102 protein-coding genes, 6 tRNA genes, 1 other RNA gene and 2 pseudogenes are annotated in these 112599 nt (G+C 69.1%); 21 read left to right on the top strand and 90 right to left on the bottom strand.

Annotated elements, in window-relative coordinates:
- Positions 1–332 precede the first annotated feature (332 nt).
- A complete protein-coding gene (locus J2Z79_RS19280; RefSeq protein ID WP_425353535.1) occupies positions 333–590 on the top strand; it encodes a restriction endonuclease in 258 nt (85 codons plus the stop codon).
- Between the two features lie 595 nt (positions 591–1185).
- On the opposite strand, the gene J2Z79_RS08490 is transcribed toward J2Z79_RS19280, so the two are convergent.
- The 4 genes from J2Z79_RS08490 to J2Z79_RS08475 form a co-directional block, all read right to left on the bottom strand.
- A tRNA-Ile gene (locus J2Z79_RS08490) sits at positions 1186–1262 on the bottom strand.
- A 36-nt stretch (positions 1263–1298) separates the two neighbouring features.
- Positions 1299–1374, bottom strand: a tRNA-Thr gene (locus J2Z79_RS08485).
- Positions 1375–1381: 7 nt separating this feature from the next.
- A tRNA-Lys gene (locus tag J2Z79_RS08480) sits at positions 1382–1457 on the bottom strand.
- Positions 1458–1504: 47 nt separating this feature from the next.
- Positions 1505–1807, bottom strand: coding sequence for a hypothetical protein (locus J2Z79_RS08475; protein ID WP_209466439.1), 303 nt, complete (start codon positions 1805–1807; stop codon positions 1505–1507).
- A 167-nt stretch (positions 1808–1974) separates the two neighbouring features.
- Between J2Z79_RS08475 and J2Z79_RS08470 the strand changes: the two genes are divergently transcribed.
- On the top strand, positions 1975–2238 hold the full coding sequence (locus J2Z79_RS08470; RefSeq protein WP_209466438.1) for a hypothetical protein: 264 nt from the start codon (positions 1975–1977) through the stop codon (positions 2236–2238).
- 14 nt (positions 2239–2252) lie between these two features.
- Here J2Z79_RS08470 and J2Z79_RS08465 read toward each other — a convergent pair whose 3' ends face one another.
- Genes J2Z79_RS08465 through J2Z79_RS19155 form a run of 4 tightly spaced genes read right to left on the bottom strand, consistent with a single transcriptional unit; the run spans position 2253 to position 4294 of the window.
- Entirely contained in the window at positions 2253–3356 is a 1104-nt protein-coding gene (locus J2Z79_RS08465; protein ID WP_209466437.1) for an AI-2E family transporter, read from the bottom strand.
- Between the two features lie 3 nt (positions 3357–3359).
- Positions 3360–3593 (bottom strand): YtxH domain-containing protein, encoded by a 234-nt coding sequence (locus tag J2Z79_RS08460; protein ID WP_209466436.1) that lies wholly within the window; start codon positions 3591–3593, stop codon positions 3360–3362.
- Between the two features lie 12 nt (positions 3594–3605).
- A complete protein-coding gene (locus tag J2Z79_RS08455) occupies positions 3606–3815 on the bottom strand; it encodes a hypothetical protein (protein ID WP_209466435.1) in 210 nt (69 codons plus the stop codon).
- Positions 3812–4294 carry a PRC-barrel domain-containing protein gene (locus J2Z79_RS19155; RefSeq protein WP_209466434.1) on the bottom strand — a complete coding sequence of 161 codons (483 nt, stop codon included), beginning with the start codon at positions 4292–4294 and terminating at the stop codon, positions 3812–3814. Before J2Z79_RS19155 ends, J2Z79_RS08455 begins: the two co-directional genes overlap by 4 nt.
- Before the next feature lie 188 nt (positions 4295–4482).
- On the opposite strand from J2Z79_RS19155, the gene J2Z79_RS08445 reads away from it, so the two are divergent.
- Together J2Z79_RS08445 and J2Z79_RS08440 are read left to right on the top strand one after the other, a co-directional pair.
- Positions 4483–5319 carry a nucleotidyltransferase domain-containing protein gene (locus tag J2Z79_RS08445; protein ID WP_209466433.1) on the top strand — a complete coding sequence of 279 codons (837 nt, stop codon included), beginning with the start codon at positions 4483–4485 and terminating at the stop codon, positions 5317–5319.
- 317 nt (positions 5320–5636) lie between these two features.
- Positions 5637–6407, top strand: a complete 771-nt coding sequence (locus J2Z79_RS08440) for a hypothetical protein (RefSeq protein WP_209466432.1) — start codon at positions 5637–5639, stop codon at positions 6405–6407.
- A 1505-nt stretch (positions 6408–7912) separates the two neighbouring features.
- Here J2Z79_RS08440 and mnmA read toward each other — a convergent pair.
- From mnmA to J2Z79_RS08415, 5 genes are all read right to left on the bottom strand, one after another.
- The gene (mnmA, locus tag J2Z79_RS08435; RefSeq protein ID WP_209466431.1) at positions 7913–9010 is read right to left on the bottom strand and encodes a tRNA 2-thiouridine(34) synthase MnmA; all 1098 of its coding nucleotides are present in this window, start codon (positions 9008–9010) and stop codon (positions 7913–7915) included.
- 32 nt (positions 9011–9042) lie between these two features.
- A complete protein-coding gene (locus J2Z79_RS08430) occupies positions 9043–10224 on the bottom strand; it encodes a cysteine desulfurase family protein (RefSeq protein WP_209466430.1) in 1182 nt (393 codons plus the stop codon).
- Between the two features lie 46 nt (positions 10225–10270).
- Positions 10271–10711 (bottom strand): RrF2 family transcriptional regulator, encoded by a 441-nt coding sequence (locus tag J2Z79_RS08425; protein ID WP_209466429.1) that lies wholly within the window; start codon positions 10709–10711, stop codon positions 10271–10273.
- 95 nt (positions 10712–10806) lie between these two features.
- Positions 10807–12939 (bottom strand): peptidoglycan D,D-transpeptidase FtsI family protein, encoded by a 2133-nt coding sequence (locus J2Z79_RS08420; protein WP_209466428.1) that lies wholly within the window; start codon positions 12937–12939, stop codon positions 10807–10809.
- A gap of 15 nt (positions 12940–12954) precedes the next feature.
- Complete coding sequence (locus J2Z79_RS08415) at positions 12955–13584, bottom strand: hypothetical protein (RefSeq protein ID WP_209466427.1); 630 nt, start codon at positions 13582–13584, stop codon at positions 12955–12957.
- 140 nt (positions 13585–13724) lie between these two features.
- On the opposite strand from J2Z79_RS08415, the gene J2Z79_RS08410 reads away from it, so the two are divergent.
- Positions 13725–14162: a universal stress protein gene (locus J2Z79_RS08410; protein ID WP_209466426.1), complete on the top strand. Its 438-nt coding sequence runs from the start codon at positions 13725–13727 to the stop codon at positions 14160–14162.
- An 87-nt stretch (positions 14163–14249) separates the two neighbouring features.
- On the opposite strand, the pseudogene J2Z79_RS19275 reads toward J2Z79_RS08410, so the two are convergent.
- The 4 genes and pseudogenes from J2Z79_RS19275 to J2Z79_RS08390 form a co-directional block, all read right to left on the bottom strand.
- Positions 14250–14342, bottom strand: a pseudogene (locus tag J2Z79_RS19275) (pentapeptide repeat-containing protein); the annotation flags it as partial.
- 166 nt (positions 14343–14508) lie between these two features.
- Entirely contained in the window at positions 14509–14931 is a 423-nt protein-coding gene (locus tag J2Z79_RS08400) for a BrxA/BrxB family bacilliredoxin (protein ID WP_342589447.1), read from the bottom strand.
- Positions 14932–14999: 68 nt separating this feature from the next.
- On the bottom strand, positions 15000–16607 hold the full coding sequence (locus J2Z79_RS18890) for a glycoside hydrolase family 3 N-terminal domain-containing protein (RefSeq protein WP_209466425.1): 1608 nt from the start codon (positions 16605–16607) through the stop codon (positions 15000–15002).
- A 131-nt stretch (positions 16608–16738) separates the two neighbouring features.
- Entirely contained in the window at positions 16739–17539 is an 801-nt protein-coding gene (locus tag J2Z79_RS08390) for a YwiC-like family protein (RefSeq protein WP_209466424.1), read from the bottom strand.
- Between the two features lie 128 nt (positions 17540–17667).
- On the opposite strand from J2Z79_RS08390, the gene J2Z79_RS08385 reads away from it, so the two are divergent.
- Entirely contained in the window at positions 17668–18015 is a 348-nt protein-coding gene (locus J2Z79_RS08385) for an Hpt domain-containing protein (protein ID WP_209466423.1), read from the top strand.
- Between the two features lie 43 nt (positions 18016–18058).
- Here the strand turns inward: J2Z79_RS08385 and J2Z79_RS08380 are convergent, their stop codons facing one another.
- The 9 genes from J2Z79_RS08380 to J2Z79_RS08340 form a co-directional block, all read right to left on the bottom strand.
- Positions 18059–20329 carry a response regulator gene (locus J2Z79_RS08380; RefSeq protein ID WP_209466422.1) on the bottom strand — a complete coding sequence of 757 codons (2271 nt, stop codon included), beginning with the start codon at positions 20327–20329 and terminating at the stop codon, positions 18059–18061.
- Positions 20330–20368: 39 nt separating this feature from the next.
- Positions 20369–20740, bottom strand: coding sequence for a response regulator (locus J2Z79_RS08375; RefSeq protein WP_209466421.1), 372 nt, complete (start codon positions 20738–20740; stop codon positions 20369–20371).
- Between the two features lie 349 nt (positions 20741–21089).
- Complete coding sequence (locus tag J2Z79_RS08370) at positions 21090–21431, bottom strand: nuclear transport factor 2 family protein (RefSeq protein ID WP_209466420.1); 342 nt, start codon at positions 21429–21431, stop codon at positions 21090–21092.
- A gap of 340 nt (positions 21432–21771) precedes the next feature.
- Positions 21772–23106: a replication-associated recombination protein A gene (locus J2Z79_RS08365; protein WP_209466419.1), complete on the bottom strand. Its 1335-nt coding sequence runs from the start codon at positions 23104–23106 to the stop codon at positions 21772–21774.
- 23 nt (positions 23107–23129) lie between these two features.
- On the bottom strand, positions 23130–24284 hold the full coding sequence (locus tag J2Z79_RS08360; RefSeq protein ID WP_425353536.1) for a THUMP domain-containing class I SAM-dependent RNA methyltransferase: 1155 nt from the start codon (positions 24282–24284) through the stop codon (positions 23130–23132).
- A 136-nt stretch (positions 24285–24420) separates the two neighbouring features.
- A complete protein-coding gene (ltaE, locus tag J2Z79_RS08355) occupies positions 24421–25464 on the bottom strand; it encodes a low-specificity L-threonine aldolase (protein WP_209466418.1) in 1044 nt (347 codons plus the stop codon).
- Positions 25465–25519: 55 nt separating this feature from the next.
- Positions 25520–25852, bottom strand: coding sequence for a thioredoxin (gene trxA, locus J2Z79_RS08350; RefSeq protein WP_209466417.1), 333 nt, complete (start codon positions 25850–25852; stop codon positions 25520–25522).
- 146 nt (positions 25853–25998) lie between these two features.
- Positions 25999–26192, bottom strand: a non-coding RNA gene (gene ssrS, locus J2Z79_RS08345) — 6S RNA.
- Positions 26193–26290: 98 nt separating this feature from the next.
- Positions 26291–26641: an Hsp20/alpha crystallin family protein gene (locus tag J2Z79_RS08340; protein WP_209466416.1), complete on the bottom strand. Its 351-nt coding sequence runs from the start codon at positions 26639–26641 to the stop codon at positions 26291–26293.
- A 140-nt stretch (positions 26642–26781) separates the two neighbouring features.
- Between J2Z79_RS08340 and J2Z79_RS08335 the strand changes: the two genes are divergently transcribed.
- Together J2Z79_RS08335 and J2Z79_RS08330 are read left to right on the top strand one after the other, a co-directional pair.
- Complete coding sequence (locus J2Z79_RS08335) at positions 26782–27378, top strand: DoxX family membrane protein (protein WP_209466415.1); 597 nt, start codon at positions 26782–26784, stop codon at positions 27376–27378.
- Between the two features lie 239 nt (positions 27379–27617).
- Entirely contained in the window at positions 27618–28595 is a 978-nt protein-coding gene (locus J2Z79_RS08330) for a DUF4269 domain-containing protein (protein ID WP_209466414.1), read from the top strand.
- A gap of 1082 nt (positions 28596–29677) precedes the next feature.
- Here the strand turns inward: J2Z79_RS08330 and J2Z79_RS08325 are convergent.
- From J2Z79_RS08325 to dtd, 18 genes are all read right to left on the bottom strand, one after another.
- Complete coding sequence (locus J2Z79_RS08325) at positions 29678–30124, bottom strand: VOC family protein (RefSeq protein ID WP_209466413.1); 447 nt, start codon at positions 30122–30124, stop codon at positions 29678–29680.
- 112 nt (positions 30125–30236) lie between these two features.
- A complete protein-coding gene (locus J2Z79_RS08320; protein WP_209466412.1) occupies positions 30237–31490 on the bottom strand; it encodes a glycosyltransferase in 1254 nt (417 codons plus the stop codon).
- Positions 31487–32098, bottom strand: a complete 612-nt coding sequence (locus J2Z79_RS08315; RefSeq protein WP_209466411.1) for a TetR/AcrR family transcriptional regulator — start codon at positions 32096–32098, stop codon at positions 31487–31489. The genes J2Z79_RS08320 and J2Z79_RS08315 overlap by 4 nt, the downstream gene beginning before the upstream one ends.
- Positions 32099–32465: 367 nt before the next feature.
- Positions 32466–34148 carry a hypothetical protein gene (locus tag J2Z79_RS08310; protein ID WP_209466410.1) on the bottom strand — a complete coding sequence of 561 codons (1683 nt, stop codon included), beginning with the start codon at positions 34146–34148 and terminating at the stop codon, positions 32466–32468.
- A gap of 168 nt (positions 34149–34316) precedes the next feature.
- The gene (katG, locus tag J2Z79_RS08305; RefSeq protein ID WP_209466409.1) at positions 34317–36500 is read right to left on the bottom strand and encodes a catalase/peroxidase HPI; all 2184 of its coding nucleotides are present in this window, start codon (positions 36498–36500) and stop codon (positions 34317–34319) included.
- Positions 36501–37667: 1167 nt separating this feature from the next.
- The gene (locus J2Z79_RS08300; RefSeq protein WP_209466408.1) at positions 37668–38615 is read right to left on the bottom strand and encodes a S66 peptidase family protein; all 948 of its coding nucleotides are present in this window, start codon (positions 38613–38615) and stop codon (positions 37668–37670) included.
- A complete protein-coding gene (locus tag J2Z79_RS08295) occupies positions 38612–39109 on the bottom strand; it encodes a GNAT family N-acetyltransferase (RefSeq protein ID WP_209466407.1) in 498 nt (165 codons plus the stop codon). The genes J2Z79_RS08300 and J2Z79_RS08295 overlap by 4 nt, the downstream gene beginning before the upstream one ends.
- A gap of 366 nt (positions 39110–39475) precedes the next feature.
- Complete coding sequence (aspS, locus tag J2Z79_RS08290; RefSeq protein ID WP_209466406.1) at positions 39476–41278, bottom strand: aspartate--tRNA ligase; 1803 nt, start codon at positions 41276–41278, stop codon at positions 39476–39478.
- Complete coding sequence (hisS, locus tag J2Z79_RS08285; protein ID WP_209466405.1) at positions 41275–42573, bottom strand: histidine--tRNA ligase; 1299 nt, start codon at positions 42571–42573, stop codon at positions 41275–41277. Before hisS ends, aspS begins: the two co-directional genes overlap by 4 nt.
- Positions 42574–42711: 138 nt before the next feature.
- On the bottom strand, positions 42712–43410 hold the full coding sequence (locus tag J2Z79_RS08280) for a Type 1 glutamine amidotransferase-like domain-containing protein (protein ID WP_209466404.1): 699 nt from the start codon (positions 43408–43410) through the stop codon (positions 42712–42714).
- 359 nt (positions 43411–43769) lie between these two features.
- Positions 43770–44654 (bottom strand): diacylglycerol/lipid kinase family protein, encoded by an 885-nt coding sequence (locus J2Z79_RS08275; protein ID WP_209466403.1) that lies wholly within the window; start codon positions 44652–44654, stop codon positions 43770–43772.
- A gap of 14 nt (positions 44655–44668) precedes the next feature.
- Entirely contained in the window at positions 44669–46249 is a 1581-nt protein-coding gene (gene hemZ / locus J2Z79_RS08270; protein WP_209466402.1) for a coproporphyrinogen dehydrogenase HemZ, read from the bottom strand.
- Positions 46250–46310: 61 nt separating this feature from the next.
- Entirely contained in the window at positions 46311–46661 is a 351-nt protein-coding gene (locus J2Z79_RS08265) for a hypothetical protein (RefSeq protein ID WP_209466401.1), read from the bottom strand.
- A gap of 74 nt (positions 46662–46735) precedes the next feature.
- Positions 46736–47170, bottom strand: a complete 435-nt coding sequence (locus J2Z79_RS08260; RefSeq protein ID WP_209466400.1) for a MarR family winged helix-turn-helix transcriptional regulator — start codon at positions 47168–47170, stop codon at positions 46736–46738.
- A gap of 35 nt (positions 47171–47205) precedes the next feature.
- Positions 47206–47832, bottom strand: a complete 627-nt coding sequence (locus J2Z79_RS08255; RefSeq protein ID WP_209466399.1) for an MBL fold metallo-hydrolase — start codon at positions 47830–47832, stop codon at positions 47206–47208.
- Between the two features lie 101 nt (positions 47833–47933).
- A complete protein-coding gene (locus tag J2Z79_RS08250) occupies positions 47934–48218 on the bottom strand; it encodes a hypothetical protein (RefSeq protein WP_209466398.1) in 285 nt (94 codons plus the stop codon).
- A 97-nt stretch (positions 48219–48315) separates the two neighbouring features.
- Complete coding sequence (locus tag J2Z79_RS08245) at positions 48316–48777, bottom strand: GNAT family N-acetyltransferase (RefSeq protein WP_209466397.1); 462 nt, start codon at positions 48775–48777, stop codon at positions 48316–48318.
- Positions 48778–48781: 4 nt separating this feature from the next.
- Positions 48782–49231, bottom strand: coding sequence for a D-aminoacyl-tRNA deacylase (dtd, locus tag J2Z79_RS08240; RefSeq protein WP_209466396.1), 450 nt, complete (start codon positions 49229–49231; stop codon positions 48782–48784).
- Between the two features lie 262 nt (positions 49232–49493).
- Between dtd and J2Z79_RS08235 the strand changes: the two genes are divergently transcribed.
- Positions 49494–50018 carry a DoxX family membrane protein gene (locus J2Z79_RS08235; RefSeq protein ID WP_209466395.1) on the top strand — a complete coding sequence of 175 codons (525 nt, stop codon included), beginning with the start codon at positions 49494–49496 and terminating at the stop codon, positions 50016–50018.
- 938 nt (positions 50019–50956) lie between these two features.
- Here J2Z79_RS08235 and J2Z79_RS08230 read toward each other — a convergent pair.
- The 20 genes and pseudogenes from J2Z79_RS08230 to J2Z79_RS08135 form a co-directional block, all read right to left on the bottom strand.
- Positions 50957–51991 (bottom strand): serine hydrolase, encoded by a 1035-nt coding sequence (locus J2Z79_RS08230; protein ID WP_209466394.1) that lies wholly within the window; start codon positions 51989–51991, stop codon positions 50957–50959.
- A 198-nt stretch (positions 51992–52189) separates the two neighbouring features.
- A complete protein-coding gene (gene scfB, locus J2Z79_RS08225) occupies positions 52190–53599 on the bottom strand; it encodes a thioether cross-link-forming SCIFF peptide maturase (RefSeq protein WP_245302455.1) in 1410 nt (469 codons plus the stop codon).
- A 138-nt stretch (positions 53600–53737) separates the two neighbouring features.
- Positions 53738–53869, bottom strand: a pseudogene (gene scfA / locus J2Z79_RS18385) (six-cysteine ranthipeptide SCIFF); the annotation flags it as partial.
- 228 nt (positions 53870–54097) lie between these two features.
- Positions 54098–55891, bottom strand: coding sequence for an oligoendopeptidase F (gene pepF, locus J2Z79_RS08215; RefSeq protein WP_209466392.1), 1794 nt, complete (start codon positions 55889–55891; stop codon positions 54098–54100).
- Positions 55892–57258: 1367 nt separating this feature from the next.
- The gene (locus tag J2Z79_RS08210) at positions 57259–59466 is read right to left on the bottom strand and encodes a RelA/SpoT family protein (RefSeq protein ID WP_209466391.1); all 2208 of its coding nucleotides are present in this window, start codon (positions 59464–59466) and stop codon (positions 57259–57261) included.
- Positions 59467–59489: 23 nt separating this feature from the next.
- Entirely contained in the window at positions 59490–60002 is a 513-nt protein-coding gene (locus tag J2Z79_RS08205) for an adenine phosphoribosyltransferase (protein ID WP_209466390.1), read from the bottom strand.
- 29 nt (positions 60003–60031) lie between these two features.
- Positions 60032–62668 carry a single-stranded-DNA-specific exonuclease RecJ gene (gene recJ, locus J2Z79_RS08200; protein ID WP_209466389.1) on the bottom strand — a complete coding sequence of 879 codons (2637 nt, stop codon included), beginning with the start codon at positions 62666–62668 and terminating at the stop codon, positions 60032–60034.
- A gap of 142 nt (positions 62669–62810) precedes the next feature.
- The gene (locus J2Z79_RS19150) at positions 62811–65309 is read right to left on the bottom strand and encodes a VWA domain-containing protein (protein WP_209466388.1); all 2499 of its coding nucleotides are present in this window, start codon (positions 65307–65309) and stop codon (positions 62811–62813) included.
- Positions 65306–66814 carry a magnesium chelatase ATPase subunit I gene (locus tag J2Z79_RS08190; RefSeq protein ID WP_209466387.1) on the bottom strand — a complete coding sequence of 503 codons (1509 nt, stop codon included), beginning with the start codon at positions 66812–66814 and terminating at the stop codon, positions 65306–65308. The genes J2Z79_RS19150 and J2Z79_RS08190 overlap by 4 nt, the downstream gene beginning before the upstream one ends.
- A 207-nt stretch (positions 66815–67021) precedes the next feature.
- On the bottom strand, positions 67022–67534 hold the full coding sequence (locus J2Z79_RS08185; RefSeq protein WP_209466386.1) for an NUDIX hydrolase: 513 nt from the start codon (positions 67532–67534) through the stop codon (positions 67022–67024).
- Between the two features lie 734 nt (positions 67535–68268).
- A complete protein-coding gene (secF, locus tag J2Z79_RS08180) occupies positions 68269–69198 on the bottom strand; it encodes a protein translocase subunit SecF (RefSeq protein WP_209466385.1) in 930 nt (309 codons plus the stop codon).
- Positions 69199–70449, bottom strand: coding sequence for a protein translocase subunit SecD (gene secD / locus J2Z79_RS08175; protein ID WP_209466384.1), 1251 nt, complete (start codon positions 70447–70449; stop codon positions 69199–69201).
- A 157-nt stretch (positions 70450–70606) separates the two neighbouring features.
- Entirely contained in the window at positions 70607–71272 is a 666-nt protein-coding gene (locus tag J2Z79_RS08170; protein ID WP_209466383.1) for an HD domain-containing protein, read from the bottom strand.
- Positions 71273–71289: 17 nt separating this feature from the next.
- Positions 71290–71862 carry a signal peptidase I gene (lepB, locus tag J2Z79_RS08165; protein WP_245302464.1) on the bottom strand — a complete coding sequence of 191 codons (573 nt, stop codon included), beginning with the start codon at positions 71860–71862 and terminating at the stop codon, positions 71290–71292.
- Positions 71862–72182, bottom strand: coding sequence for a hypothetical protein (locus J2Z79_RS08160; protein WP_209466381.1), 321 nt, complete (start codon positions 72180–72182; stop codon positions 71862–71864). Before J2Z79_RS08160 ends, lepB begins: the two co-directional genes overlap by 1 nt.
- A 77-nt stretch (positions 72183–72259) precedes the next feature.
- Positions 72260–72964: a PP2C family protein-serine/threonine phosphatase gene (locus tag J2Z79_RS08155; RefSeq protein WP_209466380.1), complete on the bottom strand. Its 705-nt coding sequence runs from the start codon at positions 72962–72964 to the stop codon at positions 72260–72262.
- A gap of 17 nt (positions 72965–72981) precedes the next feature.
- Positions 72982–74427 carry a PTS transporter subunit EIIC gene (locus tag J2Z79_RS08150; RefSeq protein ID WP_209466379.1) on the bottom strand — a complete coding sequence of 482 codons (1446 nt, stop codon included), beginning with the start codon at positions 74425–74427 and terminating at the stop codon, positions 72982–72984.
- 26 nt (positions 74428–74453) lie between these two features.
- Positions 74454–75269 (bottom strand): carbohydrate deacetylase, encoded by an 816-nt coding sequence (locus J2Z79_RS08145; RefSeq protein WP_209466378.1) that lies wholly within the window; start codon positions 75267–75269, stop codon positions 74454–74456.
- 7 nt (positions 75270–75276) lie between these two features.
- Positions 75277–76563 (bottom strand): 6-phospho-beta-glucosidase, encoded by a 1287-nt coding sequence (locus tag J2Z79_RS08140; protein WP_209466377.1) that lies wholly within the window; start codon positions 76561–76563, stop codon positions 75277–75279.
- Between the two features lie 112 nt (positions 76564–76675).
- Positions 76676–76972, bottom strand: a complete 297-nt coding sequence (locus tag J2Z79_RS08135) for a hypothetical protein (protein ID WP_209466376.1) — start codon at positions 76970–76972, stop codon at positions 76676–76678.
- 146 nt (positions 76973–77118) lie between these two features.
- Here J2Z79_RS08135 and J2Z79_RS08130 point away from each other — a divergent pair, with 146 nt between their 5' ends.
- Genes J2Z79_RS08130 through J2Z79_RS08115 form a run of 4 tightly spaced genes read left to right on the top strand, consistent with a single transcriptional unit; the run spans position 77119 to position 81432 of the window.
- Complete coding sequence (locus J2Z79_RS08130; RefSeq protein WP_209466375.1) at positions 77119–78870, top strand: spore germination protein; 1752 nt, start codon at positions 77119–77121, stop codon at positions 78868–78870.
- A gap of 3 nt (positions 78871–78873) precedes the next feature.
- Entirely contained in the window at positions 78874–79974 is a 1101-nt protein-coding gene (locus J2Z79_RS08125) for a GerAB/ArcD/ProY family transporter (protein WP_209466374.1), read from the top strand.
- Positions 79964–81268 carry a Ger(x)C family spore germination protein gene (locus tag J2Z79_RS08120; protein WP_209466373.1) on the top strand — a complete coding sequence of 435 codons (1305 nt, stop codon included), beginning with the start codon at positions 79964–79966 and terminating at the stop codon, positions 81266–81268. Before J2Z79_RS08125 ends, J2Z79_RS08120 begins: the two co-directional genes overlap by 11 nt.
- A complete protein-coding gene (locus J2Z79_RS08115; RefSeq protein ID WP_209466372.1) occupies positions 81265–81432 on the top strand; it encodes a hypothetical protein in 168 nt (55 codons plus the stop codon). The genes J2Z79_RS08120 and J2Z79_RS08115 overlap by 4 nt, the downstream gene beginning before the upstream one ends.
- 52 nt (positions 81433–81484) lie before the next feature.
- Here J2Z79_RS08115 and J2Z79_RS08110 read toward each other — a convergent pair whose 3' ends face one another.
- The 3 genes from J2Z79_RS08110 to J2Z79_RS08100 form a co-directional block, all read right to left on the bottom strand.
- Complete coding sequence (locus J2Z79_RS08110) at positions 81485–82318, bottom strand: YitT family protein (protein ID WP_209466371.1); 834 nt, start codon at positions 82316–82318, stop codon at positions 81485–81487.
- A 42-nt stretch (positions 82319–82360) separates the two neighbouring features.
- Positions 82361–82525, bottom strand: a complete 165-nt coding sequence (gene tatA, locus J2Z79_RS08105) for a twin-arginine translocase TatA/TatE family subunit (protein ID WP_209466370.1) — start codon at positions 82523–82525, stop codon at positions 82361–82363.
- A 290-nt stretch (positions 82526–82815) separates the two neighbouring features.
- Positions 82816–83526, bottom strand: a complete 711-nt coding sequence (locus J2Z79_RS08100) for a glycerophosphodiester phosphodiesterase (RefSeq protein WP_209466369.1) — start codon at positions 83524–83526, stop codon at positions 82816–82818.
- Positions 83527–83631: 105 nt separating this feature from the next.
- Between J2Z79_RS08100 and J2Z79_RS08095 the strand changes: the two genes are divergently transcribed.
- The 3 genes from J2Z79_RS08095 to J2Z79_RS08085 all read left to right on the top strand — a co-directional run bounded on the left by J2Z79_RS08095 (position 83632) and on the right by J2Z79_RS08085 (position 85563).
- Positions 83632–84528 (top strand): LysR family transcriptional regulator, encoded by an 897-nt coding sequence (locus J2Z79_RS08095; protein ID WP_209466368.1) that lies wholly within the window; start codon positions 83632–83634, stop codon positions 84526–84528.
- Positions 84529–84753: 225 nt separating this feature from the next.
- Positions 84754–85041: a hypothetical protein gene (locus J2Z79_RS08090; RefSeq protein ID WP_209466367.1), complete on the top strand. Its 288-nt coding sequence runs from the start codon at positions 84754–84756 to the stop codon at positions 85039–85041.
- Between the two features lie 75 nt (positions 85042–85116).
- Positions 85117–85563 (top strand): NUDIX hydrolase, encoded by a 447-nt coding sequence (locus J2Z79_RS08085; protein WP_209466366.1) that lies wholly within the window; start codon positions 85117–85119, stop codon positions 85561–85563.
- 1486 nt (positions 85564–87049) lie between these two features.
- Here the strand turns inward: J2Z79_RS08085 and J2Z79_RS08080 are convergent.
- The 10 genes from J2Z79_RS08080 to J2Z79_RS08035 form a co-directional block, all read right to left on the bottom strand.
- Positions 87050–88165, bottom strand: coding sequence for an IS1 family transposase (locus tag J2Z79_RS08080; protein WP_209466365.1), 1116 nt, complete (start codon positions 88163–88165; stop codon positions 87050–87052).
- 1371 nt (positions 88166–89536) lie between these two features.
- Positions 89537–89986 carry a hypothetical protein gene (locus J2Z79_RS08075; RefSeq protein ID WP_209466364.1) on the bottom strand — a complete coding sequence of 150 codons (450 nt, stop codon included), beginning with the start codon at positions 89984–89986 and terminating at the stop codon, positions 89537–89539.
- A 108-nt stretch (positions 89987–90094) separates the two neighbouring features.
- Positions 90095–91240: an acyl-CoA dehydrogenase gene (locus tag J2Z79_RS08070; RefSeq protein WP_209466363.1), complete on the bottom strand. Its 1146-nt coding sequence runs from the start codon at positions 91238–91240 to the stop codon at positions 90095–90097.
- A 173-nt stretch (positions 91241–91413) separates the two neighbouring features.
- Positions 91414–92592 carry a methylmalonyl Co-A mutase-associated GTPase MeaB gene (meaB, locus tag J2Z79_RS08065; protein ID WP_209466362.1) on the bottom strand — a complete coding sequence of 393 codons (1179 nt, stop codon included), beginning with the start codon at positions 92590–92592 and terminating at the stop codon, positions 91414–91416.
- Positions 92589–92996, bottom strand: a complete 408-nt coding sequence (locus J2Z79_RS08060; protein ID WP_209466361.1) for a cobalamin B12-binding domain-containing protein — start codon at positions 92994–92996, stop codon at positions 92589–92591. The genes meaB and J2Z79_RS08060 overlap by 4 nt, the downstream gene beginning before the upstream one ends.
- A gap of 25 nt (positions 92997–93021) precedes the next feature.
- Positions 93022–94626 (bottom strand): acyl-CoA mutase large subunit family protein, encoded by a 1605-nt coding sequence (locus J2Z79_RS08055; RefSeq protein ID WP_342589446.1) that lies wholly within the window; start codon positions 94624–94626, stop codon positions 93022–93024.
- Between the two features lie 75 nt (positions 94627–94701).
- Positions 94702–95094: a hypothetical protein gene (locus J2Z79_RS08050; protein WP_209466360.1), complete on the bottom strand. Its 393-nt coding sequence runs from the start codon at positions 95092–95094 to the stop codon at positions 94702–94704.
- 85 nt (positions 95095–95179) lie between these two features.
- Positions 95180–95440 (bottom strand): hypothetical protein, encoded by a 261-nt coding sequence (locus tag J2Z79_RS08045; RefSeq protein ID WP_209466359.1) that lies wholly within the window; start codon positions 95438–95440, stop codon positions 95180–95182.
- A 60-nt stretch (positions 95441–95500) separates the two neighbouring features.
- The gene (locus tag J2Z79_RS08040) at positions 95501–95899 is read right to left on the bottom strand and encodes a hypothetical protein (RefSeq protein WP_209466358.1); all 399 of its coding nucleotides are present in this window, start codon (positions 95897–95899) and stop codon (positions 95501–95503) included.
- A 93-nt stretch (positions 95900–95992) separates the two neighbouring features.
- Positions 95993–96457 carry a GNAT family N-acetyltransferase gene (locus tag J2Z79_RS08035; RefSeq protein ID WP_209466357.1) on the bottom strand — a complete coding sequence of 155 codons (465 nt, stop codon included), beginning with the start codon at positions 96455–96457 and terminating at the stop codon, positions 95993–95995.
- A gap of 112 nt (positions 96458–96569) precedes the next feature.
- On the opposite strand from J2Z79_RS08035, the gene J2Z79_RS08030 reads away from it, so the two are divergent.
- Both J2Z79_RS08030 and J2Z79_RS08025 read left to right on the top strand, forming a co-directional pair.
- On the top strand, positions 96570–97040 hold the full coding sequence (locus tag J2Z79_RS08030; RefSeq protein WP_209466356.1) for a GNAT family N-acetyltransferase: 471 nt from the start codon (positions 96570–96572) through the stop codon (positions 97038–97040).
- 52 nt (positions 97041–97092) lie between these two features.
- Complete coding sequence (locus J2Z79_RS08025; protein WP_209466355.1) at positions 97093–97884, top strand: DUF5995 family protein; 792 nt, start codon at positions 97093–97095, stop codon at positions 97882–97884.
- 97 nt (positions 97885–97981) lie between these two features.
- Here the strand turns inward: J2Z79_RS08025 and J2Z79_RS08020 are convergent, their stop codons facing one another.
- Positions 97982–99307: a hypothetical protein gene (locus J2Z79_RS08020; RefSeq protein WP_209466354.1), complete on the bottom strand. Its 1326-nt coding sequence runs from the start codon at positions 99305–99307 to the stop codon at positions 97982–97984.
- A gap of 182 nt (positions 99308–99489) precedes the next feature.
- On the bottom strand, positions 99490–100263 hold the full coding sequence (locus J2Z79_RS08015; RefSeq protein WP_209466353.1) for a CPBP family intramembrane glutamic endopeptidase: 774 nt from the start codon (positions 100261–100263) through the stop codon (positions 99490–99492).
- 224 nt (positions 100264–100487) lie between these two features.
- On the opposite strand from J2Z79_RS08015, the gene J2Z79_RS08010 reads away from it, so the two are divergent.
- Both J2Z79_RS08010 and J2Z79_RS08005 read left to right on the top strand, forming a co-directional pair.
- A complete protein-coding gene (locus J2Z79_RS08010; protein ID WP_209466352.1) occupies positions 100488–101285 on the top strand; it encodes an NUDIX domain-containing protein in 798 nt (265 codons plus the stop codon).
- Between the two features lie 530 nt (positions 101286–101815).
- Complete coding sequence (locus J2Z79_RS08005) at positions 101816–102625, top strand: MBL fold metallo-hydrolase (protein WP_209466351.1); 810 nt, start codon at positions 101816–101818, stop codon at positions 102623–102625.
- Positions 102626–102682: 57 nt separating this feature from the next.
- Here J2Z79_RS08005 and J2Z79_RS08000 read toward each other — a convergent pair whose 3' ends face one another.
- From J2Z79_RS08000 to J2Z79_RS07965, 8 genes are all read right to left on the bottom strand, one after another.
- Positions 102683–103291: an HAD family hydrolase gene (locus J2Z79_RS08000; RefSeq protein ID WP_209466350.1), complete on the bottom strand. Its 609-nt coding sequence runs from the start codon at positions 103289–103291 to the stop codon at positions 102683–102685.
- Positions 103292–103303: 12 nt separating this feature from the next.
- Positions 103304–104959, bottom strand: a complete 1656-nt coding sequence (locus J2Z79_RS07995; RefSeq protein ID WP_245302453.1) for an ABC transporter permease — start codon at positions 104957–104959, stop codon at positions 103304–103306.
- Positions 104959–106002 carry an ABC transporter ATP-binding protein gene (locus tag J2Z79_RS07990; RefSeq protein ID WP_209466348.1) on the bottom strand — a complete coding sequence of 348 codons (1044 nt, stop codon included), beginning with the start codon at positions 106000–106002 and terminating at the stop codon, positions 104959–104961. Before J2Z79_RS07990 ends, J2Z79_RS07995 begins: the two co-directional genes overlap by 1 nt.
- Positions 106003–106081: 79 nt before the next feature.
- Positions 106082–107149, bottom strand: a complete 1068-nt coding sequence (locus J2Z79_RS07985) for an ABC transporter substrate-binding protein (protein WP_209466347.1) — start codon at positions 107147–107149, stop codon at positions 106082–106084.
- A 148-nt stretch (positions 107150–107297) separates the two neighbouring features.
- Positions 107298–107873, bottom strand: coding sequence for a hypothetical protein (locus J2Z79_RS07980; protein ID WP_209466346.1), 576 nt, complete (start codon positions 107871–107873; stop codon positions 107298–107300).
- Positions 107874–108742: 869 nt separating this feature from the next.
- Positions 108743–108825 (bottom strand) — tRNA-Leu (locus tag J2Z79_RS07975).
- 7 nt (positions 108826–108832) lie between these two features.
- Positions 108833–108907, bottom strand: a tRNA-Val gene (locus tag J2Z79_RS07970).
- 6 nt (positions 108908–108913) lie between these two features.
- Positions 108914–108998: transfer RNA gene (locus J2Z79_RS07965), tRNA-Tyr, on the bottom strand.
- Between the two features lie 167 nt (positions 108999–109165).
- Here J2Z79_RS07965 and J2Z79_RS07960 point away from each other — a divergent pair.
- A complete protein-coding gene (locus J2Z79_RS07960) occupies positions 109166–110401 on the top strand; it encodes an acyl-CoA dehydrogenase family protein (protein WP_342589445.1) in 1236 nt (411 codons plus the stop codon).
- 33 nt (positions 110402–110434) lie between these two features.
- Here the strand turns inward: J2Z79_RS07960 and phoU are convergent, their stop codons facing one another.
- The 3 genes from phoU to J2Z79_RS07950 form a co-directional block, all read right to left on the bottom strand.
- Positions 110435–111088: a phosphate signaling complex protein PhoU gene (gene phoU, locus J2Z79_RS07955; protein WP_209466344.1), complete on the bottom strand. Its 654-nt coding sequence runs from the start codon at positions 111086–111088 to the stop codon at positions 110435–110437.
- A gap of 418 nt (positions 111089–111506) precedes the next feature.
- Positions 111507–111629 carry a hypothetical protein gene (locus tag J2Z79_RS18880; protein ID WP_280953648.1) on the bottom strand — a complete coding sequence of 41 codons (123 nt, stop codon included), beginning with the start codon at positions 111627–111629 and terminating at the stop codon, positions 111507–111509.
- Positions 111630–111704: 75 nt separating this feature from the next.
- The gene (locus J2Z79_RS07950; protein ID WP_209466343.1) at positions 111705–112352 is read right to left on the bottom strand and encodes a hypothetical protein; all 648 of its coding nucleotides are present in this window, start codon (positions 112350–112352) and stop codon (positions 111705–111707) included.
- Between the last annotated feature and the right edge of the window lie 247 nt (positions 112353–112599).

The following is a 112599-nucleotide window of genomic DNA, read 5'->3' as shown; positions in this document are numbered from 1 at the left end:
TCAGACAGCGCATGAAGAAGTAGGCACGATCGTTGATATCCAATCATTGGGAGTCTGCCCCTATCTCACGTGCGGTTACCCGGACAGGCTCCTAGCACTTCCAGACTTCGACATGCGATGTGGATGGGCTTTTCTTATTTCCAGCTAGGTGCGGGATTTAGGTGGCCACTAATGCCGATTCTAACGTGGCCAGTAACAGGTGTGTACCTCACTCAGGACGAGCTGGCCAAACCAGAGGTGTTGAGTGATGTCTTGAAGAGAGGACTGGGTCTTGAGCCCCCGGTCCCTGTGATGGCTGAGAAGGGTGAACGGTAGAGTCTAGAGAGTAGACTGTGAACAGCCAGATACCCCCACGGGCGTTCGTACCATTCGAGGAGTATATAGCATCCGTGTTCGAGTCCCACGGCTGTTCAGTAGAACTGACGACGCACACCCGTGACGGAGAATACGATATCATCGCCATTAGAGAGAATCCTCTGCCTTTGGACCTCAGAATTTCGCTCGGCGGTAGTTCATACAGCGAGATTTTCCCACGACGGATTTGCTCGTCTATCCGCCTCTTGATCTCAGAGAAACTGACTGGTACCTGAAGTCTCAAGCTCTCCCGCGTAAGAATACAGAGCCCTGCATACCTGCAGAGCTCTGTACCGTGTGAGAGTCCGGCTATACCCCTGGTTCTGTGCGCCTGCCTTACGGCCCGGCGTGATGATCATTTATCTCACGGCCCGACCAGACCGTGGTCCCGGATTACTCCTGGGACTGCGTCCTACCCGCGCTCGAGGCGCCTACTTGGACTTGCACCGTGGCGGAGATTGCCCGTGCCACTCCCCCGTCGCCGGGGGACCTCCGTCTCTCTAGCTCGTTACAGGTACAAGCGACTCGCCGTGGGGCGAGACCGCCTTCCCCATCGTCGGCTCGCGCCGCCAGGGCTTGCGCCCTGCGCCAACTTTCTTCCGGCTACAGGCCCTCAGGCGTCTGCAGGTGCAGACTCGGACTTCACCGAAAGCGGTGCCAGGAAGTTCCTCACCGGCCATCCGGGTGGAAACGGCTTGCGCCTCCCCATCTGCCCGGCGCGATCATCCACCGAACTCTCACGATATGAAGCTGTGGTCGGAAAGCGATTAGGTTATCATTGTATCCGAAACGAAGCGTGCCGTCCACCGGAAATGGCTGGACGGCACAGCATGGTGCGAGAGCCGAGATTCGAACTCGGGACCTCACGGTTATCAGCCGTGTGCTCTGGCCAACTGAGCTATCCTCGCACAAAGCGACCGCCTCCGTATCGGAAGCGGTCGCACTGGAGCTGATGACCGGGCTCGAACCGGTGACCTCGTCCTTACCAAGGACGTGCTCTACCTCCTGAGCTACATCAGCAGAAAGCTGGTGGACCGCGTAGGACTCGAACCTACAACCAGACGATTAAGAGTCGCCTGCTCTACCAATTGAGCTAGCGGTCCAAGCTGTGTCGCCGTGCGCTGGCTCGCCCGCCGAACGCAAAGATATTCTATCCGGTCGGCGGCTTCCTGTCAACACCCTCGACGGCCTCAACCGCTGCGCGCGAGTGGAAACACTGCGGCGCCGCCTGACGCAGCATGGCGTAGCACGTGCGGATCGCCTCGTCCAGACTCCAGCAGACCTGCGACCGGTGCAGATACGGGTCCATCTCGCTCTCGTGACCCAGCCAGACCCGGCTGCGGTAGGCCAGATGAGGCCGGACGCCCGGCAGCGCCTCCGCCATCACCATCAGCTGGGCCTGGTAGCCGTCAGGCAGGTCCAGGAACTGATCGAAAACCTTTCCCTCCTCCACGAGCCCGTCCTCCCCCTTCGTAATATGCTTACGTCTCGCTCGGGGGTAAAGTTCACGTTGGAGCGGCATAAGTACATCCTGTTCATCTCTGGATCATTCCGGTGCTTGTGCCCTTTCATTGGATATGAGTATAATGGTGGTAATGTAAACGATGAGGGGGACGAACGGTGGAAGAGATTCTCCGGGTCTACCGGGACCGTGCCTATACACTGCTGGCAGAGAACCGCGCTCAGGCCCGCGAGGGCATCGAGATCCTTGTTCGGGAGCGGCTGCCCGAGGTGGCGGCAGCGCTCAGGGCAGGCGGTGCGCCGCTCTCCACCGCCCAGCTGGACGCCCTCTACCACCAACTGCTCGACATCTCGTTCACGATGTTCTCGCTGGGCTACACCATGGCGCACACCGTGGATCAGCCCGCGAAGAGCCACGTATAGCGCAGCAGCCCGGCCTAACCGGCCGGGCCTTTCTCTTCCTCCGGCCGGGCGGCCGGAGCGGGCAGTACCTGCAGCGGGTGAACCTCCGTCAGCTGCTCCACGAGGAAGGTCCAGAGCACCCGCACGAGCCCGGCGACGGGCAGAGCGAGGATCAGCCCCCAGGGGCCGGCCAGGTAGCCGCCGGAGAGGACCACGAAGAGCACGACGATCGGATGCAGCCCCACCGAGGCGCCCATGATCTTGGGCGAGAGCACGGCGTTCTCCAGCTGCTGGATGAGCAGGAACGCCAGCGCCACCTGCATCCCCCGCCACGGGGAGTGGGCGATCCCGGAGAGCACCGCCGGCACCGCCCCCAGCATCGGCCCGACGTAGGGGATGAACTCCATCAGCCCCGCCCAGATGCCCAGCAGCACCGCGAAGCGCAGCCCCAGGAGCCCGCAGACCAGGGCGGCCAGCCCGCCTACCGCCAGGCCCAGCAGTACCTGGCCCCGGACGAAGCCGGAGATCACCCGGTCCAGGTCACGGAGCAGCCGGATGATGTCCTGCCGGTACCGCCGCGGCAGCGCCCGGACGAAGCGGTCCCGGAAGTAGTCCAGGTCCTTCAGCAGGTAGAACGCCAGGAAGGGGGCCAGGATCAGGCTGACCAGGAAGCCGGCAGCCGCCTCCAGGGTCTGGACGTCCACCAGCCGCCGGAGGGCGGCCACCGATCGGACCTCGATGTTGGTGATCGACCGGTCGAGGCTCTCCCGGAGCTCCGGCGGCAGCCCCGCGTCGCGCACCCAGCGCTGCAGGCCGTCGGCCATTTCGCGCGCCCGGGCGGAGTAGAGCGGGATCGACTCCGTCAGCCGCCGCACCTCCGTCAGCGCCGACGGCACCAGCTTCACGACCACCAGGGCGCCCGCCGCCGCCAGCACCGCATAGACCGCCAGGATCGCCCAGGCGCGCGGCAGACCGAGCCCGACCAATCCGCTCACCAGGGGCGCGAGGAGGTAGGCCAGCACCACCGCCAGGAGAAAGGGCGCCAGCACCGGGCGGATGGTCCAGAGCCCCCATAGGGTGGCCAGAGCCAGTCCGCTCAGCACCAGCGCCGCCAATACCCGCCGCCCACGCCGCGTCACGGGCTAGTTCGTGTCTCCCGGCATGACGTCCGACATGGCGTCGGCCACGGCGTCCGCCACCCTCTCGACCATTTCCTCGCCCCGGTCGCGCCACATCCGCCGCATCCTGTTGCCCATCCGGCCCATCTCCTGCATCATCGGCTGCCGCGTCTGCGGCGTGAGGGCGATCGCCAGGATCGCGCCCAGCGCCACGCCCGCCAGCATCCCCGAAATGAATGCGCCATTGCTGTACCGCATCGTGTTCATCTCCTATCGACGACGTTCGTGGGTCGGCCCGGTCAACACCGACGCAGCCTCCCCCTGGTAATCCTCGGCGGCGACCAGATCCCCGCCGGGGTCCAGGTGGTAGATGCGCACGGCGCCGCGTGCGGTGTTGAACTCGACGCAGCAGTCCCAGCAGTAGTATTGCTCGGAACCGACGCGGCCGATACTGCGCCCGCCGCAGTTTGGACACCTCATCCCAGCAGCCCCCCTTCAGCCTCGTGCGCGGCGTCCAGCACGATCGCCCCCTCGCCGGCGATGGCCGGCCCGCTCAGGGGGAGGATCGCCTTGCCGCTCAACAGGTCGTCCACGAAGCCACGGGAGAGCTGAAAGGCCTGGATCTGCCCCGTGCTGGGCTCGTAGTGCAGGTCGTCCAGCGTCCCCAGCTCCTCGCCGGAGCCGTCCAGCACAGGCAGCCCCGTCAGGGCCGAGCCGCAGCGGGTCGCCTCCTCGTCCTCGAGGTAGCGCTCCTCCGCCAGCACGCACGTGGCGCCGATGCCGCGCACCGCCCGGTAGTCCAGCACCCTCCTGCGGCTGAAGAGGCCGCCGTTCTCCAGCACCAGCCCGCACAGCCTGAGGCCGTCCCGGCTCACCAGCAGCTCCTGCACCCGCCCAATGGGCTTCATCTGCGGCCCCGCCAGCACCGGCAGCCCGATGAGATCACTCGCCCTGAGCACGTCTGTACCGATCCCTCGCTCACCGGACTTGCGATCGTCCTGTCTTGACTACCAGTCTGCCCCAAGCCCGCCCGGGAAAATCATGCTCCGCCGGGCGGGGCGGGCGTAACCCCCGGGGGCTCAAGTGCGTTGAGATGGGCAGAGGCGGCATGAGGTTTCAGCCTTCCCCGACTGGAGGGGCACCGCACATGGAGCATCTGGAGGGACGAGTTGCACGCCTGTGGACTGCGCTGGCGAAGGACAGCCGCATCACCGGCATCTGGCTGGAGGGGAGCCTCGCCAGAGGGGATGCGGACCGGTATTCCGATATCGACCTGCACGCCCTGGTGCGCCCCGATCTCGCCCCCGACGCCGTGAGCCAGCTCATGAAGGAGCTGCCCCGGATCCTCGAGGCGGCCGGCAAGGTGGTCTTCCTGCGGCCGGGGCCGGGGAACATATCCACCGGCATGCTGGAGGACGGCACCCGATTCGACGTCGTCCTCGAGACCGACGCGGACCTGCAGCGGCCCCGGGGAGCGTTCCGCATCCTGTTCGAGCGGCAGGAGGGAGCCCCGGAGGCCCGAGGGGGCCTGGGGGGCCTGAGGCGGAGCGACGCTCTACCTGCACCGAATCCGACCCGCGTGGCCTCGCAGGTGACCGAGTTCTGGCGCTGCCTCAGCCTCCTGCCGGCCGTGCTGGGCCGGGGCGAGCTGGTGGTGGCCACCCAGGGCCATGCGCTCATGCTCGGCATCGCCGGCGAGATCCTCATGGCTTCCGTCGGCAAGGTCCGGCAGACGGGGGCGAAGCGGCTCAACGTCTATCTGCCGGCTGACCTCAGGCAGGCGCTGGAGGAGGCGATCCCCTCGGGTGCGACGGCGCAGGCCCTGGCGGCTGCCCAGCTCCGGCTGGCCCGGCTCGTGCAGGGTGCCGGGCGGCGCTGCGCCGAGCGCTACTCGTTCGCTTATCCAGAGGAGTTCGAGGCCGCGGTGCTGCGGTACGTCGAGGACGAACTGCTGCGACTGGGTTTGGACGTGGCCAGCGGTTGATCGGGTCGCACGCCTCGATGGCGGACCGCAGCAACCCGGGCCGGACGGGGCCAGTAGTGATCGGGTCCCGCGCCTCTATGGCGGACCGAAGCAGCTCGTGCCGGACATGGCCGGCGGTTGATCGGGTCCCGCGCCTCCATGGCGGACCGAAGCGACCCGGGCCGGACGGGGCCGGCATTTGATCGGGCCTGCGCGTCGTTGGCGGACCGAAGCGACCCGGGCCGGACGGGGCCGGCGGTTGGTCGGGCCCGGGCGTCGCTCCGGATGCCGGAATTGGTCGCCGCCACCCCGCGCGTCCCACTCAAGGAGGTATGGCCGTGGTGCGAAACGGATATGCGCCGCAGCGGCTGGTCGCCGGGCTGCTCGTCACAGCAGCGGCGCTCTATGGCTGCGGCTCGTCACTTCCCCCTGCTGACCCCGCCCCGCAGTCGGTCGTGGCGAACGGCTCGCCGACTGCCCCTGACACCCCGCCGGCACCAGCGAGCGGCAACAAGGCAGCGGCTGACCCCGGCGAACCAGCCGCCTCCACCGACGGCGCGGTGCCGGCGGTCGGTCCTGGGGGTCAGGCGTCCCAGATCGGGGGCGTGATCCCCTTCAAGGGTGAGTTCGGCGGGGTGCTCTTCAAGGACCAGGTGGAGGCCGCGGAAATGGGCTGCCCGCCCGGGGGGCCTGTCCACGAGGTCGGGGCGGATGCGGTGGACTCGCCGCTGATCTTTCGGGCAGACTTCCTGGGGCCCGAGTGGCGGGTGACCGGCGGGGACCAGGTGGCGCTCTGCGGGGACCGCCCGATCTCCTTTGCGATCACCGCGTACGCCGAGAGCGGCGGGCACGTGAAGGAACTGAACATCAGCCGCTTCGCCGGCCGTGCAACCACCGCCACAGGCGATCCCGTGGAGGCCTACCAGGAGATCACCGTGGGCGACAAGCCCGCCGTGCTGATCCAGCGGCACCCGCTGCCTGGCACGAACCCGGGCGACGAGCACACCTACTGGGAACTGGTGATCCTCGAGGAGTTCGGCACTAGCGTGATCTCGGCGCGGTGGATCACCCGCGACGAGTTGCTCGCAGTCGCCGGGCAACTACCGTAGGGACGGGGTAGTGCCCGGGCGCATTGCGCTCTGTTCGCACTTGGTGTTGATGGCGGACAGGGCGGCGCCCGGGCTCTTTGTGCTCTGTTCGCATTCAATGTGGATGGCCGACGGGGCCGTGCTCCCGGGTGCATTGCCCTCTGTTCGCAATCACTGTGGATGGCCGACGAGGCCGTGCTCCCGGGTGCATTGCCCTCTGTTCGCAATCACTGTGGGTGGCCGACGAGGCCGTGCTCCCGGGTGCATTGCCCTCTGTTCGCAATCACTGTGGATGGCCGACGGGGCAGCGCCCCCGGGTGCACTGCCCTCTGTTCGCAATCACTGTGGATGGCCGACGAGGCCGTGCTCCCGGGTGCATTGCCCTCTGTTCGCAATCACTGTGGGTGGCCGACGAGGCCGTGCTCCCGGGTGCATTGCCCTCTGTTCGCAATCACTGGGGATGGCCGACGGGGCGGTGCTCCCGGGTGCCTTGCCCTCTGTTCGCATTCAGTGTGGATGGCGCGCTCAGCGGTCGACGGGCACGCTTCGCTTCTGCTGGCCGTGAAAAAGCGGCAGCGATCCCAGAGTTGGGACCGCAGCCATTTCAGGACTGGGGTGCGGTGAACTCCACCCGGGCGGCCGTGCAGTGAACTCCACCACAGGCGGCCTTTTTGTGGTCGCAATCCTCGCGGTCATCAACAGCAAATGCGAATAGAACCCAATGCGGCCGCATGCGGACCCGCACGAGCGGCGGTTTCCTTCACGCCGCGATGGTTGCACCCGGCAATGACCAGGCTGAAACGACCGGTAGGTCACAACCTTGAGGGTCATCAACAGCAGATGCGAACAGAACCCAATGCCGCGGGATGAGGACCCGCACGAGCGGCGGTTTCCGTCACGCCGCGACGGTCGCAACCGGTAATGACTAGGCTGAGACGACCGGCAGGTCACCACCTTGAGGGTCATCAACAGCAGATGCGAACAGAGCCCAATGCGGCGGCATGGAGGACCCACACGGGGCGGCGATTTTCTTCACGTCGCGACAATCTACCCGGCAACGACTAGTCTCAAACGACCGCCGGATCGCCATCTTGGTGGTCATCAACAGCAGATGCGAACAGAACCCAATGCGGCGGCACGGGGACACCTACACGGGGCGGCGATTTCCTTCACGTCGCGACAACCCACCCGGCAGCGACTAGGCTGAAGCGACCGGCGGAGCGCCATCCTGGTGGTCATCAACAGCAGATGCGAACAGAACCCAATGCGGCGGCACGGGGACACCTACACGGGGCGGCGATTTCCTTCACGTCGCGACAATCCACCCGGCAGCGACTAGGCTGAAACGACCGGCAGATCGCCATCTTGGGGGTCATCAACAGCAGATGCGAACAGAACCCAATGCCGCGGCATGAGGACCCGCACGGGCGGCGCGGGTCGCCACCTTGGGGGTCATCAACAGCACACAGGCATCCACCGCGCAACGAGCCGCCGGGTCACGCCCCGGCGGCTCTCTCATGACACGCCTACAAAATCGCCTTGTCGATCGTGCCGCCGCCCAGCACCCAGTTGCCCTCGTAGAAGACCACCGCCTGGCCGGGTGTGATGGCCCGCTGGGGCCGGTCGAACTCCACCCGCACGGCGCCGTCGCTCAGCGGGTAGACGGTGCACTCCGCCTCGGGGGCCATGCGCCGGATCTTCGCCCGGCAGCGGCGGGGGAAGCGGAGGTCCGGGATCGCGATCCAGTTCAGGTCCGAGGCGACGAGGCCACCCCGGTAGGTTTCCTCGTCCTCGCCCACGATCAGGGCGTTGCGCTCCACGTCCAGCTCGGTGACGTAGACCGGCCGGGAGGTCGTCAGGCCGAGGCCCTTCCGCTGCCCCACGGTGTAGAGCGGCAGCCCCTGGTGCTGGCCGATCACCTCTCCCCGCGTGTTCAGGATCGGCCCGGGCACGATGGCCTCCGGCACCCGCTCCTTGAGGAAGCGGCCGTAGTCGTTGTCGTAGACGAAGCAGATCTCCTGCGAGTCGGGCTTGTCGGCGGTGACGAAGCCGTACTTGGCCGCCAGCGCCCGCACCTCGGACTTCTCCATCCCCCCGACGGGGAAGAGCGTGTGGGCCAGGGCGTCCTGCGTGAGGTTGTGCAGCACGTAGGTCTGGTCCTTGCGGGCATCGGCCGACTTGCCCAGCAGCCAGCGGCCCGGGTAGCGGTCGTCCCGGCCGATCACGGCGTAGTGGCCGGTGGCCACGTAGTCGCACTCCAGCTGGCGGGCCTTCTCCAGGAATGCCGAGAACTTCACGTACCGGTTGCAGGCGATGCAGGGGTTCGGCGTGCGGCCCCGGGAGTACTCCTTGATGAAGTAGTCGATCACCGTGCCGGCGAACTGCCCCTGGAAGTTCATCACGTAGTACGGGATGCCCAGCTTGTGGGCGACGGAGCGGGCGTCCTCCACTGCGGCCAGGGAGCAGCAGCCCGAGTGCTGGTTCATCTGAATCTCTTCCGGAATGTCGTCGGTCCAGGTGTTCATCGTGACGCCGATCACCTCGTAGCCCTGCTCCACCAGGAGCGCGGCCGCCACCGAGGAGTCGACGCCGCCGGACATCGCCATCAGGACCCGCTTGGCCATAGTCGCCCACCCCCTCTCACGCAAGCGCCGGGTCAGCGACCCGGCGCGGCCAGCTTTCTCAAGTATTCCACCGATCGGGCGAACTCTGCGATCACGTAGTCGATGTCCTCCGCCGTGTTCTCCTCCCCGAAGGAGAAGCGCAGCGACGACTGCGCCTCGTCCCGGCTGCAGCCCACGGCCAGCAGCACGTGGCTGGGCTCCAGCGAGCCCGAGGTGCAGGCGGATCCCGACGAGGCGCAGATGCCGGCCATGTCGAGCCGAAGCAGCATCGCCTCGCCCTCGACGCCCTCCACCGAGACGTTGGCGTTTCCGGGGTGGCGCAGCTCGGGGTGAAGGAACGGGTCGACGCCGTTGAGCCGCACGCCCTCGATGGCCAGGACGCCCCTCAGGAAACGGTCCCGCATCTCCCGGGCGTGGGCCGCCCGCCGGTCCAGCTCCCGGGCGGCGATCTCGGCCGCGAGGCCGAAGCCGACGATGCCGGGCACGTTCTCGGTGCCCGCCCGCATCTTCCGCTCCTGCCCGCCGCCGACGGTGAGGCCGCGCCCGAAGCGGAAGCCCTTGCGCACGTAGAGGGCGCCGACGCCCTTGGGGCCGTAGATCTTGTGGCTGGAGATCGAGAGCAGGTCCACGCCGAGGCGGTTCACGTCCAGCGGGATGTAGCCGGCCGCCTGGACTGCGTCGGTGTGGAAGATGACGTCCGGGTCCTTCGCTTTGGCGGCGGCGCAGAGGCCGGCGATGTCGTGCACCGTGCCGATCTCGTTATTCACGGCCATGACGGAGATCAGCACGGTGGTCGGCCGCATGGCCTCCAGCAGGGCCTCGGGCCGGATGATGCCCGTTCCGGGCTCCACCTCCAGCAGGGTCACCTCGTAGCCCTCGCGCCCGAGCGCCTCGGCCGCGTCCAGCACGGCGTGGTGCTCGTAGGGCGTGATGATCAGGTGGTTGCCCTTGGCCCGGTTGGCCTCCAGCGCCCCGCGCAGGGCCCAGTTGTCGGCCTCGGTGCCGCCGCTGGTGAAGAAGATCTCCGCCGGCCGGGCGCCCAGCAGCGCAGCCACCTGGGCGCGCGCCTCCTCGACGCCCTTGCGCGCCTTGCGGCCGACGGCGTGGATGGACGAGGGGTTGCCGTACAGCTCCGTCAGGTACTCGTAGACGCGCCGGGCCACCTCCGGATGACACCGGGTGGTCGCGGCGTGATCGCAGTAGACCGTCCGCATCGTCGTCCTCCTCCTCGGCACGGGCAGCCGCAGCCGGCACGCGGGGTCAGATGTGGTACATCGGGTTCTGCTGCTCCGCCATCGCCTGGTCCACCAGGTCCTGCAGGGTGATGGAGTCGATGACGGCGATGATCTGCTTCGTCACCCGCTCCCACACCCCGTGCACGGGGCAGGAGCCGGCGCACTCGGGGTCGGGCTCCCCCTCCGTGGCGCAGTCGGTGAAGCCCACCGGCCCCTCCAGCACCCGGATGACGTCGCCCACCGTGATCTGGCTGGCGGGGCGGGCCAGCATGTAGCCGCCCTGGGCCCCGCGCACGGCGGTGATGATCCCCGCCCGGCGCAGCGGCGCCGCCAGTTGCTCCAGGTAGTGCTCGGAAAGGCCCTGGCGCTCGGCGATGGTCTTCAGCGACACGGGGCCCGCGCCCTCGTGCATCGCCAGCTCGAAGCACGCCTTCACGCCATACTTGCCCTTGGTCGAGAGTTTCACTCCGATCGCCCCCAATTCCGAGCAAATCTCTCGGATTCGATACCCTCAGTGTACCCGGGAGCAAACCCGAGTGTCAAGGGCGGATTACTTTCGCATCACGGCCGGACGGTGGAGAGGCGCAGCGTGACCACGCTGCCCGCCTCGACCGGCGTGCCCACCGCCGGGCTCTGCTCGGCCACGAAGCCCGCGCCGCCGGCCTGCTTCAGCGAGAGGCCCAGCTCCGCCGCCAGGCGGCTCGCGTCGGCCAGGGTCAGACCGCGGAAGTCCGGCAGCATCACCTCGGCCGGGACCAGCGGGGCCAGCGTCAGCTCCACCTCGCTGCCCGGCTCCGCCTGGCTCCCCGGCGCCAGCGACTGGGCGGCCACCACCGCCCCCTCGCCGCTCAGGCGGGGCCTGAGGCCGGCGTCGGCCAAGCGCTGGGCGGCCCAGCCCACCGGCAGGTAGCGGGCGTCGGGCACCGCCACCTTCGCCTTCTCCTTATCCTCGGCCTGCGGCGCGGCCGGCTCAGCCGCCGTCTCTGCGACGGGGTTGTCCGGCGGCACGCCCAGGGTGCGCAGCACGATGGGCATCAGCTTGGCGAAGAGCGGCGCGGCGATGGTGCCGCCGTAGCCGGGGGGCTTCGGCTCGTCGATCAGGACGAACATGGCCACCCGGGGGTCGCTGGCCGGGGCGAAGCCCAGGAAGTCGCCCAGGCCCCGCTCCTTCTCCACGCCGCCCTCGAACTTCTGCGCCGTGCCGGTCTTGCCGCCGGCGGTGTAGCCCGGCACCCGGGCCTGGTGATACGCCTTCTCGATCACGCTCACCATCAGCTCGCGCACCTCGGCCGCGGTCTGCTCGCTGATCACCGTGCGCAGGGGCTCGGTGGTGGCGGTCCAGACGACGTTCCCGTCCGCGTCCCGCAGCTCCCGCACCAGGTGGGGCCGCACCAGCCGGCCGCCGTTGGCGAAGACCGCCGCCGCCCGCACCATCTGCAGCGGCGTCACCTCCAGGTGCTGGCCGATGTACATGTTCGCCCAGTCGATGGCGCGCTTCTCCTCCCAGCCGGCGAGGCCGGTGGCCGCGCTCTCGTGGGGGAAGTCGAGCCCGGTGGGCTCGGTGAAGCCGAAGGCCTGCACGTACCGCTGGAAGGTCTCGTGCGGGATGCGCTGCCCCACCTGGATCAGGCCGACGTTGCTGGAGGTCTGCAGCAGCTCGGCGATGGTCATGAGCCGCGGCTCCACGGGCACGGAGCGGTCCCAGTTCCAGATGGTCCAGCCGTCGATCTCCAGCTGGCCGGAGTCCGGGATCAGCGTGTCCAGGTCCAGCAGCCCCTCCTCCAGGGCGATGGCGGTGGTGACGGTCTTGAAGCTGGAGCCCGGCGGCAGGGGCGTGACGGCCCAGTTGGTGATCCGCTCCGCGTCCAGCGTGCCGTCAGGCTTCAGCCAGGTGTCGCGGTCGCTCAGGTTGGCGCCGGGGCGCATCGCCATCGCCAGGATCTCGCCCGTGTGCACGTCCATGGCGATGGCCAGGGCGCGCTTGGCGTCCTCCTGCGCGATCACCTCGTCCAGCGCCTCCTCGAAGACGCGCTGGAGGTAGGCATCCAGCGTCAGCACGGCGGTCAGGCCGTCCTGAGCCGGGGTGTTGCTCTTCACGGTGCCGGCGATGGGGGCGTTGTCGTAGGTCATCTCCGCCCGGACGAAGCCCTCCACGCCCCGCAGGTGCTCCTCGTACTGCGCCTCGAGGCCGTAGATGCCCACGCCCCGGTCGTCCAGGTAGCCGATGATCTGGTTGGCGACGTCGCCCTGCGGGTAGATGCGCTCGCTGCTCTCCACCAGCGCGATGCCCGGCAGCCGCTCCTTCCGGATCGCCTCGGCGGTGGCGAGGTCCACGCCCCGGGCCAGCACCAGGTACTGGGAGTCCGCGTTCTCCGCCAGCCGCCGCTCGAGGCTGGCCGCGTCCGCGCCCAGCAAGGGGGCGAGCGCAGCCGCCACCGAGGCGAAGTTCTTGGCCTCCATGTGGAAGGGCGAGGCCACCACGTCCCGCTGGGGGATGGAGACGGCCAGCGGCCGCCCGGAGCGGTCGACCAGCGCGCCGCGCACGGGCTTGTACGAGGCCTCCTGCAGCCGGCGGGCCTCCTCACGGGCGAGCACCTCGTCGGCCCGCACCAGCTGGAACCAGGCGAGGCGCCCGATCATCGCCAGCAGGAGCGCCAGCAGCACGGTCCGCAGGAACTTGGTGCGACGGCGCATGGGGCTCACCTCCGCCTACGGGTTCCAGCCGAGCAGCGTCAGGAACAGGTCGGCCGCCTGCTGGAACCGGAGCCGCTGCTCCTGCATCCAGCGGCCGCTCTGCAGCTCCAGCAGGGTCATGTAGCCCTCGCGGGCCTTGAAGCTCAGCATCAGCTCCTGGTCCTCGAGAACGCTGGCGTGGAAGGAGTAGCCGGTGGTGGGCGAGGCCCAGTCCCAGGTCATGGCGAAGCGCCGGTCCAGCTGCTCCTCATCCCTCAGCCCCCAGGCCGGGTCGAAGGCCTGCGCGACCAGGTTGAGGGGCCGGCCGGGACCCGCCTTCAGCCAGGCGGTGAACCCCACCTCCACGCTGGTGAGCCGGAAGACCTCGGCCTGGGCCAGGACCAGCGCCGCGAGGTTGTGCAGCGCCACGTCCGGCCGCACCCCCGCGATCTCCAGCCGGAAGCTGTCCAGCCGGATCAGCAGGTTGGAACCCTCTACCCCCCGCAGCTCCAGCTCCGAATCGTATATCTCCACGTCCAGCCGCTCCCGGAGGCCGGCGGCCACGAGCTGGCTCCGAAGCTGGTCGGCCAGCACCCGCAGCCGCTCGCGAAGGGAGAACAGCTCGTCGAACTCGATGTACAGGCTCTGTTCCTGCTCGGGCAGCAAACGTTATCGCCTCCATTCCCCTATTCTACCAGATGCCGCCGGTGGGTGGCTACGGAAGCGCCGGACAAACCGGCGCAGGAGTTCACGGGCCGTGTGCCGAAGTGTTCCCACAAGTTCAAGGAGACGGGAGGGAAGAGGGTATGACGAAGGTCCTGCTGGCGACAGACGGTTCCGCCCACAGCGTGCGCGCTGCCCAAGCCCTGCGGGCGCTGGCCGGGAAGGATCCCTCCGTTCACGTCACCGTCTTCCACGTCGTCCCGCTGCCCGACATCCCGAACCCGGCCGCCGCCGGCGCCTACCTGCCTGCGGCCCCGGCGCCCGACACCTACGCGGAGGTGCAGGCGTCGCGGGCGCTCACGGTCACGGTCGCGGCCTTGGGCCTCCCCCCCGACCGGGTCCGCCAGTACCACGTGATCGGCGTGCCCGGCGAGGCGATCCTGGCGGAGGCCAGGCAGGGCAAGTACGACCTGATCGTCGTCGGCCGGCGCGGCCTCTCGCCGCTCAGGGAGCTCTTCCTGGGCAGCGTCAGCCAAGCCGTGCTCCACGGCGCCTCCTGCCCGGTCCTGATCGTGCCGTGACGGCCCGCTGAACCCCGGGCGGGGGCCACCGCCTGCCCGACGTCGATGACGGCGCCGCGCACCGAAAGCCCCTTCGTTCACCCGTTCCATATTCGCACCGCGCAGGTCGGCCCCGTTCAGCCGCACCTGGCTCAGGTCAGCCCGGGTCAGGTCGCAGCTGCGGAGGTCGGCCTTTTCCATGCCCGGGCGCCCTTCTCCTGCCGCCAGGCGCCGGCGGAAGCCGCAGCCGACTCGTGGAGACGGCGGGCATCCGGCAGCGGACGGCAGGCGCGCAGGAGCGGGCGGGCGCCCTGACCGGCGCACCGCCCGCTCGATGCGAACCCGTCCCCCACGGGGACCTCCGGGGCTACCCCTGGGCCCGCTGCACGGCGCCGACGATGCGCCGGGCCACCGTGTGCGGGTCGGAGCCCTCGATCTCGCTGCGGGGGATCATGTCGACCACCTTGCCGTCCTTGAAGACGGCGAAGGAGGGCGAGGAGGGCGGGTACTCGGGGAACAGGGCGCGCGCCGCGGCCGTCGCCTCCTTGTCCTGGCCGGCGAAGACGGTCATCAGGTTGTCCGGCCGGACCTCCCGGAGGGCCAGCGCCGCCGCCGGCCGGGCGATGCCGCCGGCGCAGCCGCAGACCGAGTTGATCGCCAGCAGGGTGACGCCCTTGGCGCTGGCCAGCTTCGCGTTTACGGCGTCGGGCGTGCGGAGCTCCTCAAAGCCCAGACGGACCAGGTCGTCGCGCATCGCCTGGAAATCCGGCATGAACATATGGATGTCCACGGTACTCTCCCCTTCCGAAACATAGAGCATGACCATGTGCCCTTGAGACGCCTGAGCCGTGCCGGGCGTTACGGGGTGGCCAGCGGCAGCCGCCCCCCGGGCTCGGCCCGCCCGGTCAGCACGGCCGCGAGGGCGGCCATCATCACGGGCTCGGCGGAGCAGGTGGCCAGCCGGCCGCCGGCGCCGGACAGGAGCGGCAGGTCGCAGGGGTCGCCCAGCGCCACCGCCGTCACGGGCCGCCCCAGGCGGAGCACCTCCCGGAACAGGGCGGCCTGCCCGGGGAAGCGCCAGGCGTCCAGGCTGCAGAAGATCACCCGGTCGCAGCGCCCCCGGGCCGCGGCCAGGACGGCCCTCCGCTCCTCCTCCGCCACCTGCGGCGAGAACTGGACCGCCTTCACCCGGCAGCCGAGGCGGGCCAGGTGGGCCGGCAGGGCGACGGGCCGGCCGCGGGCGGGGTCGGCAGGGGTCAGCCCGGGCTGCAGGGGTGCGACGACCAGGACCCGGGACCGCGGGGCAAGCGGCGGCGCCGGCTCCACCGCGCAGACGGCCCGCAGGGCGATGGCGGCGGCCCGGGCCTGGTGCTCGACCAGCAGGGCCCGGTGGGCGGCCGGGTCGAAGGGGACGTCGGCCAGCGCCTCCATCCTGAGCCGGGCGATGCGCTCCCGCAGGGCACCGATGCGCGCCAGCGACTGCGCCAGCCGCTCCGCGCTGATCCGGCCCCGCAGCACGGCCTCCCGCACGGCGCGGAACGCCCGCTCCCGCGCCGCCGGGTCCCAGGCCACCAGGGGGATGTCCGCCCCGGCCTCCAGGGCCATCACGGCCGCCTCACCCACGTCCCACCGGGCGCCGATCTCCGGCGCCTCCAGCGGGTCGGTGACGATCACCCCCGAGAACCCCAGGTGGCGGCGCAGGAGCCGCTCCAGCAGGGCCGGGTTGAGGCTGGCGGGCAGGTCCGCGTGCTGGCCCCCCGGATCCAGGGGGGAGCCGGCGAGCCGCGGCACCCGGATGTGGGAGGCGCAGACCACGTCCACGTCCGCGGCCGCCGCGGCGCCGAACGGGAGCAGGTGCAGCCCCTCCAGCCGGGTGAGGTCGTCCTCGCTGACGGGCGGCCTGCCGTGCTCCCGGACGATGCCGCCGCAGCCGGGGAAGTGGCGCACGCCCGCTGCCACCCCTCCCTCCTGCATGCCCCGCACGTAGGCCACGGCCAGCTCCACCACCCGCCGGGGCTGGTCGCCGAAGGTCCGCACCCGCGCCACCGGGCCGCGGGGGGTCAGACCGATGTCCAGCACCGGCGCCAGGTTCAGGTTGAACCCCAGCGAGGCCAGCTCCCGCCCGATGATCCGCCCCGCCTCCCGCACCCGGCGCGGGTCGCCTGTCGCGGCCAGCGCCAGCGGCCCGGGCAGGTTCGTCGCCTCCCCGCCCCGGAGCGGGCTGAGGCTGCCTCCGTCGTGGTCGATGGCCAGGATGGGCGTCCCGGTGACGCCCCGCTCCCGGATGGCGGCGCAGATCTCGCCCAGGAGCGCCGCCGCCTGCTCGGGACCCGTCAGGTTCCAGGGGTTCAGGTAGACGCCTCCGAAGGGCGCCCGGTCCAGGCTCTCCCGCCACTCGGCCGTCAGCTCCGGCCCGGGGACGCCCGCCAGGAAGAGCTGGGCGATGGCCTCGTCCTGTCCCGGCATGAAAGGCTCCCCCCTCTCCCGGTAGGAATATGCCGCCGGGAGCACAGTGAGCCCAGGGCGCCGGGCGCGGGACACCCCCGCGGGCTTCGGTCTGCCCGCGGGGGTGTTGGCGAACGGCTCAGCGCGCCACGTCAGAAGGGCATCCGCAGCGCCAGCACAGCGAGGGCCGCGAAGCAGATGGTCAGGTAGACCTCAGACATCCCCACGCGGTTCAGGTTGGCCGCCCGCCCCTGCCGGGCGCGCCAGGCGCAGACCACCGCCCAGACCAGCGGCGGCAGCACGGCCAGGGGCAGCAGGGCCGGGAACCAGCCCAGTGCGGACCCCGCGACGGCCCCGGCGAGGAAGGCGAGGTGCACGGCGACCGAGATCCCGTGGAAGGCGCTGTGGCGGCGCTCACGGGCCATGGTCTTCACCCGGAAGACCGACCCGGCGAAGAAGGCGAAGCAGGCGTAGGTGAGCGCCCAGCCCCGGGGCGTAACGCCGGCGGATGCCGCCAGGTCGTAGAGCGGCGCGCCGGCCATGAGCCCCGTCACGGCGATCAGGCCGGCGACGAGCGAGCGCTGCTCCCCGTGCTGGGCGAACCAGAAGACGGAGAGCGCCAGCGCCAGCGCAACCGCCAGGAGGAGCAGCAGCTGCGGCTGGCGGAGGATCGAGGGCGTGAGGAAGAGCGCTGCCAGGAGGGCGAAGGCAACCAGCCAGAAGCGGGCCGCCTCCGGCTCGCCCTGGGCCATGCCGGCCCGGCCGGACGCGCCCCAGCCCAGCAGCACCTCCAGCGGGCCGCGGGCGGCGTAGGCCGAGAACCAGCCCAGCATGGCGTGGACGCCTCCGACGTCCGGCCCCAGCGCCATGAGGGCAACGACCGGCGGCGTGAGGAGCATCGCCCAGGCGCCGTGCTCCCGGGGCAACGGCGGGCGGCCCCAACGAACCTGCATCATGGACACCCCCAGTCAGATCTGCACGCTTGGTCTGACCAGAGTATATCACCGGGGGTCCGCCCGCCCGGTGACGCTGGTCACGAACGTGCCCGAAGCAGGAAACGCTGTGGGAAGAATGGAAACCAGTGGGTGACGGACGAAAGGAGCGGAACAGCTTCATGCCCAACATGCCTGAGTACGAGGCGCTGCGCCGGGAGTACCTGCAGGGGGTCGTCGAGCGGGCCGGGCAGCTGCGCGCAGGGGCGGAGGCGCTGCGGCGGGGCGAGGACGCGGACCTGCGGGCGCTCCGGCAGGAGGTGCACAAGCTGCGGGGGTCGGGCGGCTTCTACGGCTACCGGAGCCTCTCGGAGGCGGCGGGCCGGGCCGAGGACGCCCTGAACCTCGTGCTGGACGGCGAGCTCCCCCGGAACGACGCCCAGCTGGCCGACCTGCTCGATCAGGTGATTGCCGAAATTGAGGCGGCGGCGAAATAGCGCCGAAGGCCCCCTGCCGGAGACGCCCGGCGGGGGGCTCGTCTCACCTCTTCGCCAGCAGCGCCCGCACTCGAGCGACCACCTCTTCCTGGATCTGCGGCCCCTTGGTCAGGTGGGAGGTGGGCCCCAGCTGCAGCAGCGTCTTCTCCCCCTCGGTCAGGTCGAGGGCCGTGAGCACCAGCAGGGGGATCTGCTGCGTCCAGCGCCGCTGCCTGAGCAGCCGCACCAGCTGGAAGCCGTCCAGGTTCGGCATCATCAGGTCGAGGATCAGCAGGTCGGGCCGCTCGGCCATGATCATGCGGAAGGCCTCCTGGCCGTCGTGGGCCGTGCGCACCGAATAGCCCGACCGCTCCAGGATGACGCTGACGATCCGCCGCACGTCCGGGTCGTCGTCCACCACCAGGATCGAGGGCTGCGGGCTCCCGTCCCGACGGTCGCCCAGCACGCCCCGGATGCTGGAGAGCAGGCGGGCCTCGTCGATGGGCTTGGCCACCACGTCGGCCACGCCCGTCGCCTTTAGCTCGCGCTCCTTGCCGCCGGTGTAGGCCGAGACCACGACCACCGGGATGTCCCGGGTCGCCGGGTCCTCCTTCAGCCGGTGGATCACCGAGACGCCGTCCTCGCCGGGCATCATCAGGTCCAGGGTGATGGCGTCGATGTGCCGGCTGCGCGCGATCTCCAGCGCCTGGGCTCCCGACGTCGCACCCACGGCCTGGATGCCCTCCTGCTCCAGCGAGAGCATGATCAGCCGGACGATGTCGGGGTCGTCGTCCACCACCAGCACCGTGCGGGCGTTGACGTTCAGCGGGAGCGGGATCTCCGGCTCCGGCGGCTCCACGGGCAGGGTGAACGAGAAGGTGGAACCCTTGCCCACGGTGGACTCGACCCAGATCCGGCCGCCGTGCTCCTCCACGATCCCGCGGCAGATCGCCAGGCCCAGTCCGGTGCCGCCGGTCTTGCGGGAGGCGGCGTTGTCCACCTGGTAGAAGCGGTCGAAGATGGCCGTGGTCTGCTCGGGCGGGATGCCGGGGCCGTGGTCGATCACGTCGAAGCGCACGACGCCCTCCTCCGCCCGGGCGCGCACCAGGACCTCGCTCCCCTTGGGCGAAAACTTGACGGCGTTGGAGAGCAGGTTGTCCAGCACCTGCTGCAGCCGGTCGCTGTCGGCCATCACCCGGGGCAGCCCCTCGGGCACGTCGGTCTTGAGCTCGATGGCGCGCTGCCGGGCGAAGCCGGCCATCTCCTGCACGGCCCGCCGCACGGCCTCGTCGACGCGCACCGGCGCCGGGCGGATCTCCATCTTGCCGGCCTCGAGGCGGGAGATGTCCAGGATGTCGTTGATGAGCCGGATCAGCCGGTCGGTGTTGTTGCGGGCGATGGTCAGCAGGTCCCGGGCCTCAGCCGGGATGTCGCCGGCCGCGCCGCCCAGCACCAGGCCCAGCGACCCCTTGATCGAGGTCATGGGCGTCCTGAGCTCGTGGGAGACCGTGGCGATGAACTCGGTCTTCATCCGGTCCAGCTCGGTCTCCTTGGTGATGTCGCGGTAGACGTAGATGCGGCCGATCACCCGGCCTGCGTCGTCCTGCACGGGGGCGGCGAACTCGTGGAAGACCCGCGGCCGCTCCTCGCGGGTCTCGATGACGGTGGTCTCCAGCTCGATGGGCGGCCCGCCGTCGGGGCCCGGGTTCCACAGGAAGGCGCCGCTGGCGCCCAGGGAGCGCAGGGTCAGCGAGTGCAGCTCGTGGACCGACCGCCCTACGATCTCCTCCGCCGCCAGCCCCAGCATGTCGCCGGCCTGGTGGTTGGCCACCACGCAGATCCCCTGGGTGTCGAACATGATGATGGCCTCGCCCACCGAGTCGAGCAGCGCCCGGAGCCGCGTGGCCTGGGCGTCGGCCAGCTCCCGGGCCGACTGGATCTCCTTGAGGTTCTGGCGCAGCTGCTGCTCCATCTGCTTGCGGGCGCTGATGTCCCGGGCAATACCGACATAGGCAACCACCGATCCCCCTTCGTCCACGATCCGCGTGATCGAGACGAAGGAGTACCAGAGGTTGCCGTTCTTGTGCCGGTTGATGAACTCGCCCACCCAGCGGCCGCGGGTCCGCAGCTGCGACCACATCTCCCGGTAGACCTCGGGCGGGGTGAGGCCGGAGCGGACGATATTGGTCTTCCGGCCGATCAGCTCGCTGCGGGAATAGCCGGTGATCAGCTCGTATGCGGGGTTGACGTCGATGATGTAGGTGTCCTTGTCCGCGATGACGATGCCGTCCAGGCTGTGCCAGTAGACCTCCTGGAGAATCTTGGTGACATCCAAGCCCAAACCGCTCCTTTTCAGCCGGCGGCCGGGTTGCAGCTACGACCGGAGCATCGCCTCCAGCTGGCTGGAGAGGGTCAGCGGGTCGAAGGGCTTCACCAGGTACCCGATGGCACCCAACTCCCGTCCCTTCTGGATCTCCGACTGCTGCGCCCTGGCGCTCAGGAACACGACCGGAATCGCGGCGGTGGCCGGGTTGGCTTTCAGCCGCCGGCAGGTCTCGTAGCCGTCCATCTCCGGCATCATCACGTCCAGGAGAATCAGGTCCGGCTTCTCCTGCTCGGCTTTCTCCAGCCCTTCCTTGCCGCCGGAGGCGACGCTGACCTCGTGGCCTCCCTGGAACTGCAGAGAGAGCTGCACCATCCGCTGAATGTCGGGATCGTCCTCGACCAGCAGGATCCGAAGTGCCATACGCCCCCTCCTTTCGCCTATCGAATATGTCCGCTAATATTGTAGGCTTTGGCGTTACTTGTGTCTACTCTCTCCAGAGTAGCCGGACCGTAAACCATGGCCTTCTTGCTCATCAAGACGCCTCCGGACGTTCGCTCTCGACATTTCGACATGTGAACCCGGTCACGATTGGCGCCTGGCTCCTGTGCGGGGCGAGCCGCTCACCGGCAGCCCTGCCTGCCCTGCGGGGGGCTGTGGGGGCTCAGGCGACGCAGCCCGCAGCCGGGGGGGCCGGACGCTCCACCCCCGGTGCGGCAACCTGAAGCGGCCCCGCCGAACGGCGGGGCCGCCTCGTGCGCGGTGTCCAGGTCTAGTACCACTTGATGCGGCGGATGAGGCCGTCCCGGAAGTTGAAGACGACGCACCGGGGCAGGCGCAGCCCCTTCGCCTCCGACGTCACCTCGGCGGCAGCAGCTGTGCCGTCCACGATCACGTGCTCCACCCGGAAGGTGAGGTCAGGGTAGGTCTGCCAGAGCCAGACGAAGTAGCTGTGCACGTCCTCCTGCCCCCTGGCCTCCCGCTCGGCAGCCAGCTCCACGTCGGCTGTCATCAGGGGGGCCAGGTTCCCCGGGCAGTGGGTGTTGCACATGTGGAAGAAGCGGGTCACGGCCTGCTCGATGCGCTCGCGCTCGGTCATGACGGTCTGTGCCACGGTAGACGCCCTCCTCTCGGGGGTTGAGCTGCGGCTCTCCCGTTCTCAGCCTATCACAACGCGTCACGCGACCATATCCGCCGTTGGTGCCATCGCCGGTACCTTCCGCGCCGGACCCAGCGCGATGGACGCACGGCACCGTGCAACTGCAATACCGTCAGCATGCAGTGTGCCCGCCACACCGGCTGCCGGCCCCTCCCGCACCTGCACCCATGGCACCGTGCACCCGCGGTACCGCCGGCATGCCGTGTCCCCCGCCGCACGTGCACCTGTCGCACCGTGCACCCACGGCACCGTCAGCACGCCGTGCGCCCACACCGCATCGTCAGCGCACCCACCCTCAGCGCTGCCCGCCGTTCCCGCCCGACCGGCGCTCCCGCAGCGCCCGGGCCAGGGCCTCCTCACGCCCCAGGGGCTTCGGTTCCCAGAAGGGACCCTCCACCCCCTCGGGCAGGTAGCGCTGCGCCACCCACGCGCCGGGGTAGTCGTGGGGGTACAGGTAGCCCTTGCCGTATCCGAGCCGCTCGCCCGAACCGTAGCCGGTGTCCTTCAGGTGGTTGGGCACGGGCGGCGTCTTCTCCCGCTCCACCGTCGCCAGCGCCCGGTCGATGGCCAGGTAGGCGCTGTTGGACTTGGGCGCGCAGCAGAGGTAGACCACCGCCTCCGCGAGGGGGATGCGCCCCTCGGGCATGCCGATGAACGAGACCGCGTCGGCGGCCGCCTGGGCGATCACCAGGGCCTGGGGGTCTGCGAGGCCGATGTCCTCCGCGGCCGAGATCACCAGGCGCCGGGCGATGAACCGGGGGTCCTCGCCGGCGTAGATCATCCGGGCCAGCCAGTAGAGCGCCGCGTCGGGGTCGGAACCCCGGATCGACTTGATCAGGGCGGAGGCCACGTGGTAGTGCTCGTCCCCGTCGTGGTCGTAGACCACGGCCCGCTTCAGCAGGGCCTCCTCCGCCGCCTCCAGCGTGACCACCCGGCGGCCCTGGGCGTCGGGCGGCGTGAGCACCGCCGCCAGCTCCAGGGCGTTGAGCGCCACCCGGGCGTCGCCGCCGGCGGTGCGCACCAGGTGCTCCATCGCCTCGGGGGTGACCGTGGCGTTGTAGTTGCCCAGGCCCCGGCCCGGGGTCCGCAGCGCACGGTCCAGCAGGCGGGCCACGTCCTGGTCGCTGAGCGCTTTCAGCTCGAAGATGCGGGTCCGGCTGACCAGCGGCGCGTTCACCGAGACCAGCGGGTTCTGGGTGGTCGCCCCCACCAGCGTGATCAGCCCCTCCTCGACGTGGGGCAGGAGGGCATCCTGCTGGTCCTTGCGCCAGCGGTGGATCTCGTCGATGAAGACCACGGTCTTCTGTCCGTACTGGCCCATGCGGGCCCGGGCCTCGTCGACGATGCGGCGGATGTCCTGCACCCCCGAGGTCACGGCGTTGAGCTGCTCGAAGTGGGCGTTGACGTACTGGGCAGCCAGACGGGCGAGCGTGGTCTTGCCGGTGCCGGGCGGACCGAACAGGATGCAGGAGGGCAGCTGCCCCGCCTCCAGCGCCCGGCGCAGGAAGCGGCCGGGGCCCACCAGGTGCTCCTGGCCCACGTACTCATCCAGGTTCTGCGGGCGCATGCGGGCGGCCAGCGGCGCGCTCTTCGCCGACTCCTGGGCCGCGGCCCACGAAAAGAGATCCATGGCGCCACCTCCTTGGTCCCCGCTCAGCCTTCCGCGGAGCTTTCCTCCCCCGTCCCGGGGACGCGGCGGCCGTGGTAGGGCCCCTCGAACTGGTAGAGGTCGCACTCGATGCGACCGTTGTAGAGCTTGCGCTTCCGGTCGGCCCGGCGGCCGAAGAACCGCTCGAACCCCTTGTGCGCGGTGATCACGAAAACCGACCAGTCCTCCAGCCGGCGGGCCAACCGGCCGAGGTCGCGATAGAGCTCCTCGACGGCCTCCCGCTCCCCCATCCGCTCGCCGTAGGGCGGGTTGGTGATCAGGTAGCCGTAGGAGGCGTACTTCTCGACCTGCTGCAGCGGCCGGCGCTCCAGCCGGACCGACCGGGAGAGGCCGGCGGCCCGCAGGTGGTGCTGGGCCAGCTCCAGCACTTCGGCATCGATGTCCGAGCCGCGGATGTCCAGCGGCCGGTCGTAGTCGGCCAGGTCGAAGGCCTCCTCCCGGGCCTCCTCCCAGAGGCGCGCCGGGATCCGCCCCCAGGCCTCGGCATCGAAGGTGCGGTGCAGGCCGGGGGCGAGGTTGTGGCCGATCAGCGCCGCCTCGACGGGGATGGTGCCCGACCCGCAGCAGGGGTCCAGCAGCGGCCGGTCGGGGTGCCAGCGGGAGAGCAGCACCATCGCCGCGGCCAGCGTCTCCTTGATCGGGGCCTCCGCCGCCAGCTTGCGGTAGCCCCGCTTGTGCAGCCCCGGCCCGGTGGTGTCCAGCGTGACCGTGACCACGTCCTTCAACAGCGAGACCTCGATGCTGTACCGGGCGCCGCTCTTGGGGAACCACTCCACGGGGTAGCGCTGCCGTAGCCGCTCCACCACCGCCTTCTCGGCCACCTTCTGGCAGGCGGGCACGCTGGAGAGCTGCGACTGGTGGGAGCGGCCGTTGACGATGAACCGGCCGTCCTCGGGGATCCAGTCCTCCCAGGGGATGGCCCGCACCCCCTGGAACAGCTCCTCGAAGGTGGTGGCCGGGAACTCCGCCATCTCCACCAGCACCCGGTCCGCCGTGCGCAGCCAGAGGTTGGCGCGGCAGACGGCCAGTTCCTCGCCCGCGAACCGGACCCGCCCGTTCTCGACCTGCTGCTGGCCGTAGCCCAGGCCCTTCAGCTCCCGGGCGACCACCGCCTCCAGCCCCATCGGGGCGGTGGCGATGAGCCGGAGCCTGCCGCCCGGCTCCGGCGGGGCCCCCTCAGGTGTCGCACCCGCCTGGCCGGGGCGCGGCTTGGCGCCAGCCGCGGCGGTCTGCCGTCCGACGCCCGTCAACGTGCGTTCGTCCCTTTCCATCTGCCTACTGCGGCCCCGCCTTCACGACCTGGTCGATCGTGGCCAGGGCGATCTCCACGTCCGCCGCGGTCACGTCCTTGTGCGTGACGAGCCGGATGTGCTGCGGACCGGTGGCGTTGCAGAGCACGCCCTCCTCCCGCAGCGCCTGCACCAGGGCAGGGGCGGTCCAGCGGGGGTCGGTGACCTCCGTGAGCACCATGTTGGTCTGCACCGTGGCCATGTCGACGGCGAGGCCGGGGATCTCGTTGATCCCCTCCGCCAGCCGGCGGGCGTTGGCGTGGTCGTCCGCCAGCCGGTCGATCATCAGCTCCAGCGCGACGAGGCCCGCCGCGGCCAGCACGCCGGCCTGGCGCATGCCGCCGCCCAGGAGCTTCCGGTGGCGCCGGGCCTCGGCGATGAAGTCCCGGCTGCCCACCAGCAGCGACCCCACCGGCGCCGCCAGCCCCTTGGAGAGGCAGAACATCACCGAGTCCACCGGGGCGACCAGCTCGGCGGCCGGCCGGCCCAGGGCGACGGCGGCGTTGAAGATGCGGGCGCCGTCCATGTGCACGGGGATGCCCCGCCGGTGGGCCGCCCCGGCGACGGCCGCGATGTTCTCCGTTGGCACGACGCAGCCGCCGGAGCGGTTGTGGGTGTTCTCCACGCAGACCAGGCCGGTGCGGGGGTAGTGCACGTTGTCCTCGCGGATGGCCGCGGCCACCGCCTCGGGGTCCATGGCGCCGTTCACGCCCGGCACGGGCTTCACCTGGCAGCCGGAAAGGGCGGCGATGCCGGCCACCTCGTAGATGTAGACGTGGGCCTCCGCCTCGACGATGACCTCCTCACCCCGGCGGGTGTGGGTGAGCACCGCCACCTGGTTGCCCTGGGTGCCGGTGGGCACGAAGAGGGCGTCCTCCTTTCCCAGCAGTTCGGCGGCCCGCTCCTGGAGCCGGTTGACCGTGGGGTCCTCGCCGTAGACGTCGTCGCCGACCTCGGCCTCGTACATGGCCCTGCGCATCTCGGGCGTGGGCCGGGTTACGGTATCGCTGCGCAGATCGATCAGCCGCATTCCATTCGCCTCCATGAGAAATGAGCGACCCGCCTGGGGGTCGCCCGGTGTGGATCTATGCCAGGGCCCGGTCGATCTTCGCAGCCAGCTCCTTCTTAGGCTGGAAGCCGACGATGCGCTCCACCGGCTGCCCGTTCTTGAACACCAGCAGGGTGGGAATCGACACCACGCCGTAGCGTGCGGCCAACTCGTTGTTCTCATCCACATTCAGCTTGCCGACCTTCAGGCGCCCTTCGTAATCGGCGGCGATCTCCTCCACCACGGGGGCGATCATCCGGCACGGACCGCACCAGACGGCCCAGAAGTCCACCAGGACGGGCTCAGTCGACTGCTCCACCTCCCGGGCCCAGTTCTCGGCCGAGAGCGTAATTACCTTCTCGCTGGCCACGGCGCAACCTCCTTCATATGTAGACCCAACTAACAATCCCTATTCTACCCAATCGCAATGAGGGCTGTAAAGGCGGACGGACCCAGGGCGTCTCTAGCATACCCTGAAAAGGGCAGCGCCCCTTGCGGAACGCTGCCCTTCGCTCAGCTTGCCCCACCATGCCGTGTGACCGGTAGAGAATGAACCTGCTCCCAGCAGGTGGGTGCCCGCTCCGACGCTTTCTGAGTCCCCTGGCCACGGCTCTACCGGGGGGGCGTTCAGGCCACAATCGGATAAAGGCTCCCTTTCTCATGTGTGTTAGGTCATTTCGTACCGGTGATCACGCACATGGTCGGGAGGCCTTGATAGCTTGTGTGCTCTCTCCGGTTCTCATGATAGCGCGCCGCGCGCGTGAACACAAGCCTTGACAGCGCACGGCCCCGGCGTTATGGCCGGGGCTCATGCTTTTGTGAGCCGAACTTCCAGCTCGTCCGGCGAACGCCAGGCCATCGTCGCGGCGCCGGGCACGACCCGGCACGGCAGCGGGAACGACCGGGCCACGGCGCCCGCCGTGGCGTTGAACCGGAAGAAGCCCGGACCCTCCAGCCGCTCCTCCCGGGTGCGGTGGCCGGAGATGGCGAGGGCGAACTCGCTCACCTGCACCTGGACGGACTGCGGGTCAAGGCCCGTGGTGCGGAACCGGACCGTCAGGGAGTGGTCGTCCTCCTCCCACCACGGGGTGAGCGGCGGGACCTCGGCGCGCATCAGCTGCCGCTGCCGCCGCATGAGGTCAAACAGGGAAAGGTACATGACGGTCACCCTCCCTGGTCATCCTATGCAGGGCGACCGACATTGAACGCGAGGGCAGGAAGTCGCTATACGCTCAATGAATAATCAAATAGACTTTCGGCAACAGAAAGTCATATAAGTTGGGAAAGGAGGGATTCGGTGTGCACCAGCGGACGATTCAGGATCCGCCGCTGGCTCGATTCCTGTTCGACAGCACTTCCTCGGCCTGGATCTGGCTCCTGGCCCGGCTCTACCTGGGCTGGCAGTGGCTGCAGGCGGGGTGGCACAAGGTCACGGACCCGGCCTGGATGAACGGCGGCACCGCACTGCAGGGATACTGGACCCGGGCGGTGGCGGTGCCGGAACCGCCGGCCAAGCCCGCAATCGCCTACGGCTGGTACCGCGACTTCCTCAGCATGCTCCTGGAAGGCGGTCACTACACCTGGTTCGCCAAACTGGTGGCCGTGGGCGAGGTGGTGGTCGGCGTGGCGCTGATCCTCGGCCTGCTGACGGGCTTCGCCGCCTTCTTCGGGGCCTTCATGAACTTCAACTTCATGTTGGCGGGCTCTGCCAGCACCAACCCGGTACTCTTCACCCTGGCGATCCTGCTGCTGCTGGCCTGGAAGGTTGCGGGCTTCTGGGGCCTCGACCGGTACCTGCTGCCCGCCCTGGGCACGCCGTGGGACCGGCGGCCCGCAGCCCCCGAACGGTTCGAACCCGAGCCGGTGTCACCGGCGGATGAACGACCGCGGGTGTGACGGGACAGCCCCCGTGCGGGGGCTGTTCCTTATGTGTATCGCCGGCATTGCTCCTGTACGGCCCGCCAGCCGGGCCGCCGATGCGCGGGTCCCCATCTCCGGCCGTCCACCTGCGACGAGCGACTGCCCTGTACGTTGGCCCAGGGCCGGGGACGCCGAATCGTGTGCGTCAGTAGGACAGCAGGCCTCTCTGTCGAAGCAAACCAGATGTGACGTGCCGAGCGGGGAGGCTGGAACGGGTGATCAACTGGGTGGACCTGCGCAGCGGGACGGCCGCACAGCGGCAGGCGTACGCCGCGCTGCAGGAGCTGCGGATCATGGAGGTGCTGGCGCCCTACGATCCGGTGCTGGCGGGAACCTTCCCCCTGGACCTGAACGTCCCGGGCAGCGACCTTGACATCATCTGTGAGGTGCACGACGGCGAGGCGTTCGGGCGCACCCTGACCGAGGCGTACGGTCACCTGCCCGGGTTCGCGGTGCGATCCGCGGTGAAGCACGGCCTGCCCGCCGTCATCTGCGGCTTCCGCTACGGGGACCTCCCGGTGGAAGTCTTCGGGCAGCCGATGCCCTCCCGGGAGAACCATGCCTGGCGCCACATGGCGGCGGAGGCGCGCCTGCTTGCCCTCGCCGGCCCCGGGGCAGCGGAGGAGATCCGCCGGCTCAAGGCGGGGGGCCTGAAGACGGAGCCCGCCTTCGCCGAGTACTTCGCCCTGCCCGGCGACCCCTATGAGACCCTGCTCGCGCTGGCCGACGCGCCGGACAACGAGCTGGGCGGGCTGGTCGAGCGCGCCCGGCGCACCCGGGCCGAGTGCCTCTTCTGCCGGATCGCCACGGGCGGGGAGGCCAGCCGGGTGTACGAGGATCCGTACACCCTGGCGTTCATGAACATCCGCCAGGCGAACCCGGGGCACGTGCTGGTGATCCCGAAGCGGCACGTGGAGCAGGTCTTCGACCTGGACAGCGACCTGGCCGGCCGCCTCGGCCAGACCATCGCCGCCGTGAGCCGGGCGATCCGGGCGGCGTTCGGGGTGACCGATCTCAACGTGTTTCAGAACAACGGCGAGGCGGCTGGTCAGGAGATCTACCACGTCCACTTCCACCTCTTCCCCCGACGCCCGGGGGACGGACTGTTCCAGGTCTACCCGGGGCACCTTCCGCCGCCCCAGCCCCGCGCTGTCCTCGACGACCTGGCCGGGCGCATTCGGGCGGAACTGTGACAGGAACTTCAGCCGACAGCCCAGGGACCGGAAGGCGCCGGGCTGTCGTTCAGACGTGAAGTGGCAGAAATCCGCAGAGTGCTGCGCTGGAGGCTGCGGGAAAAGTGACACTTCACGTGTCAAGTGTCCCGGGCTCAGCCGGCATCCGGGGTCCGGGGAAGGCACCGGGCGGTCGTTCACACGTAAAGTGGCAGAAAATCCGCAGGGCGCTGCGCTGGAGGCTGCAGAAAAGTGACACTTCACGTGTCAACTGTCCCGGGTTCAGCTGGCAACCGGGGACCGGGGAACGCACCGGGCGGTCGTTCAGACGTGAAGTGGCAAACAATCCGCAGGGCACTGCGCTGAAGGCTGCGGAAAAGTGACACTTCACATGTCAAGTATCCCGGGTTCGCCGGCATCCGGGGACCGGGGAAGGCACCGGGCGGTCGTTCACACGTAAAGTGGCAGAAAATCCGCAGGGCGCTGCGCTGGAGGCTGCAGAAAAGCGACACTTCACCTATCAATTAGCCCGTGGCCAGCCGGGATCCAACGACCTGGAAAGGCGCCTGCCAGTCGTTCAGACGTGAAGTGGCACAAAATCCGCAGGGTGCTGCGCTGGAGGCTGCGGAAAAGTGACACTTCACGTGTCAACTGTGCCGTGGCTTGCCGGGATCCAACGACCTGGAATGGCGCCGGGCGGTCGTTCACACGTAAAGTGGCAGAAATCCGCAGGGCACTGCGCTGGAGGCTGCGAAAAAGTGACACTTCACGTGTCAAGTATCCCGGGTTCAGCTGGCATCCGGGGACCGGGGAAGGCACCGGGCGGTCGTTCAGACGTGAAGTGGCAAGAATTCAGCTGGCATCCAGGACCCTGGGAAGAGGCCGGATGGTCATCCAAGAACGTGCAGCGGCTCCGGATCGTCGTCCAGACGTAGGGTAGCACGATGCCGCGGGGGCTCGCGTCAGAGGCTGGGGACGGGTACTACTTCATTCTTCGAAGGTCCTGAGTCCGCCAGGGTCACAAGCGCGCACAACTGATCGGGCTGGTCGGCACAAGGCCGGCCAGCCCGATCGCATCAGCACCGTTGTCTCCCCGGCGCCTCTCATTCCACCCGCGGCCACGTCGCCTCCAGCAGGATGCCGTGCGGGTCGAAGAACAGCATGTTCTGGATGGGGCCGATGGTACCGGTGGGCGTGACCTCCACGCCATGCTCCCGCAGCCGCTGCCGCAGCGCCTCGGCGGCCCTGGCATCGGGCAGCGAGAAGGCGATGTGCTGCAGCGCGCCGGGGATGAACCCGCCCTGCTGGAGCTGCTCCATCGTCAGCCGGTGGATCTGGGCGGACGGGTTCTCGAAGAAGTGCAGGCCCCAGGTCTGCACCGAGTCGCCCGGGCGGATGAAGCAGTGCCGCTGCGGCAGCACACCCCCGCCGACGCGGATCTCACCGACCTGCATCCCGAGCACGCCGCCGTAGAAAGCAATGGTGGCGTCCAGATCTGGGGTGACCAGTGCGATGTGGTGGAATCCCTCCCACGGAATCGGTTGACTCATCCTCTACTCCTCCTCTGCGTACCGCTGGACGACGGGCTGAGCAGGCCGTCCCTCCGGGCGAAGATGCCATCTCCACCGCAGCCCCCGCGCCGGCCTCACGTTCGACCAGCTTTCATCCGGCCAGTGCACCGACCCGCCGCAGGATCTCCGCCACCGCTTGTGCGACGCCGTCCTCCGCCCGGATCGCCTCGCCCAGGGCGGCGGCCCGGCGCTGCATCTCCGGGTCTCCGGTCGCGGCCCGAACCGCCTCCGCCAGCCGCTCGGCGGTGAGCTGCCTCCGGGGGATCGGGGCGGGGCCGACGCCCAGCCGGTGCACGATGTGGCCCCAGAACGGCTGATCCGTCGTGGCGGGGCAGATCACCGTCGGCCTGCCTGCCGCCAGTCCTGCCGCGGTGGTGCCGGCACCGCCGTGGTGCACGACGGCGGCCATCCGGGGGAAGAGCCAGTCGTGCGGGGCACCGGGAATGGCCAGGACGGTGTCGGAAAGGGGCGCAGGAGCCTCGCCGGTCCCGGTGGCCAGGACTCCCCTCATCCCGGCCCGGGCCAGGGCAGCGACGACCATCCGGTTGATGCCCTCCCGGTCGATGCCGCTCATCGACCCGAACCCCACGTAGACCGGGGGCGGGCCCGCCTCCAGGAAGGCGGTCAGGGCAGGCGGCGGCGCCCACTCCCGTGCCGGCCGGGGGAACCAGTAGCCCGTGACGATCGCCTCCGGCGGCCAGTCGGCCGGCGGGGGCACCACGTGCCGGCTGAAGGCGTGGAGTACGGGGACCGGCCGCCCGCGGTGCGTGTACTCGCCCTCACGGCGCGGGCCGAGGCCGAGCCGGGTCCGGCGCCACTCGTCGATCATCCCCCGGAACGGGCGGCTGCCCGACCGCACGGCGTAGTACGTGAGCCGGTTGAGCGGGCCGCCAAGGCTGCGTCCCACGAAGGCCGGCGCCGGAAATGCCGCAGTCGGCACCACCACCGGAACCGGGGCGCCGATGAAGCAGGGCACCCCGAGTCGCTCCGCCAGGTGGACCCCCGCCAGCGCCTTCGGATGATAGATGACCGCCCCGGCCCCCTGCGCCGCCTCCCAGGCGTCATCCAGCATCCGGCGCATCATGGGGAAGACGGTCTGCCGGAGCACCTGCACCATCTTCACCGGGTTTCCGCCCAGAGCCGCCTTCCCCTCCGGCGATTCCAGCAGGGCCGCGTAGTCGCTCCCCATCGGATGAAAGCTGACCCCGTGACCCCGGGCGAACGGTTCGAAGCTGCCGGGCGCCGCCAGCACCGCCTCGTGACCGGCGCCGGCGAGGCCCTGCGCCAGGGCGACGAAGGGCTGGACGTCTCCCCGGGTTCCGGTGGCCAGGATGACGAACTTCATCGACCGGGCCCCCTCGTGAGTCCGGATGCGACGGCGGTGACCAGTGCGGCCATCACCGCCGGGTAGCGTTCCGCACCGATGGTCTCCCGGTGCAGGCTCAGCAGCGTCACGGCCTGGATGACGCCGGCCAGCACCTCGGGGTCCCCGTCCACCACTTCGCCCCGCGCCTGCGCCTGTCGGATGTATGACGCCAGCGGCTGCGCCACGCCCTTCAGCTTCGCGCTGAAAGCCTCGCGCGGGACCCGGCGGGCCACCATCGCCAGCTCGTCCGGGTGCGTCAGGAGGCGCCGGGTCAGCGAGTTGCTCTCGTAGACCGCCAACAGCCGGGTGAGGAACTGGGCGATGGCCTCCCTAGCCGGGAGTCCGGCCGAGAGCGCCGGCATGACCTGCTGCTCCACGCCTGGCGCCTCTTCGGCCAGCAGTTCCAGGTAGAGGGCCTCCTTGGAGTCGAAGAAGGCGTAGAACGTGCTCTTGGCGATGCCGATGGGGCGGACGAGATCCTCCAGGGTGGTCTTCTTCAGGCCCACCGTGGTGAAGAGACTGCGCCCCGACTCCAGCAGCTGCCGGCGGATGGAGGCGCGCTCCTCTGCGGTGAACGGGGTAGGCAAGGGCATCAGCCTCCCATTCTGTGAACGAAAATCCGTTTTGGTTTTTGGTTTTATCGTACGACTGGAGGATCGAGGTGTCAAGTGCCGGCCGGCCGGTAAAGGGCGTTCGTAACCGTGCGCTCATCAGGGAGGCGGGGCCGGCGCACCAGGGCGTGCAGAGTACGGGATGGACCGCACATCACCGCGCACGGCAAAGGGGGTGCGCAGCGCCGTGCGTGCAGCACGGGAACGGCCTGCGCACCCGTGCGTCCAGAAAGGGAAAGGGCAGCGTCCAGAACGGGAAAGGGCATGCGCACCCGTGCGTCCAGAACGGGAAAGGGCCTGCGCACCCGTGCGTCAGGCACGGGGACAGGCCCTTCCCATTCCGTCATGCGCTTGTCTCCAGGTACCGCTGCACGAGCGCCACCGTCTCGGCCTCGCTCTGCTTCGCCTCCCTGAGCAGGGGGACCAGCGCGGCTGCCTGCTCGGCGCTGACCGGCGCCTCCAGCGGCGACGGGTCAGACAGGTCCTGACCCAGGACCTTCATCATGCGCCCGTAGATCTCGGCCGTGCGGCGGAAAGCGTCCGCCGCCGGCTTCAGTGCAGGATCCGCCCCGGCCAGGTGGGCGACGTAGCGGGCGGCGCACTCCCTGGCCTCGGTGTAGACGAAGGTGGCGTACCGGCAGCCCGTCCCGCTGAAGCCCTCGGTCTGCAGCCCCTGGATCCAGTTGTCGTAGGCCAGGAGCCCCGCGCGGTACCCCGGGGCGATGTGGCCCGGACGGTCCATCAGGTCCACGTAGTGCTGCAGGGCGCTGCGGGCCGTCTGCCGCTCGTCGGTGGGCACCCGCTCCAGCATGATCTGGTAGTGCAGGACCGGCGCGCCGGGGAAGGTGCGCCCGATGTTCTCGTACAGGATCGGCCTGCCCCTGGAGCCCCAGCAGCCGCTGGTCAGCAGCACGCCGTCCTCGTCGTCGTACCCGTGGACCACCCCAAACTCGCCGGTGTCCACGCCCCAGAGCACCACGCCGACCCCGTTGTCGATCGACTCCCGGATGTTCACCACTGCCCGCCGGCAGGCCGCGTCGTAGGTGGGGGTTCCGGGCAGCGCCTGGTACACCTCCGACAGGACGCCGATGCGGCTCATCGCCGCCGAGTGGGTGTTCATCCAGTCGTACACGGTGACCGAGCTGATGCAGCAGGTCTCGTGCATCACCAGGTGAAACGCCATGCCGGTCTCGCCCATCAGCCGCCAGTACTCCCACGGCCCCATGCCGGCGGCGTCCAGGACGCCCTGCACGGCCCCGACGTAGCTCATCCAGCCCTCGACGAACCGTGCGCCAACGGCGCCGCGCCTCTTCTCCATCGCCATTCTCCTCTCCGACTTGCTGCCCGGAGCCATCCCGGGCTCCTGAGACAGGTTTACCGCCGCTGGTGTGACGTGGCGTGTCATATCACGGTTGTCGGCCACGATTCGCTCGGCCCGGACCCTCAAGCGCTCCCGCAGCCAGCGGGGCGACTCGATGCGACAACCCGGGGCGTCCCAGAGGGCGCACAGGAAGGCGTCGGGGTCGTGGAACTCAACGATCAGCTTCCCGTCAGGCGCCCTGCCCCGGTAGAAGGGTTGCAGCGGGGCGGGCCGCGAAGGCCCGGCGAGGATTGCCCGGTACGGGACCAGCGGCAGGGGCTGCTCTGCGCCCCGGGCGGCGCGGGCGGGGGCCGAGCCGAGCCCGCTCAGCCGGCGGAAGAGCCCGGCCAGGTCGGCGTAGACCGGCCCCGCATCCCTGTCGTGCTCGGCGACGGCTTCGTAATACCGTGCGAGGTGCCCCAGGGCAGCCTGCTGGGTCTCCGTCACGTAAGGACCCGGCAGCACAAAAGGGGACTCGCCGTAGGTGAACCCTCGGTGCGCAGCTGAGTAGACCAGGGGTGCACCCAGCGAGTCGCGCATGTACTCGAAGTCGCGCAGCGCCTGGCGGTGCGAGATGCCGAAGGCGGCGGCCAGGGTCCTGGCGTTGGGGTAGCGGCCGGCGCGGACCTGTGCGTCAATCCAATGGAGGCGGTGGAGCTTGGGCATGGCACATCACCCTGGTGGCTGAATACGCCGGATGATGTCCGCCTTCCTCCGCAGCGGGGGAAAGCCTCGCTGCGGGCGTGCACACACGCGCGCGTTCCAGCGGGTGGCGCAGACAGTGCCCGGCCGCCCGGGCGGCGGAACCGCCCGGGCGGCCGGGTCAGTGTGGGGTTACTGCTTCACCAGCAGATCGAAGCGGTCGAGCATCATCACCTTGTTCCACGCCTTGACGAAGTCGTGCACGAACTTCTCCTGGGCATCGGCGCTGGCGTAGACCTCGGCGATGGCCCGCAGCTGCGAGTTGGAGCCGAAGATCAGGTCGACCCGGGTGCCCGTCCAGCGCAGCTCGCCCGTCGCCCGGTCGCGGCCCTCGAAGACGTTGGGATCGTCGGTGGCGTTCCACTTGATGCGCATGTCGAGCAGGTTGACGAAGAAGTCGTTGGTGAGGGCGCCAGGCCGGTCGGTGAAGACGCCGTGCTTGGAGCCGCCGTGGTTGATGTCCAGCACCCGCAGCCCGCCGATGAGCACCGTCATCTCCGGTGCGGTCAGCGTGAGCAGCTGAGCCCGGTCCACCAGCAGGTGCTCGGCCGGCACGTCGAAGTTCCCCTTCATGTAGTTGCGGAACCCGTCGTGCACCGGCTCCAGGACCGCAAAGGACTCCACGTCGGTCTGCTCCTGCGACGCGTCCATCCGCCCGGGGCTGAAGGGCACCGTGATCTCGAATCCGGCGTTCTTCGCCGCCTGCTCGATGCCGGCGCAGCCGCCCAGGACGATCAGGTCGGCCAGCGAGACCCGCTTGCCGCCGGTCTGCCTGCTGTTGAACTCGTGCTGGATGCCCTCCAGGGTCTCCAGCACCGGCCGCAGCTGGTGCGGCTCGTTGACCTCCCAGTCCCGCTGCGGCGCGAGCCGGATGCGGGCGCCGTTGGCGCCGCCCCGCTTGTCGGAGCCCCGGAAGGTGGAGGCCGAGGCCCAGGCGGTGGCGACCAGCTCCCGGATGGACAGCCCCGTGGACAGGATCCGCGCCTTGAGGGCGGCGATGTCAGCCTCGTCGATGAGCTCGTGGTCGCAGAGGGGGATGGGATCCTGCCAGATGAACTCCTCCTTGGGCACTTCGGGGCCCAGGTACCGGGTGCGCGGGCCCATGTCGCGGTGGGTGAGCTTGAACCAGGCCCGGGCGAAGGCGTCGTGGAACTCGTCCGGGTTCTCCAGGAACCGGCGGGCGATCTTCTCGTAGACCGGGTCGAAGCGCAGGGCGAGGTCGGTGGTCAGCATGCCCGGAGCGTGCCGCTTCTCGGGGTCGTGGGCGTCGGGCACCGTGCCGGCCCCCGCGCCGTGCTTCGGCCGCCACTGCCAGGCGCCGGCCGGGCTCTTGGTCAGCTCCCACTCGTAGCCGAAGAGGTTCCACAGGAAGTTGCTGGTCCACTTGGTCGGCGTGGAGGTCCAGGTGACCTCGATGCCGCTGGTGATGGTGTCGGCGCCCTTGCCGGTGCCGTGCCTGCTGATCCAGCCCAGCCCCTGCTCCTCGATCGGGGCGGCCTCGGGCTCCGGACCCACCAGGGAGGCATCCCCGGCGCCGTGGGTCTTGCCGAAGGTGTGGCCGCCGGCAATCAGGGCGACGGTCTCCTCGTCGTTCATCCCCATGCGCCGGAAGGTCTCGCGGATGTCCCGGGCGGCCTTGAGCGGATCGGGCTCGCCGTTGGGCCCCTCGGGGTTGACGTAGATCAGGCCCATCTGCACGGCGGCGAGGGGGTTCTCCAGCTCGCGGTCGCCGCTGTAGCGCTCGTCGCCGAGCCACTCCCGCTCCTTGCCCCAGTAGATGTCCTCCTCGGGCTCCCAGACGTCCGCGCGCCCGCCGGCGAAGCCGATGGTCTTCACGCCCATGGACTCCAGGGCGACGTTGCCGGCGAGGATCATGAGATCGGCCCAGGAGATCCTGCGGCCGTACTTCTGCTTGATCGGCCAGAGCAGCCGGCGGGCCTTGTCCAGGTTGGCGTTGTCAGGCCAGCTGTTCAGCGGCGCGAAGCGCTGGGTGCCGGACTCCGCCCCGCCGCGCCCGTCGCCGATGCGGTAGGTGCCCGCGCTGTGCCACGCCATGCGGATCATCAGCGGGCCGTAGTGGCCGAAGTCCGCCGGCCACCAGTCCTGCGACTCGGTCATCAGCTTGCGGAGGTCCTCCTTCAGCGCCCAGTAGTCGAGCTTCTGGAACTCCGCCCGGTAGTCGAAGTCCTCGCCCATCGGGTTCGACTTGGACGAGTGCTGGTGCAGGATCCGCAGGTTGAGCTGGTTGGGCCACCAGTCCTGGTTGGTCGTGCCCCGGTGGGCCCCCGTCGCGGGGCACTTGCGCTCCTCGCTCATGGTGTTTCCTCCTCTCTACGGGCTCGGTATTCTGAACAGAGCCACTAGGAATAAGATTCGACGCACCCCAGGCGAATGCCTGCAAATTAGTCTCATTCTAAGTTAAAAATCCGCGGGAAAAATGCGCCCGGCCCCGCGTGGACAGGACCGGGCGCGATGAGATGACTTGCGTCAATCTTCCCATCTAACGAATGCATACTGCTGTATTTCGTACTCAGACCACAGGTAGTCACCCCATGCCAACCAAGATTCGATATCGTCGCGATTGGCAAGTAGATCCTGTGGGTAGGGAAGAGCATCATCATCTTGAGTTGGCTCCAGTAGTTGTCGAAGAGTGGACTTAGCTTCCTCTCTCAATATGAGTCGCTGCTGTCCGGCAGTGTTGCTAAGGAGGTCATCAAGCCACCGATCAAGTTTCATGGGTTCCTGAGTGACCTGCTCGGGCGAGTGAAAGCAGATCTCATTTCCAGTAGGCAAGAAACTGTAGCAGTGATCTGCCGTAGTCACAGGCTTGTGTGGAGGAATGCTAACATGTTCGCTTAGGATTGGAATGTTACTGAAGCTAGCTGTCCCACCATCCATTATGACTACACCGCCCAGAGAGACAGGCACCAGCGTTCCGAACCTGGTCCACAGCCTCAGAGCGCAAAGATACATATGAAAACGATATGCCTCTCGCTCCAAGAATAAGGGGCAGACGTATGCCGCATCGCCAAGTCCCCAGCGGACCAGACGCTGGCGCAACCGGTACAGGATGTTATGTTGATAGTCTGCCTGACCAGTCCTCTTGTTTCGCAGCTCAAAGAAGAAGGTCTGAGGCATTGTCGTAAGGGGGGGATTTAGTCGCTTGCGATCAAGAACAACCTTCGCGCGGCTATCGCCAGGGTAGGCGGATGGTCTCTTGAACTGCATGTAGAACGGCATGAAACCCGTGATTCGGGCGTCCGCACCCAATCTTCTTTCCCAACGTCGACTGAATAGTTCCACCGTCAGCCCACAGTGCGGGAAAGATGCCACCGCAAGATAGCTGTCAATGACGAGAGCTACTGTATCCTCCGTGAAGTCCGCTTCGAGTCGTCTACCCCGTTGTCGAGGTCTTGCCATCCCAAGCAACCTCCGTTGATACATACAGCGTCTGATCTTCGCAACGTTGAAACAGACCGACCGTCAGACCACCGCACCCTCTTCCAGCACCAGCCGCCCGTCCTGAATGGACGCCATCGACCCGACGGGCAACGTGACGTTGGGCACGCAGTGGCCGAACGCCTCGGTCTGGCAGACGGGCAGGTCCAGGTCGCCCAGCGCCTGCTCCACGGCCAGGGCCAGCCTCTCCGCCGGCGAGGACCGGTCGGGGAAGCAGCCCTCCATGTGCCCGAAGAGGATGGCAGCCACCCCGTCCAGCGCCCCCGCGAGCCGGAGCTGGGCCAGCCCGCGCAGGACTGCCGATGTGGCCAGGTTGACCCCCTCCAGGAAGAGGATCGCCCCGTCGGTGTCGGGCCAGTAGGGCGTGCCCAGCAGGTGGAGCATGCAGTTCCAGGAGCCGCCGACCAGCCGGCCGCGCACGGCGTCGCCCCGGCTCCCCTTCACCACCCGGACCTCCCCCGCCCACTCGGGCAGCGGTCCCGGGGGTCGCGGATCGGTCAGCACCCGCAGCAGGTGGGGCCCCTCCTGCTCGGCGTCAGGCGAACCCAGACCCTCGGCCAGACAGGATGCGTGGAAGGTCACGAGTCCGGCCCGGCGGAGCAGCGCAGCCTGCAGAATAGTGATGTCGCTCATGCCGATGAACGCCTTGGGGTTGCGGGCGACCAGGTCGTAGTCGAGCCCGTCCACCAGCGTGATGGCCGTGATCCCGCCGGTGGCGCAGAAGATCGCCTTCACCGCGGGGTCGGACCACATGGCGTGCAGATCCGCCAGCTGCGCCTCCCGGCTGCCGGCCCGGACCCCGACCCGGCCCCAGAGGTGCTCCCCTGTACGCACACGGAACCCGAACGCCTCCAGCCGCCTGATCGCGGCCTCCACCTCCTCCCGGCGGGTCACGACCGGGCTTGACGGGGCGACGACGCCCACCAGGTCGCCGGGGCGGAGACGGGGAGGCTTGATGACGCGCCTGCTCATGGCCGGATGCGGGCCATCACGTACGAGTCCACGTACTGGCCGTCGCGGAAGGCGTTCATCCGCTTCCGTCCCTCGATCACGAAGCCGAGGGACTCGTAGAGCTTGATGGCCCTCTCGTTGTCGGTGTACACCTCAAGCTCGATGCGCAGGATGTTGAGCCAGCGGTCCGCCGCGTCGATCGCGGCGGTCAGCAGCGCCCTGCCGATGCCGCGGCCCTGGTAGGCGTCGTGGACGGAGATGCCGAGAACGGCTACATGCGCGTTCCGGGGCCGCCGGCTGCGGTGCAGCCCGAGGTTGCCGACCACCTTGCCGTCCACCTCGGCCACCAGGACGTAGTCGTAGTTGGGGTCGTTCCCCTCCAGGCGCTTCCGCCACGACTCCGGGGTCGTGTGCGGCAGCTGCAGCGTCCCGTAGTAGACCTGCGGCTGCGTCATGATCTCGGCGAAGGCCTCCGCGTCGGACGGCCGGGCCATGCGGATGCGGATCTCGTCCATCGATTCCCCTCCCGTCGCAGTGTGGGGGACCTGTGCTGCCTTGCGCGCCTCTCGCCTGAGCCGTCCGGCCGTTCAGCGCCGTTCCGCACCGCAGGCCCCATTCTCCTGGTTGTTCGGCGGCCCCGGCCGCGACTTCCTGCCGAATATTGCTCTTTCACGTATAAGTCATCCAGACCCTCACTGTAGAACGTGTTCTCCACGGCGCCTCAAGACGGCGAACGGGGCTGGTTCAAGCAGCACACCCCCCTGCCGCCCGTTACCTGCCTCAGACCCACTGGGCGGAGGCATGCCACCAGGTCCCGCAACACGGTCGCGAGCGTATAAAGCGAAACCGTGGACCGGCAATCACGCCGGCCCACGGTTTCACTACACCGTCGTGCGGATGCTCAGCTCCCGGAGCTGCTTCTCCGACACCTCGCTCGGGGCGTCGGTCATCAGGTCGGTGGCCTTCGCCGTCTTCGGGAAGGCGATCACGTCCCGGATCGACTGGCGGCCGGCCAGCAGCATCACGAACCGGTCGAGGCCGAAGGCGATGCCGCCGTGGGGCGGGGCGCCGTACTCGAAGGCGTCGAGCAGGAAGCCGAACTTCATCTGCGCCTCCTCCGGCGTGAAGCCCAGCAGCTCGAACATGCGGTTCTGCAGGTGCCGCTGGTGGATTCGGATCGACCCGCCGCCCAGCTCGACCCCGTTCAGCACCAGGTCGTAGGCGTTGGCCCGGATCGCGGCCAGCTCCTCCCGGGTCGCCCCCTCCTTGAACACCTTCTCCAGGTCCTCGGGATGGGGCGAGGTGAACGGGTGGTGGACCGCCACGAAGCGGTTCTCCTCCTCGTCCCACTCCAGCAACGGGAAGTCGACGACCCAGAGCAGGTTGAACTCGCCGGGCTTCCGGAGGCCCAGGCGGCCCCCCATCTCGACCCGCAGCGCACCCAGGGCCGCCGCCACCACGGCGGGCTGGTCGGCCACGAAGAGCAGCAGGTCGCCGGGCTCGCCCTCCAGCCGGCGGATGATCTCCGCCGTCTCGGCCTCGGTGAGGAACTTCGTGAAGGAGGAGCGGACCTCGCCGTTCTCGCCCACGATGATGTAGGCCAGGCCCTTGGCCTTGTAGGTCTTCACGAAGTTGCCGAGCTCGTCGATCTCCTTGCGGGAGTAGCCGCCGCAGCCCTTGGCGTTGATGCCCTTCACCTGGCCGCCGGCCTCGACCGCGCTGCGGAAGACGCTGAAGCCGCAGCCCGCCGCCAGGTCGGAGAGGTCCACCAGCTCCATGCCGAAGCGCAGGTCGGGCTTGTCGGAGCCGTACCGGGCCATCGCCTCGGCGTAGGTCAGCCGCTTGAAGGGCGTGGGCACCTCGATGCCGAGGGCCTCGCGGAAGACCCGCGCCACCATGCGCTCCGTCATGCCCAGCACGTCCTCGCGCTCGACGAACGACATCTCCACGTCGATCTGCGTGAACTCCGGCTGCCGGTCTGCCCGCAGGTCCTCGTCACGGAAGCAGCGGACGATCTGCACGTACCGCTCCAGGCCCGAGACCATGCAGAGCTGCTTGAAGATCTGCGGCGACTGGGGCAGGGCGTAGAACTTGCCCGGGTTCACCCGGGAGGGCACCAGGTAGTCGCGGGCCCCCTCGGGGGTCGACTTGGTGAGCATCGGGGTCTCGATTTCAAGGAACCCGTTCTCGTCGTAGAAGTCCCGCACTGCCTTGGTGACCCGGTGGCGGAGGATCAGGTTGCGCTGCATCTCCGGCCGGCGCAGGTCCAGGTAGCGGTACTTGAGCCGGACGGTCTCGTCCACGTCGACGTCGTCCTGGATATAGAAGGGCGGCGTCTTGGCCGGGTTGAGGATGCGCAGGTCGTGGGCCCGGATCTCGAACCGGCCCGTGGGGATGTTGGGGTTCACCGCCTCGGGCGCCCGGTGGGTCAGCCGGCCCCGCACGGCCAGCACGTATTCGGAGCGGACCTGCTCCACCTTGGCGAAGACCTCGGCGCCGCACTCCTCCTCGTCGAAGACCACCTGCACCACGCCCGTGCGGTCCCGGAGGTCCACGAAGATCAGGGAGCCGTGGTCACGCCGGCGCTGCACCCAGCCGTTTACGATGACCTCCTGGCCCACCAGGGACTCTGCGACCTCGCCACAGAAGACCGTCCGCTTCATGCCGTGAATCGATTCGCTCATGGTTCAGCCCTCCGCAAGTGCGAGATGATCTGGTCGAGCGGCACGGACTCCTGTGTGCCCTCGTCCATGTGCTTTACGGATGCAACGCCACGCTGGACCTCGTCCTCGCCCAGGATGACGACAAACCGGCTGTTCTGCTTGCCCGCGTACTTCATCTGCGCCTTCATGCTGCGGCCCAGGTAGTCGATGTCGGCCGACAGCCCCGCCGCGCGGAGTTCGTAGAGGAGCCTGAGCCCCACGGGCCGGGCCGCGTCGCCGAGGGTGACCACGAAGGCGTCCAGCCGGGGCCGGCCCTCGAACGGGGCGGTCAGCCCCTCCTCCTCCAGGACCATCAGCACCCGCTCCATGCCCATGCCGAAGCCGACGCCCGGGGTGGGCTTCCCGCCCACCACCTCGATCAGACCGTCGTAGCGGCCCCCTCCCCACAGGGTGGACTGGGCCCCCAGCTTCGGGTGGAGCACCTCGAAGACCGTCTTCGTGTAGTAGTCGAGCCCCCGCACGATGCGGGTGTCGATCTGGTACGGGATCCCCATCGCCTCCAGGTGGCCCAGGAGGCCCTCCCAATGGCTCCGGCAGTCGTCGCAGAGGTAGTCGAGCCCCACAGGGGCGGTCTGCTGCGCCGGGTGGGCGGCGTCCTTCTTGCAGTCGATCAGCCGGAGCGGGTTCTTGTCGAACCGGGTCCGGCAGTCCTCGCACAGCTCGCCCAGGTGCGGCCGGAAGTGGTTCTGCAAGGCCGAGCGGTACCGGGGCCTGCAGTTGGGGCAGCCGATGGAGTTGACCGAGACCACCAGCCCGGTGAGCCCCAATCTGGCCACCACGTCCAGACCCAGCTTGATCACCTCGGCGTCCACCGCCGGGTCCTGGGCGCCGAAGACCTCGACGTCCAGCTGGTGGAAGCCCCGGAACCGGCCCTTCTGCACGTTCTCGTACCGGAACGCCGGGCCGTAGGCGAAGAGCTTGGTCGGCTGCGGGCTGTTGTACAGCCCGTTCTCGAGGTAGGCCCTCACCAGGCCCGCCGTGAACTCGGGCCGCATCGCCATCCGGCGGGGGTCCGGATCGTCGCCCCGGGGCGTGATGTTGAACATCTCCTTGGTCACGATGTCCGTGGTGGCGCCGACGCCGTGGATGAAGAGCTCCACGTACTCGACCATCGGCGGCCGGAGCTCCTGGTAGCCGTAGAGCCGGGCCACCTCCCGGAAGGTCTCCTCCAGCCGCTGCCAGCGGTACGAGTCACGCCAGCCGTACTGCTCGCCCGGCAGGATGTCGTTGAATCCCCGGGGTGCCTGGATGCTCACGCTGTATCCTCTCCTTGTGCGGGTTGATCGGGGGTGCGCCGGGTGCGGGTGCCCCTGCCAGTGCGGAACTTCCCCGTCGGTGAGCGCTCCAACCGTTGCTGGTCTGCATCCACCGTGGGCTCCCCTGTCCGTGCGGGGCTACGCCCCGAGGCACTGCGGGACGATCGGCTCCTCCCGCACGGCGCCCCCCTCGGCGTAGACCCGGTAAGCCCGGGCGCCCGGCCGGGAGCTGACCACCTTCGCCAGCTCGTCGCCCACGTAGTGCAGGCCGACGCCGTCGTCGGCGGCGATGCCGTCGCTGAGGAGACCGGCTGCCCGCAGCCGGTGGTAGGCCGGGCGGCGCTCAGGCTCGCCGTCGTAGTGCGGGCAGTGGCTTCCCTTCAGGAAGCCGAGGGCCGGCAGGGCCGAGAGCTCGCCGGGCACCGAGTCGGTCACCCCCTGCTCGAACCAGCAGATGGAGCCAGCGCTGAGCCCCGCCAGCACCACGCCCCGCTCCCACGCCGTGCGCAGAATCTCGTCCAGCCCCCATGCCCGCCATAGGGCGAGCATGTTCTTCGTGTTCCCGCCGCCCACGTAGATCACGTCCTGGGCCAGGAGGAGGCCGGCCATGTCCCGCTCGGTCGGGTGCAGCAGCGAGAGGTGCGTCGGCTCGGCGTTCAGCCGGACCATCGCCCGGTAGAAGTTGATGATATACCCCTCGGCGTCCCCGCTGGCGGTGGGAAGGAAACAGACCTTCGGCCGGTCCTTGCCCGTCAGCCCCAGCACGTACCGGTCGAGCAGCGGGTTCTCCGGTTCCATGGAGAAGCCGCCGCCGCCCATTGCCACAATCTGCCTCATCCCCAGCCCTCCTATCCAGATAAAACAACAGCGCCCGTCCCCTATGGGACGAGCGCACAGCTCGCGGTGCCACCCACTTGATGCCCACCGTTCAGCAGGCATCCGCTCTGCAGAGCCCCAGAAAGCCCGGGGCCCCCTCCCTCTGCTAACGGCGGGAGTCTCCGGCGCAACCTACGCAGCCGCCTGCGGACAGGCCGGCCTTCGCCTGCGCAGCTCAGGGGCTGTCCGGCTCCGCCGCCTTCCCGTCGACCTTTCAGCCTGGGGGTCGACTCTCTGCAGGGGGCATCGTGCGGAACCCCGCTCCCCGTCATCGCCTTTGATCCAGGATTCTACTGCTGTTCCACATCTGTGTCAATCCCCTAAATCAAAAGTCTCAGGGCTCGGGGATGCGCCGTCAGCCGCATCGGGAGCCGGCCCACCACCTCGCCGTCCACCTGCGTCAGCGGGTCGTGGTCGGCCGCCGCGACGATCTCCGCCGACCGGACCTTCCGGTAGACCACCCCGGGCAGGCTCCGGTGCAGCCCCACCAGGGCGGCCGAGACATACCCCAGGTAGTCGCCCACCGTCTCGGCGGTGAAGATGCAGACGTCGAGGAAAGGGTCGGTCAGCGAGGCGTCGGGCGTGAACTGGAAGCCCCCGCCGTAGGACCGGGCGTTGCCGGCCACCACGAAGCGGCCCACCACCGGCGGCTCCCCGTCCAGGTGCACCAGGAAGGGGACCAGGTCCCAGTGCCAGATGAACTGCATGGCGGCCACGGCGAACGCCGCCTTGCCGAAGCGGCGCTTCAGCTCCGGGTCCACCGAGCCCGCCACCGCCGCGTCCGGCCCCACGCCCGCCATCAGCAGGAAGTAGCGGTCGTTGGCCTGGCCCACCGTCACCTCCTGGGTGCGGCCGGCGAGGATCCGTTGGGCCACCTCGTCGGGCCGGTGGGGGAAGCGGAGCTCGGCGGCCAGCACGTTGGCGGTGCCGCCCGGCCAGAATCCCAGGGCGGCGCCGGTGCCCATCACGCCCTGCAGCGCCTCGTTCATCGTGCCGTCGCCGCCGTACGCCAGGACCAGGTCGTACCCCGCCGCCGCCTTCTCCCGCGCGATCTCCGCGGCGTGGCCCTGGCGTTCGGTGGGGCAGACGGTCACCGTGCGGCCGGCCGCCAGCAGCGGCGCAGCCAGCCGCTCGATCAGGCAGGCGCGCTCCCGGGGCCGGCCGGACGCGGGGTTGTAGATCACGGCGATGCGCTGGAACGACACCCGCACCACCCCCACTACTCGCCGTAGAGCAGCCTCAGGTGCTCCACCTTGCGCCGCGCCAGCTCCTCCGCCCGCTCCACGTAGGTCTGCGGATCGCCCGGGTTGGCCGGCGCCTTCAGCAGCCAGCCCCGGTTTCCGCCCAGCGGCTTGTACCACTTGGAGGTGGCCCCGGCGCCGAGGCCGATGACGGTCTGCCTCTCCTCCATCATCTGGATGTTGTACAGGGACTCCTTACCGGGCAGGGCGTAGCCCACGTTCTCGAGGGCGCCCACCATGAACTTCTGCCGGTACAGGTAGTAGGGCCGCTGCCCCATGGCCCGGGCAGTCTCGGCCGCGTCCTGCACCAGCGCCTCCGCCTCGGCGGGGGTGAGCGCCCGCAGGACCTCCCCGGCCTCGCCCTCGCCGTGGATGCGCGAGCCCCGCTTGACGGCCAGCGTGTGGACGGTGAGGTTGTCCGGGGCCAGGCGGCGCATGTCGGCCAGGGTGTGGTGCACCTCGGCGGGGCCCTCGCCCGGCAGGCCGATGATGATGTCCGTGTTGACGGTGAAGCCGGCGGGGTGCGACCGCACCAGGTCGTAGGCCCGGTAGAACTTCTCCACTGTATGGATGCGGCCCAGGTGCATCAGGGTGGCCTGGACCGTGGTCTGCGGGTTGACGCTCACCCGGTTGACGCCGGCCGCGGCCATGGCGTCCAGCTTCGCCTTGTTGAAGGTCTCCGGCCGGCCGCCCTCCATCGTATACTCGGCGGGCGCCTGGCCCCTGAGCAGGTGCTGCTCGGCGGCCTGCAGCATCCAGGCGAAGTCCTCGTCCCTGGGGCTGGTGGGCGTGCCGCCGCCGAAGTAGATCGACTCCACCCTGAGCCCCAGGTCCCGGATCGCCTCGCCGATGATCGCCATCTCCCGGCCCAGGGCCTCCAGGAACGGGGAGACCTGGCTCCGGTGCTGATTGATGGGGTAGATCGAGAAGGAGCAGAAGGAGCAGATCGAGGGGCAGAAGGGGATGCCGATGTAGAGCGACACGGCCCGGGGGTCCCGCCCCAGGTAGGGCCGCTGCAGCCGCGCCACGCCGGTGACCAGCTCCGCCTTTTCGGGGGCGAGCCGGTACTCGCCGGTGAGCCGGGCCACCGGGTCGGGCTCGCCTGCGTCCAGCATCTGGTGGACCAGCTTGGTGGGCCGCACCCCGGTGAGGATGCCCCAGCCCGGCCGGAAGCCGACCAGCGGCGAGAGGACGTCGACCAGCAGCCCCTTGGCCAGCCGGCGCAGCCGGTGCTCGAACGTCCGGGGGCTCTCATCCGCGGTCTGAGTCAGGCCGCCCTCGGCGCGGCGGCGCCCCGCCGGGCCGCTCACCTCGACGGCGACGTGCCAGGGCAGGGCGCCCTCGCTCCCCCCCTGCCAGGGCGGCCCGCCCTCCCCGCCTCCCGACGGAAGGGCGACGACGTCCACCCGCCACCCGTCCGGCGGCGCGGCCTGGGGCGCGGCGCCGTCCTCCCCGGGGACCCACACGGAAAACGCCTCGCCGGGGAAGAAGACGTGCCCCATCTGCGTCAGGTCGCTGGCGAAGACCGGGCTGTTGCCCCGCAGCAGAATCGAACGCATCCGCATACCACCTCAAGGGGGGCCGTGGCTCTCGCCCCGGCCCCCTCAGTTGGAACCGCGCTTACCGCTTGCCCGCCTGGCCCCGCACGTAGTCCCCCCAGCCCCACAGGCCGAGGAGCACGTTCAGCAGGCCCAGGCCCATGAGCACGTAGCCCGTCGTGCCGCCGATGGCGATGCCGAACATCACCGTCAGGGCGAAGACCAGCGGGCTGAGCGCCTTCCAGAGATACCCCCTGCGCAGCAGCTTCGGCGCGGGGAACGTGCGCCGTGGCCTGGCGGGAGCGGCCTTCGCGGCCGCCATGCGGGCGGCCTGGCGCTCGTCCGGCCCGGCGATGGCCGTCCGCAGCGCCACCACGTTGGGCAGGAGCAGCGCCGCACCCAGGATGACAATCCCGATGACAGCAGAGATCATGCTCAGAACCCCCCACGAAAAGAACATGACCTGTATGCATTCTATCTGACTTTCCGCAACTCCTCCATGACAGGTTACCCCATCCTGTCAAGGATATCGCAGAGCCGTTCCAGGTCCTCCTCGCTCAGGTTCTTCACCATCTCGCGGAAGGCGGCCCGACGGCGCTGGATCGCAGCCGCCAGGGCGGCCTCGCCCTTCGGGGTGATCTTCACCCATACGACCCGCCGGTCCCGCTCGTCGCGCTCGCGTTCAGCCAGGCCGCTCTTCACCAGGCGGTCGACCAGACCCGTCGCTGCGCTCAGGGTGACGGTCAGCTCGTTCGCGACCTCGCTCACCTGCAGCGGGCCGCGTGCCGCCAGGGCGCGCAGGACGATGATCTGGCTCCCGGACATCCTCGGCCCCGGGGCGACCTCCTGGTACGCTGAGGCGGCGGAAGCCATGACGCGCACCATGTGGTCGAATGAGGCCTCGAGCTTCGGGATGTAGGCTTCAATGCGGGCGGACTCCATCCGAACTCACCTCCGGCGGGCCAGAGTTAGCAAAGTTAACGATTTGCCAGGAACGGGTTGTACTCCTTCTCGTCTCCGATGGTGGTGGCAGGACCGTGGCCGGGGTAGACGGCGGTCTCGGCGGGGAGCGGCAAGAGCCGTGTCCTGATGGCCTGGATCAGCGTGTCGTAGTCGCCGCCGTACAGGTCAGTGCGCCCGATGGAGCCGGCAAAGAGCGTGTCGCCGGCGAACAGGTGCCCGGGGGTGTAGAGGCAGATGCCGCCGGGGCTGTGACCCGGGGTGTGGATCACCTCCAGGCGGAGGTTGCCGGCGGCGACCTCGTCGCCGTCCAGCAGCAGGCGGTCGGCGGGAGGCGCGGTCACCTTCCGGCCGAAGTAGAGGCTGCCGTTCCGGGCCGGGTCGGTGAGGAAGTCGGCGTCCGCCTGGTGGATGGAGACCGGGGCCCCGCTCCAGCCCTTCACCCACTCGACGCCGCCGATGTGGTCGAGGTGGCCGTGGGTGAGGACGATCTGCTCGAGCGTCAAGCCGTTCTCCTCCACGCACCGCCGGATCCACGGGTCCGGGTACCCCGGGTCGATCACGAGGGCGCGGCCGGTCTCCTCGCAGGCCACTACGTAGCAGTTGGCGCCGAAGTCGCCCAGCTCGCGATGCCAGATGCGCATGGCGTCTCCTCCATAAAGAGGCCGGGACGACGAGGTCCCGGCAGATGTTGCCGTCTCTTCTTCCAGTATAGGCAGTTTGGCTCCCGAAGCAAGCGGGCGGCCTAGCCCTGCCGGGTGAAGATGGAGAGCAGGATCGAGACGAGCACGCCCATGGCCGAAAGGAAGGCGCTGATCAGGAGTGCGGCGGTCTCCTTCTTGCCGTCGAGGCGCCCCTCGACAAAGCGTATGCCCGCCGCCACCTCCTTCTGCTCGGCTGCCAGGCGGGCGCTCTCTGCCCGCTGCCGTTCCAGGCCCGCCTCCACTCGGGTCAGTCGGTTGTGGAGGTCGTCTGTCAACTCGGCCAGGGCCTGAACACGGAACTTGAGATCGTCGGTCCAGGATGCCATACCGAATCCCCCTTCCGCTGTACCCTTTTCTCGATGATACCGGAGGCGAACGGGACAGACCAGTGAAGGGAAAGGTATTATCTGGTGGCGAGCGGCCTCACGCCTCCCTGGTCATCTCCAGGAAGTCGTAGACCCCGCCGTTGGTGTGGTTCTTGTACGTCCGGCCCGGCTTGAAGCCGGCCCTGGCATACACCTTGATGGCCCTTTGGTTGAAGGCAGCCACAGACAGGCGGAATGCCCTCACGGAGAAGCGTTCCCTGGCGAACTGAAGGCCAGCCTCCAGGAAGCTGAGCCCCAACCCCTTCCCGGTCAGGTCCGGCCTCAGCCCGAGGCCCAGTTCAACGGTGGAGCCGTCCTGGCTGAAGCAGAAGAAGCCGATCAGCGAACCGTCCGCGTCCACTGCGGCGAAGTAGACGTTCTCCCGCCTCTGCGGGTCCATCAGCTCGGCCAGGTCATCGGGGTCGTTCGCCATGTCGTAGAAGGCGTAAGGCCCCTCGTAGTGCCACCGGGCGATGCGCTCCGCATCGGCCTGCTGCATGGGTCGGATGGTCAGGTTCATGGCCTCAGAAAGTCCTCTCCGAATCGACGAGGATCGTCACCGGCCCGTCGTTGACCAGCTCCACCTCCATGTGCGTCTGGAACCGGCCGGTCTCCACGTGCAACCCCAGCGACCGCAGCTTCTCCACAAACCGCTGGTAGAGCGGCTCGGCCTGCTCTGGCCGGCCTGCGCGGTCGAAGCCCGGCCGCCGGCCCCGACGGACATCGCCGTACAGTGTGAACTGGCTGACCGCCAGGATAGCACCTCCGACCTCCTGAATAGACCGGTTCATCTTGCCGGCCTCGTCCTCGAACACCCGGAGGCCGGCGATTTTCTCGGCCATGTAGTCCGCCGCCTCGTCGTCGTCCTCGCGCGAGACGCCCAGCAGCACCACGTATCCACGGCCGATCCGGCCCACCACATCGCCGTCCACGGTAACGCTGGCGCGGCTCACCCGCTGCACCACTGCACGCAAGATCAACGCCTCCTACTGCATCTGACTGATGTGGGGAGATACGCTCCGCTGGAACCGCACTCCTCCCGAAGCGCGCACCAGCCATCTCCACAGGGTGCACAGACAAGCTTTGGAGTGCACCGTTCAGACTACTCCCTCAATCGGCCCTGCGCCGGATGTGATGATAACCGTTCTCAGTGTAGTATCAAATCAGAAACAAGGACCGCAACCGGGACGCCGCAGCAGTCCCGCTGACGCAGGCAAATCCAGGAGGGATGGCATCATGACGAACTTCTTCCAGGGTCCGAAGAGCAGCTGGATCTGGCTCGTGATCCGACTGTACGTGGGTTACCAGTGGATGACCGCAGGTTGGCACAAGATCATCGACGGCTTCGACGCCTCCGGCTTCCTCAAGGGCGCCATCGCCAAGGCGGTCCCGGCGTCCGAGGGCGCCAAGCCGGTGGTCCAGGCCTGGTGGGCCAACTTCCTCGAAGGGTTCGCCCTCCCCAACGTCGGCCTGTTCAACTTCCTGGTTCCCTGGGGCGAGTTCCTCGTCGGCCTGGCGCTGATCCTCGGCTTCGCCACCATCTTCGCAGCGACGATGGGCATGGTCATGAACTTCGCCTTCATCCTGAGCGGCACCATCAGCAGCAACCCGAACCTGCTCATCCTGGAGTTCGTCCTCGTGGCCCTGGGCGGCGCCTATGCCGGCTACCTCGGCGTCGACTACTACTTCCGCCCGGTCTGGCGCAGCTTCATCGCACGCATCCTGCCCGGTGAGGCCGACGCAGCGGCGATCAAGGCGTAACGCAGCACGCAGGGCACGGCCCCACCCGCCCCAGGATTACCGGAGAGCCCGCCCCGGTGGCACAGCCACCCGGGCGGGCTCCTTGCTTTACAGCGTACCGCCTTGGGCCAATCGGCGCCTAGGGAGGCAGATGCCAGCGCGGCGGGTCTCCGACTTAGTGCACATATGCCGGTGGAACCATGACACGGTCGGGCGGGCACACGACTCCCCCGGGTGGGTAGGGAACCCCCCGGGGGTAGGTCCGACAGACTACTCCCACAATCAGCCGTAGGACGGATTGGGTAAGGAAGATTCTCGTAATAACATGATGTTGGCGTCAGCCGAAGCACTCGAAGAGCCACAGGCCGTACGCCAGTCCCATTCCCTGGGGCGAGTTCCTCGTCGGTCCGGTGCTCCACCTCGGCTTTACCACCCTCTTTCCCGTCAGCCTGGGCGGCGCCTACGCCGGCACACGACACGCACCACGATTTCCGCTCCATCTGCCGCAGCGTCCGCGCACGCATCCTGCCCGGTGAGGGCAAGGCAGCACTCGACTCCACCTGACACAGCATCAGACACACTGTCGACGCACATCAGCGGCACGAATCCCTGCACCCCTGCTCCGCCGCACTTCGAAGCGTCCGTCGCAGCGACCCGCGCGATTTGTCGAAGCACATCCGGCAACCACCGCCGCACGCTACGCAGACATCGCACCCGGCCGCAGCAAGGTCCGCATTTCGCCGCAGCAGTTCACCCATCGTCGGAGCACCTGCCACAGCATGTCGAACCAGGTCAACACGGCATCGACCAAGCACAGCTCAGGCCACGACACGCATACGCTGTCGACGCACACACTGCACCCGGCCTAGCATACCATCGCCGCAGCAACCGCACGCAGTCTGTCCTCACCCGCCCCTCGGATAGCCGGAAAGCCCGCCACCACGGCGGGCTTTCCGACGTTATCGGGCGGGCGGCACCGCTGCCCGCCGGCTGTGCCAGCGCCAGACCTCCCGGGAGACGCTGGCGATGTAGTAGCTGGCCTCCTTGGCCGTCATCCCCTCCGTCATCACCACCAGCACGTAGGGGCGCCGGTCCAGCACGATGGCCGCGTCGTGGAACGACGTGCCCTTCGACCCGGTCTTGTTCGCGACCGGGAGACCGGGCGGCAGGCCGCCGGGGATCCGGCCCTTGGAGCGGGACTCCCGCATGAAGGAGAGCATCTCGGCCCAGGGCTCGGGCGAGCGCTGGGCGGCCTCCCAGACGTTCCGCAGGACGATCCCGAGGTCCTCGGGAGCGATGCGGTTGTGCTGCCAGAGCTGCTGCGGCGTGTGCACGTGCGGGCCGCCGTAGCGGATGCCCAGGCTGCGGTAGTACTGCACCATCTTCTGGACGCCGAGCGTGCGCATCAGGGCGTTGGCCGCCGTGTTGTCGCTGTGGACGAGCATCAGCCGGGAGAGCTCCCGCCGCGTGAATCTGGTCCCCTCCGGGACCCCGTTGAGAACCCCCGACCCGTCCTTCCAGTCCACCGGGAGGATGGCGACCTTCTCGTCCAGCGAGACCTGGCCCGTGGCTGCGAGGTGGTACAGGTAGGTGGCGATCAGCACCTTCACCGTGCTGGCCGCCGTGTGCACCTCGTCGGCCTTCACCCCGAACCGCTCGTGGGTGGTGAGGTCGTAGTACCAGACGCTGATCAGCCCGGGGGCCCAGCGCGTGATCTCCTCGATGCGCCGCACCACGTCGGCCGAACGCTCCGAAGACTGACGGCGGGAGGACGGTCCGTCGCCGTCTCCTCCGGCCAATGCTGCGGAGCCCACCGGAAGGCCGTTCGCCGCCGACGTGAGCACCGGGTCCTCCCGCGCGGACGTCGACCCCGAACCGTCCACTGCGTCGGGCGGGGTCAGGCCGGCTGCCGCCGCAGCAGGCCCCGTCGCCATCAGGGCCGACAACATCAGACACAACCACGGGCGCAGCAGGTAGGGCGCCCTCCGTGCCATCTGCCATCACCGCCTATAGATTGCCCGTCCTGCGGCGATCAACTGCGGGCGCCGCGCGGCGGTGCCCGACCTGCGCGGCGAGCCGGCGCGGCCCTGCCCGACGGGTACGGCGAGCGGGCGCGGCGTTGCCCGACGAGCGCGGTGAGCCGCCCCGGCAGGGTGTTCCTGTGCGGGGCGGCCGTTCCGTGTCAATGTGCGCTACTCGGCATCCATCAATGCCTGGGCCTTCAGCCACAGGCCGCACTCCACGCGCTTTTTCGTCAGCGCGCAGCCGATGGACTCCGGCTGGAAAATGTCGCCGTTCAGCAGGTCTGCGTTGGCGTGGCAGCCGCCGCTGCAGTAGTACCGGGCCCAGCAGGTGGGGCAGGACGACTTCGAGTAGATGTGGCAGCCGGCGAGCCGCGCCTGCAGCTCCTTCTCCACCACGCCCTCGGCCACATTGCCCAGCCGGTACTGCTCCCGCCCGACGAACTGATGGCACGGGTAGAGATCGCCCTCGGGCGTGACCGCCAGGTACTGCACCCCGGCGCCGCAGCCCTGCACCCGGCGGGGCAGGCAGGGACCGGTCTCCGCCTCCACGGCGAAGTGGTGGAACGTGATAGGCCGTCCCTCGCGCCGCCGCCGGTCCACCTCCACCGCCAGCCGCTCGTACTCGGCCAGGAGCCGGGGCAGGTGCTCCTCCCGGAGCGCGTAGGGCTCGTCGGGCTTCGCGATCACCGGCTCCAGCGAGAAGTGGGGCGAGTGCATCGCGTCCACCATGTAGAGGGCGTCCTCGGCGAAGTCCAGGTTGTCCGCCGTGTAGGTGCCCCGCAGGACGGCGTAGGCGCCCCGCCCGCTGGCGCCCTGGGCCGCGCCGTGCTCCCAGGCCGGCGTGCCGCCGGGTGCCCGCCGGTCCAGCACCATGCGGACCGCCTCCTCCACCCTTGCGCTGGAGCCGCAGCGCTTGGCGTCGTGCACCTCAGGCCGGCCGTCCAGGCTCAGGATGAGGCTTACCCCCTCCCGGTCCAGCTCGTCCAGGATCTCGGGGGTGAGCAGCGTGGCGTTGGTGGTGAGGGTGAAGGTGAAGGTCTTCCCGGCGCGGCGCCCCGCCTCCCGGGCGTAGGCGATGGTCTCCTTCACCACGGACCAGTTCATCAGCGGCTCGCCGCCGAAGAAGTCGATCTCGCAGGCCGGGCGGGGACCGCTGAGCCGGATCAGCAGGTCGACAGCCTGCCGTGCAACCGCGGCCGGCATCAGCTTGGCCCGTCCGCCGTAGGTGCCGTCGTCGGCAAAGCAGTAGGTGCACTTCAGGTTACAGGCGTGGGCGATGTTGAGGCAGATCGCCCGCAGCGGATCGCCGGGCTTCGGCATCACCGGCTCCCAGTCGGGCGGGGGCGCGAACAGCAGTCCCTGCGCCTTCAGCTCCTCGATCTCCACCATGGCCTCGGCCACGGCGTCCGCGCCGTAGCGCGCCCGCAGATCAGCCAGCCCGGCCTGGCCAGGCCCCTCCTCACCGAAGCCCAGGAGGTCCCACACCAGGTCGTCCACCTGGTGCAGGCTGCCGCTATGGATATCGAGCACCAGCCGGGTGCCCTGCATTTCAAACCTGTGGATCTCGCCGTGCCGCAAAACCGACTCCCTCCCAGAAGAAGGGCCGGGCGCTTTGCCCGGCCCCCTCGCGCTGCCGAATGGTCGCCCGCGCTACCGCCTCGTCACGTCATGGACCCGGACCTGCTCAGCCGCAGGGCTCGTGAGGCTGCTGACCGAGCAGACGATGTTGCCCACCGTGCACGAGGTCTTGCAGGCAGACTGGCAGGAGACGGCGCAGTCCGTACAGCCGACATGCTGCACCGTGGCCTGCAGGCGCGGCGCCGTCAGGGTGCGGATGTGCTTGGTCAACGGAAACCCTCCAATCGCCTGGAATACACTATAGTATAACCCTTCCACTCACGAAGCCATTTAGTACTGAAGTGCTATTCTTGTGTAGTCCAAAGGTGTCATTGCTTGCAGTGCGGATTTCCCTGCACCGGCGGAGCAGTTGTCGGCGCGCGCAGCCAAGCCTGGACCGATCCAGGCCGCGCCTCGCCGGCTGCCCGGCGCACCAGATCGTCCCGCCCGGCGAGCGGCTTAGAACGACGCCTCCAGCTCGTCGATGAGCGAGCCGACGTAGGCGACGGCCTTGCGAATGGGGTCGGGCTTGGTCATGTCTACGCCCGCCATGGCCATCAGCTCCATCGGCGGAAGGCTGCCGCCGGCCTTCAGGACCTCCAGCCACTGCTCGGCCGCCGGCTTCCCCTCCTCCTTGATGCGCTGCGCCACCGCGGTGCCGCAGGTGAGGCCGGCGGAGTAGGTGTACGGGTAGAGGCCCATGTAGTAGTGGGGCTGGCGCATCCAGGTGAGGCGGGCCCCCTCGTCGATGACGACCTCGCCGCCCCAGAACCGCTCCAGAATCGCGCCCTTGGTCTCCGAGAGCAGCTTGGCGGTCACCGGCACGCCCTTCTCGGCCTGCTCGTAGATCCGGCGCTGCAGCTCGGCCTCCAGCAGGTGGCGCACGAAGTTGTGGTGGTAGGTCATCAGCAGCTGCATGATGACCCAGCGGCGCATCCGCCGGTCGTCGGTGCCCTTGAGGATATGGTCGGCCAGCAGCAGCTCGTTCATGGTGGAGGGCGCCTCGACGAAGAAGAGGGCGGGCTCGACGTTGAGGAGCCGCTGGTTGCGGTTGGCCAGCTCGAAGTGGCCGGCGTGGCCCAGCTCGTGGGCCAGGGTGAAGGCCGAGCGCATCTGGCCGGTGAAGGTGAGCAGGATGTAGGAGTGGGCGCCGTAGGGCGAGGCGCAGAAGGCGCCGGCCTGCTTGCCGACGTTGTCGGCCCAGTCGACCCAGCGCTCAGACAGCGCCCGCTCGATGATCGCCCGGTACTCCGGCCCCAGCACGGCCAGGGCGTCCAGCACGAGCCTGCCCGCCTCCTCCCGGGTGACCGTCGGGTTGTACTCGGGGTCCAGCGGCGCCTCGATGTCGCAGTAGCGCATCTCGTCCAGGCCCAGCACCCGCTTGCGCAGCCGGGCGTAGCGGCGCATGTGGGGTGCGAGCTCCGACTGGATCACATCGAGGAGGTTATAGTAGACCGCGTGGTCGATGCGGTGCGGGGCCAGCAGCATGTGCGTGGCCGACTCGTACCGGCGCAGGCGGGCCAGGACGACGTTCTTCTTCACCTCGGTGGCGAACGTGGCGGCCAGCGTGTTCTGGTACGCCGCGAGGCCCCGGGCGAAGGAGTCGAAGGACGCCCGCCGCACGGCGGTGTCTGCCGAGATCTCCAGCTCGTCCTCGTACAGGGCGAACGAGACCGGCTGCGTGCGGCCGTCGGGCGTCGTGATGGGCTCGAACGTCATGTCGGAAGACCGGGCCCGCTCGTAGGTGACGAACGGCGCCCCGGTGACCTCGCCCAGCGCCGCCAGGGCCTCCTCGGTCTCGGGGTGCAGCATGTGCGGCCGCTCGATCAGGATCTGCTCGAGGTAGGGGCGGTAGACCGCCAGCTCGGGCTCGGCGGCCATCCAGGCCTCCACCTGCCCCGCCGGCAGCGCCAGGATCTCGGACTTCAGGAAGGCCGTCGCCGCCTCGAACTGTGCGATCAGCGCAGCGCTCCTGGCGGCCATCCCCTGGTTCTCGGGATCCGAGCCGTCCCCGGCCAGCACCAGTTCGGCGTAGGTGCCCCAGCGGACGCCCCGCTCCAGCAGGGCCTCGTAGGTCCGCAGGGCGGCGGCAAGGGTGGCTGCCCCCTCCGCCAGGCGGCCCTTGTACTGGGTGACGCTCTGCAGGTCCGCCTCCAGGGACTTGGCCTCGGCCTCCCAGGCCGCAGGCGTGGCGAACAGGTCGCACAGGTTCCAGGTCTGCTCCAAGGGAACCTCATTTCGGCGGAGTCGCATGACACTTCTCCTTCCTTCTCCGATGGCATCGGCAGAATCTGTATTCGACAGCGTGCAGGGGGTACCTTCAGGCGCAGGCGCGGATGCACCCCCATCCAGCCGCATAGGTTCTGTTTTCACTCGCTGTTGATGCCTTCGGGGTGGCAATCCTCAAGGGCTGAACCGTTGAAGGAGGAACGAGGCCGCACCGGATACACCCCCTTCCAGCCGCATAGGGTCTGTTCGCACTCGCTGTTGATGGCTTTCCGGGTGGCGATCCTGAAGGGCTGAACCGCCGAAGGAGGAACGAGGCCGCACCGGATATACCCCCATCCAGCCGCATAGGGTCTGTTCGCACTCGCTGTTGATGGCCTTCGGGGTGGCGATCCTGAAGGGCTGAACCGTTGAAGGAGGAACGAGGCCGCACCGGATACACCCCCTTCCAGCCGCATAGGGTCTGTTCGCACTCGCTGTTGATAGCCGTGACCAGTTTGCAGGCAGGACGTTCGCCGGTACTTACCAGCCTTCTCCCGGCACGACCGCCGCTCGCCGCCCCGTGTGTGGCCGCAACGCCACGAGCACACCGACCCGATAATGCCCGGAGACCACCCAGCCACACACCACCACCTCTGTGGACGAGCGGAAGGGGCCCAGGCACACTCCCAGTCCTATCCCCCATCAACACTTCGCACGAACAGACCGTAAAGCCCACCGATACCACCCCGGCCCCTTCGCCATCAACACTCAGCACGAACAGAGCCTAAGGCGCTCGGGCACCTCACCGGTCCCATCAGCCATCAACACTGAGTACGAACAGACCATAAGGCGCCCCGGTACTACCGCGGCCCCTTCGCCATCAACACTCAGCACGAACAGGGCCTAAGGCACTCGGACACCACCCCGGCCCCGTCCGCCATCAACACTCAGCTCGAACAGAGCCCAAGGCACTCGGACACCACCCCGATCCCGTCCGCCATCAACACTCAGTACGAACAGACCGTAAGGCGCCCCGGTACTACCCCGGCCCCGTCCGCCATCAACACTCAGTACGAACAGACCGTAAGGCGCCCCGGTACTACCCCGGCCCCGTCCGCCATCAACACTCAGTACGAACAGAACCTAAGGCGCCCAAGTACCACCCCGGCCCCTTCGCCATCAACACTCAGCACGAACAGACCGCAAGGCACTCGGACACCACCCCGATCCCGTCCGCCATCAACACTGAGTACGAACAGACCCTACGCAGCCCGGGAACCACTCCCGGGGAGCAGATGTGGGTGCACTCCCCAGCCCCCGATCACGCGAAAAAACCCCGCCTTACGGCAGGGTCAATGACACGCCAACGGGCCGCCGAGAAACGGACCGCCACAGCTGTGCCAACAAGCCCATCACGCCTGCTTGGCCCGGGCGGCCTTCCCCTTGCGCTCGTGGACGACACGCTCCACGTGCATCACGTCACGCACCTTGGCGATCTTCTGCATCACGTACTGCAGCTGCTGCGCATCCTTGATCTCCAGCACCAGGTCCAGCGTGGCGATCTTCGACTTGTTCGCCCGGCTGGAGGTGGAGAGCATGTTGATGCGGGCATCGGCGATGATGGAGACCACGTCCTTGAGAAGCCCGGAGCGGTCCAGGGCGGTCACCTGCACCTCGACCGGGCTGGCGGTCTGGTAGTTCTCCTCCCAGGCCACCTCGATCAGCCGGTCGGGGTCCTTGGCCAGGTCCTCCATGTTGGGGCAGTCCAGCCGGTGCACCGTCACGCCCCGGCCGCGGGTGACGAAGCCGATGATCGGGTCGCCCGGGACCGGCGTGCAGCACCGGGAGAGGCGGACGACCAGGTTGGAAACGCCCTTCACGCGGATGCCGTTGGAGGCCTTCCCGTAGCCCGACCAGTCCTTCTTCTCGATCTCGATGGGCGGCGGCGGCTCCTGGGCCCGCTTCTCCTTCTCGTACATCTCCCGCAGCCGGGAGACCACCGAGCCGGCGTTCAGCGAGCCGATGCCGATGGCGACGTAGAGGTCGTCGACATCCTTCACGCTCACCCGCTTGCAGACCTCAGCCATCCAGTCGTCCCGGAGCAGCTCGTGGGCCTCGATGCCGGTCTTCTGGACCTCGCCCTTGAGGATCTCCTTGCCCCGGGCCAGGTTCTCCTCCCGGCGCTCCCGCTTGAAGAACTGGCGGATCTTGTTCTTGGCCGAGGCGGTCTTGACGACCTTCAGCCAGTCGATGGACGGGCCGGGCGACTGCTTGGAGGTGAGGATCTCGACCACGTCGCCGTTCTTCAACGCCGTATCCAGCGGGGCGATCCGGCCGTTCACCTTCGCCCCCACGCACCGGTAACCGATGTCGGAGTGGACGGCGAAGGCGAAGTCCAGCGGCGTGCCGCCGGCCGGCAGGCTGTAGACGTGTCCCTTGGGCGAGAAGACGAAGACCTGATCGGAGAAGATGTCCACCTTCACCGACTCGACGAACTCCCGGGCATCGCGGATCTCCTGGTGCCACTCCAGGAGCGACCGCAGCCACTGGAGTTTCTTGTCGAACTCCTTGTCGGTCTTGCCTTCCTTGTACGCCCAGTGGGCCGCCACGCCGAACTCGGAGGTGCGGTGCATCTCGTAGGTGCGAATCTGGATCTCAAACGGCTCGCCGTGCGGCCCGATCACCGTCGTGTGCAGCGACTGGTACATGTTGGGCTTCGGCGTGGCGATATAGTCCTTGAACCGGAGCGGCAGGGGCTTCCAGTGGCTGTGGATGATGCCGAGGACGGCGTAGCAGTCCTTGACCTCTTCCACGATGATGCGGATCGCGATGAGGTCGTAGATCTGCGAGATGTCCTTGCCCTGCCGGTACATTTTCTTGTAGATGGAATAGAAGTGCTTCGGCCGGCCGGAGATGTCGGCCTTGATGCCCTCCTGCTCCAGCACGGTGCGCAGCTGGTCCATCAGGTCCTGCGTGATCGCCTGCCGCTCCTGCCGCTTGCGGGCCACCAGGTAGGTCATCTCCTGGTAACGGTCCGGCTCCAGGACGCGGAAGGACAGGTCCTCCAGCTCCCACTTGATCTCGCTCAGGCCCAGGCGGTGCGCCAGGGGGGCGTAGATGTCCATCGTCTCCTGGGCGATGCGCAACTGCGCCGAGGAGGACTGGTGCTTGAGCGTGCGCATGTTGTGGAGCCGGTCGGCCAGCTTGATGAGGATGACCCGCAGGTCCTTGGCCATCGCCAGAAACATCTTGCGCAGGTTTTCCACCTGCGCCTCGTCGCGGGATGTGAAGTTGAGCCGGTCCAGCTTGGAGACGCCGTCCACCAGCGTGGCGACCTCCTTGCCGAACCGCTGCTCCAACTCCGCGAAGGTGACCCCGCAGTCCTCCAGCACGTCGTGCAGGAGGGCGGCTGCCACCGATTCGGTGTCCAGCTCCAGCGACGCCACAATCTCCGCTACGGCCACCGGATGGGTAATATAGGGCTCGCCGGACTTGCGGCACTGACCGTCGTGCGCCTTCGCCGCAAACTCGAAGGCGTCCCGGATCAGGGCGACATCCGCGCTCGGGTGGTAAGCAAGCACTTTGTCAACCAGCGGCTGAATATCGATCACGGCTGTCACCCCCCCTTCCTCCGGACGGCGGCCTAGAACTGAATCAGCGAGAACACTTCGTGATCCTGGAGCCGCTTCCTGCCCCCGAGCTCGGTCAGCTCGATCAGGAAGGCCACGCCCACCACCCGGGCGCCCAGCGACTCCACGAGGTCGATCGTCGCCCGGATCGTGCCGCCCGTGGCCAGCAGGTCGTCAACGACCAGCACCTTCTGCCCGGGCTCGAAGGCGTCCTCATGTACTTCCAGCCTATCCTCGCCGTACTCAAGTTGATACGAGATGCCCCGGGTCTTGTAGGGCAGCTTGCCCGGCTTGCGGATGGGCACGAAGCCCGCATTCAGCCGGTACGCCATGGCGGACGCGAAGATGTACCCCCGGGCCTCGGGTCCGGTGACCATGTCAACACCCATCGGCTCGAAGTGGGAAGCCAGCGCCTCGATGGCCGCGTGGAACGCCTCCCGGTCCTTGAGCAGGGTCGTGATGTCCTTGAAGGAGATCCCGGGCTTAGGGAAGTCCGGCACCGTGCGGATCCGCGACTTGAAATCCATGAAAGTTAGCCTCCTCACACCTCATTATATTATATTGCTCGAACCGCCTGTGGCCAACCTTCCGTGCGCTGCACGGCCAGCGTCGTGCGCGCCGTCTGGCCCCGTCGATACCGCCGGCTGGACTCAAGATCAAACCGAACCCCGTCGGCCGGCGCCAGCAGCCGGCCGTCGCCGCTCACGAGACCGATCTCGGCGAAGACCGCCATCCCGCTCTCGAACCGCAGCCGGTTCCACGGGCCGGGGATCTCCCCCAGGCGGCGGGCCAGCCCGGCGGGTGTGGCGTCACCGCTGCGGAGCAGCCGGTACAGGTGCACCAGGACGTCCCGGTCCGGATAGGGCCAGCCCAGGGTCTCCTCGGCCAGCGCCCAGTCCTCCTCCCGCCAGAGCAGGTGGAGCCGCTCGGCAGGGTAGGATGCCGGTGCGTAGGGCGGGTGGTAGAGCACCACGTCGCTGTACGGCCCCCGCGGGACCTGGCCGTGGGCCGCGACCACCAGCCGGCCCCCGGGCGGCTCGGGCTCGCCCGGCAGCCAGAGGGACAGGCCCCGGCGCAGGTCGGGCAGCTCCCGTTCCGCCCGGTCGGCCAGGGCCATCGCCGTCCACGGGCTGGACGTGAGCACCAGCACGCGGGCCTCGGCCGGGCGGCAGAGGGCAGACAGGTAGGCGAGCACGGGATCGTCGACGTCGCCGGCCGCAGCCGCCTCCGAGCCGGGCGACGCCACGGTGGCCAGCTCGCCGCTCGCAACCGCATCCGAGCCGGGAGGCGCAGGCGCGGCCCGCTCACCGCTCACGGCCACCTCCGAGCCCGGTGACGCCATCGCCGCCAACACGCCGCTCAACCGCCCGTTCCGGGCGTCGATCACCTGTGACGGGCGCCGTACGGCCTCGCCGGCCCCGGTTGCTCCCGCCAGCGGGTCCCAGGCCAGGCAGTGGTCCTCGGTCAGCCGGAGCGGGCTGGCACCCGGGGCCGCCTTCAGGTCCTTCAGCATCAGCTGGACACGGGTGCGGCCCATGTAGGTGTTGAGCTCCGGCTGGTACGCCACGGCCAGGCGCTGCCCCCGCTGGGGCATCACCGCCGCCATGTTCCAGCCCACAGCCTCCACCGGTGCGCTCCCCGGGCCGCTGCCCTCGCCGCTGAGCATCAGCTTCAGGTGCTGCTGCTCCCGCCCGATCGGGCGGCCGTCGGCCACCCACACGCCGTCCGTGGCCAGGACGGGCGCCGGGTTGCCGATGCCGTAGGGCTCCAGGGCCATGAGCTCCTGGACCAGGCGCTCGTCCACCTCCTCCAGGGGCACGAAGGCGTCCACCCGCTGCTCGGGCACCAGGTCCTCCGGGCGCAGCCACTCCGCCGCCAGCCGGTTCAGGCGCCGGCGCAGTTCCCCCACCAGGGCGGCGCTGCGCAGCGACATCCCCGCCGCCGCGGCGTGCCCGCCGAACTTCGTGAACAGGTCGGACATCTGCAGCAGGGCCCGCTGGATGTGGAACCCGGGGATCGACCGGGCGGAGCCCCGCGCCTCGTCGCCGTCGATCGAGAGCAGGATCGTCGGCCGGTGGTAGACCTCCAGTACCCGCGAGGCGCAGATGCCCACCACGCCGTGGTGCCAGCCCTCCCCGGCCAGCACCAGGGCCCACTCCCGCTCCTCCGGCGGCAGGGCGGCCGCCTGCGCCAGGGCCTCCTCGAGGATCGCGGCCTCGGTTTCCTGGCGGGCCCGGTTCTCGGCGTCCAGCCGGCGGGCCAGCTCCTGCGCCCGGACCGGATCCTCGGTCAGCAGGAGCTCGACGGCCTCCGTGGCCACGCGCATGCGCCCCAGGGCGTTGATGCGGGGCGCAAGGGCGAAGCCCACGTGCCCGGCGGTGACCGGCGACCTGACGCCCGCCACCTCCATCAGGGCCCTGAGGCCCGGCCGGTGGGTGGCGCCCAGGCGGGAGAGACCCTCCCGCACGATGGCCCGGTTCTCGCCCACCAGGGGCATCAGGTCGGCGACCGTGCCCAGCGTGACGATGTCCAGCAGGTCCCAGACGTTGGGCGCCTCCAGGGCGAGGGCCAGCTTGAAGGCCACCCCCGCCCCGGCGAGCCCCTTGAACGGGTACGTGCAGTCGGGCCGCCGGGGGTTGACCAGCGCCGGCACGTCCGGCAGCACGGGGCCGGGCTCGTGGTGGTCGGTCACCACCAGCGTCATGCCCAGCTCCCGGGCCAGCTCGGCCTCGGCGACGGCGGAGACCCCCGTGTCGACCGTGACCACGAAGTCGTGGCCCCGGCTGCGCAGCGCCCGCAGCGCATCGGCGTTCAGCCCGTATCCCTCGGTGAACCGGTCAGGAATGTAGTACTCCACCTGCGCGCCCAGCGCGCGCAGGGCGGTGACCATTGTGGCCGTGGCGGTGACCCCGTCGGCGTCGTAGTCGCCGTAGATCAGGATCGGCCCGCCCGCGGCGAGGCGCGCCCGGATCAGGGCCACGGCCTCCCGCATGCCCTTGAGGCGGAAGGGGTCGAGGATCTGGCTCCGGCCGGCCGCCAGGAACTCCCGGGCCTGCTCCGGCGTGCGCAGCCCCCGGTTGACCAGCACCTGCGCGGTGACCGGCGATATGGAGAGCGCCCGCGAGAGGAGGTAACAGCCGGCAGGGTCAGCCAGTTCCGGCCGCCATCGCTTCGGTCGGTAGGGTCGTGCCATCCCGTTTCACTCCCAAGACCACGTGCTGCCCCCCGGCAGCGGACGCTGGCGGGGGGCTGGGATGCGCGATAGACCCTGATGTTTTCGAGGATCGGGCGGTCAATCCCTGCCATCGTCACCAAGATTCGCGGGCCCGCCCGGCTCATCGGACCCGCGGTGCGAGCTTCAGCCGCTCGCGGTGTGCGATGGTGATCAGCGACTCCTCGGAGAGCTCTTCGACCACGTGCAGCGTTCCGCCGGCCTCGCGCGTCAGCTGCTCCAGGTAGCGGCGCGAGGGCTGAAGGCCGATGCAGCCGAACGGGATCCGGCCGGCCCGCAGGTGCCTGGCGGCCTCGAGGGCGTCGGCCAGCGGGTCGGCGGACCACTTGGGCACGGTGGGGATGCCGTCGGTGATCAGCAGGAGCAGCGGCCGCCGCACCCGTGAGCTGTTGATCAGCTCCATCGACCGGCTGAGGCCGTGGGCCAGCGGCGTGAGGCCCAGCGGCTGGATGCGGGAGAGGCCCTCCTCGACGACGCCGTAGTCGCGGGTGAAGGGCACGTAGACCCGCACGTCCCGCTCCTGGAAGGCGATGACGGCGATGCGGTCGCGGGTGGAGACCAGCAGGTGCCGGGCCAGGTGCTTGGCGGCCATGATGCGCCGTCCGGCCATGGACGCGCTGGCGTCGATGAGCAGGCAGATGTGCAGCGGGTGCTCGGACGCCCGCAGGTTCACGTGGATGTCCCTGCGGTCCAGTCGCAGCCGAGCGGGCCCGGTACCGGCGGAGGCCCCCGCCGCAATGCGCTCCAGGTACGTGCGGCGGATCGCGGCCGTGACGGTCTCGGGCACCGCCACGTCGTTCAGCCAGGCGCCGGGCTGCGCCGGGGCAGTCCCCCGCACCTGTCCGTAGCGCACGTCGGGGGAGGGCGCACCCCGCCCGGGCCGCCGGGCGTTCAGGCGGGAGAGCCCGCGCCCCGGGATGCGGCGGATCAGCTTCCGGAAGCGCAGCTTCACGTCCCGCAGGTGGCTGCGCAGGAAGGCCAGCAGTTCCCTGCCCTCCGGCGTCAGCCGCATGCCCCTGACCTCCCGCCGGACCAGCCCCGCCTCCTCCAGCTGCCGCAGCACGAACGGCGCCTGGTTCCCGCCGCCCGAGTAAAGCGCCGCCCATCCCTGCTCCCGCGCCAGGTCCTCGAGGACGCGCTTCAACTCGTCCGGCGAGCCAATCCGGCGGGAGAGGTCCAGCGCCGCCAGCATGCGCTGCGCCTCCTGCGTAGCGCGCTCCCGGTACGCCTCGTGCTCCAGCGTCCGGGACGCCTCGTGCTCCAGCGTCCGGGACGCCTCGTGCTCCAGCGCCCGCTGCGCCTCGTCGGTCAGCGTCCGGTACGCAGCGTGCTCCAGCGCCCGCTGCACGTCGTGGCCGTCCCGCGCCGGGTGCCCAGACTGCGTCGCCGAGCGCCATCCCGCCTCGCCGGAGACCCACGACGCTGTCCAGTCCCGCTCAGGGGCTGGCCGCGCCACCAGTTGCTCCTCTCCGCCCGCCCCGGCATGCGCCTGCCGCAGGGTCGCTCCCCGCCGCGCTTCCGGCGCGACCGGAACTCGCCCCGCCTGGGGCCCGCGTGGCGCCAGCCCGTCCCCGCACGGGCCGGAGATCGGCTGCTCGGTAGGCCCGTCGGGCGCCGGCTGCGCGCCGAGCCCGGCCGGCGATGGTTCCACCCAGGGTCCGGCCCGCGTCGGCACCGCCCCGTGTCCGGACGACGCTGGTTCCACTCTGTGGCCGGCCGGCGCCGGTTCCGCCCTGTGACCGGCCGGCGTCGATTCCGCCCCGCTTCCGGCCGGCGCCGGTTCCGCACCACCTCCGGGCAGCGTCGGCGGCGCCCCGTCCGCGGTCGGTTGCGCTCCCTGCCCCGAAACCGCAGTCCGGGAATCCGGCGGGGCACCGCCGCGGGCCCGGGACCCGGCGCCGTACCCGGTGAGCGACGCCCCGTCCGGATGGCCGGCGGGCCTGAGCCGTCCGAGGGCGCCGGCGGCCCGGCCGATGTAGGAGTCGAGGTTGTCGCCGTAGTAGCGGCTCAGGTCCGAGTTGTCGCCGGACCGCACGCCGCCGCGCCTGTGCGCCAGGCGCTCGATGCACCTGAGTTCCACGCCCTGGGCCAGGATCGCCCCCTCCACGGCGGCGACGATCCGCCAGGCGAGGGCCAGGTGCTCGTCCGGCAGGAGCACCGCCAGGTGGACGTGGTTCCGGTGCGCTGCCATCGCGGAAGGGTTGACCATGCGGTCCAGTCCGCTGGTGATGCGCCCGCCGCCGGTCGCCGTGCCGAGGTCGACGTAATCCATCAGCTGGGCGCCGGGCCTCGCACCCCTGGGTGCCGGGAGCCCCTCCAGCGCCCTGCGCACGGCCGCAGCCACGGCCCGGTGGTCCACGTTCGCCACGTCGTGGAAGACGTCGATGTGGACGACCAGCCCCGGCTCGGCCAGGCCGTAAGCAGCCCGGCCGAAGTCGACGTCGCTGAGGATCACCACCCGGCCCGGGTCGTGATACTCCACCACGTGCAGGCGGCGGCTCACCACCGCGGCCTCTCCCAGCCGGACCCCTCGCCCGGCGGCCAGGGCGCGCCGGAGTTTCTCGTCCCAGGCGAGGGCCTGCCTGCTCCCGGCGCCGGTCACAGGCGTCCCAGCTCCTCTTCGGTGCGGACCCACTCCTCGGCGCGCAGCGCCGTGATCGGCCTGGCCCGCAGGGGCGGCGCCTGCGGCGGCAGCTGCGCCGGGTCGGGCAGCGCCCGGCTGAAGCCCAGGTGCGACAGCGCCCGGCGCAACCAGGACGCACCGTCGGCGAGCCGGCCGCCGCCGACATGTCGTCCAGCACCCGCGTGAGCCCCTGCACCTGCGGCCCGTGCAGAGGCCGCCGCACTGGCGCTGCGCTCTTCGGTCGTCCCTGACCCCGCCGCGGCCCGCCCGGCGATCCCCTCGGCCAGCTCCGCCCCGGATGACACTGCCTCCTCCGGAGCCCGCCCGGCGGGCGCTGGCCGGGACTCCGCCAGCACCCCGCCGAACGAGACGCCCTGGGACTGGGACTGGGACCGGGTCCAGGTCCGGGACTGCACGTCCACGGGCGCCGGCACCTCGGCGGGCTCCGGGCCGGCCGCCAGGTGGCTGGTGATGCGTCTGAGAGTCTCGGGATCGACGCGGTGGCGCAGGGCCATCGGCGCCACCCGCAGCAGGTCGGCGTGCTGCGCCTCCTTGCGGTTGTCCAGGCAGGCAGCCAGCTGCAGGCAGGTCTGGATGGCCTGCACCGCCCGGAGCGACTCCAGCTCGAACTTGCTGTACAGGGCGGCGACCTCCCTGCGCAGGGCCGGCGGGACCTGCACCTTGCGCAGCTCGGCCAGGCGCAGGGACACCCGGGTGCGCCAGAGCTCCGCCTGCGTCTCGGCGATGCCCGGCAGGGCCGGGCCGGGCGACTCCATGGCGGCCAGGATCTGCTCGACCACTCCCGGGTCGCCGGGCCGGTCGGTGTAGATGGCGAGGTCGAAGCGGTCGCTCAGCTGCCGCCGGATCTCCTCCAGCGGGCCGGGGTCCTCGTCCGGGTTCGAGGCCGCCCAGACCGACACCAGCACCGGCAGCTCCACCGGGGGCAGGCCCGTCTCCTCGATCTGGACGCGGCCGGGCTTGGTGCCCATCACGTCCAGCAGCACGTCGGCCAGCTCGGGCGAGGTCTCCGCCAGCCGGTTGATCTCGTCCACGAAGATGATGCCCCGGTGGGCCTGGGGGATCGTGCCGGGCAGCAGCGCCGCCTCGGGCTCGGTGGCCCGCACGAGCCTGCTGAGGTCGATGGAGCCCACCACGGTGCCGATCTTGGCGGCGTGCGAGATCTCCAGGAAGGGCATGGGCACCCGCTCCTCGCCCAGCGCGGCGACCTCCGCCGGGCTGAGCCCCCGGTGCTCGGGGCAGTGCGGCGCTGCCGGGTCGCAGTTGTACAGGCAGCCCCGGATCCGCCGGATGCGCGGCAGGATCCGCCGCACCCGCCGCATGATGGTCGTCTTCCCGGTGCCCCGGAGCCCCTCCGCGTGGATGTGCAGCGGCCGGCCGGCCAGGGTCGAGAGAATGGACATTTCTACAGCCTGGAAGAGCCCGTCGTTGCCGGGATGCCGCACCAGGCCGAGGACAGATTCCATGGTATACCCCCCGAACGTCGCAGCGATTAGAAGTAGTGTAACCAAACCCTGGCAGGAAACTCGCTCGGGGCTTGTCAACCGCGCCGGTTTTTTGCTCGACAACCGCGGACCCCGTCGTCGCCGCCCGAACTGGGCGCCCGCGAAGCATGTCGAAGGGGCGCCCTGAGGAGGGCGCCCCGTGTTGTGCACGCTGTCGAATCTGCTCGTTCATGCCCCGCCGCGCTCCGCCGGTCCCAGCCCGCCGAAGAGCAGGTCGCCCCAGCGCAGCAGCGCGATGATCGAGCGGGCGTCGCTGATCTGGCCCGTCCGGATCGCCTCGATCGCCTCGGCGTAGCTCAGGAACTCCACCGACAGCTCCTCCGACTCGTCGTAGCTCATCTTGCCGGGGACCAGCTGCTCGCTGACGAAGCAGTAGACCTCCTCCGAGGAGTAACCGGGGGCGGGGAAGAAGCGCGCGATCAGCTCCGGGTTCTTCGGCCGGTACCCGGTCTCCGCCTCCATCTCCCGCCGGGCGGCGTCCGCAGGCGCTTCCCCCGGGCGGATGCGTCCGCCCGGCAGCTCGAGGCTGGTCCGGCCCATGCCGGGCCGGTGCTGCCGCACGAGGATGATCTTGTCTTCCGTGGTCAGCCCCAGGATACAGACCGACCCCGGGTGCTGCACCACATCCCGGACGAACTCCTTGCCCCGCACCGTCACCGTAACCGGACGAATCTCGTACATACGCCGCACCCCTTCACTTCGCTCTCGGATATTCTCCCCAGGGGGCGTTTCTTCGCCAGCAGGGCGGGCGATCCTTCCAGCCCCGGGAGGACTGGCGCGATCGTTCCGGCCGGAGGTGGATGGACCCCGGCAGCCTTATGCTCTGCCCGTGTCGAGTGTCAACGCCGGCCAGAGGAGAGTGGTGCCCGGGAGCGTTGGGCTCTGCTCCTCCTGAGTCCTGCTGTCGTCCAGACGAGGATGATGCGCCGGATGTACCTGGCGAAGTCTGTCAGCGATGTCTGGGCATTTGGCGAGCCAGGGGCCCCCCCGCTGACGATCAACAGGGACTGAGATCAGAGCATACGCGCCTGAGGTGACCTGAGGGTCCGGGTCCCTCCCCACCACCACCCCGTCCGCCATCAACAGTCGCTGCGAACAGAGTGTACGCGCCGGAAGTGACGGGGGTCAGGGTCCCGCCACCCCGCCGCCCCGACGGCGATCAACAGTCGATGCGAACAGAGCGTACGCGCCGGAAGTGACGGGGGTCAGGGTCCCGCCACCCCGCCGCCCCGACGGCGATCAACAGTCGCTGCGAACAGACCCTACGCGCCGGGACCGGGCGGGCCGGGGGGGCGGGAGCCCTCACGTCGGGGGCAGGCAACCGAGCCGCGTCGAACCCGCACCCGCACAAACAACGCCAAGAGCGGCACCCCGCACCAAGTGCGGGGTGCCGCTGACGTTTCTCCCGAAAAACCCTACGCCTTCGCCGGCTTGGCCTTGGCCGGGCCGGGGTGCCGGCCGTCGTGGTTGCGCTCCCACAGGTACCAGAGCGCGGCCGCGACGACGATCGAGGAGTAGGTGCCGGCGAGGGTGCCCACCAGCAGCGTCAGGGCGAAGTCGAGGATGGTCGAGCCGCCCAGGACGATCATCGCCACGAGCATCAGGATCACCGACACACCGGTGTAGATCGAGCGGGTGATGACCTCCTGGATCGACCGGGTGGCCATCTCCTCGAAGGACTCGCCCTTCTGCCGGTTGTGCAGGTTCTCCCGCAGGCGGTCCATCACCACGACGGTGTCGTTCATCGAGTAACCGAGTACGGTGAGCGCCGCCGCCACGAAGTTGGAGTTGATCTCCACCTGGAGCAGCGAGAGCACGCCGGCGGTGATGATCACGTCATGCACCAGGGCGAGCACGGCCGTGACGCCCATCCGGAACTGGAAGCGGATGCTGATGTAGATCACCTGCAGCACCAGGGCGATGCCGATGGCCAGCAGCGCCTTCTGCGTCAGCTCCGAGGAGACCGTGGCCGAGACCGCGTCCTCGCTGATGACCTCATAGCTGCCCAGGTGGAGCAGGTTCTTGAACAGGCTGTCCTTCTGATCGTCAGTCAGCTCGGGGGTGCGCACCAGGAACTCGGTGGCCTCGGGGTTCTCCGCGCCCCGGACCTCCACCTGCTGGATCTGCGCGTCGATGCCGGTCGCCTGCATGATGACGGTGCGCACCTGCTCGGTGCTCACGGTCTTCTCGAACTGGATGTCCAGCAGCAGGCCGCCGGAGAAGTCGATGCCCCGGTTGAGCCCCAGGGTGACCAGGGAGCCGAGGGAGATCAGGACGGTGACCAGCGCGAAGATCAGGTAGTGCTTCGCGTACCGCATGTAGCGGATCCGGGTAAGGAAGCCCATTTACTCGGCCACCTCCTTCACGCCGAACAGCGTGCGCTTGTTGAACCAGCCGGTGTTCACAGCCAGCTTGATCAGCCAGCGGGAGAAGGTGACCGCCGTGAACATCGAGAGCACGGTGCCGACGAAGAGCGTCACGGCGAAGCCCCGCACCGGACCGGTGCCCAGGTACCAGAGGATCGCCGCGGCGATGGCGGTGGTCACCTGGGAGTCCAGCACCGTCACGTACGCCCGGTGGAAGCCGGCGTCGATGCCGGAGCGGAGCCCCTTGCCCTTGCGCAGCTCCTCCTTGATGCGCTCGAAGATGATGACGTTGCCGTCCACCGCCATGCCGATGCCCAGCAGCACGCCGGCGATGCCGGGCAGGGTGAAGACGTTGCCGATGGCCAGCAGCACGATCATGTTGAGGATGGCGTAGACGCCCAGCGCGACGTCCGCCAGGAAGCCCGGGATGCGGTAGAGCAGCATCATGAACAGCAGCACGCCGATCATGCCGATCGCGCCCGCCCGGAGCGACTTGGCGATGGAGTCGGCGCCCAGGGTGGCGCTGACCATCCGGGCCTCGACCTCCACCAGCTTGATGGGCAGTGCGCCGCCGTTGATCAGGGTCGCCAGCTGGCTGGCCTCCTCGACGGTGAAGTTGCCGGTGATGGTGGCCTCGCCGCCCGGAATCGGCTCGTTGACCACCGGCCAGGAGATCAGGTCCTCGTCCAGCATGATGTAGATCGGCTGGCCGACCCACTTGGAGGTGGCCTCATAGAACTTCTGCGGCCCTTCGCCCTTGAGCTTGAGCGTCACGATAAAGCCGGCCCCGGTGGGGTTCTGGGCCACGCCCGCCTTCTCGACGTCCTTGCCGGTCAGCACCTCGTTCCCCTCCGGGTCCAGGAACCGGAGCGCCGCGGTCTTGCCGATGGTCTCCCGGGCCTCGTCGATATCCGCCGCGCCGGCGATCTCGACGATGATCCGGTTCTTGCCGTCCACCTGCACCAGCGGCTCGGAGACGCCGAGGGCGTTGATGCGGTTCTCAATGACCGCCTTGGCGGCCTGCACCTTCTCGGGGGTGACCGCGCCCAGTTCCGAGTCGACGCCCTCGAGCACGATGTGCGCGCCGCCCTTCAGGTCGAGGCCCAGCTTCATGTGCTTCATGATCCGAGCAGAGCCCGTATCCGGGGCCGGAGACAGATAGAACCCGATGGTGCCGCCGACGAGCACCACGATCAAGGCCAGAACCAGTGCGTTCCAGCCGCCCTTCATGGCCCGTCCTCCTCGATGTGGAATAGCTGAGTCGCAAAGCAAAAGGAGGCAGCGCCTCCAACCTTGTCAGGAATACGCCGGGGCTTAAACCGTTCCTGCTGGCAACATATTCAATTGTACGGCCCGTCCAGCGCGACGTCAAAGGGAAAACGCCGTGCTACAGCAGGCGATTCTCGTTGATGACCAGCTCGAACCGGCAGCCCAGGAGTTCTGCGGCCCGGCGGCACATGATCATCCGGGTGAGGAAAATCTCGAAGTACTCCATGATCGCGATGATCGACGTGTCCACGACCAGGCTGAGCCGGATCACCTTCTGGTCGTGGAAGGCGTGCAGCTCGCTGCTGGTCACCGCGTAGTTCACCCGGTCGTGGATGTCGAAGGTGGCCACATCCCGGTTGTAGACCCGTGTGCGGTGCACGTCGGACTTGTCCGCGAGGATGAGCGCCGCGGAGACGTCGTGGACCGGGTTGCCCACCTCCTCCTCGTGGTTGCCGATGGCCGACATGACGATGGCGATCTCGTCCGGTGGCATGCCCATCCGGCTCAGGATGCTGTGCGCCAGCAGGGCGCTGGTCTGCCCGTGATCGTGGCGGTTGACGATGTTGCCGATGTCGTGCAGCAGCGCCGCGATCCCCGCCAGCTCCCGCATGCGCTCGGGACGCTCCAGCTCGGCCATCAGCCCCATGGCCCGCTGCGCCACCAGCCCCACGTGCCTGAGGCCGTGCTCGGTGAAGCCGATGGCCGACAGCATCTCGTTGGCCTTCACGATGTAGGCATGCACCTCGGGATCCCGCCTGACCTGCTCAAAGGTTACGACTGCCAACAGGGCTTCCTCCCGCACTACTCGTACTCGCGCGCCGACGCCAGCGGGCCGTGCTCGCCCACCCGCCCGGGCGGCCAGAAGAGCGCGATCGCCCGGCCCTCCACCCGCTCGACCGCGATCGGTCCCAGCAGGCGCGAGTCCAGCGATGCGCCGCGGTTGTCCCCCATCACCCACACGTAGCCCTCGGGGATGGTCAGGGGGCCCGCGTCATAGTTCCCGGGGCTGCCGGGGTTGGTGTAAGGCTCCTCCAGCGGGCGGCCGTTGACCAGCACCACGTCGCCGTGCACGGCCACCTCCTCGCCGGCCACCGCGATCACCCGCTTCACCAGGTGGCGCCCGGTGCCGGCCGGATCCCGCAGCACCACCACCTCGCCGGGGACCGGCGCGCGGAACCGGTAGACCAGCTTGTTGACCAGGAGCCGGTCGCCGTGGTGCAGCGTCGGCAGCATCGAGTCGCCGTCCACCCGGTAGAGCTGCACGCCGAAGGTGCGCACCAGCAGGGCGATCAGCACCGCCACGGCCACGGTCTCGAGGATCTCCCTGAGGGGGCCCTTCCGGGCCGGGACCACCCCCTCCTGCGGTGGCTGCATCACGCCCCCTCCCTCCTCCTCCGCCAGTCCGCGATGAAGGACAGCACCCGCTCGCGCACCTCGGCGATGCTCAGGTCGTCGGTCGGGAGGTAGAGGTCGCACTCCTCCCGCGCCACTGCCAGGCGCCGGCGCTGCTCCTCCAGCCGATCCGGCCCGTAGCTGATCTCCGGCCGGCGCTTCTTGGTGGTCTCCCAGCGGGCGTCAAGCATCACCAGGATGTCGGGCGGCGGGCTGCGCCGCAGCCAGAGACGCCGCACCGACGAGTGCTCCTGCGGCACGCTGTAGGCCGTGATCCCGGCAGCGTTCAGACCGGCTGCCAACGTAGTCTTCCCAGCAGCACATACCCCCACAATCGCCACGACGGGCTCTTGCAATCGCACTCCCCCTCGAGTCAGCCTCACCACTTCATCGTCACGCTCATGCGGCGGATGCGGTCTCCGCCGGCGTCGCCCACGCCCACCACCAGCACGGACATGTCGTCGGCCGGCCGGCCCTCGTCCAGGGCCATGGCCTCCGCCAGCACCCGGTCGGCCAGGGCCTGCATGTCGTCGGGGTCTGCCGCCCGCAGGAGCTCCTCCAGCCGCTCCACGGGCCACTCCCGCCCGTACCGGCGGCCGGCGGAGAGGACGCCGTCGGTGCAGGCCAGGGCCGCCAGCCCCGTCTCCAGCGGGATCTCGGCGATCACCGGCCGCAGCGTCTCCCGCATGCCGATGGGCTCCACCGGCTCGTCCAGCCGCAGGATGGAGCCGTCCGCCCGCCGGATCAGCACCGGCACGTGGGTGTTCCGGGTGACCACCAGGGTCCGGGTGCGGGTGTCGGCCGAGAGCAGCACCAGCTCCGTGGTGACCTTGCCGTTCCGCACCGCGTACAGGTAGTCGTGCACCCCCCGGGCGACGGCGCCGTCCCGCACCCCGTCCGCCACCAGGTGCATCGCCTTGGCCACCACCAGCTGGCTCAGCCGCTTGGCGGGCGGCCCGTGCTGCTGCCCGTCGGCCAGGATGCCCGTCACACCCCCGCGCGGGCGCTCCACCAGTTCTACAGAATCCCCGCTTTCAGTCAGTCCAAACTTCGGCACCTTCGCGACCGCCATCGTAACCTGCACAGCCCGCGCCTCCTGCCTCAGATCCCGGACCTTCCGGCCCGGGCGATCTCCTGCTGCACCGCCCGCTCGACCTCGCCGGCCCGCGCGCCCAGGACCACCTGCACCGACGACCCGGCCCGCACGACCCCGGCGGCGCCCAGGGCGCGCAGCCGGGCCTCGTCCACCGCAGCGGGGTCGCTCAGCTCCAGGCGGAGGCGGGTCATGCAGGCGGTCAGGCTGCGCACGTTGCCGGCCCCGCCCAGAGCCTCCAGGATGGCGGCGGCCTCCCCCTGCTCCCGGGCGCCAGGGCCCGCCCCGGCCTGCGCCGCATCGCCAGATGGCCCCGCAGCCTCGTTCCCCCCCGGCCCCATCGCATCCCCGGGTCCGGCCTGCCCGAGGACGGGGGGGCGGCGCCAGCGGATCACGAGGCGGAAGCTCACGTAGTAGAGCAGGGTCCAGAGCACGCCCAGCGGCAGCAGCAGCCAGCCGTTCTGCTGCCGGTGCCAGTTGATCAGCGCCATCGGCAGGGCGTAGCCGCCCAGGTGGATGTCCAGCGCGTAGCCCAGGAGCGACGCCACCGCCGAGAAGAGCACGTGCAGGCCGAACAGGAGCGGCGAGGCGAAGATGAAGGCGAACTCCACCGGCTCGGTGATGCCCAGGATCAAAGCCGTCAGGACGCCGGTGAGCATCACGCCGCCCACCCGCCGGCGCTGCTCGGGACGGGCCTCGTGGGCGATGGCCAGGCCCGCACCCAGCGGGCCGAAGCCCAGGGTGAGGAAGAAGCCTGAGAGCAGCCGCCCCGCCTCCGGGTCGCCGTGGAGGAAGCGGATGTACTCGCCGACCACCACCTGACCCGTCGCGGGGTCGGTCCAGGCGCCCATCTGGTAGTCCACCAGCTGCGTCAGGATGTGGTGCAAGCCGGTGGGGATCAGCATCCGCAGGATCCCGCCGTAGACGAGGGCGCCGGTGCCGCCCGCGGCGTAGATCCACTGCCCCAGGGCGACGATCGCCGCGTGGAAGGCCGGCCAGATCAGGCCGAAGATCCAGCCAAGCGCCACTCCGGCCGCCGCGGCGGCGATGGGGCCCATCCGCTTGCCCGAGAACAGCGCCAGGAACTCCGGCAGGCGCGCCCGGGACGCGTACCCGTAGAGCCAGGTGGCCACCGCCCCTGCGGCCACGCCGCCGAGCACGCCCACGTTCAGGGCGGGGTCGCCGGCCACCCCCACCGCCACGGCGATCATCGTGAGGTAGCCGGCTGCGGCGGAGAGCACCGCCATGCCGTCGCCCTCGGCGAAGCCGACAGCGATGCCCAGCGCGAAGAAGAGCGGCAGCCAGTCGCGCAGGAGCTCCAGCCCGGCCGACTCCAGCGGGCCGACGCCGAACACCGTGCCGATGGCCACCAGCACAGCCGGAAACGGCAGGAAGGTGAGGGGAATCATCAGGCTGGCCGAGATCCGCTGGAAGAACGCAGCCCGGGTCCGCACGGCAATCTCCTCCCTCGCGCAGGGGATCACAGGTCGCCGAAATGGATCAGCTGCAGCCCGAGCCGCTCCACCCTCTCCCGTGCGGCAGGCGCGGTCAGCGCGGCCAGCTCGACCGCGCGCTGCTCCCTGAGGGAGCTCAGGGCGCGCAGCTCGTCGTCGACCTCGCCGGGGTGGGTCACGATCTCGGTGGCCCCTTCACCGGCCCGGTCCAGCCGGTCCAGCAGCCCCGGCAGGTCGAAGTCGCCGGCCAGGGTGCGGTCCGGGGCACGGAGCCCGCTCTTTCGGATCATGGCCGCGGTCCGCCGCAGGACCGCCCGCAGCACCGGGCCGGCCGGGCTCCAGCGGGGAAAGGTGCCGGGGGGGAAGACGTCGGGAGGCAGTACCCGCACCGCGCCGACGCCGTAGCGGCGGGCCACCGCCAGCATCGCCCGGCAGAGGGGCGGCCAAGCCTGCAGGTAGCGGTGCGTATCCAGATGGGTCGGCAGCCGCCCCACCAGCGCCACGAACCGCTCCAGCTGCGCTGACCACTCCCGCTCCGCCTCGGCCGGCCGCACTCGCCGGAGCAGGCGCAGCAGGTCCCGCACGAAGCGGCCGTCAGGCCCCACCAGGCTGGGCACCTGGTCGGGGGGCAGCACGGGCGCTCCAGTGGTCAGGTTCAGGTGGAGCCCCACGCCGAGGCGCGTGGCGCCCGCCAGCAGGGCGGCCATCTCACCGGCCCAGGGGAAGTTCACCATGAAGGTGGTGGAGGTCAGGATCCCCTCCCGGTGCGCCTTCAGGATCGCACGGCTCACCCCGGCGGTGAGCCCGAAGTCGTCCGCGTTGACGATCAGACGCCTGGCCATGGCGCCCTCACGCAAACTGCGGCAGGTACGGCCGGTGCGCGGCCAGCAGCTCGTCGATCACCCTGCCCGCCAGGGGCCGGGGTGCACCCAGCGGGTTCAGCTCGGCGGCCTGCACGGCCAGGCTCCGGTCGCCCTCCATGGCCGCACGGACGTTGAGCGTCTCGGAGGCCTTGATGTGCGCGATCAGTTCCGCCTCCTCCCGGGGCAGGGCCGGCTGCGGGATGGGCCGGAATCCCGCGCCGTCCACGACGGCCGGGAACTGGGCGGCCTCGTCCGGGGGCAGGTGGCGCACGGCGCCGCCGTTCCGCTGCTGGATGACGAAGCGGGTGGGGCGGCCCGCGGCCATGGCGGCGATCACCTGCGAGGCCAGGTCGGCGTGGGACTGGTGGCCCCGGTGCTCCTTCAGCACCGGCCGCTCCTCCAAGGCCACCGCCGCGTAGTGCTCGTAGAGCCGGGGCAGCCGCTCCATCAGCACCTCGGCCCGGGTCCTGCCCGCCGACAGCAGATGCCTCAGGATCTGATCCTTGTAGTAGTAGTACCGGAGGTACGGGTCCGGCACCATGCCGTGCTCCCGGAAGAGGCGCACCGTGCCCGTCTCCTCGCGGAGGGGGAGCAGGCGGGCCACCGGGCCCAGCAGCGCCGCCCAGCGGCGGAGCCGCACCGTGACGTCCCGGTCGTCCAGCAGGACCCGGGACACCCAGCCGCCGTGGTTGATGCCGGCGTAGTCCAGGGCGATGCGGTGGAAGTCCACCCGCAGCAGGCGGCCGATGCCCCACTGCAGTCCCGTGGGCATGTCGCACAGGCCGATGAAGCGGGCGTCGGGAAAGCGGCGGAGCACAGCCTCGGTCACCATGCCCGCCGGGTTGGCGTAGTTGATGATCCACGCCTCGGGCGCCAGTCGGCGCACGTCCTCCACGATCTCCAGCATGAGGGGGATCGTGCGCCAGGCGAAGGCGAAGCCGCCGAGGCCCAGCGTCTCCTGGCCGATCAGCCCGTGCTTCAGCGGGATGCGCTCGTCCAGGGCCCGGTGCTTCAGCCCGCCGACTCGGGGCTGGGTCAGGATGAACCGGGCGCCGCTGATCGCCTCGGCCCTGTCCCGGGTGGCCGTGACCCGCAGGTCAGCCCCCGCCGTCCGCACGAGGCCCCGGGCCAGGCGCTCGATCACGCGGAGGTGGATGTCGTCGATGTCGTGGAGGCAGAGTTCGCCGCCGGCGAAGAGCGCGTGCTCCCGCAGCAGGCCCTCGATGATGTCTGGCGTGTAGGCGCTGGCTCCGCCGATGATCGTGAGCTTCATCCCATCACCATCCTCGTCCGTGCGGTGAAATGGCGCCTCTTTCCTGCTATTTCGCCTGTAACCGCCTGACTCCCTGTCGGGCGGCGAAAAGTGAAGGGAGGCCACAGCCTCCCTACTGGCCACCGCCTCCCTGGCCGCCGCCGTGGCCACCGCCGGAATGGTCGCTGTGGCCCGCTGGCTTCTCTTGGTCTTTTTTCTCCTCTTTCTCCTCGTCTTTCTTTTCTTGCTTCTTCTCTTCCTGATCGCCGCCCTCGTCCTGGCCCTGCTGATGCTGCCCATCGCCCTGCTGCTGTTGCTGTTGCTGCTGCTCGGGCTGTCGCTGCGGCGTCATGCACCCCGAGACCGCCGCGAGGCAGAACGCCAGGACCAGCAAGGCCATCTGCCGTAAGTGCCTCTGCCACGCGCGCACGCTGCGCCGACCTCCTCCCGGTGAACGCTTGCGGACTCGCGGATTAGCATGCCCGCGCCGGCCCGCGCCATACCGCGCCGCGGCTGTGCGGGTATAGCGCGCGCATGGGCACGGGCACCTTACACCTGGAAACGGGAGGGGTGTGCGTGAACATCTGGGAGCGGCTGAAGCGCCTGCTCGATCCGTCAGCGTCCATGGGGGACGACACCTTCATCCTGGGGGACGGCGGCGGATCGGGGACCGGCCGGCCGCCGAGCGCGGAGATGCTGGCCGACGCCCGCATGCGCACCGAGGCGCTGCTCACCCGCCTCGACCGGTTGGTGGAAGCGGCCCCGAAGGGCAAGGACGCGCTGGAGAAGGTCGGCGACCTCTCCACGAGCCTGGACGAGAACCTGCAGAAGGTGAAGGAGCTGTTCCGGGCGCCCACCAACAAGGACCTGATCGATCGGACGATCCTGATCGCCACCGACCCGCCGGTGCGGGCGGTCCTCCTGTTCATCGAAGGCATCAGCGACAAGACGGTCATCAACGACAACATCATGCAGCCGCTGATGCTGCTCGCCCACGAGCTGCGCCTGGAGCCCGGGCAGGGCGACGACGCCGTGGACCGCATCGAGCGGCGGCTCCTGGCCGGCCACCAGGTGAGCCGCCAGTACGACCGGGCTTCCATCGCCGAGTCCCTGCTGTCCGGCGACACGGTGGTCCTCGTCGAGGGCGCGGCGGTGGCGCTGGCGGTGGAGACCAAGGAGCCGCCGGTCCGCAGCGTGGGCGACCCCAAGACCGAGCAGGTGATCTGGGGCCCCCACGACGCCTTCAACGAGGCCTGGCGGGTGAACGTGGCCCTGGTGCGCCGCCGCCTGAAGGACCCCCGGCTGGTCACCGAGATCCTCACCGTGGGCGAGGTGAGCAAGACCTACGTCGGCATGCTGTACATCGACACCATCGCCCCGCCGGCGCTCGTCGCCGAGGTGAAGCGGCGGGTCGAGGCGGTGAAGGTGGACATCGTCAACGGCGCGGGCACACTGCAGCAGTACATCATGGACAACCCGCACTCGCTCCTGCCCTCCACGCTCCTCACCGAGCGCCCGGACCGGACCGCCGCCTACCTCTCGGAGGGGCACGTGGCGCTCTTTGTCGACACGTCCCCCACCGCCATCATCTGCCCGACCACCTTCTGGGCGCTGCTGCAGACCGCGGAGGACTACTACCTCCACTGGCCCTTCGGCTCCGCGCTCCGGTACATCCGGTTGGGGGCTCTGGTCATCGCGCTCCTCCTGCCCTCCTTCTACATCGCCGTGGTGAACTACCATCCCGAGATGGTACCGACTGCGTTGATGCTCTTCATCGCCCAGAGCCGCGAGCCGGTGCCCATGCCGTCGGTGGTGGAGCTGCTGGCGATGGACGTGGTCTTCGAGCTGATCCGGGAGGCCGGCACCCGCATCCCCGGGGTCATCGGCCCCACGGTGGGCCTCGTGGCCTCGCTGGTGCTGGGGCAGGCCGCGGTGGAGGCGCGCATCGTCAGCCCGGTGCTGATCCTGGTGGTGGCCACCACCGGGCTGGCCTCCTTCGCCCTGCCCAACTACCTGATGGGCTGGGGCATCCGCCTGCTCCGCTTCCTCCTGCTGCTGCTGACCACCCTGTTCGGCTTCCTGGGACTGGCCGCGGGCCTCTACGCCGTGGTGGTCCACGCGTCGGCGCAGCGCTCCTTCGGGGTGCCCTACCTCGCCCCGCTGGTGGGGACGACGGGCCCGGTGAAGGACGCGATCAGCACGCCGCCCCTGTACCGGCAGGAGGAGAGGCCGCCTTACCTGCCCCTGCTCAACCGGCGGCGGCAGAAGGAAATCGTGCGCCAGTGGGACCCGCAGTCGCCGCAGACCAATTCGCCCGAAGGAGGGTAGACCATGCAAGGGTATAAAGGCCACATCGGCGCCCGGGAGGGCAGCGTGCTCCTGTTCACCGTGCTGGGCAGCATGCTGTTCCTCCAGTACCCCCAGTACCTGGTGAAGGTCGGAGGGCCCGCGGCCTGGCAGGTGGCCCTGCTGGTCACGCTCTTCGGCATGCTCTTCGCGCTGCCCATCGTCGCCCTGGGACGGCGCTTCCCAGGCCACGGCCTGGCGGAGATCAGCCTGGAGGCGGCGGGCCCCGTGATAGGTCCGCTGCTCACCCTGGTGGTCGCGGTATGGCTGGCCGCGGTCACGGCGGTCTCCCTGCGGAACTTCACCGAGACCTTCGTCATCACCATCCTGCCCGACACCCCGCCCAGCGTGCTCGTGCTCACCGGGACCGTCCTCGCCGTGTTCACCGCCTACCATGGAGCGGAGACCGTGGCGCGCGCCTCCTACGTCCTGCTGCCGCTGATCGCCGCCGGGGTGCTGCTGGTGCTGCTGTTCAGCCTTCCCCGGGTGGATACCAGCCTGCTCTTCCCCTTCTGGGGCTACGGCCTGGACCGCACGGTCACCGGTGCCCTCTACTACGCCAGCATGTCGGCGGAGGTGATCGTCCTCCTGGCCATGGGCCACGCCTTCCGCGACGCCCGGAGCCTGCAGCACAGCAGCCTGCGGGGCATCCTGCTCTTCGGGGTGGCCGCCACGTTGACCGTAGTGGTCCTGGTGGGCATCGCCGGCACCCCCCTGGCCCGGCAGGACCCCTTCCCGCTCTACTACCTCGCCCGCCTGGTCTACCTGGGCCGCTTCCTGCAGCGCACCGAGGCGCTGATCGTCATGTTCTGGATCCTGGCGGCGGCGGTGCGCGTGTCCGCGCTGATGTACGCCACCGCCATCTCCCTGACCGGCGCCCTGCGGCTGCCCGACTACCGGCCGGTGCTCTTCCCGCTGGCCACCATCCTGACGGCCCTGTCGCTGCTGCCCAAGGACTACGTGAGCGTGCTCATCCTGGACCGCGACTGGGTCCGGCCGCTGGGCTTCGCCGTGCTGGCCGTGCCGCTCCTGCTCTGGGTCGTTGCGCTCATCCGCCGCAAGGGGGCGGCCGCCAATGCTTCGTAGGGTGCTGGGGCAACCGTTTGGCCGCCGGCGGGGCCGCCTGCGCTCCCTCAGGCTCCTCCCCTTGGTGGGACTGGTGCTGCTCATGCCGCTCCTGGCGGGGTGCTGGAACCGGGTGGAGATCGAGCAGGGGGCGTACGTCCTCGCTGTGGGCATCGACGAGGGCAAGGTGAGCCCCTACGCCATCACGGTGATGATCGCCAAGCCCGGGGCCCTCGCGGGCAAGGAGGGGGGCGGCGGCGACGAGCCCCCGGTGCTGATCACCACCGTGGAGGCGCCGAGCCTCGCCGGCGCCCAGGTCATCCTGCACGGGTACGTCGGCCGCGAGGTCCTCTTCGACCACGCCCAGGCCCTCTTCGTGCACGAGAGCCTGGCCCGGGAGCAGGGGCTGCCGTTCTTCGACGAGCTCCTCCGCTTCCGCCAGATCCGGGAGACCGCGTTCGTCGTGGTCACCCGCGAGCCCGCCGCCGAGGTCTTGAAGAAGCTGAAGCCCGAGCTCGACAAGAACCCGATCCAGTACGTCGAGCAGCTGACGTACCACCACCGGAACACCGCATCGCTCCCGGCCACCAGCCAGGTGAGCGCCGTGGCCGCGCTGCTGAACGTCGGCTACGCCCAGCCGCTGACCTACTACGCGGCGGCCATCGACCAGGAGTCGGACGCCATCCGGGGCTCTGTCTCTGCCTCCGGCAAAGCACGGCTCGTCGCCGGCGAGCTGCCGCGCCGGGGCGGAACCCCGGTGGACATGATCGGCGCCGCGGCATTCCGGGGCTCGCGGATGGTGGGCGTGCTGGACGGCGAGGAGATCCGGGCCCTGCTGATGCTGGAGAACCAGTTCTACTCGGCCCACGCCGCCTTCCGCGACCCCCGGGAGCCCGAACAGTTCGTCACCGTGCATCTCAGTAAGGGCCGACCCACCCGCATCACGGTGGAGCGGCTCGGCGACCGGCCCGCGATCCGGGCCGAGGTGATCCTGGAGGCCGAGGTGGTGGCCATCCCCTCCGGCATCGACTACGCCTGGCCCACAGCCCAGGCGGAACTGGAGCAGGCCATCGCCAGCCAGCTGCAGGAGACCATGAACAAGGTCATCGCCCGGACCCAGGAGTGGGGGGCAGACGTGGTCGGGTTCGGCCGACACGCCATCCGCCACTTCCCCACGGTGCAGGCCTGGGAGGCCTACGACTGGCCCGGCCGCTACCCGAAGGCGGAGATCAACACGAGCGTGCGGGTCAGCCTGCGCCGCTACGGCCTGACGCTCACCCCGACCCGCGCCTCCGAGGAGGGGATGCAGCGGTGATCAGCGTTCTCGTGGTTCTGGTCTGCGCGCTGGTGGCCGTCTACACGACAAACTACGCCCGCTGGGCCTGGCGCCAGCGCCTGCGCCTGGGCGCGGCCGGCCTCGTGCTCCTGGCCCTGGCGACGGTGGCCGTGCCGCTCTATGTGATGTGGTATCTGTCCTGAGGAGAAAACAAGCCGGTGCACCAACGTGCGCCGGCTTGCATGTCATTGACGCCTAATGCCCTTCCTTCGCCGGGTCACGGAAGCCCTCGCCCAGGACCTCGTGGACCTCCGCGACGACCACGAACGCCTTGGGGTCCTCCTCGTGTGCGATCTGCTTCACCTGCGCCAGCTCGGCCCGCTGGGCGACGGTGTAGAGCACCGCCCGGGGCTCGCCGGTGTACGCGCCTGTGCCGTTGATGATCGTCACGCCCCGCTCCACCTCGGTCATGATGCGGCGGGCGATCTCGTCGGGGCGGGTGGTGATGATCGTGACGCCCCGGGCCGAGTAGAAGCCCACCTGCACCACGTCGACCACCTTGGACGAGATGAAGAGGGTGATCACCGCCCACATCGCCGCCTCGGGCGAGAAGGCGATCGCAGCCAGGGTCAGCACGACGGCGTCGACCGCGAGCACCATCGAGCCCACGGAGAAGCCGAACCGCTGCTGCAGCGCCAGGGCGAGCACCTCGGTGCCCCCGGTGGTGCCGCCCGAGCGCAGCACCAGCCCGAGTCCGACGCCCATGGTCAGACCGCCGTAGACGATGGCCAGCACGACCTGATCGGTGATCGGCGGGATGCCCGCCGTAACCCCGAGGAAGAAGGAGTAGGCCGCGACGCCCACCAGGGAACGCCACAGGAGGCGCCAGCCCTTCACCCTGACCCCCAGCGCCAGAATCGGAATGTTTGCGACCACCTGGGTGACCCACATGGGCACCCCCAGCGTGTGGAAGAGAATAATGCCGATGCCCGTCACGCCGCCTTCCGCCAACTTGAGGGGCACGAGGAACACGTTGGCCGAAAGCGACATCAAGAGGGCACCGGCCAAGAGCTGCACGAGCCAGAGCACGGCGGAGCCTCCTTACTTCGGTGGCTAGTCTTCCCGCGCCACCTACTCCTCCTTCTTCTCCGCGTCCTCCTCCTTCACCGCCTTGCGGAACTCCCTGATGGAATCGCCCATCCCCCGGGCCAGCTGCGGCAGCTTGGAAGCGCCAAAGAGCAGGACGATCACCAGGGCGATGAGCAGAATCTCCCAGAAACCCAAACGGCCGAACATCCGGTTCCCCCCTATCCCCGAAGCCAACTCTGCACGCCCCGAAACTTCGGGGCGTGCATGTATTTATCCTGCAACCGGGTAACAGCCGGAGTTCACCCGGGCAATCAGGTGCTGACCAGCAGTCACCCGACCAGCCAGGCGCTCACCAGCATTCACCCGACCAGCCGGGCGCTGACCAGCATTCGCCTGAGCAGCCGGGTGCTCACCAGCATTCACCCGACCAGCCAGAGCTCACCAGCATTCACCTGAGCAGCCGGGTGCTGACCAGCATTCACCTGAGCAGCCGGGTCCTAGCCGTCCTTCACCCGTTCGGGGTAGTTGCTGATAATGCCGTCCACGCCGGCGGCCTTCATCATGGCGATGGCCATGGGGTCGTCCGCCGTCCAGCAGTTGACCTTCAGCCCGGCGGCGTGGGCGGCGGCCACGTAGTCCGGCGTGACCCACGGCCAGGCGGGATGGATGGCCTCACAGCCGATGGACTTCGCCATGCCAACCGGGTCCACGAGGTTGCAGGAGGTAAGCATGCCCAGCGGCAGCTCGGGGCAGATCTCCTTGAACCGTACGAGCGCCCGGTGGTCGAAAGAGGAGATCTGCGTGCGCTCAAGCACGCCCTCGGCCTTCAGCAGGGCGACGACCTCCTCTTCGATGCCCGGATAGTGGACGGAGCCAGCCTTCAGTTCCAGGTACAGCCGGACCCCCGGCGGGGTCGCACGGACCAGCTCCCGCAGCGTCGGCACGCGCTGGCCGGCGAAGGCGGGGTCCTTCCACGAGCCGGCGTCCAGCGCCTGGATCTCCGCCAGCGTCATGGCCATGACCAGGCCGGACCCGTCGGTGGTGCGGTCGACGTTCGGGTCGTGGATGACCACCAGGTGGCCGTCCGCCGTGCGGTGCACGTCAAACTCGATGCCGTCGACGCCGATCTCAAACGCCCTCTGGAACGAAGCCATCGTGTTCTCCGGATGGGTGCCCGCGGCGCCCCGATGCCCGATGACCTGCGGCATGTGGACCCTTCCTCCTTCGTGCGATGTGAACGGCTGCCCCGACAGGGAAACCGTACAGACATCTCGAAATGTGCACTCCAATCTCGGCGAGGGGAGGGACAGCGCGTGGACCTCAAGCTCCTGCACACGTTCGTGACGGCGGCGGAACTGGAGAACTTCCACCAGACCGCCGAGCGGCTGTACCTCGCGCAGCCCACGGTGACCGCGCACATCCGTCAGCTGGAACAGATCCTGGGGTTCCACCTGTTCGACCGGGTGGGCAAGCGGGTGCGCCTCACCGCGGCCGGGCGCCGCTTCCTGCCCCACGCCCAGCGCGTGCTGGCGGCTTACGACCAGGCCGTCAACGATATGACCGCCTGGTGGCAGGGATACGACACCCGGCTGCAGCTGGTGACCTCCCCGCTGGTGGCGACGTCGGTGCTTCCGGGGCTCCTGAAGCGGTTCACCCAGGAGCACCCACGGGTGGAGGTCATGATCACCACCGAGGTCTCTCCGGCCGTCGGCCCCGTCATCGCCTCCGGTGCGGCCCACGTCGGGCTCGCCCGGTCACCCTCTGTCCATCCTGACACGTCTTCGACAGTGCTATACACAGATCCTGTCCTGCTGGTCGCATCACCGGCAAATGCTGCCGGCGCGCACTGGGTGGATCTGCTGGGCCGCCACCTGCTCCTCACCGGCAACCACCCCATGTACTGGGACGCGCTCCTGATGGCGGTGGCCGAGCGCCAGCCTCACCTGCGCACCCTCGCCGTGGACCGGGTCGACATCACCAAGCGGCTCCTGGAGGAGGGGCTCGGGGTCTCTTTCCTGCCGCAGTCGTCGGTGGTGCGGGAGCTGGCCGAGGGGCGGCTGGTGACCGTGCCCGTGGACATGGAGCTGCCGCTCTCGGCCACCTATCTCATCCTGCCCCATCCCCGGGAGCTGCCCGAGGCAGCGCGGCTCTTCGTGGACCTGCTGCTGCAGTCCTTCCCCGACGGCGTCGGACCCGGATTGCCGCAGTGAGGGGAGTGCACGAGATCCTCGACGACAACGCCACGCGCCCCCTCAAGGAGCGCATCAGGGTCATCGGCATCTCGTGGGGCTACAGCCCCGGTGTTGAGGGGTATGACGAGGTCAAGGCCGTGTTCAACGGGCTCGGCCGGGAGCCGCCGGCGGACCCCAACGGCCCTGACTCCTACCGCCCCGGCGACTGGTTGGCCGAGATGTACTACGCCGACCGGTCCCGCTTTGCGTTACCGCATCTGGGTGCCCATGGATTCCCGCACCACCGCCAGCCCCACCGGCCAGACCGACTACGCCTTCGACCGGCACGGAGGCTGGAGTTGGGCCGTGCCCTACCTGGTGGGCATCTATGCCCTGGGGCTCCAGGTCGACCCCGACCTGTCCCCGGAGCGCTTCTACCAGGCGGCACTGGAGACCGGCAGCTACACCGAGTTCGAACACGCGGGCCGTACCTACCGCCTGGGGCCGATCATCAACCCGCCGGCGCTGATCGAGCGGTTCAAGAGTTCATGAGACACCCCTGAGCCGCTCCGTGACGGGGCGGCCCGAAATGCGCATGTATGAGGGAGGGTTGCCGTTCTGGCCACCATGCCTGTTCGGGAGACACGGATCGGGGCATATGGAATCTGCATCGACAGTGGGAAGATCCTTCTCATCAAGAAGGCGAAAGGCCCGTACAAGGGCCTTTGCGATCTGCCGGGCGGCGGAATCGAGTTCGGCGAATCACCGCCGGATACCGTGGTGAGGGAGTTCCTGGAGGAGACCGGCATCGCCGTCGAGGTGAGAGATCTGGTCGGCGCGTTCAGCCGCGTCTCCACCTTCGTCTCCGACACGGGCACCCACATGGTCGAACTCCACCACCTGGGCTTCCTGTACCGGGTGTCCGTGTCAGGCCCGGCCCCTGTGAAATCCGGCCCCGACGGTCACGATTCCCTGGGGACCGTCTGGCTTCCCCTCACCGACGCGCGCCCGGAGACGCTGTCGCCACTGGCCGCGGAAGGCCTTCGATGCATTGGATCCCCGATGCGTGTTTGACTTGGGTTGAAATGTTTGGGCTTGAACCCTGCCTCGGACCCGGGCCATCCCCGGACGCATTGGTTCTGTTCGCAGCAACTGTTGATCGACCAGCCGAGTCGCCCTATTTGGACCGCCGTCTACCCGGACGAGCTCGCACACTGCAGCTTGAGGCGCCCGGTCGGAAGCCAGGCATCCGAATCTGGAGGCCTCCGGTGTGGGGCCCGTACCTCCGCAACGCCAGGCCCTCGGTGTGGGGGGCAACCCCGGACGCATTGGTTCTGTTCGCAGCAACTGTTGATTGACTAGCCGAGGCACCCTCTTGTACCGCCGTCCAGCCGGACGAGCTCGCACACTGCAGCTCGAGGACCTCGGTGGGGAGCCATGGGCATCGGAAACTCGAGACCTTCGATGTGGGGCCCGTACCTCCACAGCGCCAAGCTCTCGGTGTGGGGGGCAACCCCGGACGCATTGGTTCTGTTCGCAGCAACTGTTGATCGACTAGCCGAGTCGCCCTATTTGGACCGCCGTCCAGCCGGACGAGCTCGCACACTGAAGCTCGAGGCCCTCGATAGGGAGCCATGCATCCGCAACTCGAGGCCTTCGGTGTGGGGCCCGTACCTCCACAGCGCCAGACCCTCGGTGGGATGGCCGTGCACGTGGCTCGGGGCCCTCGGTAGGGAGCCATGCATCCGCAACTCGAGGCCTTCGGTGTGGGGCCCGTACCTCCACAGCGCCAAGCTCTCGGTGTGGGGGGCAACCCCGGACGCATTGGCTCTGTTCGCAGCAACTGTTGATCGACTAGCCGAGGTACCCTCTTGCACCGCCGTCCAGCCGGACGAGCTCGCACACTGAAGCTCGAGGCCCTCGGTAGGGAGCCATGCATCCGCAACTCGAGGCCTTCGGTGTGGGGCCCGTACCTCCACAGCGCCAGGCCCTTTGGGTGGCCGTGCACGCGGTTCGGGGCCCTCGGTAGGGAGCCATGCATCCGCAGTGCGAGGCCGTCCGCGTGGGACAGCGCATCCGCAGCGCGAGGCCATCCGCGCGGGGCTGCGTACCCGCATCCCGAGGCCCTCGGTGCGGGGCCATGCATCCGCAACTCGAGGCTTTCGGTGTGGGGGTCGTACCTCCGCAGCGCCAGGCCCTCGGTGGGGTGGCCGTCCACGCGGCTCGAGGCCCCCGGTGCGGGGCCATACCTCCGCAGCGCGAGGCCGTCCGCGTGGGGCAGCGCATCCGCAGCGCGAGGCCATCCGCGTGGGGCAGCGCATCCGAAGTGCGAGGCTATCCGTATGGGACAGCACATCCGCAGTGCGAGGCCATCCGCGTGGGGCAGCGCATCCGCGGCGCGAGGCTATCCGCGTGGAGCAGCGCACCCGCAGTGCGAGGCCATCCGTGCGGGGCAGCGCATCCCCGCCGCGAGGCTCTCGATCTAGGGGCCACGCATGCGCTGCTCGTGGCCGTCAGGGCGTGAGTCCCGGATGTAGCCCAGTGTAGCCCCCTCGGAGGACTACACGGGCATTTCATTCAGCGGGCCATCGCCACGAGAGGCCAACAGCGACGCCAGGGCACGCCCTTGCGCGCCGGCTGCAACATCAGGCATAGAAGCAAAGCGGGCAATGTCCCGGAACCAGGCCAGATAGTGGGCTAGGTAGCGCGTCGCAACGCCCTTGAAGCGGCGCAGCCACCCATCCGGCGGTGCAGGGCACCGAACGGGACGAGGCTCGGGCACGCCTGCTGGGAGAGCCTTGCCTGGTTCCGAGCGGTGAGCCGCAGTGCCACCCGCGGCGGCGAAGCCATTATGGCAGACCAGGCCCAAGGATTCGCAGGCCTCCTTAAGCTCGTACCCGAAGGCGAACACATGCGAGTCCTTCTCCACCAACTGCGACAGACCGTCCCTGAGGACCTCAGGGGCGATTCGGCCCTGCCCGAGGATCGACAGCTCCATCCCCTGCTCACTCTGCGCCACCATCACGCGGAGTGGCCGTCCGTCAACCAACAGCCGGAACCGCCGCCGGGCACCGGTAGCCGCCCTGGGGCGGACGTACCCGGCGGGCTCGGGGCCACGGCGCACGAAGTTCCAGTAACCCCAGCTGCCCGGGCCGTTGCAGATGCGGCTGCCCTTCTCGGAGTACTTGACGTGAACGACGCGCACGCCCACTCTGGGGCCGAGCGGCCGGCGGCGCTGGCCGCTCAGATAGGCCAGGGCGCGGTGTCTCCAACGGAAGGCCGTGGACACGCTGACGCTGAGGCGGGAGGCGACCTGCCGGAGGGATATGTCGTCCGCCAGCAGGCGAACCGAGGCGTTCCACTCTTTGATCTTCTGAAGCCGGTACGCCGGTCTGCCGCTGAGCGGGCTGAAGGTGCGCTCGCAGGTCCTGCACAGGTAACGCTGCACGCGCTCGCCCGACCGCAGCCGGAAGCTGCCATTCCTTACGACCCGGGCGCAGCCGCACCACGGACACAGGATCCGCTCCGTCTGATCGTTGGCCGTGGGATCACTGCCGCCGTCCCGCACCTGCCCCAACTGCGCTGGTGCGAACGGATGAAGTGCACTCCCCATCCTGTGCGCAGCGTTCGCTGGCGACGCCACCGCCTCCGTTGGCATCACCGCCATCACCGCCACCCCCGCCGCCTCCGTTGGCATCACCGCCACCCCCGCCGCCTCCGTCGGCATCACCGCCGCCCCCACCGGCGATGTGATGTAAGAACTGTCCTTTACTGGACTCCACGCCCAGTATACTCGAACACTAGTTCCTCCGTCCAGACTTCGGTTCTCACCCGCGCGGGTGATTTTCCGAGCCGTCAGCGGCGTTGGCCGGTGGGGTCGTGTGCGGAGCAGGTCGCACAGCACTGACGGGCCCCGGCCAGCGCCCGGATCTGGGGTATGAACCAAGCGGGAGTGAAACTCGCCTGGACCCCAGCGTGGAGCTCACGCCTCGTCCCAGTGGGCCCGATAACGGCGTGGGGCCGGTAGGCATCGGACGGAGAAGCCGCATCGCCGCACGCACTGGGGCTGTGGCGGGCCATCGTCGCACCACGTCAACAGTCGTCCAGAACGGAACCAATGCGGCGGGGAATGGGGGGTACCCCATGACCGCCAGGGGGGGCACGCCGTCTACCCTGGGGCGCCTCACCCCCACCATGGGGCTGCTCCCCCCGCCATGGGGCAGCCGGGCCCAGGGCGAGTGGTCGTCGGCCTCATCAACAGCCGTGCAGAACAGAACCAATGCGCCGGGGAATGGGGAATGCCCCCGGTCGGCAGCCAGGGGGCACGCCGTCTACCCTGGAGCGCCTCACCCCGCCGTGGGGCATCTCACCCCACCATAGGGAATCCCCCCACATTGGACATCCCCCGCCATGGGGCAGCCGGGCCCAGGGCGAGTGGTCCTCAGCCTCATCAACAGTCGTGGAGAACAGAACCAATGCGGCGGGGAATGGGGAATGCCCCCCGGCCGGCAGCCAGGGGGCACGCCGTCTACCCCGGAGCGCCTCCCCCCCACCATGGGGCTGCTCCCCCCGCCATGGGGCAGCCGGGCCCAGGGCGAGCGGTCGTCGGACTCATCAACAGTCGTGCAGAACGGAACCAATACGGCGGGGAATGGGGAATGCCCCCGGTCGGCAGCAAGGGGGCACGTCTACCCTGGAGCGCCTCACCCCGCCGTTGGGCATCTCACCCCACCATAGGGAATCCCCCCGCAATGGACATCCCCCCACATTGGACATCCCCCGCCATGGGGCAACCGGGCCCAGGGCGAGTGGTCCTCAGCCTCATCAACAGTCGTGGAGAACAGAACCAATGCGGCGGGGAATGGGGGATACCCCATGACCGCCATGGGGGGCACGCCGTCTACCCTGGGGCGCCTCACCCCCACCATGGGGCTTCCCCCCGAATGGGGCAGCCGGGCCCAGGGCGACTGGTCGCCGGAATGGGGCATGCCCCTGGCCGGGAGCACGCTCCTACCTTGGAGCCTCTCATCCAGCTTGAAATCGACCACTACGGGGTCACGTCATACCTCAGCGGGAGCCCGAGGTACCGGTAGTGCACGACGATCCTCCCAGGTTCGGCGTCCAGCCCCCTCAGGTCCAGCCTGATCGCGTAGCGGAAGCCGCGCACGTGCCGCTGCGACAGGATCTCCCAGCCGTAGATCGGGCCGATCGTGAGCTTGTAGCCGTTGGCTTCTAGATCAATGGCGGCGCTGCCGGCAATCTGACCGTCTGCGAAGTTGGCCACAGCCACGGCGTGCGGAGGCAGGACCTCCTTCCCGCCGACGGTCACCGCTGTCAGCGTGAGCGGCCAGCGCCCTCTGTTGTCCAGGTCGATCCCGTACACCACGATGTTGCCCTCGTCATCCGATCGCTCGGAATGGCCTCTGCTGCTGAGCGGCGGGTGTGTGTACACCCAGCCGATGCCCACCATGGCGGCCAGTGCCACGCATGCCGCCACAACCAGCCATCTCCTCCCCACGCGTTCGACCCCCCCGTCACCGACGCTCGGAAATCCGGAGCCCCCGAGGTCTCTCGCCCTCGGGGGCTCCTCTATCAACAGATATGCCTAATCCCGCAGCAGCGCCCGGGAGATCACCAGCCGCTGGATCTCGCTGGTGCCCTCGTAGAGCTGCGTGATCTTCGCCTCCCGCATCAGGCGCTCGACGCGGTACTCCTGCATGTATCCGTACCCGCCGTGGATTTGCACGGCCTCCACGGTGTGCTTCATCGCCATCTCCGAGGCGAACAGCTTGGCCATGGAGATCTCCTTCGTCGCCCGGGCGCCCTGCTGCATCAGGAAGGCCGCCCGGTAGAGCAGGAGGCGGGCCGCCTCCAGGTCGGTGGCCATGTCGGCGATCTTCCAGGCGATGGCCTGGTGCTCGGCGATGGGCTTGCCGAAGGTATGGCGCTCCTTGGCGAACTTGATCGAGTCCTCCAGCGCCGCCTGGGTGATGCCCACGGCCTGGGCCGCGATGCCGATGCGGCCCCGGTCCAGGATGGACATGGCGATCTTGAAGCCCTCGCCCTCCTTGCCCAGGAGCTGGGACGCCGGGATGCGGCAGTCCTCGAAGTACAGCGAGGTGGTGTGCGAGGCGTGCAGCCCCATCTTCTCCATCGGCTTGCTCACGCTGAAGCCGGGGGTTCCGGCCTCCACCAGGAAGGCGGAGATACCCCGGTGGCCCGCCGCGGGGTCGGGGTTCGTCCGGGCGAAGACCACGTAGAGCCCCGCCTGGCCGCCGTTGGTGATGAAGGTCTTCTCGCCGTTGAGGACGTAGTGATCGCCGTCCTTGACCGCCGTGGTGCGGAGCGCGGCGGCGTCAGAGCCGGCGCCGGGCTCGGTGAGGGCGTAGGCGCCGAGGATCTCGCCGCGGGTGAGCCTCGGCAGGTAGCGGTCCTTCTGCTCCTGCGTGCCGAAGTGGAAGATCGCCTCGGAGTGCAGGGAGCAGTGCACCTCGAAGATCACCGAGGTGACGGCGCACGCCCGGGCCAGCTCCTCGATGACGATGGCGTAGCTCACCCAGTCCATGCCGCCGCCGTAGGGCTCGGGCAGGTGCATGTTCAGGTAGCCGTTCTCCGCCAGCAGCTTGAAGTTGGCCCACGGGAACTCGTGGTTGCGGTTGTACTCGGCCGAGCGGGGCGCGATCTCCTTCTCCGCCAGGTCGCGAATCGCCTGCCGCACCATGTTCTGCTCTTCGGTCAGGAAAAAGTTCATCGTTCCTGCCTCCTCTTCGGTTTCTCCCCGGGTGCCCCCACCGGCCCCGGTCATCCCAGAGGGTCGTCATCGGCCCCGTTTGATCCGAGTACCGTCACCGGCCTCGGTTGTTCCCGACGGTGTGTCGCCCGCGGCGCCTGAGTATCGCCAACGGCCCGTTCGCCCCGGAAGCGTCACCGGCCCCAGTGGTTCTTCAGGATCTCGTCCGCGGCGCTGTAGGGGTCGAGCTGCCGCTCGGCCACCTGGCGGACGAGCCGCTCGTAGTCGCCGGCCGCCCGGGCGCGGGCGAGCGTCGCGCGGGCCACCCACTCGCTGACCAGCGCCTGGACGCGCAGGGCGGCGTCCTGCTCGCGGCGGGCCTCCCAGCGGCCCGTCTCCTTCAGGAAGGCCAGGTGCTCCGCCAGCCGGTCGGCGAGCGCGGACACGCCCTGGCCGTCTTTGGCCACGGTCTTCAGCACCGGCGGCCGCCAGGAGACGTCGCCGGGGTTGGCGGTGCCGTGGCGTGCGGCGACATGGGCCGCCGCATGGGTCATGTGGCCGGCCGCGCCGGCGAGTTCCTCTGCGCTGTGGTGACCGGTGCGGTCGAGCCGGCGCAGTGCGTCCCCTACTCCTGCACCTGCACCTGCGCCAGCCCCCGCGGCCTTGGGCGGCGCACCGCCCGGTTCAACCGGCCAGCGGTTGATGCCCGGCTTGCCCATGTGGCCGAGGTCCAGCATCATCTCGATCTCGCTGACCGTGCGTTCCGCGCCCTCCCGGTCGGCCTTGTTGCAGGCGAAGACGTCGCCGATCTCGAGGATGCCGGCCTTGATCGCCTGGATCTCGTCGCCCATGCCGGGGATCACCACCACGCAGGTGGTGTGGGCCAGGGCCATGATCTCGACCTCGGACTGGCCGGCCCCCACGGTCTCCACGAGGATCACGTCGAACCCGAAGGCGTCCAGCAGCCCCACCACCTCGCCCGTGGCCGGGGAGAGGCCCCCGAGGTGCCCCCGGGCCGCCAGCGAGCGCATGAAGACGCCCGGGTCGGTGAGGGTGCGCTGCATCCGGATGCGGTCGCCCAGGATCGCCCCGCCCGAGAAGGGGCTCGTGGGATCGACCGCCACGATGGCCACGGTCTGGCCACGACTCCGCAGCTCCATGGCCAGCCTGTCCACCAGCGTGGACTTGCCGGCCCCCGGCGGCCCGGTGATGCCCACCACGTGGGCCCTGCCCGTCCGCGGGTAGGCCAGGCGCATCAGGGCCGTCGCCTCCTCGGCGCCGTTCTCCACCCAGGTGATCCCCCTGGCCAGGGCCCGCCGGTCGCCTGCCGCAAGCCGTGCAAACAGCTCCGCAGCCCGCTGCTGTACCGTCATCGCTTCACGTTCACCTTCGTGTACTCGATGATCTCATCCAGGTCGGAGCCCGGGCCGAAGACCCGGGAGACGCCCGCCTCCAGCAGCGCCGGCACCTCGTCCTCGGGGATGATGCCGCCGGCCAGAATGAGGATGTCGTCTGCGCCCTGCTCCCGGAGCAGCTGGATCAGCTGCGGAATCAAGACCCCGTGCGCCCCGGCGAGCGACGAGATGGCGACCACGTCCACGTCCTCCTGGATCGCGGCCGCGGCCACCGCCTCCGGCCTCTGATAGAGACCTGTGTAGATCACCTCGAAGCCCGCGTCCCGGTAGGCCCGGGCGACCACCTTGGCCCCCCGGTCGTGGGCATCGAGCCCCAGCTTCGCCACGAGTACCCTGATCTTACGAGTGGATACGGCTTCCACGTGCGCTCCCCCCCACTGCCCGGATCTAGTAGACCGACTCCTCCCGGTACTCGCCCCACACTTCCCTCCACATGCCGCAGATCTCGCCCACGGTGCAGTAGTTCCTGACGCATGCGATGATATAGGGCATCAGGTTCTCGCTGGTCTGCGAGGCCCGCCGCAGCTCGGCAAGGGCCGCCGCCGCGGCCTTCTGGTCCCGCTCCTGCCGCACCTGCCGGACCCGCTCGATCTGCCGCCGCTGCACCTCGGGGTTCACCTTCAGGATGTTGGTCGTAGGCTTCTCATCGGGGTCGGCGTAAGCGTTGACGCCCACCACCCGGTAGTCGCCGTTCATCACCCGGCGCTGGAAGCGGTACGCCGAGTCGGCGATCTGCTGCTGGAACCAGCCCTTCTCGATGGCCGCGACCACGCCGCCCAGCGCCTCGATCTTGGCGAAGATCTCGTAGGCCTCCTCCTCCAGCTTGTTGGTGAGGTGCTCCACGTAGTAAGAGCCGGCCAGCGGGTCGACGACGTTGGCGACGCCGCTCTCCTCGGCGATGATCTGCTGCGTGCGCAGGGCGATGCGCACCGCCTCCTCGCTGGGCAGCGCCAGCGCCTCGTCGTAGGAGTTGGTGTGCAGCGACTGCGTGCCGCCCAGCACCGCCGCCAGCGCCTGCAGCGTCACCCGCACGATGTTGTTCTCGGGCTGCTGCGCCGTGAGGCTCACGCCGGCGGTCTGGGCGTGGGTGCGCAGCATCCAGGAGCGCGGGTTCTTCGCGCCATAGCGGTCGCGCATCACCCGGGCCCAAATGCGCCGGGCGGCGCGGAACTTCGCGATCTCCTCGAAGAAGTCGTTGTGGACGTCGAAGAAGAAGGAGAGCCGCGGGGCGAACTCGTCCACGTCCAGCCCCGCCTTGATGCCGGCCTCCACGTAGGCCATGCCGTCGGCGAGCGTGAAGGCCAGCTCCTGCGCCGCGGTGGCGCCGGCCTCGCGGATGTGGTAGCCGGAGATGGAGATGGTGTTCCACCGGGGCACGTTCCGGGCGCAGAAGGCCATCACGTCGGTGATCAGCCGCATCGAGGGCCCCGGGGGGTAGATATAGGTCTTCTGGGCGATATAGTCCTTGAGGATGTCGTTCTGGATGGTGCCGCTCACCTGGTCCCAGGAGACGCCCTGGCGCTCGGCCACCACCAGGTACATGGCGAGCATGATGGAGGCGGGCGGGTTGATGGTCATCGACGTCGAGACCTTGTCCAGGGGGATGCCCTCGAACAGGATCTCGAAGTCCCGCAGCGAGTCGATGGCCACCCCCAGCTTGCCCACCTCGCCGTTGGCATAGGGGTGGTCGGAGTCGTAGCCCAGGAGCGTGGGCATGTCAAACGCGGTCGAGAGGCCCGTCTGCCCCTGCTCCAGCAGGTAGCGGAAACGGGCGTTGGTCTCCTCCGCCGTGCCGAAGCCGGCGAACTGCCGCATCGTCCAGAGCTTGCCGCGGTACATCGTCGGGTGGACACCGCGAGTGAAGGGATACTCGCCGGGGTCGCCCAGATCGCGTTCGTAGTCGAAGCCAGCGATGTCATCAGGTCCGTAGAAGCGCTTGACCGGGCGGTCTGAAACGCCCGCGAACCGCTCCTTCCTCTCCCCAGTCGCCACGTGTCCATCCCCCTTCAGACTCGGTGCAACTTCCCTTCGATTCGCTTTTTCCGCCTATTCTTCCTGCTATCAGATCTACGCCCGTTTCAGGGTGGTGAACACCCAGCGATCCCCTCCCGACCGTGCGACGGCGCCCCCCGGGCGGACGGCGATCCCTCCTCCCGCACGCGCTGATCCGCCCCAAGCAGCGTCCGCGGCAATCCCGGTGGCACCCGGCCGCGCCGCTGGGTGCACCGCACGCGCTTGCATCCACCCCCGGCGCGGGCGGACGGGCGCCAGGGCGAACGACAGCAGCGCCGCCTCGGGGTTCAGCGCGGGGTTGAAGAGGACCAGGGCGGGCGCCAGCGCCGCGATGGCGGCCTCGGGGCGGAGAGCCGCCAGGGCGCAGATGGGGCAGAGCGCCGCCAACTGGACGATGGGGTCGAAGAAGACGTCGGCAGGCGTAGGAACATCAACGTGGCGCTTCACGGGCTACACGCTCCTTCCTGACACGGCAAACGGGGGCGGATCGCCCCCGTCATCTGCGACCACAGTTGCACCGCCGGCCGCGCCCTCAGCACCACCCGCAGCCCTTCCAGAACGGCTTGCCCAACCCGCCGGTGAGGGCCAGGGTCGGCGCCGCAGCAGGGTTGAAGGCCAGAAAGGCCGCGCGCGGGTTGATGGCCGGGTTGAAGATGGTCAGCGTCGGACTCTTGGCCGCGAGGGCGGCCGCAGGGTTGAAGGCGGCCAGGGACCCCAGCGGAAAGAGGGGAGCCAGCTGCACTGCGGGGTTGAAGAAGACCTGATCGGTCGCGTCGAACCCACCGAAGTTCATGTGGTGCTTACCTCCTGACCGGAAGGAGGGGAGCCGTGTGACTCCCCCTCCTTCCGCCAGCTATATGCCAAACTTGCCGAAGGGCTTGCCCTTGAGCGCCAGCGTCGGCGCGGCGCCGGGGTTGAACTGCAGGAACGCTGCCGCCGGGTTGATGGCCGGGTTGAAGATGGCCAGGGTCGGGCTCTTGGCCGCCAGGGCGGCTGTCGGGCTGAACGCCGCCAGCGAGGCCAGCTTGTTGAACGGGGCCAGGTCTACGGCCGGGTTGTTGAAGACCTGTCCGGGGACGCTCTTGCCGCCGAAGCCGAAGAACGGGAAGAACCCCTTCTTATCCAGCTTGTCGGTCACCCCGGCGGTGGCAGTGGGTACCGAGGTCCTGTCGGGGCAGCGTACCGTAACCACCGGCCGCGAGGCGTCAACGGGGCAGGCGGTCGATGTGACGACCCGCGATTTGTTGGACACTAAGGGAACCTCCTTCCGATCTGTACCGGGATAAGCACCACCGCGTGGGTGGAACGTCTCCGGTCTCAGCTTATGTAACCGTGTGAGCGGCGGTTACAGGTCCTTCACGCCGATCAGCCCGGCCGGGGTGAAGCCCCGGCTGAGGGCGAACTCGACGGCCGGGCGGTGGTGCAGTCCCGTCCAGAGCTTGATCTTCCTCAGACCCAGGCCGGCGACGCCCCGCTCCGCGGCGGCCAGGAGGCCGCTCCCCACGCCGCGGCGCCGGTGCGCCGGGTGGACCCAGAGGTCGATGAGCAGCGCCGTGGGCTCCTCCGTGCTCCCGTCCGGCGCCACGGCCAGCAGCAGGTAGCCGACGGGCTGGAAGCCCTGCTGCGCCACGATCAGCGCGCTGCCCGGGGCAGCCAGCACCTGCCGGCACTGGAGCGCGGCACGCTGGGCCACCATCACGGGATGCATCCGTGTGCGCTCCTCTGGGGAGAGCGACTCCCACGCGGCAGCAGCGGCGGCCAGCTGCAGCCACGCCAGGTCGGCGGAGTGGCCCTGCCTGTACTGGTACATGCGGCCCTCCCTCCTCTTCGTGCGGGCTCCTTCATCCTATGGAGGGCCGGGGCCCATGGTACCTCCCGGCCCGGGGCAGCGTACCGTGGGGGAGAAAGGAGGGAGCGAGCGCGTGCCGCAGGTGCGCTTCTGGCACTGGACCGACCTGCCCTGGCTGCTGGAGATGGCGGCGGAGACCGACTGGCAGATCATGAGCCCCACGGACAAGGCCGTGGCCCGGCCCGAGCTGGTGCGGAAGAACGCCCACCGCAACCTGCTGGCCACCCTCAGCTCGCCGGGGGGAACGGCCATCGTGACGGTGGACGGCGGGAGGCCGGTGGGGTTCCTGCTCATCGGCATCCGGCCGGACGAGCGGACGGGCGAGCCGCAGGGGTACATGGCGGACATCTACCTGAGGCCCGAGTACCGGGGCCAGGGACTGGCGAAGCAGATGCACGAACTGGGCGAGGAGTACTTACGGCGGCTCGGCATCCGCCGGGTGACCAACTGGGTCCACGCCACCAACCCGCTGGGGCAGAAGACCTCCCAGGCCCGGGGATTCCAGGTCTGGGGGGTGATGATGGAAAAGTTGCTGACCGGGTAGGCGCAGACTAGAAGTGGGCGGTGACGGTCGCAGGAGTCCGCCCGGAGGGGAGGTGGCGCACATCCGGCAAGCGATCCCGATGCGGATGGGCGGTGCGGACGTGGGCAGCATCGACGACCTGGCCGCGGTGCTGAAGGCACAACTGGACCGGTTCGACCGGGCGGGCGACCACCGGGCCGCCTTCCTCCGGGTCTACCACCGGATGACGCTGGAGGTGCGCGATCGCCTGCGCCGGCCCTTCTTCCTGGACCCGCCCTGGGTGGAGCGGGTCGCCATCCGCTTCGGGTGGTACTACTTCGACTCCCTGGAGCGCTTCGAGCGGGGCAGCTCGCCGCCGCCGGCCTGGGAGTACGCCTTCCGCATCGCACAGCAGAAGCGGGCGTTCCTCCTCCAGGACATCCTCCTGGGGATGAACGCCCACATCAACAACGACCTGCCGCTGGTGGTGGCCGAGATCCTGCGCGCCGAGGGGGACGAGCAGGCCATCTTCAAGACCGTGCGGCGGCGCTTCGACCACGACCAGATCAACCGGGTGCTTCACGACCTGATCCCCGCCGTGCAGGACGAGATCGCCGCCCACTACGGCCGGCTCGTCCGTCCCCTGGGCCGGCTGCTGGGCGACCTGGATCAGCAGCTGACCACGTACGGCCTGAAGACGTGGCGCGACCGGGTCTGGCGCAACGCCCGCTGCCTGCTGGCCGCCGAGACCGACCGGGAGCGGGAGCTGGTGGTCCGCTTCATCGAGGAGGACGCGCTGGCCATCGCCCGGGAGATCTACCGCTTCGCGCCGCTCCGCCTGCTGCGCCCGCTGGCCCGGCTGATGCGCCGCTGGCGCCTCTGTTGATGCACCGCCGGGGCCTCTGTTGATAAGGTCGCGTTATCCACTGTTCAAACATTGCGTGAAGTGAACATGGGGATATCCTGGCCGCGATCGTTGCACGTCAACGCGCGGCCAGCCACGCGCGCCGCTGCGGCCGCGAGGCCAGGGTGAGCCACACCAGCTCCACCGCACCGCCGCAGAGCAGGGATGCGATGCCCAGCTGGGCGCCGGGCAGCCGCCAGATGAGCGCCCCGGCGTAGACGGCCACCATGGTGACCGCACCGCCCACGATCGCGCCGGCGTTGACCATCAGGGTGCGCCCGTCCTTCATCAGCAGGGCCTGCAGCCAGTTCTGCAAGGCGGTGTACAGCGGGAAGAGCACGCCGAGGCTCAGCGCGGGAATGGCGGCAGCGGCGACGGAGGAGAGTCCGCCCTTGAGCCCCAGCACCCACTCCATATAGCCGAGCCCCAGGGGCGTGCCGGCCAGCAGCGCCATGACGCCACAGGCGATCAGCCCCGCGGCGAGGGTGAAGCGGCGGAGCATCAGGTAGGACTGCCGGTCCTGCAGCAGGGTCAGCGCCACCTGCTGCACCATGCGCACGGCGTTGGCAACCATCAGGATGGTCGACCAGGCCACCGGCCAGGCGGCCAGCCCCAGCTCGGGGTCCACGGAGCGGGCGATGCCGCCGTTGATCAGCGGCCGCACCACCGTGACCAGGATCTGGGTCATCGCCAGCGGCCAGTACCAGAGGGCGATCTGGCCGATGGTGCGCGGCGCCCACTCGGGAGCCCTGGCCCCGGGGTCCGCCACGCCGGACTTGAGGATGGGCCGCGCCAGCCAGGTAACCGCAGCCGCCTCAACGATCACGCTGACCACCAGCGCCACGCCGGCCACAGTGGCGCCGTGGGCCCGGCCCAGCACGCCCAGGAGGGTCACCAGGGCGAGCGAGCCGATGCGGGCAAACCCGGCGTAGGCCACCAGGCTCGACCGCCTGTGGATGATGAGCAGCCCCTGGTAATAGCGGCGCCAGCCGATGGCCGCGGGCCACAGGAGCATCGCCTGGAAGGCCGGGCGAGCGGCGTCGGCGATGGCGTCAGGCTGCCCGAGCGCGCCCCGGAAGATCCAGTCGTACGCCGGGGTGAACGCCAGCAGGGCGTAGAGCACGGTGAGGACGGCGTTCGCCCAGAGCATGAAGTGGCGCAGGGGCCGCCACGTCTCGGGGTAGCGGCTGAGCAGGTTCGAGGCGTGGAGCAGCATGATGATGGGGCTCTCCAGGAAGATGGCCACGTTCTGGGCCACGGAGTACGCGGCCAGCGACGTCTCGGGGTTCGCCAGCTTGGTGAGCCCGATGGTCAGGATCGGACCGGCGATCACCATGATCACGTCCGAGAGCGACAGGGGTAGGAAGAGGCGGAGAATGGCGCCGTACGTGAGCTTGTGGGTCAAGGCTGCGACAACTCCTCGAGTGTTTCAGGTCGGTCAGGTTAAGATTGTACCCGGCGACCCGAAAACCCTACTTCCCTCCGAAAAGGGTCGCTCCCCGGGTCCGGCCCGGGGGAGCGAGGGGCGGATTGCCAATAAGTGGCGGAAGGTCGCGGCGGTCATCTCCGTGCACCCACCGCATACTCTTATAGCGGGACCCCCACACGGCACAGGTCGCACTGGCTGCAAAGCCGACTGACCGGCGCCACTGGGGGTCCCGTTTTCTCATGCCGGGCCATTGCGCCCCTGGACCGGAAGCGCCAGGACCCGCAGATCCACGAGCGCGTGCAGGAGGATCGGCCAGACGCCATCAGCAGGCCTACCAGCCCGGTGGTCAGTACCCCGCCCCACCCCTGGTACAGGTGGGCCATTCCGAAGATGATGCCCGATGCGGCAACCGCCGCCCAGACCGGGATCCCCGGCACCAGCGCGGTGAGGTAGGCCATCAGGAAGCCGCGGAACAGGGTCTCCTCGCACACGCCGGCGGTGACGGCGACAAGCGCGAACCACCAGCGCTCGTCCCCCCGGGAGGGGATCAGTCCCCGCACCGATCCCCCCTGCCGCTGGATGACCTGCCGGTAGCTCCGGGACACGGCAGCCAGCACCACCGGCGCGACCAGTCCCACGGACAGGCCCGCCACCAGCACCGCGGCGTCGGAGCCCATGGTGGCCGGCCGCAGGCCGATATCGGCGGCGGAGCCGCCGGCCATCCGCAAGGTGAGCAGCACCAGGAACACCAGGGCCCACTCCAGGATGATGACTCCGCGGTAAAAGCGAATGCGGGCGGAGGGATCGCGATCCAGGGAGTTCAGCAAACGTCTGTAGGCGACCTTGCCGTAGAGCGGCTCGCCGATCACCAGATAGAGCGCAATCAAAGTCTGGATGACGAACGCCGCCCCGGTAAGCGCCGCACTGGGCATGGCTCATCCTCCCCTTCTTATGTAGCAACTTCTGCAATCCACACCAGCAGTCCTGCCCCGCTGCCCGGGCTCCCCGCTGACCGGGGGTGCCCACTGCCCAGTCGCCCCTGTAGACGCTCTCGGCCGCCTGTGCCGGACCGGCTGGCTGTACCCGGCCGGCCGCCGCAACGCGAGCCCGCCGCGCACCGTTATTCCTCTTGAGACGGCTTCGGGGAGGAGAGGCAATGGTGCGAGATGACGACATCGCCACTGCAGGCGTCTACCTGCTCTGCCGGGGGCTGTTCGCCTTCGCCGTGGGGCCGTCTCCCGCGGGAGACCGACTGGCGGTCATCCGCCTGGGGGGCCACCGGGAGGCCGGGGAGACGGCCGCGCAGTGCGTGGCCCGGGAGCTGTGGGAGGAGGCCGGGGTGCGGATCTCGCTGTTGGATCCGCCTGCGACTTACCGGGCGACCCCGACCGGGTGGGGTGCATACCACCTGGAGCGCCTGGATCCTGGTGCTTCGCTGGCGCCGGCCCCGCTGCTTGTCACGCCCCGGGAGCGAAGCGGGCAGCACTCCGTTACATACCTCGCCGTCTCGGAAGAGACGCCCGTACCGTCGTCCGAGGTCGCGGGCATCCTGCTGCTGGACGTTTCCGCGGTGCGCCTCCTGACCGGCACGCCCATCACCCTGGGCGACTTCCTGGCCACAGGCGGAAGGGCCGTTCTGCGCGCACCGCTGGACCCCACCCTCCCCCTCTCTCCCTTTGCGCAGCTGCAGATCCTGCCCCAACTCCTCGCCCTGCACCCCGACCTGCCGGACCTCGGCCGAATCGCCCGCACGGACCTCGGCCGGGCCGCTCTCACAGACCTCAGCCGGGCCACCCGTCCAGACCTCAGCCGGGCCACCCGTCCAGACCTCAGCCGGGCCACCCGCATCCAGACATTGGCACCTGCAATCCGGTGCATCCTCGGATCACAGGTGCATAGCATTTTACTGGGACCCCCACCTGGCACAGGTCGCACTGGCTGCAAAGCCGACTGACCGGCGCCGCAGGGGGTCCCTGCGCGCGGCGTACCGTCCGGGGGCATACCCTGTTCCGGCCGCGTCGGTTCTGTTCGCATCCACTGTTGATGCCCGACGGGATGGAGATTTCGTCGATCCTGGGCTCACGACCCGAGCCTGGCCGGGACTTCCGGTGCCCCCGCGGTCGCCATCAACACTTGGCACGAACAGCGCATACGGCGCCCGGCACCACCCCACCCGCTGCTCACCGGCATCCCGGGGACCGGAACATATGCCGAGCACGCCTGCATAGAATCCAGTGGGACCCCCCACCTGGCACAGGTCACACTGGCTGCAAAGCCGACGGACCGCCGCCACAGGGGGTCCCCTCGCGCGTCTCCCTCCGGGCGGCAGTACCCAGCGAAATGCTCAGAACAAGTAAGTATTGGGAGCGGAATTTGCTATACTTGCACCGGACGGCCTTCGTCCACCGCAATCACACAACGTTACGTAAGACGGGGGTGTCGTGCACCATGAGTGCCCCAAGTTCCCAGCTGAGAGTCGAAGCGTTGCTGCCGTCGGTCACCCTCGTGACCCGCTCCCTCCCGGGCTCCTCTGACTTCCCCGTCACCGCCGCCATGATCGCCGGGACCCGGCACAGGGTGGTGGTCGACACCCTCATCCAGCCTGCTGACATGGCCCCCTTCGCGGGCGCCACGCTGGTGGTTTACACCCACTCCGACTGGGACCACTGCTGGGGCACGGCTGCCTTCCCCGGCGTGCCCGTGATCGGACACCGCGTGGCCAGGGAGCGGCTGACGGCCCCCGAAGCGGCGGAGTTCCTGGCGCAGATGCGCGCCAAGAACCCGGCGGCCTTCGCCGAGAGCCAGATCATCCCCCCGGGGCTCACTTTTCCCCACCGCCTCACCATCGACGCCGGCGGCCTGACCATCGACCTGCACCACCTGCCGGGCCACACCGCGGACTCAGTGGTCGTCCACGTGCCAGAATTGGGGCTCCTGCTGGCCGGCGACGCCGTGGAGCGGCCGATCCCCACGCTGAGCGAGCCCGGGCACATCCGGCAGTGGGCCGAGGAGCTGCGCAGGTGGAGCCGTGCCGGCGTCACCCACGTGGTGCCGGGCCACGGGCGCCCCGGCGGCCCCGAACTGCTGGCGGCCAACGCCGCGTACATCGACCGGCTCGTGGAGGCGGCTGAGTCCGGCCTGGCGAAGGGGCAGTCCGCCGACGAGATCGCGGCGGAACTCCCGCTGGGGGCCCTGCTGCCCCCGGGCGTCGTGGAGCAGCTGCCGGACTACTACCGGGAGCAGCACCGGCTGAACATCGCCCAGGTCGTGGCCGAGCTGCAGGCCGGGCGCTGACGACCAAGAACGACAGAGGGGCTGCCCATGGGGGCAGCCCTTCATCCATCTCAAACCTTAGTTCGTGCCGTCGGCGCCCTCCGGGGCGACCATCTCCAGCAGCGCCCGGCGGGTGGCGGCCACGTCACCGGTGTGGCGGATGGCGTGGATCCCCACCGCCCTGGCGGCGGCGACGTACTCCGGCACGTCGTCCACGAAGGCGACCTCGTCAGCAGGGAGCCCCAGCATCTCCAGCGCCAGCTGGAACACCTCCGGCTCGGGCTTGCGACGGCCCACCTCGCAGGACATCAGCACCGGGCCGAAGGGAGCCAGCACGCCCATGCGCCGCATGATCGCCACGTGGGACGCCTGGGTGTTGGAGAGCACGGCCGTCCGCACGCCCCGTTCCCGCAGCTCCGCCGCCAGGGCCAACATCTCCGGGTTCACCGTGAAGTGCTCCTGCCAGGCGTCGTCAAAGGCGTCCAGCGGGACCCTGCGGCCCGACAGCGCCTCCCACACGTCCTGCTCGGCCACCTCGCCCCGCTGGATGGCCGGCATCGCCTCCTCGTAGGCCGGGGGCAGGGAGTCGCCCAGGCCCAGGCGGCGGGCCACCTCACGCCGGTACCCCTCCTCGCCCAGGTGGAAGATCACCCCGCCGAGGTCGAATATCACTGCCTTGATTGCCACGTACAGATCCTCCTACATCAAGAGGCCGTTGTCCTTGCCGGCCAGGCGGTTGAAGAGCCAGAGCGAGACCACCGTCACGAGCGTGAGGATCGTGCTCAGCGCCGCGGCGAGGCCGAAGTTGTCGGAGATCACCTGCGAGTAGATCGCCACCGGCATGGTGATCGTCCCCGCATGGTAGAGGATGATCGTGCTGGAGAGCTCGTTGATCGTCGTCACCCACGAGAGCACCGCACCGGCCAGCACGCCCTTGAAGACCAGCGGCGCCGTCACCTTGAAGAAGGAGGCGACGGGCCCGACGCCCAGGTTGATCGAGGCCTCCTCCAGCGACGGGTCGAGGGAGGTGAGCACCGACGAGGCCGAGCGGACGGTGTAGCTGATCTTGCGGATCACGTACGAGATGACCAGGATCGTCGCGGTGCCGGTGAGCACCAGCGGGGGCCGGTTGAAGGCGGTGATCAGGGCGATACCGATGACCGTGCCCGGCAGCACGTAGGGGATCAGCAGCGTCACGTCCAGCGCCGCGGTCGCCACGCTGCGCCGCCGCGTAATCACGTAGGACATCAGGAGGCCGGCGATGACCATGATCACGATCGCCACGATGGAGAGCCGGAACGTGTTGGCCACCGCCCCGGGCACACGGTCGAAGATCGTCAGGTAGTTGTCCAGGCCGAACTCGTTGAGGAAGATCGGCCCCTTGGCCTTGCGGAAGGACGAGATCATCACAACCACCTGCGGCAGGATCGCCGTGCCCACCACGAGGTAGCAGAAAGCGGTGGCCAGGATCTTCTTCCCCAGGGGCAGGTCGACGACCACCGGCGGCCGGAGGCTGCTCATGGAGAACGTCCGCCGGTTGATCCAGCGCTGGGCGAAAAGGGCAACGGCGGAGATGACCACCAGCCCCATCGAGAGGGCACCGGCCATGCCGGGGTTCCCGCCGATCTCGTTCATGTACTCAGAGTAGGCGGCGATGGGCAGCAGCTGGTAGCCCTCGCCGATGAGCTGCGGCGTGCCGAAGTCGGCCAGTGCGCTCATGAAGGCCATCAGGGCGCCGGCCGAGATCGCAGGGAGGACAAGCGGCAGCGTGATGGTGCGGAACCGGGTGAAGCCGCTCACGCCCAGGTTATCCGCCGCCTCCTCCAGCGAGCGGTCGATGGACTGCAGCGCCGCCGAGGTGAACAGGTAGACGTAGGGGAAGAAGTGCAGCGAGAAGACCAGGATGATGCCCCGGGGCCCGTAGATGGTAGGCATCGTGATGCCGATGGCCTCCATGGCCCGGGTGATGAAGCCCGCCCGGCCCAGGAGCACGATCCAGGAGTAGGTGCCGATGAACGGCGGCGACAGCAGCGACAGGATGATCAGCGTGCGGATCAACGGCTTGCCCGGCAGCTTGTACCGGGTGAGCAGGAAGGCCATCGGAATGCCGATCGCCGTGGCAATCAGCGTGGAGACGGTGCAGATCCAGAGGCTGTTGGTGAGCGCGAGCCGGTAATACCGCTTGCCGAGGAAGGTGGCGTAGTTCTTCAGGGTGAAGCTGCCGTCCTTGGCGAGGAACGACTTGACCAGGAGCTGCCCCACCGGATAGAGCAGGACGATGGCCAGGAGGAGCAGCGAGACCGCAGTCACCCAGTGCCAGAACGTCCACTTCCGCCAGAACCTCGCCGCCGCCATCACGCCAGCACCTCGCCCTGTGCGCCGTACACGGCCGCGGCGGCGCGCCGGAAGCCGAACGTCGCCTGCTCACCCACCCGGGGCGGCTCGACCTCGTTGGGCAGCCGCACCTCGATGCGCTGCCCCGAAGGCGTCCTTACGAACACGGTGGTGCCGCTGCCGACGAAGAGCGCCTCCTCGACGTGGCCGGTGAAGCTGATCTCGCCCTGGCCCAGGGCGATCTTCTCGGGCCGGATGGTCACCGTGCAGTCGCCGTCGGCCGCCTTCACCTCACGCAGCGCCTGGTCCAACACCCGCACCTCCCCGCCCTGCACCCGGGCGGGCAGCAGGTTGGTGGTGCCGATGAAGCCGGCGACGAAGAGGGTCTGCGGGTTGAAGTAGATGTCGCGGGGCGAGCCCACCTGCTCCACGCGACCCTGGTTCATGACGGCGATGCGGTCGGAGATGGCCAGGGCCTCCTCCTGGTCGTGGGTGACGTAGATGGTGGTGATGCCGTACTGCCGCTGCAGGCGGCGGATCTCGGTGCGCATCTCGATGCGCAGCTTGGCGTCCAGGTTGGAGAGGGGCTCGTCCATGAGCAGAAGCTGCGGCTGGATCACCAGGGCCCGGGCCAGGGCGACGCGCTGCTGCTGGCCGCCCGAGAGCTGAGACGGCATACGGTCCTTGAGGTCCGCCAGCTTCACCATCTCCAGCGCCTCCGTCACGCGCCGCTGCAGCTCCTGGCCGCCGACCTTCCGGGCCTTCAGGCCGTAGGCGACGTTCTCGAACACGGTCATGTGCGGGAACACGGCGTAGTTCTGGAAGACCATGCCGGTGTTGCGCTTGTGGGCGGGAACGTCGTTGACCAGCCGGTCACCGAACCGCACGTTCCCCTCGTCCTGCTGGTAGAAGCCTGCCAGCACCCGTAGGAGCGTCGTCTTGCCGCAGCCGCTCGGGCCCAGCAGCGTGAACAGCTCCCCCGACTCCACGGTGAGGGAGACCCCGGCCACCGCTGCGTGGCCCTCAAACCGCTTGACGACTCCTTCGATGGTGACCTTCGACATTCGCACGACCTCCAGGTAGGCAACTCTAACTGCATAGAGGGGTGCTCCCGTCAAGGGAGCACCCCATCAGGGTCAGCGGCTACTGAACCACGATATCCTTCCACTTGTCGAGGACCTGCTCACGCTGGGTGGCGGCCCACTCCATGTCGTAGTCCAGGAACTTGATCTTGGAGACCTCCTCCAGGCCTGCGGGCGGAGCGACGTCGGTGCGGACCGGCCGCCGGTTCAGTTCCTTGGCCACGTACTCCTGCATCTGCTGCGAGACCATGAAGTCGACGAAGATCTTGGCGTTCTCGGGGTGCTTGGCGCCCTTGATGATCGCCACGGCGTCAGGCACGTTGGAGGTGCCCTCCTCGGGGTAGACGATGGCGATCGGGCCGCCGGCGGCGACGTACTTGAAGGCGCCCTCCTCGTGGGTCAGGGCGATGGCGTACTCGCCGTCATTCGTACCCTTCGGGCCCTGCGAGGAAGAACCCAGGATCTTGGAGTTGGCGGCGATGTCCGCCATGACCTCCCAGCCCTTGCCGTCGTCGCGGCCCATGGCGTGCAGGACGGTGACCACGGTGGTGTACGCGGAGCCGGACTTGGCGGCGTCAGGCATGGCGATCTTGCCCGCCCACTTGGGGTCGGTCAGGTCGGCGAAGCCCTTCGGCGCCTCGTCAGGCGTCAGCATGTTGGTGTTGTACATGATCACGATCGGCAGGGCGGTGAAGCCCGTCCAGGTGTTGTCCTTCGCCACGGTGCCGGGGGCCAGCTTGTCGACTTCCTTGGGCACGTAGGGCTGCAGGAGGTCCTTGTTGGCCTCGTGGGTCTCGGCGCCGCCGCCGAAGATCACGTCGCCGAGGGGGTTGTTGGCCTCGGCCTTCATCCGCTGGAACAGCTCACCGGTGGCCGCGTAGACGGGGGTGACCTTGATGCCGGTCGCGTCCTCGAAGGCCTTGAACAGCGGTTCGTGGATGTCGGCCTGGTGAGACGTGTAGACCACGATCTCCTTGGGCTCCTCGGTCTTCTGCGGCTCCTGCTGCTGCTGCCCGCCGCTCGCCGGGGGCTGCTGCGTGTTGGGGGCCTGCTGCGATCCGCCGCAGGCGGAGAGAGTCAGGGCAAACAGGGCCAGGATGGAGACGGCTGTGCGCTGACGCAAGTTCATTAGGCGACCTCCTGTTCGATGCGTACATCGGAGCATGGGCCGTGGGTCAAGCCGTACGCACTGCAATGGACCATCAGTAATTATACCGTTGTCGAGGGTTCTTGAGGAGTGAGTACACGATTTCCAGTATCAACGTGCGTCGCGTGGGTCAGCCGTTCCACCAGCCCGGCACGAGGTAGAGGACGCCTCCGTTCTCCAACCGAACCGTGCGCCGCCACCGGCCGGGGTTGAAGCCGGCGACGCCCGGCGCCAGATACAGCAGGGAACTGCGGGGCTCTCGGCCGGATGCCCAGGCCTCCCAGGCCGAGTAGTCGCAGCCAAAATGCTGAAGGTCGATCAACACTGTGGGCAGGGAGACGGCCACGCGTGTGCAGAGCGGTACGATCACGTGCTCAGCGCTCGCCGTCAGGTAGGGCTGCGAGCTGTCCATCACGGTCAACTCGTCCAGGCTCAGCGTGAAGAGGACGGCGTTGTCGGGCCCCGCACCGGCGTCCCGGGCCGGCTGCATGAGGAGCCCGACCCTCCCGCCAAGTTGCGGGTGTGCTAGGCCCAGCCCCTTGGTGAACCGGTGACCTGGGTCGCGTGCGAACGCCGATATCGCCCGCTGTGCCGGGCCAAGGTCCGGTTCGTCGTCCACTGCGAAGCCGGCGTCGCACAGCGCATCGACGAAGTCCGCAACGATCGTGTCGATCCGTGGGATCTCGGGCTCGAACACCATGTCCAAGTACGCCGATGGTCCGCTCAGGACACAGCACTTCCCGGCAAAGAGATTCTCAGTAAGCTGTACCCCACGAACTTCGAGAGCAACTTGTCCTCGCGCGAGTTCTCTGCCAGGATGCGGCCGACCAGTGCCGCCACGCCGACGGAAACCAGCAGCAGAAAAACAGCAACGCTCGCTCGAAGGGGAACCATCCCCCTCAACGAAGGGCCCCGCGGAAGGTCATCTCCACATCGGCCCGCGGTCCAGTGCTTGAGCGGCACGGGCAAGCCCCGTGCCGCTCACCCCTCGAACCGCTTTATACATGGGTATGCGGCCGACCGTATCGACACGTAAGACGGATAATTCGAATAGGAAGTTCCCCGCACCTGCACCTGCAGAAGGCGACCGCTCCGGAGCACGCCCGTCCGGCCATGATGCAGCAAGGAATCTTGTGTCACTTGGCGCAGTAGCGCCGTGCGACAGGCCGCAAGTGCATGCCCGGGGAGGCGGGCGGGGGCTGAGTTATGCGCCAGATGGCACTGGCGATGACAGAGCAAGGCCTTGCATAGGGTAGCCCCAGTCGTTGGTGAGATCGTGGACCGCCTCCAGTTGACGAAGATTGGAGCGAGCGTGGTAGAAACCGCTCAGACAGTGTCGCACGAAGTCATCCAACGCACCGTCCACCTTAGCGTTGGCTCGATGCACACGGCCGTCCCCCCGGTCGGTACCGTTGAGGTGGTAGTATTTGTCGAGCATGATGACGGAAGCATCCCCGCGCTGAGCCAGCGACTGCCCGGCCCTTTTCTGGGACTCGGCCTCAGGCCTGGCGCTCGTCATGGAAAACAAGGGGCTGTCCCTGAGTCATCCCGGATGACTCAGGGACAGCCCCTGGCTGGTGTCGGAGGCGGGACTTGAACCCGCACGGTTGCCCATACGCCCCTCAAACGTACGCGTCTGCCAATTCCGCCACTCCGACAGTTCAGTGGTGGGCGGTACTGGGATCGAACCAGTGACCCCTTGCGTGTGAAGCAAGTGCTCTCCCGCTGAGCTAACCGCCCGTATTCTGGTGGGGAGAGGTGGATTCGAACCACCGAAGCATTGCGCAACTGATTTACAGTCAGCCCCCTTTGGCCACTTGGGTATCTCCCCGCCCCGTGCCGCCGCCGGTGTCACATCACCGGTGGCAGGACATAATGTTACACGATGCGTGGCCTTCGTTCAAGTGCATTCCGTAACCAATGTGCGGAATTGAGCGGGCCGCCTGCAAGATTTGCGCGGGTGCGCGGCGAATCATTCAGACGACGGAGGTGAGCCACGTGACTCCAGGCCCGTGGTATTTCGGCCGCACCGCGGCCGACTGGGAGGCCTACGAGCGCGCCGACGAGCTGGCCGACCGCTTTGCAGCGACCGCCGCCGAGTACGACCGCTCGGGCACCTTTCCCTTCGCCCACTTCGACGCGCTGCGGGAGCACGGTTACCTGGCGCTGACCGTCCCCGCGGCGTACGGCGGCCTCGGCGCCGGCGTCCACGCCACGGTCTTCGCGCAGGAGCGGCTGGCGCGTGGCGACGGTGCGACCGCGCTGGCCGTGGGCTGGCACCTGTACGTCGTGGGCAAGCAGGCCGATAGCCGGACGTGGCCGGAGCCCGTCCGCCGGCGGCTCTTCGGCGAGGTCGTCTCCGAGGGCGCACTGCTCAACGCCTGCGCCTCGGAGCCCGAGACCGGCAGCCCCAGCCGGGGCGGCCTCCCCCGCACCACCGCGCGCCGGCTGGCCGACGGCTCCTGGGTGCTCAGGGGCCACAAGAGCTTCACCACCCTGGCGCCGGTCCTGCGCTACTTCCTGGTCTCCGCCACGCTCGAGGGGACCGAGGAGGCAGCATGGTTCCTGGTGCCGCGGGAATCCGAGGGGCTGCGCATCGAGGAGACCTGGGACTCGCTGGCCATGCGGGCCACCGGCAGTCACGACCTCTGGCTCGACGACGTGCACCTGCCCGCCGAAGCGCTGCTGGAGCCGGCCCGTGAGCGCAACAGCGCCGCCACCGCAGGCTGGAACCTCCACGTGCCGGCGGTTTACCTGGGCATCGCCCAGGCGGCCCGGGACTTCGCCGTGCGCTACGCGGTGGAGCGGCGGACGGTCAACCCGCCGGGCCATCCCGAAGCAACGTCGGCCCTGGCCGACCGCCCTCACGTGCAGCGGCTCATCGGCGAGATGGACCTCGCCCTGCTTCCGGCCCGCATCACGCTGATGGACCTGGCCCGCCAGTGGGACGAGCGGCCGGAGTGGCGCCCGCACCTGGTGGATGCGGTGGCCGCCTGCAAGCCGTTCGTCGTGGAGACGGCGCTGGCTGTCGTCGACCGGGCGATGCGGGTGGCCGGGGGGGCCAGCCTGGCCCGGCAACTGCCGCTGGAGCGCTACTACCGCGACGTGCGGGCCGGCCTCCACAACCCGCCGATGGAGGACGTGGTGCTGAGCAACCTGGCCCGTTCGGCGATCGCCCGGGCGCGCTCCGGCCGGGCGGGCGTAGAGCCCGCCGGCGAGGGCAGACAGGGATGACGCAGGGAGGGGGCCCGCAGCCCCCTCCCTCCTTCACGTATTGAGATCGCTCAGCTCGCCCGTGAGCCGGTAGATGATCCACTCGCCGAGGTTGGTCGCGTGGTCGCCGATCCGCTCCAGCCAGCCGGCCACGTGCAGCAGGTAGGTCGCCTGCCGCACCACCTGCGGATTCTGCTCCATCATCTCCACCAACTCGTCGAAGACGGCGCTGTAGAGGGCGTCCATCTCGTGGTCGCGGGCGATCATCGCGCGGGCGGCGGACTCGTCCTCCTCCACGAAGGCGTCCAGCGCAGCCCGGACCATCTCCTGGGCCAGTGCCGCCATGCGGGGGATGTCGATCAGCGGCTTGATCAGGGGCTCGCCCTCCAGCCTCAGGGTAACCTCTGCGATGTCGGTGGCGTGGTCGGCCATCCGCTCCAGATCGGTCACGATCTTCAGGCCGGTGCCCACGGTACGCAGGTCGCGGGCCATCGGCTGCTGCAGGGCCATCACCTGCAGACAGCGCATCTCGATGGCGATCAGCATCCGGTCGATCTCGTCGTCAGCGTCGATCACCCGCTGAGCCAGTGCGACGTCCTGCCGGGCCAGGGAGAGCACCGAGTTGTCGATCATCTCGCTCACCCGCTGACCCATGCGCAGGATGTCGGTGTTCAGATCCTTCAACTGTGCCTCCAGCGTGCTGCGCAAGAGAGTGCCTCCCTTTCCGCCCGCGCCTCAGTCGAGCTGCTCGAGCCCTGCGGCCTGCAGGATCTCTTCGATCAGGTGTTCGTCTACCTCGGCCTGCACAGGCGGCCGTTCATACTTCCACTGCATGCTGCTTGCCTCCTCTCCGAACGGAGACCGAAACCTCGCTTCAGAACGGAAAAAAGAACCCCCGGAACGCACCGGGGTTGCTGCATTCAAGCTTTACCTTCCCGAACGTCCGCAGACTGCTCCCTCAAGGTTCCCGTGCGGTCTCGCCGCTCTTATTTGATGTAGTATACACCACCCATCCGAATTCTGCAAGACCTGGGGATCCAACCAACCCCCGGGCGGAGCGTCCGTCGCCGTGCACGCCCGCGCCCCGCTGCGCAGGAGGTGCACGGCGACCAGCGTCCGGGCCCTGCTACCGGAGCAGCCACTCGCTGACCAGCCAGGCCCCCAGCGTGAAGAGCCCGAAGCCGGCAACGGTGATAATCAGCCCGATGAACGCGGGGGACCGGTACCACTTGGTGCTGGGCTCTGCCACGGCGGCGCCTCCTCTGCAGTTGGTCGAGTCGCCTGTTTAGACGACGCCGCCCGTCCCCGGGGTATCCCGCGGAGGTCAGTAGATGAGCGCCGACGCCGGCAGGCGCGGCCCCGGCCGCAGCTTCGCTTCCATGCGCCCCGCCGCGTTCCGGTAGAACAGCCGGTTGACGACGCCCACCGCCATCGCCTCACGGGCCAGGTCGAGCTGGACCACCTCTTCCCCGTACAGGAGGCGGAAGATCCGGCTCTGGCAGTCGGCCTTGCTCTCCGCCAGGTCTGCACCCAGCGACCAGTCGAACTCGCCGGCCACCACCGGCTCGCGCCCCGGCATCCGCCGCCACCGGGCCCGGTTGACCAGCCAGGCCGCCAGCGCCCGCCTAGCCGGGGTCGGCTCCGACAGCCGCCGGATGACGCCCTGCCGCAGCCGCTCGCCCACGGGCCCGTTGAGCACCGTCACGATCGTCCGCTGCAGCTCCTGAATGGAAGCGCGCCCGGCGAGCTCACGGCATTCCTCGTTCACGGCCAGCACCAGGTCAACCGCGGGCTCGCCGTAGCGCAGCATCAGGTTCGTGGCGATGAAGCCGGCGTTCTCCTCCAGCGCGTAACCAGCCGAGGGCGGGGTTGGGTTGGAAGCCCATTGCCAGTAAGCGTCGAGCGTGCGCTCGTCGTCTGCGTACCGCTCCAGCGAGCGCTGCACCAGTTCCCTGACCTCAGCATTCTGCATGGGTAACCCCCCTCGGCCCTCCAGTATTGACCAGATCGCCGCCTCCCATACCCCGAGGGGCAGGTGGGCACCTCCTCCTCCGCCTGTGCGCACATGCTATGCGGGCGCTCGGGGGAGTGCCACGCAGGCAGCCCCGGAAATGGCTGGGGCCCGCGATCGAGTAGACCGTAGGGTCGCCCTACGGCCTCTCACAACACCGGACATGCGGGTCACGCATCCGGCGTTTCGTCAAGCACTCCGAGTCGAT

Origin of the sequence: Symbiobacterium terraclitae (assembly GCF_017874315.1) — a bacterium.
GTDB classification, from domain to species: Bacteria; Bacillota; Sulfobacillia; order Symbiobacteriales; family Symbiobacteriaceae; genus Symbiobacterium; species Symbiobacterium terraclitae.
This window is presented reverse-complemented; position numbering and strand designations above follow the sequence as displayed.

Excerpts from the sequence above, each read along its gene's own strand:
- ltaE (WP_209466418.1), bottom strand. The coding sequence starts at position 25,464 with ATGCGGCTGATCGATCTGCGCAGCGATACCGTAACCCGGCCCACGCCC.
- aspS (WP_209466406.1), bottom strand. The coding sequence starts at position 41,278 with ATGAGCGAATCGATTCACGGCATGAAGCGGACGGTCTTCTGTGGCGAG.
- J2Z79_RS08085 (WP_209466366.1), top strand. The coding sequence starts at position 85,117 with ATGCCTGTTCGGGAGACACGGATCGGGGCATATGGAATCTGCATCGAC.
- J2Z79_RS08260 (WP_209466400.1), bottom strand. The coding sequence starts at position 47,170 with ATGGAGTCCGCCCGCATTGAAGCCTACATCCCGAAGCTCGAGGCCTCA.
- J2Z79_RS08340 (WP_209466416.1), bottom strand. The coding sequence starts at position 26,641 with ATGTACCTTTCCCTGTTTGACCTCATGCGGCGGCAGCGGCAGCTGATG.
- mnmA (WP_209466431.1), bottom strand. The coding sequence starts at position 9,010 with ATGGCCAAGCGGGTCCTGATGGCGATGTCCGGCGGCGTCGACTCCTCG.
- J2Z79_RS08245 (WP_209466397.1), bottom strand. The coding sequence starts at position 48,777 with ATGAACCTGACCATCCGACCCATGCAGCAGGCCGATGCGGAGCGCATC.
- J2Z79_RS08010 (WP_209466352.1), top strand. The coding sequence starts at position 100,488 with ATGGTGCGAGATGACGACATCGCCACTGCAGGCGTCTACCTGCTCTGC.
- J2Z79_RS08120 (WP_209466373.1), top strand. The coding sequence starts at position 79,964 with ATGCTTCGTAGGGTGCTGGGGCAACCGTTTGGCCGCCGGCGGGGCCGC.
- J2Z79_RS08455 (WP_209466435.1), bottom strand. The coding sequence starts at position 3,815 with ATGAGGTGTCCAAACTGCGGCGGGCGCAGTATCGGCCGCGTCGGTTCC.
- J2Z79_RS08035 (WP_209466357.1), bottom strand. The coding sequence starts at position 96,457 with ATGTACCAGTACAGGCAGGGCCACTCCGCCGACCTGGCGTGGCTGCAG.
- J2Z79_RS07950 (WP_209466343.1), bottom strand. The coding sequence starts at position 112,352 with ATGCAGAATGCTGAGGTCAGGGAACTGGTGCAGCGCTCGCTGGAGCGG.
- J2Z79_RS08125 (WP_209466374.1), top strand. The coding sequence starts at position 78,874 with ATGCAAGGGTATAAAGGCCACATCGGCGCCCGGGAGGGCAGCGTGCTC.
- J2Z79_RS08070 (WP_209466363.1), bottom strand. The coding sequence starts at position 91,240 with ATGAACTTTTTCCTGACCGAAGAGCAGAACATGGTGCGGCAGGCGATT.
- J2Z79_RS08320 (WP_209466412.1), bottom strand. The coding sequence starts at position 31,490 with ATGAAGTTCGTCATCCTGGCCACCGGAACCCGGGGAGACGTCCAGCCC.
- secF (WP_209466385.1), bottom strand. The coding sequence starts at position 69,198 with ATGGGCTTCCTTACCCGGATCCGCTACATGCGGTACGCGAAGCACTAC.
- J2Z79_RS08235 (WP_209466395.1), top strand. The coding sequence starts at position 49,494 with ATGACGAACTTCTTCCAGGGTCCGAAGAGCAGCTGGATCTGGCTCGTG.
- recJ (WP_209466389.1), bottom strand. The coding sequence starts at position 62,668 with ATGGCACGACCCTACCGACCGAAGCGATGGCGGCCGGAACTGGCTGAC.
- J2Z79_RS08375 (WP_209466421.1), bottom strand. The coding sequence starts at position 20,740 with ATGGCACTTCGGATCCTGCTGGTCGAGGACGATCCCGACATTCAGCGG.
- J2Z79_RS08100 (WP_209466369.1), bottom strand. The coding sequence starts at position 83,526 with ATGCCGCAGGTCATCGGGCATCGGGGCGCCGCGGGCACCCATCCGGAG.
- J2Z79_RS08255 (WP_209466399.1), bottom strand. The coding sequence starts at position 47,832 with ATGCGCATCTGGCATCGCGAGCTGGGCGACTTCGGCGCCAACTGCTAC.
- J2Z79_RS08295 (WP_209466407.1), bottom strand. The coding sequence starts at position 39,109 with ATGGACGAGATCCGCATCCGCATGGCCCGGCCGTCCGACGCGGAGGCC.
- J2Z79_RS08410 (WP_209466426.1), top strand. The coding sequence starts at position 13,725 with ATGACGAAGGTCCTGCTGGCGACAGACGGTTCCGCCCACAGCGTGCGC.
- J2Z79_RS08430 (WP_209466430.1), bottom strand. The coding sequence starts at position 10,224 with ATGCGGACGGTCTACTGCGATCACGCCGCGACCACCCGGTGTCATCCG.
- J2Z79_RS08390 (WP_209466424.1), bottom strand. The coding sequence starts at position 17,539 with ATGCAGGTTCGTTGGGGCCGCCCGCCGTTGCCCCGGGAGCACGGCGCC.
- pepF (WP_209466392.1), bottom strand. The coding sequence starts at position 55,891 with ATGCGACTCCGCCGAAATGAGGTTCCCTTGGAGCAGACCTGGAACCTG.
- J2Z79_RS08140 (WP_209466377.1), bottom strand. The coding sequence starts at position 76,563 with ATGAAGCTCACGATCATCGGCGGAGCCAGCGCCTACACGCCAGACATC.
- J2Z79_RS08365 (WP_209466419.1), bottom strand. The coding sequence starts at position 23,106 with ATGGATCTCTTTTCGTGGGCCGCGGCCCAGGAGTCGGCGAAGAGCGCG.
- lepB (WP_245302464.1), bottom strand. The coding sequence starts at position 71,862 with ATGCAGCCACCGCAGGAGGGGGTGGTCCCGGCCCGGAAGGGCCCCCTC.
- J2Z79_RS08250 (WP_209466398.1), bottom strand. The coding sequence starts at position 48,218 with ATGGCATCCTGGACCGACGATCTCAAGTTCCGTGTTCAGGCCCTGGCC.
- katG (WP_209466409.1), bottom strand. The coding sequence starts at position 36,500 with ATGAGCGAGGAGCGCAAGTGCCCCGCGACGGGGGCCCACCGGGGCACG.
- J2Z79_RS08205 (WP_209466390.1), bottom strand. The coding sequence starts at position 60,002 with ATGGATTTCAAGTCGCGGATCCGCACGGTGCCGGACTTCCCTAAGCCC.
- J2Z79_RS08300 (WP_209466408.1), bottom strand. The coding sequence starts at position 38,615 with ATGAGCAGGCGCGTCATCAAGCCTCCCCGTCTCCGCCCCGGCGACCTG.
- hemZ (WP_209466402.1), bottom strand. The coding sequence starts at position 46,249 with ATGCGTTCGATTCTGCTGCGGGGCAACAGCCCGGTCTTCGCCAGCGAC.
- J2Z79_RS08265 (WP_209466401.1), bottom strand. The coding sequence starts at position 46,661 with ATGATCTCTGCTGTCATCGGGATTGTCATCCTGGGTGCGGCGCTGCTC.
- J2Z79_RS08420 (WP_209466428.1), bottom strand. The coding sequence starts at position 12,939 with ATGCGCCGTCGCACCAAGTTCCTGCGGACCGTGCTGCTGGCGCTCCTG.
- J2Z79_RS08145 (WP_209466378.1), bottom strand. The coding sequence starts at position 75,269 with ATGGCCAGGCGTCTGATCGTCAACGCGGACGACTTCGGGCTCACCGCC.
- J2Z79_RS08310 (WP_209466410.1), bottom strand. The coding sequence starts at position 34,148 with ATGCCCAAGCTCCACCGCCTCCATTGGATTGACGCACAGGTCCGCGCC.
- J2Z79_RS08045 (WP_209466359.1), bottom strand. The coding sequence starts at position 95,440 with ATGAACTTCGGTGGGTTCGACGCGACCGATCAGGTCTTCTTCAACCCC.
- J2Z79_RS08325 (WP_209466413.1), bottom strand. The coding sequence starts at position 30,124 with ATGAGTCAACCGATTCCGTGGGAGGGATTCCACCACATCGCACTGGTC.
- J2Z79_RS08445 (WP_209466433.1), top strand. The coding sequence starts at position 4,483 with ATGGAGCATCTGGAGGGACGAGTTGCACGCCTGTGGACTGCGCTGGCG.
- J2Z79_RS08280 (WP_209466404.1), bottom strand. The coding sequence starts at position 43,410 with ATGAGGCAGATTGTGGCAATGGGCGGCGGCGGCTTCTCCATGGAACCG.
- meaB (WP_209466362.1), bottom strand. The coding sequence starts at position 92,592 with ATGACGGTACAGCAGCGGGCTGCGGAGCTGTTTGCACGGCTTGCGGCA.
- secD (WP_209466384.1), bottom strand. The coding sequence starts at position 70,449 with ATGAAGGGCGGCTGGAACGCACTGGTTCTGGCCTTGATCGTGGTGCTC.
- J2Z79_RS18890 (WP_209466425.1), bottom strand. The coding sequence starts at position 16,607 with ATGCCGGGACAGGACGAGGCCATCGCCCAGCTCTTCCTGGCGGGCGTC.
- J2Z79_RS08460 (WP_209466436.1), bottom strand. The coding sequence starts at position 3,593 with ATGCGGTACAGCAATGGCGCATTCATTTCGGGGATGCTGGCGGGCGTG.
- J2Z79_RS08230 (WP_209466394.1), bottom strand. The coding sequence starts at position 51,991 with ATGGCACGGAGGGCGCCCTACCTGCTGCGCCCGTGGTTGTGTCTGATG.
- tatA (WP_209466370.1), bottom strand. The coding sequence starts at position 82,525 with ATGTTCGGCCGTTTGGGTTTCTGGGAGATTCTGCTCATCGCCCTGGTG.
- J2Z79_RS07995 (WP_245302453.1), bottom strand. The coding sequence starts at position 104,959 with ATGGCGGCGGCGAGGTTCTGGCGGAAGTGGACGTTCTGGCACTGGGTG.
- J2Z79_RS08185 (WP_209466386.1), bottom strand. The coding sequence starts at position 67,534 with ATGTACGAGATTCGTCCGGTTACGGTGACGGTGCGGGGCAAGGAGTTC.
- J2Z79_RS08015 (WP_209466353.1), bottom strand. The coding sequence starts at position 100,263 with ATGCCCAGTGCGGCGCTTACCGGGGCGGCGTTCGTCATCCAGACTTTG.
- J2Z79_RS08190 (WP_209466387.1), bottom strand. The coding sequence starts at position 66,814 with ATGGAATCTGTCCTCGGCCTGGTGCGGCATCCCGGCAACGACGGGCTC.
- J2Z79_RS07985 (WP_209466347.1), bottom strand. The coding sequence starts at position 107,149 with ATGAACTTGCGTCAGCGCACAGCCGTCTCCATCCTGGCCCTGTTTGCC.
- J2Z79_RS07990 (WP_209466348.1), bottom strand. The coding sequence starts at position 106,002 with ATGTCGAAGGTCACCATCGAAGGAGTCGTCAAGCGGTTTGAGGGCCAC.